This is a genomic window from Serratia ureilytica, assembly GCF_017309605.1.
GTDB classification, from domain to species: Bacteria; Pseudomonadota; Gammaproteobacteria; order Enterobacterales; family Enterobacteriaceae; genus Serratia; species Serratia ureilytica.
In genome coordinates, this window is sequence record NZ_CP071320.1 from 1,371,760 (window position 1) to 1,481,399 (window position 109,640).

The following is a 109,640-nucleotide window of genomic DNA, read 5'->3' on the forward strand; positions in this document are numbered from 1 at the left end:
CCGGTTCGGGGCGTTGCCGCAGCAGGTGATGCAGCTTACGCGTCCCCAGCCGGGGTTGATGCAAGCGGATGGCCGTCACCTGTTCGACGAGATGCCGGGCCTGCTCCTCTCTGCCTGCTTCACGCTGCAGGGACTGATACCACGCTTGTCGGCTGATGCCCATCCATCGGCAGGCCCGCGTTACTGTGAGTCCCGGTACTTGTGTTTGCGCGATAAGGCGGTTAACTGCTTTTTTGTCAGCGTGGCGCCAAAGTCGGTATTCATCACTTTGACGACGGCTTCGAAGAACTGTGCTTTGACTTCAGATTCAGCCAGTTGCTGCTCAAGTTCTTTAATACGCTGTTCGGGCGTCAGGGGAAGTTTGGGCATGTTGTCTCCGCACGTTTTGCTGGAAGGCGAAGTTCGCCAGTCAAGCTGACCATATTTGCGCAGCCAGTTCATAACAGTCTGGCTGCCCTGGATACCGTAGCGGTCTTGCACCTGACGGTATGTCATCTCGCCTTTTTCGACCTGTTCGACGACGGCTAATTTAAAGGATAGAGAGTAATCGCGTTGTGTGCGTTTAACATACTGGTTCATCACATTTTCCTCTGTGCGTGAGTAAAATGTGTCAACGCTATTCAGGACGGGTCACAGCCAATAAAAAAGGCGCCCGCAGGCGCCTTATCATTGCTGTAAATTTCAGGCTTAGCCCAGCACCAGGCCCGCGATGGAAGCGGACAGGATGCTGACCAGCGTAGAGCCGTACACCAGCTTCAGGCCAAAGCGCGACACCACGTTGCCCTGGTGTTCGTTCAGGCCCTTGATCGCACCGGCCACGATGCCGATGGAAGAGAAGTTGGCGAAGGACACCAGGAACACCGACAGGATCCCCAGGCTGCGTGGCGACAGTTCGGCAGACACTTTCTGCAGCTCCATCATTGCCACGAACTCGTTGGAAACCAGCTTGGTGGCCATGATGCTGCCGACCTGCAGGGCTTCGTGTTTAGGAATCCCCATGATCCAGGCGAACGGATAGAAGAAGTAACCGAGGATTTCCTGGAAGCTCAGGCCGAAGATGGCGCTGAACACACCGTTGAGCGCGGCGATCAGGGCGATGAAGCCGATCAGCATCGCGGCAACGATAATCGCTACTTTGAAGCCGGCCAGGATATATTCACCCAGCATTTCGAAGAAGCTCTGGCCTTCGTGCAGGTTACCGAGGTGCAGCTCTTCTTCTTTATTGGTGTCGTACGGGTTGACCAGCGACAGCACGATAAAGGTGCTGAACATGTTCAATACCAGCGCCGCCACCACGAACTTGGCGTCCAGCATGGTCATGTAGGCGCCGACGATGGACATGGACACCGTAGACATCGCGGTCGCCGCCATGGTGTACATGCGCTTTTCCGACATCTTGCCCAGGATATCCTTGTAGGCGATGAAGTTTTCGGATTGGCCCAGGATCAGCGAGCTGACGGCGTTGAACGACTCCAGCTTGCCCATGCCGTTCACTTTCGACAGCACGGTACCGATAATACGGATGATGAACGGCAGCACTTTGATGTACTGCAGAATACCGATCAGCGCCGAAATGAAGACGATCGGGCACAGCACCTTCAGGAAGAAGAACGCCAGGCCTTTGTCGCCCATGCCGCCGAATACGAAATCAGTCCCTTGTCCCGCAAACCCGAGCAGTTTGTCAAACAGCGCGGCAAATCCTTTTACGAAGCCCAAACCCGCTTCCGAATGCAGGAAAAAGTAGGCCAGCAGTACTTCGATAACCAGTAGTTGAATAACATAGCGAATGCGGATGCTTTTACGATCGCGGCACACCAACAGGGCCAGGATCGCCACCACCACTATCGCCAACGCAAAGTGCGCAATATGGGACATGTTTGCTCCAAATTTGAGGCAGGCTGAATTTCGGCTGTCATTTTATGTAACGCTACGTTTAAAAACGAGACTTCTATTGCAAATATGGAAAATCATAGCGGGAATTCTCCTAAAGTGTTGCGCAAAAGCATAAAAAATCAAGATGTTAAAGCAGAAATAGGAAATTCGTATTCTTGTGCTAACCTGTCTTTCAGGGGTATTGCAGCCAAAATCCCATCAGAAAAGCATGGAAATCGGCAAGCTCCGCGCTGAACCCTTCGATAAAACCATTAATGTTGGCTATTACAGAGATAAGTTTTACCGCTCTAAATGCGCTTGATAATTATTATCATTTATATAGAGTGGAGATAAACGTAATTTCAGTAAGGGTTCAACATATGCTGAACAGTCGCGTGGTTGAAACCACCTCCGGTCGCTCCGCCAGAAAAATCAAACTCTCGCTGATGGGGCCCGCCTTCATCGCCGCGATCGGCTATATCGACCCCGGCAACTTCGCTACCAACATCCAGGCCGGCGCCTCGTTCGGCTACAGTTTGCTGTGGGTCGTGGTCTGGGCCAACGTGATGGCGATGCTGATCCAACTGCTGTCTGCCAAGCTGGGCATCGCCACCGGGAAAAACCTGGCCGAGCATATTCGCGATCGTTTCCCGCGGCCGGCGGTATGGGCCTATTGGGTGCAGGCGGAGATCATCGCCATGGCGACCGATCTGGCCGAATTTATCGGCGCGGCGATCGGCTTCAAGCTGCTGCTCGGCGTGTCCCTGTTGCAGGGCGCGGTGCTGACCGGCATCGCCACCTTTTTAATTTTGATGCTGCAAAAACGCGGGCAAAAGCCACTGGAGCTGGTTATTGGTGGCCTGCTGCTGTTCGTCGCCGCCGCTTATATCGTCGAGTTGGCATTCTCCCAGCCGCAGCTCGCGCCGTTGCTGAAGGGCATGGCGCTGCCCGATCTGCCTAACGGCGATGCGGTATTTCTCGCCGCCGGGGTATTGGGCGCCACCATCATGCCGCACGTGATCTACCTGCATTCGTCGCTCACCCAAATCGGCGGCGAGCACGACAAGGCGGAGCGCTATGCCGCCACCAAAGTCGATGTCGCCGTCGCCATGACTATCGCCGGTTTCGTTAACCTGGCGATGATGGCCACTGCCGCCGCCGCGTTTCATTTCAGCGGCAACAGCGGCATCGCCGATCTTGACGTGGCCTATCTGACGCTGCAACCGCTGCTCGGGCAAGCCGCCGCCACCGTGTTTGGTCTGAGCCTGGTGGCCGCCGGCCTCTCTTCTACCGTAGTGGGCACGCTGGCGGGGCAGGTGGTGATGCAGGGGTTCGTGCATTTCCATATTCCGCTGTGGCTGCGGCGCGCGGTGACCATGCTGCCGTCGTTTATCGTCATCATGCTCGGGATGGACGCGACGCGGATTCTGGTGTTGAGCCAGGTGCTGCTCAGCTTCGGCATTGCGTTGGCGCTGGTGCCGCTGCTGGCTTTCACCGGCAATCGGGCGCTGATGGGGGAGATGGTTAACGGCCCCGTGGTGCAAAACCTGGGCAAGCTGATCGTGCTGGTGGTGGTGGGATTGAACGGCTACCTGCTGATCGGCAGCGTGTTGTAGGCAAAAAAAGCGCGGGCCGGCATGGTGCCGGCCCGTCGTCGTTAATCGCGGTCGTCATCGCCGTGGCGGCGCCAGCGATCGCGATCATGATCGTGGTGGTGCTTTTTCTCTTTCTTCCAGTAATGCTTGTCGCAACGGCGGTCGCACTTGTAATAACGGCCATCGCGCGAGTAGTAGTATTTGCGCCAATAGTCGCGGTCGCGCCAGCGATAGCCGTCCCAGTAATAACCACGCGGGCTGCGGTCGCCGAGATAGCGTCCCTGATGGCCTTGCCACCAGTCGCGATCGCGCCAGTCGTAACCGTCCCAGTAACGGCCGCGATTGTCCTGATCGCCGATGCGCAATGAAACGCCCGGCATCAGATCGATGCTGATCCCTTCGGCGTGCGCCTGCTGTGCGGCGGGCAGTACCGTCGCCGCCAAGATGGCGGCCAAGAGCAGAGGTTTAAACATGACTTCTCCTTTCCGCTTGCGCGGCCTGGCCGTTGATCACTTTATGAAGCGCGTTCATCAGTTTAAAAAACGGCCTTATCGTTATTTTTACTGCAATATCGGCATCATAGCGCCGGCGCATGGGGTTGAATCTGAGAGCCACTCTGAAAAGGGCGCCGGAGGCCGAGATTTGAGATTTTTCTGGGGCATCGCCGCTCAATTGAGCGGCGGGATTTGTAAGCGATTACAATAAAATGTTCTCGATCTGCGCAAGCTCTTCTTCAGTGAAGTGACGATTGGCCAGCATGCCCACCGCGTCTTCTATCTGCGCAGTCTTGCTGGCGCCGATCAGCACCGAGGTAACGCGATCACCGCGCAGCACCCAGGCCAGCGCCATCTGCGACAGCTTCTGCCCGCGTTGCCGAGCCAGCGCATCGAGGCGGCGCACCTTGTCCAGTCGGTCGGCGGTCAGCTGTTCCGGCTGCAGGAAACGGCTGCCGCTGGCGGCGCGGGAATCTTGCGGGACGCCGTGCAGATAACGATCGGTCAGCAGGCCGCCCGCCAGCGGGGAGAAGGCGATCGCGCCGACGCCATGATTCGCCAGTGTATCCAGCAATTCCGCCTCCGGCCCGCGTTCCAACATCGAATACTTGGGCTGGTGGATCACGCACGGCGTACCGAGCCGCTGCAGGATGTCGAACGCCTGGCGCGCGCGCTCGGCCGGGTAGTTGGACAAACCGACATACAGCGCTTTGCCCTGGCGCACCAACAGATCCAGCGCCGCCATGGTTTCTTCCAGCGGCGTGTCCGGGTCCGGCCGATGGTGATAAAAGATATCCACATACTCCAATCCCATGCGCCTGAGGCTCTGATCGAGGCTGGCGACCAGGTACTTTTTCGAGCCCCAATCGCCGTAGGGGCCGGGCCACATGGTGTAACCGGCTTTGGATGAGACGATCAGCTCGTCGCGCCAGGCCCGCAGATCGGCGTTAAGAATGCGGCCAAAGTTCTCCTCGGCGGCGCCGGGCGGCGGGCCGTAGTTATTGGCTAAATCGAAATGGGTAATGCCGCGATCGAAGGCGCAGCGGATCAGACCGCGGGCGTTGTCATACAGCGTGGCGTCACCGAAGTTGTGCCACAGCCCGAGCGAGACGGCGGGCAGCTTCAGCCCGCTGCGGCCGCAGCGCCGGTATTCCATATCTTGATAACGCGTAGGGGAGGCTTGGTAGGACATAGTTATCCTTGTCGGCGAGAGATAAAGTGCCTTGAGTGTATACGTTTCCACGCTGCACCGCCGCGGGAGCGATCACAGCGCCGGCATGTAACGCCAGGTTGCCGCTCGACACGGAAAGCGCTGTTCGAAAATTAACCGGCATCTTCGATACTTAAAGATAATCGCTTCAGCTGCAGACAGGTGATGATCATGACTCAGATCTACACGGTGGCCGATTATCTGCTCGATCGTCTGGCCCAGATTGGCATCCGCCACGTCTTCGGCGTGCCGGGGGATTACAACCTGCAATTCCTCGATCACGTCATCGCTCATCCGCAAATCACCTGGGTAGGCTGCGCCAACGAACTGAACGCCGCCTACGCCGCCGACGGCTATGCGCGTTGCAAACCGGCCGCGGCGCTGCTCACCACCTTCGGCGTCGGGGAGCTGAGCGCGCTGAACGGCGTGGCCGGCAGTTATGCCGAATACCTGCCGGTGATCCACGTGGTGGGCACACCGGCGCAGCGTGCCCAGCGCGCCGGCGATTTGCTGCACCATTCGCTGGGCGATGGCGACTTCACTCACTTTGCGCGGATAGCCAAAGAAGTCAGCGTCGCACAGGCCAATCTGACCGCCGACAACGCCGCCAGGGAGATCGACCGCCTGATCGACGCCGCCTTGCTGGAGCATCGTCCGGTTTATCTGATGCTGCCCAGCGACGTAGCGGAAGCGCCGCTGCCGGCCAAACCGGCGCCGCTGATGCTGCGCCAGGCCAGGCTGTCGCGGAGCGCATTGCAGGCGTTTATCGCCGCAGCGCGTGAAAAGCTGCAATCGGCACGGCAAGTGTCATTGCTGGCGGACTTTCTGGCGGACCGCTTTGGCGTTGAAACAGCGCTGGATAACTGGATGCAGGAGGTGGCTATCCCGCACGCCACGCTGCTGCTCGGCAAGGGCGTGCTGGATGAGAACCGCGACGGTTTTGTCGGCACCTACAGCGGCGGCGCCAGCGCTGCGGCGACCAAAACGCTGATTGAAAATGCCGATGTCGTGATCACCGTTGGCGTGCGTCTCACCGACACCATTACCGGAGGATTCACGCATCATCTGCCGGCGGAAAAATGCATCGATATCCAACCGTTCGAAGCCTGGGTCGGTCGTCAACGGTTCAGCCGCATCCCGATGTGCGCCGCCGTGCAGGCGCTGCACCGCCTGACTCTGTCGCTGGCGTCGCGCTGGCCGTTGCCGACGATCGGCCGTCCGGCGCTGCCGGAAGGCGATGGGGAAGGGTTGGATCAGCACGCCTTCTGGCGGCAGATACAGGATTTCCTGCGGCCGGGGGATATCGTGCTGGCCGAGCAGGGCACGGCCTGTTTCGGCGCCGCGACCTTGACGCTGCCGCGCGGCAGCCGGATGATCGTGCAGTCGCTCTGGGGCTCGATCGGCTATACCTTACCGGCGACCTTCGGGGTGCAAACCGCCGAACCACAGCGCCGGGTGGTGCTGTTGATCGGCGACGGCGCCGCGCAATTGACCGTGCAGGAGCTGGGATCGATGCTGCGCGACGGGCTTAAACCGGTGATTTTCGTGCTGAATAATCAGGGCTACACGATTGAACGCGCTATCCACGGGCCGGAGCAGAGTTACAACGACATCGCCCGGTGGAACTGGACGCAGCTGCCAACGGCATTGGCCGATGGGCGGCCGGTGACGGCGTTGCGGGTCAGTCAGCCGGAGGCGCTGCGCCAGGCGCTGAGTGAGGCGGCGCAGGGCGACCGGCTGGCTTTCATCGAAGTGATGCTGCCGAAGATGGATATTCCCGAACTGCTCGATACGATCTCGCGCGTCATTCAGTCGCGCAACGCCGCCGCCTGAGCCGCGTCGTCTTCCAGCAATCGCTCCAGCATCCAGTACCCCGCCGGGCCCGGCGGGGTCAGTTTGGACCATACCGCATCCACCGAAATCAGTTTGGGCCAGCCGCGCGGGCGCAGCTGGGTGAGCCTGCCGTGGCCGTATTGTTGCACCAGCCAGTGCGGCAGCACCGCCCAACCGAATCCCTGTTCCGCCATCTCGAGCAACAGCAGATAGCTGGGCGCCGACCAGACCAGCCCGCCTTGTCTGGCCGCTTCGGCGCCGGTGTAAGTATTCAGGATCAGCTGACGAGTGCTGGATAATTGCTCCGGGGTCGGCGCGGCGACCTGCGCCAGCGGATGCTGATGGGCGACGAACAACCCCATTTCGGTCTGCTCAGGCAGGCGGGAGAAGGCGATATCCGGCGGATAGGTTTTTTGCACTTCCACCATGCCCAAATGCGCGCGGCCGCTTTGCAGCAGATCGATGACGTCGCCTTCCTCGGCGATCATCCATTCCAGCTCAATCTCCGGGTAACGTTGTTCAAACCGCTGCATCAGGCTGTCGTGATGCTTCGGTTGGTAGGTATCGGAAAATACCATGCTCAGGCGCGGTTCGACATTGCCCGCCAGCTGAATGCTCAGCGCGTCGAGTCGCTCGCTGGCGGCGAGGATCTCCTGCACGTGCCCCAGCACCTTGCGGCCGGCGGCGGTGAGCACCGGTTGGCGCGCACTGCGATCGAACAGCGTCAATGCCAGGTCGGCTTCCAGATTGGCGATGGCGGTGCTGACGGTGGATTGGCTTTTGCGCAGCTTGCGCGCGGCGGCGGAAAATGAGCCGAGGGCGGCGGCTTCAACGAACGCCTGTAACGCTTCCGGTGAATAGTGCATATATCTGCTTTATCGATGGAACCTATTTTTAATCTACCCAAAAAAGCGATGATAATCACCTGGCTTTCGCAACAACTGTTGAAAAAAAGGTGATGTATGCAACTGCAAAACAAGTCTCTCATTGAACGTATCGTCCACGCCGTCGGTTTCGAGGCCATCGCCGTGATGGTTTGCGCCCCGCTGGGCGCGTGGTTGTTGAACCGCTCAATGGTGCAGGTCGGTGCGTTGGCGGTGATGCTCTCCACCGTCGCGATGCTGTGGAACATGGTTTACAACACGGTGTTCGACCGCCTGTGGCCGGTCAGCCGGGTGGTGCGTAACCTGAAGGTGCGTGCGCTGCACGCCGTCGGCTTTGAAGCCGGTTTTATCCTGATCGGCGTGCCGATCGCCGCCTGGATGCTGAGTATCTCCTGGGCGCAGGCGTTTATGCTGGAAATCGGTTTCTTCCTGTTCTTCCTGCCGTACACCATGGCCTATAACTGGCTGTACGACACGCTGCGCCAACGCTGGTTCGAAGCGCGCCAGCCGATCAATTCCGGCGCCAAATAAGGCGTCGTCAGCCCGGCGATTCTCAGGTAAGGTCAGAGGATCGTCGGAAAATGCTGAGGAACGAAGGATGAAAGTGTTGGGTCTGCTGGGCGGCATGAGTTGGGAATCCACCATTCCGTATTACCGCACCATCAACGAGCAGGTAAAGGCGCGCCTCGGTGGGCTGCATTCGGCCAAAATCGTGCTCTACAGCGTCGATTTTCAGGAGGTTGAACGCTTGCAGCACCAGGGCGATTGGGATGGCGCCGGTCGGCTGCTGGCCGCCGCCGCGGTGGCTTTGCGCGCCGCCGGCGCCGAAGCTATCGTGATCTGCACCAACACCATGCACAAGGTGGCGGAGGCGGTCGAGCAGGCCAGCGGCCTGCCGCTGATTCACATCGCCGATGCCACGGCGCTGCAGGTGCGGGAGAAAAACATTCGCCGCGTCGGGCTGCTGGGCACGCGTTTTACCATGGAGCAGACCTTCTACCGAGGCCGCCTGCAGGAATTGCACGGCATCGATGTGGTGACGCCGGTCAGCGCCGATCGTGACATCGTGCACCGCATCATCTATGACGAACTCTGCCTCGGCAAAATTCGCGACGCCTCGCGCGACGAGTATCGCCGGATCATCAGCGATCTGGAACAACAGGGCGCGCAGGGGATTATTTTCGGCTGCACCGAGATAGGGTTGCTGGTGAGCGAGCGGGATGCCTCGGTGCCGGTGTTCGACACCACCGCGATCCACGCTCGCGCCGCCGCGGCGTTCGCGCTGGCCTAATCGTCGTGCGGCGGTTGCCGGCGGTTCACCAGCATCAAGGGTTTGCCCGCCAGCGCCAGCCAGGCGGGTAGCATCACGATGCACAAGATCGGCAGCAGGTGCAGATCCGGCACCACCGCCACCGCCATAAACAGACTGAGCCAGCCGTCGCGCGTGACCACCAGCACCAGCCCCATGATGGCGCAGGAGACCGTGATCGCCGCCGGCACCGCCGGAACGTGCTGATGCAGCATCAGCCCCAGCGCCACGCCGACGAACACCGCCGGGAAGATGCGCCCGCCGCGAAAGCCGCAGGCGGCGGCGATCACCAGCGCCGCCAGCTTGGTCAGGGTAACGGCCAACAGCGCCGGCACCGAATAGTTGCCGTCTGCCGCGAGGCGCTTCATTTCATCCAGCCCTTTGAACAGGGTAATCTCACCGCCTACCAGCGCCAGCAGGCCCAGCACAAAGCCCCCCAGTCCTAGCATCAACACCGGATTCTTCATCGAATGGAACAGGCGGTGAACGTGCGGGAAGCACCACAGCGCCACCATGCCGAGCGCGATGGCGATCAGCGCCACAATGGCGCCGCTGAAGATGTCCGGCAGCCGCGTCACGTCATAGGCGTCGAGCTGCAGGGCGAAGTTGGGAACGAAGAATATCTGGGTGGTGACCGCGCCGGCAGCGGCGGCCACCAGCGGGGCGAACAGCCGATCCCACAACGGCGTTTCGTTATTGCCTGCCAGGGTTTGCGAGAAGATCAGCGCGGCGGCGACCGGTGTGCCGAACATTGCGCCGATGGTGCCCGCGGCCGCCAGGATAATCCAGTCCATGCGCGGCACTTTCGGCAGCAGGCGAGCCCCAGCCGCCGCTACCAGCGCGATATTGATGGCGGTGATCGGGTTTTCCGGCCCCAGGCTGACGCCGCCGGCCAGGCCGACGATCAGCGCCAACCCCAGCCCCGGCAGGGCGGAGAGCGGCAGGGGCATGCCGATCAGCGATTCCGTCGCCGGATCCGGCCCGGCATGGCCCGGCATATAGCGCACGATCAGGCCGACCGCCACACCGGTCAGCGTCAACATTGCGACCGGCCACCAGGGCGACTGGGCGTCCAGGCTCAGCGCATCGGGCAGCGTTACCCACAGTAACTGCTGCAGTGCGGCGGCGATTTTCATCACCAACAACAGCACCAGACTGGAGGCGGAACCGATAATCAGCGCAGGCAAAGCAAAGGCCAACATGGCATTGGCGCGCGGATGCAGCATGGATAATCCCTTGTCGATGCCTCCCGGCAGGGCAGGGAGAGCGGGTGGTTGGACAGTGGCCACAGCTTGCCAGACTATCGGCGCGCAGGCACGCATTGATATTGCCCGGCGTCGATGACGGTTAACAGTCGCCGAGGGGCGTTTTTTGCCGCAATTTGTTTCAAAGCGCGGCGTCGCGGGCCAGCTGAAACGTTTTTTGTGATCCGGATCGCTATTGGGGCGCAGATCCGAGGCGGGTGATTGTTGTTTTCGCAGCAGGATTTTACAGTGTGGGCAGCTTTTTATTTTTCATTTTGCGGAGACGAAATCAATGACCTATGCCCTCGTAGGTGATGTTGGCGGCACCAATGCCCGCCTGGCGTTGTGCACTGTTGCGACGGGTGAGATTACCCAGGCGAAAACCTATTCCGGCCTGGAGTTCGACAGCCTGGAGGCGGTGATCCGCCACTATCTGAAAGCGTGCGATATCGAGGTGCAGGACGCCTGTATCGCGATCGCCTGCCCGGTGACGGAAGACTGGGTTGCGATGACCAACCACAGCTGGGCGTTCTCTATCAAAGAAATGAAGGCCAACCTGGGGTTGAGTCATCTGGAAGTGATCAACGATTTCACCGCCGTCTCGATGGCGATCCCGATGCTCTCGCCGGACGACGTGCTGCAGTTTGGCGGCGGCGATGCGCAGCCGGGCAAACCGATCGCGGTGTACGGCGCCGGCACTGGGCTGGGTGTTGCCCACCTGGTGCAGGTCGATCGCCGCTGGGTCAGCCTGCCGGGCGAGGGCGGCCATGTCGATTTCGCACCGAACAGCGAAGAAGAAGACATTATTCTGGAGGTGCTGCGCGGTGAAGTGGGGCACGTTTCCGCCGAGCGCGTGCTGTCCGGGCCGGGCCTGGTCAACCTGTATCGCGCCATCGTCAAGGCGGACAACCGCCTGCCGGAGAAACTGGAGCCGAAGGACATTACCGAGCGGGCGCTGGCCGACAGCTGCATCGACTGCCGCCGTGCGCTGTCGCTGTTTTGCGTGATCATGGGGCGCTTCGGCGGCAACCTGGCGCTGAATCTGGGCACCTTTGGCGGCGTGTACATCGCCGGCGGCATCGTGCCGCGCTTTATGGAATTCTTCAAGGCCTCGGGTTTCCGCGCCGCCTTCGAAGATAAAGGGCGTTTTCGTGACTATGTGCGAGACATTCCGGTGTTCATGATAACCCATGGCCAACCGGGCCTGCTGGGAGCCGGCGCGCATCTGCGCCAGACGCTGGGCATGCAGCTGTAAGCAACGCGGCGGCACGATAAAAAAAGGGGCGCAACCCGCAGGTTGCGCCCCTTGTCGTTTTCGCGGGGTATCAGGCTTTGGCCAGCTCTGCCGCCTGTGCCGTTTCTTCGCTTTCCACTTCCACGGCTTTCGGCGCTTTGATGAACAGCGTAATCAGCAAGGAGGCGGCGGACAGGACGCCAATCACCATGAAGGTGGCGTGGAAGCCGCCGAAGTATTTGGCGACGAACGAACCGGCCAGCGCGCCCAGGCCGAAGCCCTGGTAGATGATGCCGTAGTTCTTGCTGTGGTTTTTCAGACCGAAGAAGTCGCCGACAATCGCCGGGAACACGGTGATGTTGCCGCCGAAGCAGAAGGCCACCGCGCCGACGCAGATGAAGAACAGCGTGTGGTTCAGAGTCATGAAGCTCAGGGCGACAATCGCCAGCACGGTAACCAGCATGGTGAAGCTGATGACGCGCATACGGCCCACTTTATCGGACAGCGTCCCCAGGATGATGCGGCCGGCGGTGTTGAAGATGGCAACGGCGGACACGGTGTTGGCGGCGGTGGCCAAATCCATCCCGGCCAGTTGAACGCCCATGTCTTTCACGATGCCAATCAGGTACAGACCGCTCATGCAGGCAGCGAAGAAGATGGTGAACAGCAGGTAGGCTTCTTTGGTGGCCAGCATCTGACGCACGCTGTAGTCGTTGCCCAGACCGTTGGCGCCTTGCTGCGCGGCGTTGGTCGTCAGCACCGGCTCTTTCAGCAGCAGGGAGCCGACGACGATCAGGCCCATCACGATGGCACCCCAGTAGAAGAAGGCACCGGAAACGCCGACGTCGGCGATCAGGGCGGCATTGACGTATTTGAACAGCAGGCTGCCGCTGCCGAAGGCGCCGACGGAGATGCCGGAAATCAGGCCTTTGTTGGCCGGGAACCATTTGATCAGGTTGGACAGGGTGGATATGTAGGCGATACCGACCGCAAAGCCCACCACCACGCCGGCCAGCAGGTAGATCATGTCGAGAGAGCTGACGTGGGCGCTGGCGATAAGGCCCAGGCCGACCAGGATGCCGGAGCACAGCGTCAGGTTGCGGATGCCGAAGCGTTCTTGCAGCTTACCGGCGAACAGCGTGGCGAAGGCCAGGAAGAAGCTGGTGATGGAGAAGGTGGTGGCGACGTCCGCCAGCCCCCAGTGGAACTTGTCGACCAGCGGCTGGTTGAACAGGCTCCAGGTGTAGATGGTGCCCAGACCCATCTGACAGATGATGGTGCCGAGAACGATTAAGCTGCGATTTGCCGGTTTGGTGTTCATGGCCGGTCTCCTTCCTGTGTGTGCGTTGCCGGGCGTGAGCCGTTGGCTGAAATTTGCGGGGTGAATCAGCGTTCCCGCGGTATGGGCTTATTATATGGCCGGCCCCTGCGGCGGGCGGCGGATCGGGAATGAGTTGCACGACGGAAGGAATGAAATGCATTTTATGCGGCGTGAGTTGCCGTTTTTGCGCCTGAAAGCCCGTGAAATGCCGGGGGTGACACGTGATCTACATCAAAGATATCAACGATTTATTGTTAATCGCCGGTGAACGATTGTGGTGGAATTGTGAAGGATGCGTCTGAAAGGCGTAAATCGGCATTGCGCCTATAGAGCGGCGGTGAGCGCGGGGCTATGTTATCTGCGATCGGACAAGGTCCGCTCTGCAGGAGCCATGAAATGAAAAAAACGCTGTTGTTACTGGCTGCGCTGCTGGCGCTGCCGCTGGCGAGCCAGGCCGACGTCTCCATCGGCGTGAACGTGCCTGGCCTGTCGTTGCATATCGGCGATCGCGACAATCGCGGCCATTACTGGGACGGCTATCGCTGGCGCGATCCGCGCTGGTGGGCCGATCACCGCCGGTATGAACGCCCGCGCGGGTACTATTACGGCCCGCCGCCCCGGGTGATTTACTACGGGCCGCCGCGGCGCGACTGGCGCGACCGGCCGCATTACCGCATGCCGCCACCGCCGCCGCCGGGGTATTACTACCGTCCGGGCCCGCGCTGGTAAGCGCTTACAGGCGCATCAGCTTGCGGAACTCTTTCACCTTGCTGCGGCTGACCGGCACTTCAAACTCGAGATCGCTCAGCCGCAGAATGTAGGTATTGTTGAACCAGGGCACGATCTCGCGGATCTTCGCCAGGTTAACGCAGTAAGAGCGGTGGCAGCGGAAGAAATGCTCTTCCGGCAGCCTGCCGTAAAACTCGGTGATGTTCATCGGCATCACGAACTCTTCCCGGCGGGTATAGACCCGCGTCACCTTTTCATCGGCGGCGGCGTAATAGATGTCGTTGATGTCGGTAACGATGATCCGCTCGTCTTTGATCAGGTTGATGCTGTGGCTGCCGCGGCTCGGCGCGCTGGCCGGCTCCGTCGCGCCGGCGGGGCGATGATGCAGCGCCTCCAGCTTTTGCAGCATGGTGACGATGCGCGCCTCGTGATAGGGCTTGAGGATATAGTCGAACGCTTCGATCTCGAACGCTTCCACCGCGTGCTCTTTATAGGCGGTGATGAACACGATAGACGGGCGATGCGCGAATTTGCTGATGTTTTGCGCCAGCAACACGCCGTCCAGCGACGGGATGTTGATGTCGAGGAAAATGGCGTCGACCTGGTGAGTCTGCAGGTATTTGAGGACGTCGAGGCCATCCTCGAAGGTGGCGACGATATCGATATTGCTGTGTTTCTTGATCAGGTAGCTGAGTTCTTCCTGCGCGAGGAATTCGTCTTCCACGATAATGGCTTTCATGAGGCCTCCCCGACCGGCGGCGCGCTCGGCTCCTGATGCAGCTTGCCGCCGTTTTTGCTGATGTAGAACGCGATTTCGGTGCCCGGCTCCAGGCGGCGGATATGCAGCCCTTCACCGTACAACAGCGACACGCGGTGGTGTACGTTGAGCAGGCCGATATTGTGGCCCGGCATCTCGTTGCGCGCCACCCGATCGATGGTTTCCTGATTGATGCCGTGGCCGGTATCCTTCACCGATATTTTCACCCGGTCGCCCTGATCTTTCACTGCGATCACCACTACCCCTTTGCCCTTGCAGGGCTGGATGCCGTGCACGATGGCGTTCTCCACCAGCGGCTGGATCAGCAGACTCGGAATGCGCACCGAGACGTCGTCGTCGATGTCGTAAATCACCGTCAGCTTGGCGCCGAAACGCGCCTGTTCGATGGCGATGTAATCCTGGATCTGATGCAGTTCCTTGCGGATATCGATCAGTTCGTCGTTCAGCTCCAGGTTGTAGCGCAGGTAGCGCGACAGGTTGATGATCAGCTGGCGCGCGGTGTCCGGATTCAGGCGGATGGAGGAAGAGATGGCGTTCAGCGCGTTGAACAGGAAGTGCGGGTTAATCTTGCTCTGCAGCGCGCGCATTTCGGCTTTATCCGCCATCTGACGCAGGTGCTCGATGCGCGAAACCTCCATCTGGGTGGAGATGATCTGCGACAGCCCGACCGCCATCACTTTCAGCGTGTTAGTGATCTGGTGAGCGTGGCAGTAGTAAATTTTCAGCGCGCCGGTCACTTCGCCTTTTTCCCACAGCGGCACCACCAGCTGCGAATGGATCTGCGGCGCGGCCGGGTTTTCCAGGTTGTTTTTGATGATGATTTTGCCGTGGCGAATGCTTTCGCGAGTGACGCGGCTCAGCCCTTCGCGGCCGATCGGGTAGGCTTCGCGCCCTACGCCGACGTAAGCCAGCACCTGATGGGTATCGGTGATCGCCACCGCGTCGGCGCGGATATCCTGGCGGATGATATCGCAGATGGTGGCCAGCGATTCGCTGTTGATGTTGCGGAAATAGGGCAGCGTCTTGTGGGCGATATCCAGCGCCAGCTTGGCCTGGCGCGCGGCGATCACTTCTTTCTCATCCTCGACGCTCTGCACCAGCAGCACGATCAGGCCGATGCACACCGTGCCGAGGATCATCGGCAGGGCGATCTGCGACACGATGTCCAGCCCGAGCTCGGTCGGCTTGGCCCACAGCACGATCAGCAGCATGGTGAGGGATTCGCACAGCATGCCGCCGACGATGCCGGCGCGCCAGCGCTGCTCTTTTTTGACCTTGAGGTTGATGTAACCGGCGCTGATGCCGGCGATGATGCTGGTGATAAGGCAGGGCACCGAGGTGATGCCGCCGATGTCGATCAGATAACGGTGCACCCCGGCGATGATGCCGGTGACGATCCCCACCCAGGGGCCGAACAGGATGCCGCCGGCCATGATGGCGATGACGCGCACGTTGACCAGCGAGCCCTCAACGTTGATGCCGGAGTAGGTGCTGAACAGCGCGAACAGCGAGAAGATTGCCGTGACGATGCCGAGCTCAAGCGGCGTATGGTCTTCTTTTTGCAGCAGTTGGCGGAACAGCCGGGTGCGGGTCAGGAAAAACAGACAGATCAACATCAGCGCGGCGCGATCAAACACCGCCAACAGCATTTCAAAAAAAGGGTGCACGACGGGTTCTCGCTGCGGCCTACGGATGACGGCAGTATACCACAGCGAGAGAGGCCCGTGGCTGGGGGCGGCGGTCAGCGCATCCCGAGCTGCGCTTTGCCCAGCGGCGTCAGCAGCTCGACGGTGGCGCGGCCCTCGAAATCGACCTCGAAATCGTCGGGGGCGAAGTCCGGCGGCGTTCTGCCGTCGATAAAGCTCGGCAGCTGGCGCTGCAGATAGGCGTCGTTTTTCTCGCAGCCCGGCGCGGCGGCGATGTACATCACGTTGCTGTCGAACTCGCCGTTATGTTCGTTCTCCACCGCGTGGATCACATCGCAGTGCCAAAAGACCGTGTCGCCCGGCTCCAGATCGGGAATAGGGGAAATCCCGCTTAATAAAAGGGGATGCCATTTTTCCGAGATCGATAGCGCGCGACCCGGCGCCGCATCGCACAGATCGTCATCGGCGACGTCGTCCTGCAGCGCGCGCAGCAGCACATAGGCCATGGCGTTGGCGATTGGCACCAGGTTCAGCGTGCCGGCGTTGGTGCGCTGCGGCGTCAGCGCCGTCCAGCCCTGGAAGGTGCGGAACATCGAGCAGACCGCCGGAGAGGCTATCTCGCGCACTTCGGTGCGGCCGTCGGCGGCGAAGGGATCGTACTGCTGCCAGTCGCCGGAGAAGACGTGGCGATACACATAGCGGAAGTTCTCGTCCAGCCAGCGCTCGATGGTGCCGCTGTCGACGTGCGGCGACAGGCCCAGCGACGAGGAGTTCGGCGGGCGGCGGCGGGTGCGATCGGCGTAGGTGGCGACGCGAGTCGGATCGAAATGCTGTTTGCCGTTGCTTTCGGTGGCCCACAGGCTGTTGAGAAACACCTGCACCGCATGCATGCGCGCGTCCTGCCGCGCTTCAACCTGCGGTTTTGACCAATAGATGCCGTAGATCTGTGGCTTGCTGGCGGCCAGCTTGCCGAAATAGTTGTCTTCGGCGGCGTTCTTCAATCGCTCGACGAAGTTGTTGCGATCGAGGTAATCGCCGATTTCTCGGTTCCAGCCCTCGGCTTTGGCGCGCGGAAACACCCCGCGAATAGCGCAGGCGCCGCGTTGTTTGATCAGCGCTTTTTGTTGTTCAGTGACGCGCTGCTGCAGGATATCTTCCGCGTCAATTTGCGGCACCGGGTTGTGGCCGGCGGCCAGTTCGCGGCGAATCTGTTCGACCTGGCCGCGGATGTTCTCTTCCAGCGCCTGGAATACGTCGCGATAGTTGGGCAATGCCTGGCGCAGCTGACGCTTGACGTTAACGATCGCCTGCGGAATATCGTCGATGACTAAAGAGGCCATGGTGTTCTCCTGATGCCGCGTGGGTAACGGCGGCGGGCAGTTGTAGGGAATCGGGCAAGACGTTATGGTTTTGTGGTTTTAACGTAAATGATTATCGGCAACCAATCGGGGAAAATAAAGAGATATCTTTCATTCGTAAGTTCCTCTTTTTCGTTTTTCGGAGATTTTATGAAGCTGGTCACTGAACGTCTGCAGTTACAGTCGATAACCGCCGAGGATTGGCCGCTGTTTCTGCGCCTGTACCAAGATCCCGAGGTGATCCGTTACATCTCCGATCCGCGCAGCGAAGCGGAGATCCGCGCACGGTTCGAGGAGCGCCTGCCGGTCTGGGACAAACACGGCGACCAGTGGCTGTGCCTGGTGATGCGTGAGAAGCACAGCGGAGAGGCGGTGGGCATTACCGGCTTTCGCCCGCACTGGGCGCCGTATCGGCAGGCGGAAGTGGGATACGGGAGTTTGCCTTCCGGGCAGGGCAAGGGCTATGGCAAGGAGTCGCTGCGGGCGGTGCTGGATTTTGCGGTGAACGCCTGCGGTTTTCACAAGCTGACCGCCACCGTAACCGCCGGTAACGTCGCCTCGCGCGGCCTGTTGGAGTCGTGTGGTTTCCAGCTGGAGGGCACGCTGCGCGACAACTACCGTCTGGCGGATCAGTGGTGCGACGACTGGCTGTTCGGGCTGCTGGCGGCGGAGTTTCAGAGCGCTAAATAAAAATATCGCGCAGGGTATCGACAAGCTCGTCGGCGCTGCGCTATGTTCGATATTCGGTCAGTTCGCTGGCCAGCGTCGCTCGGACGGTCCGGGCGCTAACGTCTATCGAGGAATCTCCTATGGCTGATAACAGTCCACAGCGCCGTTTCACGCGCATTGAACGCCTTCCCCCTTACGTATTCAACATCACCGCCGAACTGAAGATGGCCGCACGCCGTCGCGGCGAGGATATTATCGACTTCAGCATGGGTAACCCCGACGGCCCGACGCCGCCGCACATCGTGGAAAAACTGTGCGCCGTCGCCCAGCGCGACGACACCCACGGTTATTCCACCTCGCGCGGCATTCCGCGCCTGCGCCGCGCCATTTCGCGCTGGTATGCCGATCGTTATCAGGTGGATATCGATCCGGAAAGCGAAGCCATCGTCACTATCGGTTCGAAAGAGGGTCTGGCGCACCTGATGCTGGCGACCCTCGATCACGGCGATACCGTGCTGGTGCCGAACCCCAGTTACCCGATCCACATTTACGGCGCGGTGATCGCCGGCGCTCAGGTGCGCTCGGTGCCGCTGGTGGACGGCGTGGATTTCTTCGGCGAGCTGGAGCGCGCCATTCGCGAAACCATTCCGCGCCCGAAAATGATGATCCTCGGCTTCCCGTCCAACCCGACCGCGCAGTGCGTGGAGCTGGATTTCTTCGAGCGGGTGGTGGCGCTGGCCAAGCAGTACAACGTGCTGGTGATCCACGATCTGGCCTATGCCGATATCGTCTATGACGGCTGGAAAGCGCCGTCGATCATGCAGGTGCCGGGGGCGAAAGACATTGCGGTGGAGTTCTTCACCCTGTCGAAAAGCTACAACATGGCCGGCTGGCGCATCGGTTTCATGGTCGGCAATCCCGAACTGGTCAGCGCGTTGGCGCGCATCAAGAGCTATCACGACTACGGGACCTTTACGCCGCTGCAGGTGGCGGCCATCGCCGCGCTGGAAGGCGATCAGCAGTGCGTGCGCGATATCGCCGAGCAGTATCGGCAGCGCCGCAATGTGTTGGTGAAAGGGCTACATGAGGCCGGCTGGATGGTGGAAAACCCGAAGGCGTCGATGTACGTCTGGGCGAAAATTCCCGAACCTTATGCCCATCTCGGTTCGCTGGAGTTCGCCAAACGCCTGTTGGCGGAAGCCAAGGTTTGCGTTTCGCCGGGCATCGGCTTCGGCGACTATGGCGATACCCATGTGCGCTTCGCGCTGATCGAAAATCAGGACCGTATTCGCCAGGCGGTGCGCGGCATCAAGGCCATGTTCCGCGCGGACGGGTTGCTGATGCCGGGCAAAGGCGGCGGCGCCAAATAATCCTGTCAGGCCGGACGTTTGTCCGGCCTTATTTTTTCCCGTCCCAAGGTTTTCTTCATTATTTCCCCATTATGCTCGACTACGCTGAATTTTATTTTTTGGATAGAGTGTATGAGCAACCGCTACGCGCGATCGCAAATCGTTTTACATTGGTTGACGCTGCTGATGGTGATCCTCACCTACGCGGCGATGTTGCTGAAGGATTCGGTGCCGGAGGCGTGGGCGCCGCTGGTCAAAAATCTGCACTTTAATTTTGGGGCTTCGGTTTTTGCCCTGATGCTGATTCGGCTGGCGGTGCGCACCCTCCACGCGACGCCACCGACCACGCCGCCGCTGGAGGAATGGCAGGAAGTGGGCGCCAAGATCTTCCATTGGCTGCTGTACGTGGTATTCCTGATGTTGCCGCTGCTGGGCGTGTTAACCCTGGCCTACGGCGGGAAATCGTGGACTTTACTGGGGTGGCCGGTACCGCAATGGGTGACGCCGGATCCGGTGATGCGCAAGCTGGTTAAAACGGTTCATGAGACGCTGGCGAATATCGGCTACTTTATCATTGGCGCGCATGCGCTGGCGGCGCTGTATCACCACTACCTGCGCAAGGACGACACCCTGCGCCGCATGATGCCGGGCAAATAACGGCGAACGACGGAAACGACAAAGGGACGCTCGCGCGTCCCTTTGGCTGTGTTCCCGGTCAGGCAACCATCAACATGAAGGTGCCAACCCAGGCAACCAGCATGAATGACACGCCCATCAAAAAATATTTCACTGAACAACTCCTGTCTGGAGTCCTCGCCAGCAATGATCCCGATTGTTGTGCTGAGTGTTTTATGGGCAACCTGTTTGTCGGGTGGGTTCTTCCAAACGAAAGAACAACGTCCTCGCGCGCGGGTTGTCCGGTTGTCGCGCCTCATGCTCCGTGAGGTAAAATCCGAACCGCGACAGGATCGGCGCTAATGTACTCTCAATACTGGTCTGATTTCAATACTGTGTTTTTGATCACAATTTTTGGCTGTTTTTTGAACAGGGTGCGCTGTTTTATAACGCTTTTTAAGTCGGGATAGACCAACTCTCTGACCCACGATAGCCGCAGGTACTCTTTTTCGATAAATGATTTTTGTGTTAGTGTGAATTTTATACCAACGAACGGTAAAACGGAGTTTTACCTATGCCGCTACATGGAGAGTTTATCGTTAATGATGCACAGTTTTCCCCTTTGCTCATATACGGTGTTGGCACTTTTCTGGCTTACTCGGGCAATGGAATATATCGTAATCAAGCCGGTTGCGTGGCTGTTCCAGACAGTGGCCCAATCCCTCAAGGTCGCTATCACATCGTCAACAGGATAACGGGTGGCTGGAAAGGAATGCTGAGAACCGATCTTCATGATTTCTATTCGTGGCCGACATCGACGCCGGTTATCAAATATGAGTGGTTTGCCCTTTATCGTGAAGATGGGAAAATTGACGACTATACATGGATTAATGGGGTAAAACGGGGAAATTTCCGTTTGCATCCATCAGGCCCTTTAGGTATCTCTTTGGGCTGTATTACATTGCAGCATCGGACTGACTTTTTAGCTATTCGTCAGGCATTACTCTCCACCCGGCCAGTCAGGTTAGTTAACGGCCTGATGTCTTATGGAACGATTGAGGTCATTCTTAATGGAAAGCAGACGTGTCCCGATGGGAATTAAACTCCTGATAGGGGCTGGCATTTATATACTGACATTTCTGCTTGCGAGGCCTTCAGACCCCTCGACGCAGGGAGAACGTGAATTTTGGATAAAAGCAGCAAACCTGTTCGGTGAACGCGATATTGAGGGATTTGTAGGTATAGCGCTACTTATTGGCTGTTTGGTTATTACGCTTATAGTCAGCCCATTAGTCATTCGTGTTATTGAAAGAAGGTTGAGGTAATTAGTTTATTGATATAAAAATATTTTTATATTTTACCCTCACTTAACACAGCGGTTTAGTCTTTGGGGTCTGCATGAGTTTCTGTTTAATCGCCCATGGCTGAAATCTTTCAGTCATGGGCGATGTTAAGCGTTATGTGTTGCAATGCAGCGGCAGGCGCTCAGGCGACGGCGTTGATGCCGGTCGCCAGAATGACCCAAAAAACGAGACAAGACAGCAGAATAACGGCCCAAATATGACGGCGACTCCACTCCATTTTTAGCCTTCGTTGTTGCGACAGAGGATTAGGTAACGATCACATCGGCGCGAATGGAGGAAAATTTAGCCCCTGCGGGTAATATTTTGCTTACCTGTTGCTAACTTATTGGCAAACTTCACTTATTGTCACGCGCACGTCGTAGCCCAACAGATACAGCGCCTGCTCCAACGCTTCCACCTTCGAGGCGTAACCGATATCCAGCAACCGCTCCATTTGCCCGCCGTTGAAACCCAGCTTGCGCGCCAGCGCCGCTTTACCGGTGTTTTTGCGCAGCATGGCGTTGTGCAGTTCGATTTTCAGCGCCACCAGCGCCGGCAGGTGTACCCTCAACTCATCGGCTTGCAGAGGAGAAGGGGCGGGCAGGGGCAAACCTTCATCCATCGTGGCGGCGATGGCGGCCAACAGGCTTTCCTGCGCCTCCAGTTCGATGTCTTCGCGTTTATAGCAGGCGGTTTGCCACTCGGGGAAGTCGCGAAAACCGATCTGCCAGGCGTCGCTGTCGCGATCGAAGGCGTAATGGGCGAAGTAATGGCTGAACATGGCGATCCCTGATTAAAACCTGAATGAGGCGCTATTGTGACGGCACGGCCGGCGGATAGCCATAGCCTTGAGCGGAATGGCGCTCAATCGGTCTGTTCACGCGGCTTGCGTCGCAGCCCGTCGGGCGGCAACAGCAGGGCGCAGACCATGACTGCCAGACTGAACAGCGGCAGCCAGCGCGCTACCGGGCCGGGGGAGTAGTTGTTGAGCACCGAGCAAACATAGCACGCTACGGCCAACGCCCAACCGGGCAGGCCGATATCGTTGAGTCGGAATGCGGTTTTGGCCATGAACCACGTGACCAGGCCGAAACAGAACAACGCCCACACCATAATGCACAGCAGATACAGCAGCACCGAGACGAATTCGGCGCCGTCGCCGTGCGCGTGGGCGCGAAAATGGTTTTTATCCAGATAGGTCGACAGAAACGACAGCAGCACGATACCGATGGCGAAGATCGCCAGCGAGAAAATAAACGGTTTGCGCGAGATGCGCCCACGGTACAGGTCTTTGGCGAGTTGTCCGAGAGATTCCATCACAGTCCATTGTCGTGATCATTGCGGCGATAGCCGGGTGGCAAGCAGTCGGGCATTTTATCGGGGCAAACGTGGGCGTCAAGGTGATAACTTTTCTCATTTAGTTGCGGTTGAGATTCAGCGCGGCCGCACCGGGCGTTCTTTGCCCGTGCAAAACGTCACAATTTGGCACGTTTGGCTACCTGACGCGGTCATTGGCGGCATAATCCTGTTTGTTCGCGTTGAACAATGCATTAACATAACTCCCACTTATCTCTTGCATGGCTATATGGATATCCGATGCGTCACCTGGTTGCGCTTTTACCGCTGATTACCTTGCTTGCTGCCTGTAGCAGCACGCCGAAACCCAGTACCACCGCTACGCCGCAGAGCACCCCGGTAAAGGGCGGCTTTTTGCTGAGCCCGGCGCACAGCGGCGCGCCGCTGGGTGGGGATTTCGCCAATAACCCGAATACCGCGCGCTTTATCGAGAAGATGGTGCAGGAACACGGTTTTGACCGGCAGCAGCTGCACGACGTGCTGGCGCAGGCTCGGCGATTGGATTCGGTGCTGCGGTTGATGGACAGGCAGGCGCCGACGCCGTCTACCCAGGGGCCAACCGGGCCGAATGGCTCCTGGCTGCGCTACCGCAACAAGTTCATCACCCCGGATAACGTGCAAAACGGCGTAGTGTTCTGGAATCAATATCAGGATGCGCTGCAGCGCGCCTGGCAGGTGTACGGCGTGCCGCCGGAGATTATCGTGGGGATTATCGGCGTGGAAACCCGTTGGGGCCGCGTAATGGGTAAAACCCGCATTATCGATGCGCTGGCGACGCTGGCCTTCGACTACCCGCGCCGCGCCGATTACTTCGCCGGTGAGCTGGAAACCTTCTTGCTGATGTCGCGCACCGAAGGCGACGATCCGCTCGAGTTGCGCGGTTCCTTCGCCGGTGCGATGGGCTACGGGCAGTTCATGCCTTCTTCCTTCAAAAGCTATGCGGTCGATTTCAACGGCGATGGGCATATCAACCTGTGGGATCCGGTCGATGCCATCGGCAGCGTGGCCAATTACTTCAAAGCGCACGGCTGGTCCAAAGGCGAGCCGGTCGCCATTCAGGCCAACGGCCAGGCGCCGGGGTTGGAAAACGGCTTCAAGACGCGCTACTCGGTCGCCGCGCTGGCCGAAGCCGGCCTGAGCCCGCAGGGTTCGCTTGGTGATAACCAAGAGGCCAGCCTGCTGCGGCTGGATGTCGGCACCGGCTACCAGTATTGGTACGGTCTGCCGAACTTCTACGTTATCACCCGCTATAACCACAGCACCCATTACGCCATGGCGGTATGGCAACTGGGCGAAGCGGTCGGGCGCTCGGCGCGCGGCGGCTTCTGACGCTGTGTCAATAAACGAAAAAGGCCGCTTGCGCGGCCTTTTTTGCATTCTGAGCAATCAGAAATCGTAGCGCAGACGCACCACGGTCATATCGCCGAGGTTGTCGGTGCTCGATGTTAGCACGTGCTCCACGTCAACGCGGAAACCGTAGTCAAACTGTACGGTCACCCCGAGGCCGTTATCGATGCGCTGGTAGTTGCGGCCGGTGATGTATTCCAGGCGATCGCCCATAAAGTACGGCATCACCGATTTCACCGCGTACTGACCTACCGGCACGGTATAACCGGCCAGGTATTCGATACCCCACGCATCGCCGGCGAAGTAATTATTGACGTCGGCTTTCTTGGTGGTCAGGAAGTCGTTGTAGTAACCGCCGCCGAAGGTCAGGGTCCAGTTGTCCGGTTTCCAACTGATGGCGGTGCCGAAAATGTTCTGATCGTAGCTTTTGCTGCCGCTGGTGGACGGGTTGCGCATTTCGGCGCGGGTGTAGTTCCAGGCGGTGCCCCAGGTCAGATCCGGCGTAATGTGGTAATCCACGCCCAGAGAGCCGCCGCCTTTGCGCTTGTAGCGCAGGCCGTTGCCCGGCAGGTAGTCGCTGTCGCTGAACAGGTACGAAGCGTAAACGTCCGCATCGCCGAAGCGGTTCTTGTACTTCAGCATTTTGCGTGAACGGTAAGAGCCGTCGTAGTCGCCGTTAATGCCGTTGCCCGGCGCCTGGGCCAGCATGTCGTAGTCCCAGATATCGGTCTTGGCGCCCACCACGTCATAATAAACGCTGTTCTGCTGACCGAAGGTCATCTGGCCCCAGGTGTTGCTTTTCAGGCCGGTGTACAGCATGCGGCGGCTGGTGTTTCTTGCGCCGTCGGCATAGTGATGATCCCAGTCAAACAGCGCCGGAATGTTCACGCCCAGCTCGTAGTAGCTGATCCAGCTGATATCGTCGAACAGATAGTAGTCCGCCGCGAAACGGAAGCGGGTGCCGCCGTCGAAGCCGTTACGCTTGTACGAGCCCTTGTCACCGTCGCCCGTCATGTTGTTGAACTGCGGACGAATACTGCCGCCAACGGTGAAGTTCAGGCGGCTGAGCGGATCGCCGGCCTGTGGATCTTGCTTCAGCAGGGTGATTTCCGCCTGAGCGGCGAACGACGCGCTGCCGATCGCCAGACCCAGCGCCACCGCTTGAGTCATTACGCGCAATTTCATTGCCATGTGTTATCCCTGTTTTAGGTATGACCGCCCTCATCAGCGCCGCCATGCCGATGTTTTGCGCAGAAAGCTGCGTTTTTGCGCATTTTGACGGTTTTTTTTGGTGTTTTAGCGGCGGGCGGCATTTGTAGCATAAACGGTGAAATAAATAATTACTTTTCTTGCTAATTATTGTCCGGTTTTTGACCATTTCGTGCGGTGAAAGTGGCCGCTCTGCCTCTCTCTCCACTCGGATGAATTCATTTAACGCCAAGGTTTATATTTTTCATTTGTCAGTCACCAACCCCAGCCTGTAATTTCAGCCATGCAAGAGATAATTAATTCCAGCCTGTCACCGCCGTATTAACGTGAGGCATTTTTGCGTAATCGGTTGGCAGGAATAAGCGATTGGGAGGTCGCCATGAGAAACCTGTTAATGTTGTTGGTGGGGCTGTTTTCATTACCGGCGATGGCGGCGGAGTCGCACGTCTGCCATTCTCAAGCTTATGATTATGCAGAGGTTAGTAAGCTAAGGTTGTCTGACGACACTCTGTTTTTCTGCCGCGGCGTGGGGCGCCTGACGATCCCGGAATTGGCGCGAAAAGGCTGGAAGGTGATTCACCTGGCGCAGCAAACTGAATATACCGACTCCGTCGACAGCGATGGCGAAGTTATTAAGCTTTATCAGGAAATCGTGGTGTATAAAGAATAACGCGACGGCAGCCTGTGATTATTTCAACGGCGGCGGGAACCCTATTATGAATGCAAGAATCGGTATCGACGGCAGGGCTGCCGCCGCCATGGTGATGCTATGCGCCATTTGGGGGATGCAGCAGGTGGCGATCAAGGCCGCTGAACCGGATGTGTCGGCGGTGCTGCAAATTGCCATTCGCTCCGGTCTTGCCGCGCTGGGGGTTTACCTGCTGGCGCGCTGCCGCGGCGAGTGCTTCACCTGGGATCGTGCCACGCTGAGCGCCGGTTTGAGCGTAGGGGCATTGTTCGCGCTGGAGTTCTTTTTTGTCTCCGAAGGGTTGCGCTATACCAGCGCTTCGCATATGGCGGTGTTTTTGTACACCGCGCCGCTGTTTTCCGCTCTCGGCCTGCATTTTCTGATTCGCCAGGAACGCCTGTCGTCGGTGCAGTGGCTTGGCATGCTCATCGCCTTTGGCGGCGTGGTGTTGGCCATATCGGGCATGGCTGAGGGCAGCGGCGACGCAGCTCGGTTGAAGGGCGATCTCTACGGCCTGCTGGCGGGGATCGCCTGGGGCGGTTCTACGCTGGTGATCCGTACCTCGCGTCTGGCAGAGTGTCCGGCTAAACAGACGCTGCTGTTCCAGTTGACGGGCGCCTGCGTGCTGCTGTCGTTGCTGGCGATAGCGTCGGGCAATTTGCACGTCGTTCTGAGCCGGGTGGCCTGGAGTAGCCTGCTGTTCCAAACGGTGATCGTGTCGTTTTTCAGTTACCTGATCTGGTTTTCACTGTTGCGTCGTTATCAGGCGTCCTCGCTGGGCATTCTCACCTTTATGACGCCGGTATTCGGCATCCTGGCCGGCGTCGTCATGCTCGGCGAGCCGCTGCAAATTGAGTTTGTATTGGGTGCCGTGCTGATCGTGCTGGGGTTAATCGTGGTGAGTTGTTCATATCTTATTTATTTTGACCGTAGGGTGGCACCAAAAATATAAATTATGGATGTTGATGTACAGAATTACCAAATAAGCTGCGAAAGCCAATTCATTATTCAGCTGCAAATATCCCGCTATGCCTGGGGCGTGCCGTTGATTACGCTCAGCGATAACGGTGACTTTACCGTGATAAGAAGCCGAGGTTGGTCGAAATTGGCTAACGGGATGCCGCTGGAGGTTTATTACTTTGCCAATAATTCCCTGCTGACCTGGGATAAAAATCGCAAATATATCTCTTATTCAAAGGCCGGCCGGCTCTATGCCTGCGCGTTGCATTTTTCTTATTCTCCCAAAGTATGGCGATAACCCTCTGGCCATCAGACCAGAGGGGATATTTTCATTATCCACTGCTTAAACGCGAGGATCTTCGGCCACTGCCGCTCGGAGATGGTCGAGGTAAAATAGCAGTGTTCGCAGGGCACGGTCATATCGGCGAACGGAATGATCAGCTCGCCGCTTTTGATCCAGTCCTGCACCAGATTAAGCCGCCCCATGGCGACGCCAAGGTGCCGCGTAGCGGCCAGCACCGCGAGATCGGAACGGTCGAACTCCATACTTTTACTGTCGGTATCCAGCCCCAGCGCAAAGTGTTGTGACCAGGTTTGCCACTCATCTTCGCCGGAGTTGTAGCGATCGTGCAGCAGCGTACAGTGAGCCAGGTTTTCCGGCGCATCATACAGATTGTGTGCGGCGGCGTACTGCGGCGTGCAGATCGGCACCATCGATTCCTGCATAAAGGCTTCTTCCAGATGCCGCCCCGAGCGCAGTTTGCCGAAGTACATCGCCAGATCCACGCCGCGGTTGGCCAGGTTGATGATTTCCTGCCCGGTCAGAATGTTGAGGTGAATGGTGGGGTGCTGGGCGATAAAATCGCCGATGCGCGGCAGCAGCAGACATTGCACCAGGGACGGGTGCGAGTAGAGGGTCAAGGTCCCCGTCAACTCGCGATTTTTGATGTCCAGGATTTCCTGATTCAAGGTGTTGAAGGAGCTGTCCAGCGCCCATTGCATGCGCTCGCCCTCCGGCGTCAGCGTAATTCTGCGATGAAAGCGTTGGAATAGCAGAAACCCCAATTCCTTTTCGAGCAAATTAATGCGGTGGCTCACGGCGCTGGGGGTGATCGACAATTCTTGTGCCGCCAGCGCAAAAGATAAATGACGGGCGACGCATTCGAAAGTATGCAGCCTGGAAAATTGATAGCTGGTCAGCGGGGTCGCCCGCTGCGAATGTTTTTTACTGGGGAACATGCTATTTCTCCGTGCGCATAATCCGGCAATATTAACATTTAATGGTGCGGAGGATAAACCCAGCCTGATTGATATATTCGGTTTTTATGCCGAGGGATTTCGTTATGTTGAGGGTAAATTAACTTACTGGCATAACACGCGGAAATAACAGACACAGGGGGCGTTGACTGAGAGGCGATGATAATCAGCAATAGGACGAATATAATAAAAGAGGTGCCGTTAAGCAGCGAGTAAAGGCGGTGTGCGACAGCCTGAACGATAAAGGCTCATGTTCCATGCGGGATAGAATGGTTTCGCCATAATAATCCGTGGCATGGCGACGCAGAGCATGCGTTAAGCCCGGATGCCAACGAGAGGGAGGCAGCAATCCCCCGCCTGGCAAAGAACCGTGCCCGGTGGCTGCCCACCGGACACGGCATTCAGGGAAAAGTGGTTTGCTCGTCGGCGCCCATCAACGGCGACGCAGCAGCAGGCCGGCCAACAGACCTGCGCCGGCAACGAGTGCCAACGCGGCGAGGGGATTTTTCTTCATCATGCTGCCGGCGCAGCTCAGGGCGTCGCCGTATTTTTCTTGCAGCGCGCCCACTGCCTGGCGCGTGACGCCTTCGGCCTGCCAACGTTCGTTGCCGCTGACGTCGCCCGCGATTTCCTGCGCTTTGCCCGCCACTTTTTCCATCATGCCATTGGCTTTTTCGCTGTTCATTATGATGCGCTCCTTAGGTTCGATCCGTTTGGCGTTCGCACAGGGCGAAAACCTGCATTTGCACCGCCATGTTATGCACTTCACTCGGTGCTCATAAGGGGCGTTTGCATCGGTATGGCTAGTGCATTTGCAGGCTACTTGCCATTCATCGAGGCTGGTCCGCCGGTAAACAGCCCGCGTTCTCTGGCCCATACGATGGCTTCGCTGCGGCTGTGCACGCCGAGTTTGGAATAGACCGTCGCGACATGATTGCGAATGGTGTTGAGCGCCAGATTAAGGCGCGCCGCGATTTTCTTGTCCGGCAGTCCCTCGCAGATCAAACCCAGCACATCGCGCTCGCGCGGGGTGAGATCGTTGGCGGCAAACCCGGTCTGGTTGGACCGATTGATGCTTTTCACATTAGCCAGTTTTTCGATCAGGGTTTGGCTAAACCACGAGGCGTCCTGCATCACTTCCTCGATGGCGTTCACCAGCTCCAGCTCCGAGCGCTTGCGTTCGGTAATGTCCATGAGCACCAACAGATAGCAGGGCGCATTATGGATGCTGACGGCATCCGCCGAGGCCACGCAGTCGATTAACTCGCTCCCTTTCTTGCGCACCCGGATGTCCATCCCTTCGACATTGCCGGTTTTTTCCAGGGCGGCAAACAAACGGCTGCCCGCCTCGGGATCGTCAAAAACCGGGATCTCGTCGACCGATTTGCCGACCAAGGCTTCGGCGTCGTATTCGATAGCGCGGGTGAAGGCTTCGTTAACATCCAGCACGCGCCGCCCGTCTGCGGTGCACACCAGCGTTGGCACCGGGCTCAGGCGGAAAGATTTGGCGAACCGCTCTTCACTTTCTCGCAGCGCCGATTCAGCCTGGCGCCGGGGTTCGAGATCGGTAAACGTGAACAGCATGCAGTCGTCTTCATTGATGTCCAACGGTTGACCGGCAACCACCACCAGCTTGCTGCCTCCGTCGGGCAGTTTCAGCTCGGCCTCCATCTGCGGAATGGTGGCGCCTTCCCCCAGGCGCTGCACGGCCAGCTCTTTATGCTCGGCCTGTTGCAGGACGTCCAGTTCATAAACCGAACGCCCCAAGACCTGTTCACGTTGGTAACCGGTCATATCAAGGAACCCTTGATTGACCTTGACGTAGCGCAGATCGCTGAGCCGACAGATGACCGCCGGCGCCGGATTGGCGTTAAAGGTTTTTTCAAAGCGCTGTTCGGCGCTGGCCCACTCCGTCGCGTCGCTCATGATCAGCGCCAGCAGCTCCGGCTGCCCCTGCGGATCGGTGACGATCAGGCTCCGCAGGCGGTGCACCCAGAAACTGTCCGGATCGTCGACCTGGCGAACTTCCACCACCACATCGGTGAAGGTCTCGCCATCGGCAACCCGGTTCAAAGGGTACTGCTCCAAAGCCAGCGGATGGTTGTTGCGATAGCGCAGGGCAAAACGCGCCGCGTACTCGCCGGCATTGGCCCCCAGGGCTTGCTGGTGGCTCACGCCATGCATGGCTAACGCGGCCTCGTTGGCCCATAGCAGGGTTTGATCGGTATCCGTCAGGATCACGCCGTCGGACAAGCCGGAGATGATTTGCTGCAGGTGGCCGCGGTTGGTTTCGCTGGCCAAGACGGATTGGCTCATGTGTTCTCCGCTAGACAGAAGGGGAGCGGCCTCTCTAGGGGCCGCGGGTTACGCTACTCGCTGAGCAGCTTAGTGCATAACGTGCGTATTCGCAGGGTGTGAATGCACCAGGCGTTCTGGTGCAAATGAACCGGGACGGCCGATGATGCCGCGCGGCAGACTGAATTTGTCTGCGCGGTTTTCTGCCGTGCGTGCAATCACTTGTCCAGAAAATATAAGGAACAACGATGACCACTGTCTATGAATCAAATCGCTTTGCGTTTCAGGTGTCATGGGGCTCGATATTGGCCGGGAGTGCCGTGGCGCTGGTGACTTATCTGATATTCAGCGTGCTGGGGACGGCGATCGGCGCCCAGGCCGTGGATATGATGCAAAAGGGCAACCCGCTGAGCGGATTTGGCACCAGCACCGGGATCTGGCTGCTGGTTTCAACGCTGGCGTCGTTGGCCGCAGGCGCGTTCGTCGCCGGCCGCACCGCGCCGAATCGCGGCGGCTTGCATGGCCTGTTGAGCTGGGCGATCACCACCTTGCTGACCACCTGGTTGATGGTGTCGCTGGCAAGCGGCGTGGTGGGGCTGGCTGGCAACGCGGTTGGCAAAGGGCTCTCGCTGGCGGGCAGCGGCCTGGCGGCGGCGGCGCCAAGCGTGGGCGACAGCCTGAAGCAACAGTTGGATAAAAATGGCATCAGCCTGGACTGGGGAAACCTGGAAAGCCAGTTGAACGCAACGCTTAAGCAGACCGGTAAGCCGGAGCTGGATCCGGCTCGGTTGGAGCAGAAAGCCAATCGGGCGGCCGCCGACGGCAAACAGTCGGCCGTGGATGCCGCGGCCGATCCGGCGCAGGCCGCCACCGAGCTTAAGCAGTGGTTCGAGCGCGTTAAGCAGTCCGGTGAGCCGACGTTGAGCGCCGCCGATAAGGACGCGCTGGTGAATATTGTTGCGGCACGCACCGGCAAGAGCCTTGATGAAGCGAGCCAAATCGTCGATAACTACGCCCAGGCTTATCAGCAGGCGGTGCAGAAGGTGGAAAAACTCAAGGCCGAGGCCGAGCAGAAAGCGCGTGAAGCGGCTGATGAAGCGGCCAAGCAACTCTCTCGCGCCGCGTGGGGCTCACTGCTGATACTGCTGCTGGGCGCTGCGTTGAGCGCCGGCGTGGGGCGAATTGCCGAGTCAACCCGCCGTACCGTCACGGTGAGTTGAGATGGGCAAAAACCTGTCGTGCATCTCGCTGAATTATCGAAAAGTGGCGGGAGCGTCCGCGCCCGTACTGGTCATCGATTTTTGCAACGAGAACAACGAGCGCTACACCTTGCGCTATAACTTGCCGCCGGATACCCCGGAACGGACCGAGCGACGGGTGTCCTTGCTGCTGTATCTGTTGCGTAAGCACAGAGCGGCAGAGATCGACAACCTGACGGACTAATCCGCTCATTGGATGAAAAGCCCAGCTTTGCGTGCTGGGCTTTTTTTTGAGGAGCGGGCGGTTACGGTAACAAACTATGGCGAGTATCGGCTTGGCGCTTGACGGCGGAGAGGCTGGCGCGGTGCGGGAGCATCAATGCCCCCGGGACGGGAAGGCAATATATGACCTCTAACATGATTTGTTGATGCATCCGCTTTTTCTGTGCAGGGAAAGATAAAAAAGAAACTCACTGTTGCGACACGTGATTATTAAGCCTGATGTTCAGGCTTTGCGTTTATTCCTCTCAGCTTCCTTAGCCACGGCTCAGGCTTTACCCATTAGCTGCAATAAGTGTTATCAACAATCAAGGCTATAAAATGCGATTTCATTTCTGATGATGAAATTCCTATTCGGCCATGCAATTGATGCGATAAAAAACACTTTAAGATAAAAAATTTAACAGAAAGTGTGATTCTCACTGGCGGCGCAAGTGCTCCTTCAATAGATGCACTTTGTGTCGTTAAATTTTGTTTTTCGATTTTCTTGTGGGTGGATTTATATAACATGATCATTTTCAGTTATTTATATAATGACCTCTTGGAGGGTGTGAGAATAAAAAGAAGAGGGCGTGATTTTTTAGGATTAATCTTAATGACTTAATTTCTTCGCTTAACGATTTTAATGAAAAGGATACGGCTTTTATAAATGCAAGGAGCGCACATGGATTACAGAAGAGATATTCTTTTACAAGTATTGGAGTATATGGAAAAGAATATTGTGGAGGGGCTTTCGGTTGAGAAGGTTTCAATTATCTCGGGTTACTCTAAATGGCATTTACAGCGGTTGTTTAAGCATTATTTTGGCATTACGCTCGGGACGTATATCAGGAATAGAAAGCTGAGCCGATCGGCTGTCTTGCTCAAACAGCATCAAGGGAACATATTGGATGTCGCCTTGGCATCGGGGTTTGCCTCTCAGCAATGCTACACCCGGGCATTCAAACGTTTCTTTGGCGAAACGCCCAACAGCTTTAGAAACAGCCGGGGATGGGATTTTTCCACGCAGATCCCCCCGTACGGCAACGATAATAAACCCTATTTCTATCATACGGTCATGCCGGATGACATCGAGATGCTGAAGCATTACAAAACATTAATTTTCCATTCTATAAGGAAATACAGAGATGCCAATGATATTGCGCAGACTAATGAGAAACGGCTAAGCAAAAATTGGGGGGCATATAATGTAGAGAAAAGCAGGGGGAATAAATGCCATGCCAACGGCAAGGATCAGGCGGTTTTTCACTCCATCTTCAACTTCTATATCCCAATGGGCAAATATATTGTTATTCCCTTTATGGGCGAGTTGCCTGAGTACGTTAATTTTTTTGAGGGGATATATGATGCTTACTTGCCGGCCATCAACGTCAAAATGAGGGAAAGCTTCTTTATCGAGCTATATAGAGATGAAAGTTCAAACAGTAAGGTTATCAATGTCGATATACTTATTCCTGTGACGTAGTGATGGAAAAGGAGACGTCATGAATAGAGAAAATCGCCCCGATTCGATGAATAAACGGCACCACGCACTCCTGCTACTGTATTTAAGGCTGTCTGCCTTTGGCCGAATCATCGTCGCCGGTTTAGGAAAACGGGCCATTCAATTCATGCTGGCATTTATTCTGTTCATATTTTCAGGAAATGCGATGGCCAATAATTGGGAACATCAGCCAATCGCAGTAGTCGGTGCCTGGATACATATTTCAAATGCGTCGGCCGATATCCTATACATGCCACACTGAGCCCGGATGGCAAGTTTTTGGTTGCCGCCAACGACTCTGCAGTCAAGGCGTTTCAGGTCTGGCGGCGCTGCTGATTTGCAGCTACGGTAAACTGATTTAACGTGTGCAACATTATCCGTTCATACCTGGTTACGGCATCGTACAGGGGCGTTGGGGGAGAGGCATGCGTACTCCACCGCGTTCAGCCGCGATGGTAAACATCTGTACGCGGCAGATATCGACGGGGGCAAACTGGACGCCTATTGCTATCGCTCGGATAACACGCAGCCGTTGCAAGCAGGTACTGTATGCGATGCCGGTTTTGTAACCGGCGCTGGTCCACGGCACATGGTGTTATCACCAGAAGGCGAATATGCGTATGTCATCACTGAAATGGTGGGCGAGATCGAGGCGATTACCGTTAACGACAATCGATTGACTCTGAGAGGGAAAGTGAAACTGAACGGCGGCCTCGATTCGGCGGAGGCGAAAAGCGGTGGAGCCGTTATTCTTAGGCCGAGCGGCAGGTATCTTATTGCCACCAATTTGCGGTACCGAAAACCAACTACGGGTATTAAAAATTGCTGAGGATAGCCTGCCGGGTATGTCGACGCGCTATCAGGCCGGCGATATTGAACCGCGCGCGTTCGCGTTCGATGCCGCCAGCCACTCTCTCTATGTTACGAATGTGTTCATTAATACCGTTATGCTGTTCGATTTCGATGATGATTCGGGGGAGTTGAAGGCCAGGGGAGAGGCCGCGACGATCTCTACCCCGACGGATATTAAGTTTTTTAATTAGTGTCAATCGGGGGCTTAAGTCTCTGGCGGCGTGTTTATTAGAGAGAGGGAATGCGTTATTTGCATCGCGTTGGATTAAAGCCGTCAACGTACTATGTGCTATTGCCTAATAATTTAGGCGCAAGGGCTCCTTGAAAGATGTTACATTAATGGCCGGAAATGTATGGAGGGGATAGCCCCTCCTTGTAAGGTTTAAGAGAGACGATGATTAGTATTATATGTTAACTGAACCGATATAGCGCCCTAGTTCTACGTTGTCAGCATATTCGTTATCAAACTTATCATTTTGATAATTTTTACAGGAAACATAGAAATGAACTTTACGGCCGACACACTCCATAGTGACATCACCGGCACGATTCTGTGTAATTGTCTTGTAACCCGTATAGTAATGCAAATGACGAGAGGGAGCCTCGCCGATAATGATCACTTTGGGTTTAATCTTATCTAGCCAGGAATTAGGGATTTTCCCCGAATCTCGGCCATGGTGAGAGGCGAAAACAACGGTGGTTTCCTGTAATTCTATATCATCGACGATATTTTCCATAAATTCAGTTTCTAAATCCCCTAGCCACATCACGCTTGCACCATCGTTCAGTTTATAGCGGACAACAGCAGAAATGTTATTATAACTTTCGCCGCGCTCGCTGGCGTTCAATGCGTCAGTAAAATGCGGGTTGTCTGTTTTTGGCCAAAGAATAGACAGGCCTGCGCTTTTTCTTGCTTCGTCGCTAAGGTTCATCCACTTACGTTTACAGTTTTTTGAAATATAAAATGCTTTATCTCCATCTCGCAATTCACAATATTTTTTAAAGGAAACGGTTTCTTCCGCTTTGATGGCCTTATTCTTGACTACATAAAAGTTGTATATCTTGAATGCGGCATCAAGAAGCTCAATTCCGCCGAAGTGGTCTTCATCCGGATGCGTGCTGATAAAACGGCTTATTCCCTTGTCGGCAGCCTGCTTCTTTATATCTGCGATGATGCTCTCTGCATTATCGCGGTTGATATGGCAATCAATGATCGTAAAATTATCGGTGTTATGCCTAATATAGAACATATCGCCATTGTCGACGGAGAAGCTTTTTATTAATGACATGGACTTTCCTTATTCCTGAGAATGATTATTTCTTCGAAGCCTCAATGGCCAGCGCCGTGCAGACTAAGCGGATGCCCATCTGCTGAGCGGCGATTGCGCTCATGAGGTATTGAATCAGAAAGACGATGATGATCGGCCAGATCGTCACTTCCGTATGAGTAGCACGCAAGATCACTGGCAGAATAATGAGGAACAAAAACGATATTGTCGCCAGATCGCGAAAAAGCAGAAAGCGTTTATTGATATCCTGAATGGCTTCTTCTTTATGATGCTTTCTATAAATTCTATACCACTCAACGTTTTGTTCTCTGGCTGTGGAAGGCAAGGGGGTTATATTTTCTTGTAGCCATCGCTCATCAATACGATTGTCACTATACATATATTTACTGAATGCCCTGTGACCCGGCAAGGCATACTTAAACCGCCAGAAGGCGAGTGACGCCTTGGCGTCTGGCGGGATAACCGTAGAGAGCAGAAGTAATAAGGGAGGAGCTAAGAATGTACTGGCTATTTTGGCTATTTCTATACTTTCCGATAACGAGACTTGCTGTATCATGACTGAAGCCAATATGCTGATATCAAAGGCCAAGAATGCGCCAAGCCAGCCAATGAGTCCTTTCTTTATCGACATTTAAATACCAATGATTTTTAATGGGAGATGATGTATTTCGGGAATATATCAGCAGGGCGTTTTTTTTCAATTAAACAATTCGGTTTTTCTAAATTAAGTCTTTAATTTTATCGCGAGCGTTTCTACTTGACATTTAATTTGGTTTTTATATGTTTTCTTGTGTTTTTGACTGTTTTTTATCGTGAGGATGAAACTTAACTTTTATTTAATTTATTTTTTTTATGGTTAATTCGTTAATTAATTTAAAATTTTAATGTTTTAGCTAAATTTATTCTTTGGGGTGATTTTTACCGTGAATTTATATGTGGTTTTAATGGTTCTTTCGTTAGTCTTGGTCGATGAATTTCTATGGAGGGCTTTAGGGGACGGTGCACGATGAGTGGCACAGTGGCAGAGTGGCGATAGCCCGGCAAGAGGTAAGGAAAAATGGCGTCCCCGACTGGAATCGAACCAGTAACTAGCCCTTAGGAGGGGCTTGTTATATCCGTTTAACTACGGGGACGCTGCGGACCGGCAACCGAAGCTGCCGGGGCATTATACCTTTTTTTACCCGCAGAATAAGCGCTTAGCGGCGCGTTTGCTCAATACCTCGCCAGTTCGCGCCGAAATTTCCTTGGCTAACCGACGGCGATCACGGTTTTTCCCCGCCGTGGCGCCGTTTTTCCTCTTGCAGGCGCGCCGCCTTATTTTTGGCGCTCAAATCGTTGCGGATTTGCGCGTGGCTTATCAGCGCAAAGATAAAAGTGCCGCCGATGATGTTGCCCGCCAGCGTCGGCAGGGCGAACGGATAAACGAATGCTTGCCATTCCATCGCGCCGTTGAACACCAGATACAGGATCTCCACCGAGCCGACCACGATATGCGTCAAATCGCAAATCGCCACCAGGTAGGTCATCAACACGATCACCCAGATTTTCGCCGCGCCGGCGGCCGGAAACATCCATACCATGGTGGCGATGATCCAGCCGGCCAGGATGCCGTTGGCGAACATTTCTCCCGGCGTATGGCGCATCACCTCTTCGCCCAGGCTGATGAAGGCGCGGCGCGTTTCGGCGTCGAACAGCGGCATATGGGTAAACGCCAGCGCCGCCAGCGCGGTGCCGATCAGATTGCCGAGCAGCACCACGCCCCACAGGCGCAGCAGGATAAGCAGGTTGCGCGGCGTGGGCTTATGCATGATCGGCAACACCGCCGTGACGGTGTTTTCGGTAAACAGCTGCTGGCGCGCCATAATGACAATGATAAAACCGAAGGTGTAGCCGAGGTTCTCAATGAAAAAGCGGCTGGGATCGTCCGGCAAGCGGGCGTGGAAAATGCCTTTCGCCGCCAGCGAGGCGCCCATCGACAGCCCGGCGGCGATCGCCGACCACAGCAGCGCCAGCCCGTCGCGCTCTAGCTCTTTTTCGCCTTCCATCCGGATCTGCTCATGCACCGCTGCCGCGCGCGAAGGCAAATTTTCTTCCCTGACTTCGATTTCGCGTTTGCCCTGTTCCTGCTCTTCGCTCTCTACCTGCATTGTCTCATCCGGCTCGTGCTCCTGGCGTGGCTGTTCGTTCATGCTGTCGCTCCTGCTCAATAAGGGTGAGTTCACGTCATTAAGCGTAGTTGCCCGGTCTAAATGCGGCGAAATACAGAAAAAGGTAACAAGAGTTAAAATCCGTCGATTTTTTCCACGCATTCTTGATCCTGCTCGCCATATTGGCCCCTCGGCGCGCCCGCCGCAGGCTGCGTGCGGGGAAAGGCTTATGCTATGATTCGCTATCCCAAAGAAAAATATGAGTTCCCTGATGCTGGAAGCCAAAAGTCTGAGTTGCGTGCGCGATGAGCGCATCCTGTTTAGCGAGCTAAGCTTTTCAGTTCAGCCGGGCGATATCATTCAGGTAGAAGGGCCGAACGGCGCGGGCAAGACCAGTTTGCTGCGCATCCTCGCCGGTCTGGCGCGGCCGGACGGCGGTGAGGTGTGCTGGCGCGGGCGCAACACGCTGCGCGATCGCGCGGCGTATCAGCAAGATTTGCTGTTTATCGGCCATCAACCGGGCATCAAAGCCGTATTGACACCCTTTGAAAATCTGCAGTTTTATCAGGCGGTGCGCGGCGCGGCCGAGCATCAGGCCATCTGGCGCGCGCTGGAGCAGGTGGGGTTGGTGGGGTACGAAGATCTGCCGGTGGCGCAGCTTTCGGCCGGGCAACAGCGGCGGGTGGCGCTGGCGCGATTGTGGCTCAGCGCGGCGCCGCTGTGGATCCTCGATGAACCCTTGACGGCAATCGATAAACAGGGCGTGGCCGAGTTGATTAGCCTTTTTGAACAACATGCGCAGCGGGGCGGCATGGTATTGTTGACCACGCATCAGGATTTGGCCGGCGTCAGCCAAACGGTGGGCAAAATTCGTTTGGCGGAACACGACGCGGGGAGTTTGTGATGTTTTTGACTCTGGTGCGTCGCGAATTGAAGATCGCCTGCCGTAAAGGGTCGGAGATCGTCAACCCACTGTGGTTTTTCCTGATTGTGATCACGCTGTTCCCGCTGGGGATTGGCCCTGAACCGCAGCTGCTGGCGCGCATTGCGCCGGGCATCGTGTGGGTGGCGGCGCTGCTGGCTTCGCTGCTGTCGCTGGAGCGGCTGTTTCGCGACGACTTTCTCGACGGTTCGCTGGAGCAGCTGTTGCTGCTGCCGACGCCGCTGCCGATGACGGTGCTGGGCAAAGTGTGTGCTCACTGGGTTGTGACGGGATTGCCGCTGCTGATCCTGTCGCCGCTGGTGGCGCTGCTGCTGTCGCTCGATATGCAAACCTGGCTGGCGGTGGCGGGTACGCTGCTGCTCGGCACGCCGACGCTGAGTCTGATCGGCGCTATCGGCGTGGGGCTGACCGTCGGCCTGCGCAAAGGGGGCGTGCTGCTCAGCCTGCTGGTGCTGCCGCTGTATATCCCGGTGCTGATCTTCGCCACCGGCGCGATCGACGCCGCCTCGATGGGCATGCCGATCGACGGTTATCTGGCGATACTCGGCGCGATGCTGGCGGGCAGCGTGACATTGGCGCCGTTTGCCACCGCGGCGGCGCTGCGAGTGAGCGTGCACTAGCTAACGTATTGAATGAACAGACGGGGCAAGGCCGACAAGAGCGTACCCCGCAGAAGATTTTCGCCGTTTCGAACGCTCGGAGCGGCCGACGCATAAAAATTACCGTGAGCACTGACGACAATGTGGAAATGGTTACATCAACTGGCGCGGCCCGAACGGCTGTATCACGTCTGCGGCCGCTTTATCCCCTGGCTGGGGCTGGCGGCGGCGGCCTGCCTGCTGCTCGGCTGGGCATGGGGCTTTGGCTTCGCGCCGAAGGATTATCAGCAGGGGGACAGCTTCCGCATCATTTATATTCATGTGCCGGCGGCCATGTGGTCGATGGGCATCTACGCCTCGATGGCGGTGGCGGCGTTTATCGGCCTGGTGTGGCAGATGAAAATGTCCGATACCGTGGTGGCGGCGATGGCGCCGATCGGCGCGGTGTTCACCTTTATCGCGCTGGTGACCGGCTCCGCCTGGGGTAAGCCGATGTGGGGCACCTGGTGGGTATGGGACGCGCGGCTGACCTCCGAGCTGGTGCTGCTGTTCCTCTATATGGGTGTCATCGCGCTGTATAACGCTTTTGAAGACCGTCGCCTGGCGGGCCGGGCCGCCGGCATTCTGGTGCTGGTGGGCGTGGTGAACATTCCGATCATCCATTTCTCCGTCGAATGGTGGAATACGCTGCATCAGGGCTCGACCAACATGCAGCAATCCATCGCGCCAAGCATGCGCACCCCGCTGCGCTGGGCGATCCTCGGCTACCTGCTGTTGTTCATCACGCTGACGCTGATGCGCTTGCGCAATCTGATCCTGTTCCAGGAGCGCCAGCGCCCGTGGGTTGCCGGGCTGGTGAATAAGGAGCGTCAGTCATGAATGCCGCGTTCGATTCCTGGCCGGCGTTTTTCGCCATGGGCGGTTATGCCTTCTATGTCTGGCTGGCGGTCGCCGTCACGCTGATTTCGCTGTTGGGGCTGGTGGCGCACACCGTCTGGCAGCGGCGGCTATTGCTCGCCGAGATCGGCCGCCGTCAGGCGCGCGAGCGGCGCATTCGCCATGCGCAACAATCAAAACAAAAATCCGCCGCACCGCGGGAGAAATCATTGTGAATCCACGTCGTAAAAGCCGCCTTTATCTGGCGATCGTTGTGCTGATCGGCATCGCGCTGACCGCAACCCTGATGCTGTACGCGCTGCGCTCCAACATCGATCTGTTCTACACCCCGGGTGAAATCCTGCAGGGCAAGGGCGAAAACCATGAGAAGCCCGAGGTCGGCCAGCGGCTGCGCATCGGTGGCATGGTGATGCCCGGCTCGGTGAAACGCGATCCCAATACGCTGCAGGTCAGCTTCAAGATTTACGATGCGCGCGGCGCGATCGGCGTGACCTACACCGGCATTCTGCCGGACCTGTTCCGCGAAGGGCAGGGCGTGGTGGCGCAGGGCGTGCTGGGCGAGGGCAACGTGGTCAACGCGCGCGAAGTGCTGGCCAAGCACGACGAGAAATACACCCCGCCGGAAGTGGCCGACGCGATGAAAGAGAATCACAAAGGGCCGGCGGAAGCGTATAACGCGCCGCAGGCGGAGGGCGCCAAGTCATGATGCCGGAACTGGGCAGTTTTCTGCTGTGCCTGGCGCTGGCGATCGCGCTGCTGCTGAGCATTTACCCGCAGTGGGGCGCGGCGCGGCAGGACAGCCGCATGATGGCGGTGGCCCGCCCGCTGACCTACGGCATGTTCGCCGCGATTGCGCTGGCGTTCCTGTGCCTGGTGCATGCCTTCGTGGTCAATGACTTTACCGTCGCCTACGTGGCCACCAACTCCAATACCCAACTGCCGGTGTATTACCGCATCGCCGCCACCTGGGGGGCGCACGAAGGTTCGCTGCTGCTGTGGGTGCTGCTGCTGAGCTGCTGGTCGCTGGCGGTGGCGTTGTGCAGCCGGGCGATGCCACAGGACGCGGTGGCGCGGGTGTTGTCGGTGATGGGCATGATCACCGCCGGCTTCCTGCTGTTCATCATCATGACCTCCAACCCGTTCACCCGCACGCTGCCTAACTTCCCGATCGACGGCAGCGATCTCAACCCGCTGCTGCAGGATATCGGCCTGATCTTCCACCCGCCGCTGCTGTACATGGGCTATGTCGGCTTCTCGGTCGCCTTCGCGTTCGCCATCGCCTCGCTGATGGCCGGCCGGCTCGACACCGCCTGGGCGCGCTGGTCGCGCCCGTGGACCACCGCCGCCTGGGTGTTCCTCACGCTGGGCATCGTGCTCGGATCGGCCTGGGCCTACTATGAGCTGGGCTGGGGCGGTTGGTGGTTCTGGGATCCGGTGGAGAACGCTTCCTTTATGCCGTGGCTGGCCGGCACCGCGCTGATGCATTCGCTGGCGGTGACCGAGAAACGCGGCACGTTCAAAGCCTGGACGGTGTTGCTGGCGATCACCGCTTTCTCGCTGTGCCTGCTGGGCACCTTCCTGGTGCGCTCCGGCGTGCTGGTCTCGGTGCACTCCTTCGCCTCCGATCCGGCGCGCGGCATGTTTATTCTCGCCTATCTGGTGATCGTCATCGGCGGTTCGCTGCTGCTGTACGCGGTCAAGGGCGGCCAGGTGCGCAGCCGGGTGCAGCACGAGACCTTCTCGCGCGAGACCTTCCTGCTGGGCAACAACGTGCTGCTGATCGCCGCCATGCTGGTGGTGCTGTTGGGCACGCTGCTGCCGTTGGTGCACAAACAGTTGGGGCTGGGCAGCATTTCGATCGGCGAGCCGTTCTTCAACACCATGTTCACCTGGCTGATGGCGCCGTTGGCGCTGCTGTTGGGCATCGGGCCGCTGGTGCGTTGGCGCCGCGATGAGCCGGGCAAGCTGTGGCGCCGCCTCGGCGTGGCGCTGCTGGTGACGCTGGTGCTGTCGATTCTGCTGCCGTGGCTGTTGCAGGACAGCATCGCCGGCATGACGGTGGTGGGCCTGATTATGGCGCTGTGGGTGATCATCCTGACGCTGATGGAGCTGCATGAGCGCGCCACCCATCGTCACGGTTTCTGGCGCGGCCTGCGGCAGCTGTCCCGCAGCCACTGGGGCATGGTGCTCGGCCACCTCGGCGTGGCGGTGACGGTGATCGGCATCGCCTTCAGCCAGAACTACAGCGTGGAGCGCGACGTGCGGATGAAGGCCGGCGACAGCGTGGATATCCACAACTATCACTTTGTGTTCCGCGACGTGCACGACATTCGCGGCCCGAACTACAGCGGCGGCGTCGGCATCATCGACGTCACGCGCAACGGCAAGCCGGAGGCGACGCTGCACGCGGAGAAACGCTACTACAGCGTGGCGCGCAGCATGATGACCGAGGCGGCGATCGACGGCGGGTTCAGCCGCGATCTGTACGCGGCGCTGGGCGAGGAGCTGGAAGACGGCTCCTGGGCGGTGCGTCTGTATTACAAACCCTTCGTGCGCTGGATCTGGTTCGGCGGCGTCTTTATGGCGATCGGCGGCCTGCTGTGCATTCTCGATCCGCGTTATCGCATGAGCAAAAAGCTCAAGCGCGAAGGCAAGCTGGAGGCGCAATCATGAAGCGTAAGCTGCTGTTTATCCCGTTGGTGCTCTTCCTGCTGCTGGTGGCGGCCCTGATGGTGCAACTGACGCGCAACGCCGGCGGCGAAGATCCGACCATGCTGGAGTCGGCGCTGATCGGCAAACCGGTGCCGACCTTCAGGCTGGAATCGTTGGATCAGCCGGGCAAAACCTACGATCAGGCGGTGCTGCGTGACGGCAAGCCGATCTTGCTCAACGTCTGGGCGACCTGGTGCCCGACCTGCCGCGCGGAGCACCAGTATCTCAATACGCTGGCGGCGCGCGGCGTGCGGGTGGTCGGCCTGAACTATAAAGACGATCGCGCCAAGGCGGTGACCTGGCTTAATTCCCTCGGCAATCCCTATGCGCTCAGCCTGTACGACGGCGACGGCATGCTGGGATTGGATCTCGGGGTGTACGGCGCGCCTGAGACCTTCCTTATCGACGGACAGGGGATCATTCGCTATCGCCACGCCGGCGACATGAACGAGCGCGTCTGGCAGCAGGAAGTGCTGCCGCTGTATAGAAAGTACGGGGGTGAGGCATGAGGCTGATTGCCCTGCTGTTCGCCGCATTGCTGAGCTGGAGCGCCGCTGCGGCGATCGATACCTATCGCTTCAACTCCGTTGAGCAGGAGCAACAGTATCGCGAGTTGACCGAACAGCTGCGCTGCCCGAAATGCCAGAACAACAGCATTGCCGATTCCAACGCCATTATCGCCGCAGACATGCGCACCAAGGTGTACGAGCTGATGATGCAGGGGCAAAGCAAGCAGCAGATCATCGATTACATGGTGGCGCGTTATGGCAATTTCGTCACCTACGAACCGCCGGTAACGCCGGCGACGCTGATCTTGTGGATCGGCCCGCTGCTGTTCGTGCTGATAGGCGGGGCGGTGGTGATCCTGCGCACCCGTCGCCGGCCCGATGCGGCGGTGGACGATGAATTCTCCGAACGGGAACGGCAGCGCCTGGCGGCGTTGTTGCAAGAGACTGACAGGAAGAAACCCTAATGGCTTTTTGGCTGATTATTTGCGTGTTGCTGGCCGGCGCCGCTGCGTTGCTGGTGGTGCCGGCGATGCGCCGCGGCAAGCAGAGCGCCGCTACGCGCGATGTGCTGAACAAGGCGTTCTATCAGGATCGCCTCAGCGAACTGGAGCAGGACGAGCAGCAGGGTGTGGTGGCCGAGCGCCCGGAGCTGGTTAAAGAGCTGCAACAGAACCTGTTGAACGACATCCCCGTCGAACAGGCAGAGCAGGCGAACCCGATCAACCGTTGGGCGTTAGTGCCGGGCGTGCTGTTATTGCTGGCGGTGACCGTTGGCTTTTATCTGAAAACCGGCGGGTTGGCGCAGGTGCTGGATTGGCGTCTGGTGCAGGCGCAAATGCCGGAATTGCGTGAGCGCGTCGCCAATGAGCGCGCCAAACCGCTGAGCATGGAAGAGATCGCTCGCCTCGGGCTGGGGCTGCGCACCGAGCTGCAGCAGGACGATCGCAATATCAATGACTGGATGATGCTGGGGCGCGTCGGCATGGCGTTGAACAACGCCACCACCGCCACGCAGGCGTTTGCTCATGCCTATCAATTGGATCCGAATAGTCTGGAAGTGCGGCTCGGCTATGCCGAGGTCTTGACGCGATCCAACGATCCGGAGGATAACAAGCAGGCGACGCAGCTGTTGCGGCGCATGATCGCGGAAAATCACAGCGATCCGCGGGTGCTCAGCCTGCTGGCGTTTAACGCTTTCGAACAGGGCGATTTCAAACAGGCGATCGGCGCCTGGCAAGTGATGCTGCAGCTGCTGCCGGCCAACGATCCGCGCGCGGAAGTGATAAAGCGCAGTATTGCACAAGCAAAAGCCCAGGCCGGCGGAGAAACTGTTAAACTGAATGTGACTGTTTCACTGTCACCGCAGGCGGCGAAAGCCATGCCGCCGCAGGGGACGCTGGTTATCTCGGTGACCGACGGCGTCAGCCCGGTGCCGGTCGCGGTAAAACAATTGCCGCTGAGCCGTTTTCCGCTGTCTTTCTCTCTGGACGACAGCAACGCCATGATGCCCGAGCGTCTACTCTCGGCACAGCATCAGGTGCAGGTGCGTGTGCGCCTCTCACAGGACGGATTGGCCACGCCGCAGCCGGGGGACTGGTTCGGCGAAAGCTCGCTGCAGACATTCAGCGGCAAAGAGCAGGTTAGCGTTCAGATAAACAAGCAGGTCCCTGAAAAATAAGACCGAACGTGTTTTTATGGAGAAAAATATGAACTTTCGCCTGACTGGGGTGGCATTCGCAGCGGCATTACTGGTGGGCTGTGCCAGCGCGCCAGACAATGAGCCGCAAGGGCGTTCCGATCCTCTGGAAGGATTTAACCGGACGATGTTCGACTTCAACTACAACGTCCTGGATCCTTATATCCTGCGTCCGGTCGCGGTGGCCTGGCGTGACTACGTGCCGATGCCGGCGCGTAACGGCATCAGCAACTTCACCTCCAACCTGGAAGAGCCGGCCAGCATGGTCAACGCCTTCCTGAAGGGCGATCCTTACCGCGGGATGATCCACTTCAACCGTTTCTTCCTGAACACCCTGCTCGGGATGGGCGGCCTGATCGACGTGGCCGGCATGGCCAACCCGAAACTGGCGCGCGAAGAGCCGAACCGTTTCGGCAGCACGTTGGGGCATTACGATGTGGGCTACGGTCCGTACGTGATGCTGCCGGGCTACGGCAGCTTTACCCTGCGTGAAGACGGCGGCGACTTTGCGGATACGCTGTATCCGATGCTGAGCTACCTGACTTTCTGGATGTCGGCGGGCAAATGGGTGGTCGAGGGTATCGAAACTCGCGCTCAACTGCTGGATTCCGACGGCCTGCTGCGCAACTCCTCCGATCCTTATGTCATGGTGCGCGAAGCTTACTTCCAGCGCCACGACTTCATCGCCAACGGCGGTTCGCTCAAGCCGGAAGAGAACCCGAACGCCAAGGCGATTCAGGGCGATCTGGACGAGATCGACTCGCAGTAACCGCCGGCCTTATGCCCATGAAAACCCGCCGTCTGGCGGGTTTTTTTACGCCCGCGGTGAGCGACAGGCAAAGAAAAAGCGCCCCGTGGGGCGCTTTGGCATCCATCTCAAGCGAGATTAGAAGCGGTAGTTGAAGTTGGCGCCGTACAGCCAGGCCTTGCCTTCGGAGGTGAAGGTGTAAGGACCTTCATTGATGGTGACTTTCTGGCCGTGCATGTAGGACACGCCGACGTCAACCGAGGCGTCTTTGTTGAACGCATAGGTAGTACCGGCACTCAGCCAGAAACGGTCCTGATCGGGAATGGAGATCGAACGGTTTTGGGCAGGCACCGGGCTGTCATCGAAGGCGATACCGGTACGGAAGGTCCAGTTATCGTCGTAGAAGTAGGTGGTGCCCAGCGCGATGCGGTAAGCGTCTTTGAAGCCTTCATGCTTCTGGAACAGCGTCTGGCCGTTGTTGCCGGTGGCTTTCAGCTCCTGGAACTGGCTCCAGCTGGTGTAGGCCAGGCTGTAGTGAACGGCCCACTGCGGCGCCACTTTGTTGTAACCGGACAGCTCCCACATTTCAGGCAGGTGCAGGCTCAGAGAACCCGGGATAGTGGTGCCGTTGGTGCCCCATGGCAGGCCTTGAGAGGCCAGCAGCGGGTTGAAGGCAGAAGGCAGGCTGCTCTTGTAATCGCCGTCGAAGTCGATTTTGACTTCAGAGCGATAGGTGAAGCCGTAACGGTTGTTTTCATCCACTTCGTAGAGAATACCGGCGTTCCAGCCGAAGCCCCATTCGTCGCCTTTCAGGTGAGAAATTTGGGTATCTGCCGGGATCTGCGAAACCGGGCCGGCCAACTGTGGCGGCAATTTGCCTGAACCGGCGATCAATTTTGGCAGATCGCCGGCGTAACGCTCGAGTTTAGCCTTGGCGTAGACGGCGTCAAAACCCAGACCGAAGCTGAAGTTTTTGTTCAGGCGATAAGCGCCGCTCAGGTTAAGGTTCAGGGTTTCTAGATCGGTTTTGCCGCCCATGGAGCCCGCCGCATAACCGTTGTTGTATTCGGTCGCCAAACCGAAGTTGCTGGTGACCGAGCCGCCTACGGCGAATTGCTCGTTAATCGGGTGAACATAATGCAGGTTCGGCACCCAGGCGGTCGGCGCGATGTTTTTCGCATCCAGACTGGCGCGGGAAGGCGAGGTACCGGAAATATCGACGTCCGGATCGATGAAGACTGCGCCGAAAGAGAGTTCCGGGCGGGTATACATCATCAGCAACGCCGGGTTGCGGCTTGCGGAGGCCGCCGTATCCGCCATGGCGCCTTCGCCAGAATACGAACGTCCTAAACCAGCTGATGAGAACTCATTCAGCTGGAATCCTGCGGCAGACACGTTTGAAGAAATAATTGCCACTGCAGCTGCGAGAGCTGATTTAGTCAATAGGTTTTTCTGGCTCATGACCAAAACCTCATTATGTGTTTATTATTTAAACTATTGTTACACGAAGTAACAAGGAGCGCGGGATTGTAGGGTCCGTTATCGTTCAGACAAATCAGACCAGTGGCTGAAGTATAGGTCTGACCTGTGAAAATGTTGCAAGTTTGTTTTTGAAATATTTCCACTCTGATATCAAAAAAGAGATCTGCTTAACAAAAAGACAGTGGTAAATAACAAAATTCTTACCATTTCTTAGCAGGCGCTCATTTTTATTTGTGATTTCCATCACTTAAAACACCCAGTAAAAGTAAGTGCTAGTGATTGCCGGCTTGGGAGCGTAAAATACCCACAGAATTTTGTGGCTTTGCGCCGGTGAATAAAACGGCAATTTGGGCTGATAACAGAGGCCCTTGAGGAGAACCAATCATGTCAGATGCAATTAATAAATGCAGCGCCCAGGAAACCGCCGCGTGTTGCTGCGTGGATGTCGGCACCGTGATGGATAACACCGATTGCACCGCATCCTACAGCCAGGTGTTCAGCAATCAACAAGATGCGGAGGCGATGCTGGCGGCCCTGAGCGAAAAGGCGCGCGCGGTCGAATCCGATCCTTGTGACATCAGCAGTAGCATTAAACCGGTTGACGGTGGCGTGCAGTTGGAGGCCGATTTCACCTTCGCCTGCCAGGCGGAAACCCTGATCTTCCAGCTCGGCCTGCGTTAATCCCCGCTTTACCCCCGGCGCCGCCTGCTGCGCGCCGGGGATTTCCTTCCCCGTGCCGCCCCGATAGAAAGTGCGCCTGCTCGCAGTTTTGATCTCTGCCGGTTTGCCAAATGTAACCGTTTGGTTAACAATGACCTCATCAGGTCAGACCTCTTTCTGCCCATTGCGCTGACGTTATTTTCTTCAGGAGCATTTATGAGTAAGGCACTGCCGTTGGTGACCCGTCATGGTGACCGCATTGCGATTGTGAATGGACTGCGTACCCCCTTTGCCAAACAGGCGACTGCCTATCACGGCATTCCGGCGGTGGATTTAGGGAAAACGGCGGTGAGCGAGCTGTTGGCGCGCAGCGGTATCGATCCGCAGCTTATCGAACAGCTGGTGTTCGGCCAGGTGGTGCAAATGCCCGAGGCGCCGAACATCGCGCGTGAGATCGTGCTCGGCACCGGCATGAGCGTCCATACCGACGCCTACAGCGTGTCGCGCGCCTGCGCCACCAGCTTCCAGGCGATCGCTAACGTGGCGGAGAGCATCATGGCCGGCAGCATCAGCGTCGGCATCGCCGGCGGGGCGGATTCGTCTTCCGTCTTGCCGATCGGCGTCAGCAAGGCGCTGGCACGCACGCTGGTGGACGTCAACAAGGCGCGCACGCTGTCGCAGCGTCTCAAACTGTTCAGCCGGCTGAAATTCCGCGATCTGATGCCGGTGCCGCCGGCGGTGGCGGAGTATTCCACCGGCTTGCGCATGGGCGATACCGCCGAACAGATGGCGAAAAGCCACGGCATCACCCGTGAAGCGCAGGATGCGCTGGCGCACCGTTCGCATGAGCTGGCGGCCAGGGCCTGGCAGGAGGGGTGGCTGCGCGATGAGGTGATGACCGCCTACGTGCCGCCGTACCGCGCACAGCTTTCTGAAGACAACAACATCCGCAAAGACTCCAGCCTGGCTTCCTACGCCAAGCTGAAACCGGCGTTCGATCGCAAGCACGGCAGCGTCACTGCGGCCAACAGCACGCCGTTGACCGACGGTGCGGCGGCGGTACTGATGATGAGCGAATCGCGCGCCAAAGAGCTGGGGCTGCAGCCGCTCGGCTATCTGCGCAGTTTCGCCTTTGCCGCCATCGACGTGTGGGAAGACATGCTGCTGGGGCCCTCCTACGCCACGCCGCTGGCGCTGGATCGCGCCGGCATCGGCCTGGCCGATCTGACGCTCATCGACATGCATGAAGCCTTCGCCGCGCAAACGCTGGCCAACCTGAAGATGTTCGCCAGCGAAGCGTTCGCCCGCGAGAAGCTTGGCCGCAGCCAGGCAATCGGCGAAGTGGACATGGACAAATTCAACGTATTGGGCGGTTCTATCGCCTATGGTCACCCGTTCGCCGCCACCGGCGCGCGCATGATTACCCAGACGCTGCGTGAGCTGAAACGCCGCGGCGGCGGGCTGGGCCTGACCACCGCCTGCGCCGCCGGCGGGTTAGGGGCCGCGATGATCGTGGAGGTGGAATGATGAGCGTCGAAAACGCATTGCACGAGCAGCGCGCCAAACCGTCGGCCTTTCAACTGACGATCCGCCCCGACAACATCGGGGTGATCACCATCGACGTGCCGGGCGACAAGGTCAATACGCTCAAGGCCGAGTTCGTCGAACAGGTTAACGACGTGCTGATCCGCGCGCAGCAGCATACTGCGCTGGAAGGGCTGGTGATCGTTTCCGGCAAGCCGGACTCGTTTATCGCCGGCGCTGATATCACCATGATCGCCGCCTGCACCAGCGCCAAAGAGGCGGAAACGCTGGCCAAGAAAGGGCAGAGCACGCTGGCGCAGATCGCCGCCTTCCCGGTACCGGTGGTGGCGGCCATCCACGGCGCCTGCCTGGGCGGCGGGCTGGAATTAGCGCTGGCCTGCCACGGCCGCGTCTGTTCGCTGGATGACAAAACCGCGCTCGGTCTGCCGGAAGTGCAGCTGGGCCTGCTGCCGGGCTCCGGTGGCACTCAGCGCCTGCCGCGCCTGATAGGCGCCGCCAAGGCGCTGGACATGATCCTGACCGGCAAGCACATTCGCGCCCGCCAGGCGTTGCGCATGGGGCTGGTGGACGACGCCGTGCCGCAATCGATTTTGCTGCAGACCGCCATCGAGCGGGTGAAACAGGGCTGGAAGCATCAGCGCGAGCTGCCGTGGCAGGATCGTCTGCTCAACGGCCCGCTGGGCAGAAATCTGCTGTTCAGCATCGTGCGCAAGAAAACGTTGGCGAAAACGCACGGCAACTACCCGGCGGCGGAGCGCATCATTCAGGTGGTGCGCACCGGGCTGGATCACGGCAGCGCCAGCGGCTATGAAGCCGAAGCGCGCGCCTTTGGCGAGCTGGCGATGACGCCGCAATCGGCGGCGTTGCGCAGCCTGTTCTTCGCTTCCACCGCGCTGAAAAAAGAGCGGGGCGGCGATGCTCAGCCGCGCGCCTTGCATCGCGTCGGCATTCTCGGCGGCGGCCTGATGGGTGGCGGCATCGCCTGCGTCACCGCCACGCGCGGCGGTTTGCCGGTTCGCATCAAAGACATCAATGAAACTGGCATCAATCATGCGCTGAAATACAGTTGGGACGTGCTCGGCAAGCGGGTGCGCAGCAAGCGCATGCGCCCGGCGGAACGGCAAAAACAGATGATGCTGATCTCCGGCTCTACCGATTACACCGGCTTCGAGCAGGTGGATATCGTGGTCGAGGCGGTGTTTGAGGATCTGGCGCTGAAGCAGAAGATGGTGGCCGAGGTCGAAGCGAACTGCGCGCCGCATACCGTGTTCGCCTCCAATACTTCCTCGCTGCCTATCGGTCAAATCGCCGAACAGGCCCAGCGGCCGCAGCAGGTGATCGGTCTGCACTACTTCAGCCCGGTGGACAAAATGCCGCTGGTGGAAGTGATCCCGCACGCTGGCACAAGCGAAGAGACTATCGCGACCACCGTGGCGCTGGCGCACAAGCAGGGCAAGACCGCCATCGTGGTGGGCGACAGCGCCGGTTTTTATGTCAACCGCATCCTGGCGCCGTACATCAACGAAGCGGCGCGCTGCCTGCTGGAAGGCGAGCCCATTGAATCGCTGGACAAAGCGCTGGTGGACTTCGGCTTCCCGGTCGGCCCCATCACCCTGTTGGACGAAGTGGGCATCGACGTCGGCACCAAGATCATTCCGGTGCTGGTCGAGGCGCTGGGGCCGCGCTTCGCCGCGCCTGCCGCGTTCGATGCGGTGCTGAAGGACGGGCGCAAAGGGCGCAAGAACGGCCGCGGCTTCTATCTTTACCCGAGCGAGGGGCAGCAGCGTCAGCGGCGTAAGCGCGCGGACACCTCATTGTATACGTTGCTCGGCGTCACGCCGAAGGCGCACATGCTGCCGGCGACCATTGCCCAGCGCTGCGTGATGATGATGCTGAACGAAGCGGCGCGCTGTCTGGATGAAGGCGTGATCCGCAGCGCGCGCGACGGTGACATCGGTGCGGTATTCGGCATCGGTTTCCCGCCGTTCCTTGGCGGCCCGTTCCGTTATATGGATGAACTCGGCGCCGAGAAAGTGGTGAAGACGCTGGACTACCTGCGTCAGCAGCACGGCGAGCACTTCGCGCCGTGCGAGCGTCTGCAGCGCATGGCGCAGCAGGGCGAACGTTTTTACCCGCTGGGGAGTTGAACGCAGGGCGGCCCGATTTGCACTATAGTTGCAACAGGGCCGCGTTGTGATCGCCATCACTCCTTGCGACAGCGTCAGCCCGTGAGGCTGTACAGCAAGGCTGCGGCAGCGGTAAGTTAGCTTGAGCGCCATCAATAATTTTCATGGCGGAAAGGTTAAAATTTAACCCGTTGAATTGATTGTTCTATGAGCAATCGAGGTTTGCCCGGGGAGGATTGCTGTAAAAAACAGCATTTTCTTTACGCAAACTTTCAGGCAAAATGCCCGGCCGCCATAAAGAGACGGCGCGTTATCGTTTTAAAGCTTTGGCTTTGGGGTTGTAAAACTCGGCGGTACAGCACGCACGGCGTTTCTGTATAGCGTTACTTTGTCAACAACAGCGGTGCAATATGCAAGTTTTGATTATGCGTCACGGAGAGGCGGCGCTCGAGGCAGCCAGCGATGCGGTAAGGCCCCTTACCCTGTGCGGCCGCGACGAGTCCCGTCAGATGGCGGCCTGGTTGAACACCAAGTCTGTGGATATTGAACGCGTGCTGGTCAGCCCCTATCTGCGGGCCGAACAGACGCTGGCGACGGTGCGTGAAGCCTTGACGCTGCCGGAGGGCGAAGAAGTGCTGCCCGAACTGACGCCGGGCGGGAACGCCGAACAAGTCGGCAGCTATCTTCAGGCGCTGGCGATGCAAGGGGTGAGCTCGGTGCTGATCGTGTCGCACCTGCCGCTGGTGGGGTATCTGGTGGCGGAACTGTGCCCGGGCGAGTGCCCGCCGATGTTCGCGACCTCGGCGATCGCCAACGTCGATCTGCCGGCGGACGGCAGCTACGGCAAATTTGAATGGCAGGTCAGCCCGTCGCAGGTGATGGCCAAAGTGTGAGCCGCGGATGCGGTGCGGAATAAACTCAGGGCGATGTCTGACATCGCCCTGAGTCGTTTCTGCGGGAGGCTATTCTGCCAGCTCAACCAACAGCAGGACGGCGGCGTTGCCGCCCCATTCCTTCGGTGCCTGATGGAACGCCAGCACGTCGGGATGCTGCGCCAGCCACAGCGGCGTTTGCTGTTTGAGAATGTGTTTGCCGTGCCCGTGCATCACGCAGGCGCAGTGTACATGCTCGCGTTTGCAGGCGGCGATCAGCGCCCCCAATTCCTGCTTGGCCTGCAGCTGAGTCAGGCCGTGCAAATCAAGAAACAGCTCCGGCGAATAATCGCCGCGTCGCAGCTTCTTCAGCTCATACGGGCTGCTGCCGGGGCGCACGTAGCGCGTCGGGCCTTCCTCTTCCAGCTGTGGCTGATATTCATCTGAAAAATAATAGCTGGCATCGACCTGCTCCTGCAGCAGCCGCTGCGGCGCAACCTGTTTGACCTTGAGCTTCGGCGGGCGGTGGACGATGGTGTCCTGGCGCAGCTTTTTTGCGCCCGCCACCGACTCTCTGAAGAGCTGTTGTTCGTCTTTGCTCAGAGGGAGCTTGTTCTTCATGCTTCATTCACCGGAAATCGTTTATTTCGCTAGTTTACCTTGTGAATGAGCGCTGTCGACGCAAAACTCGGGCCAGAGTGAAAAGCGCGAGGGGCGCGCGTGATTTGTCGCGGGCTTCATGGCAAACTATGCGGCTAAATCATGAAACACAGCGCCTGCCGGAGGGCAAATTGGACAAAATTTTCGTCGACGAAGCAGTGAACGAACTGCACACCATTCAAGATATGCTGCGCTGGACGGTAAGCCGTTTCAACGCCGCCAATATCTATTATGGTCACGGAACCGACAATCCGTGGGACGAAGCGGTGCAATTGGTGCTGCCAAGCCTGTTTCTGCCGTTGGACATTCCGGAGGACATGCATACCGCTCGTCTGACTTCCAGCGAGCGCCATCGCATCGTTGAGCGCGTGATCCGCCGCGTCAACGAGCGTATCCCGGTCGCCTACCTGACCAACAAGGCCTGGTTCTGCGGCATGGAATTCTACGTCGACGAACGCGTGCTGGTGCCGCGCTCGCCGATCGGCGAGTTGATCAACGATCGTTTCAGCGCGCTGATCCCGCACCCGCCGCGCCATATTCTCGATATGTGCACCGGCAGCGGCTGCATCGCCATCGCCTGTGGCTATGCTTTCCCGGAAGCGGAAGTGGACGCGGTGGACATCTCCAGCGAAGTGCTGGCGGTGACCGAGCGCAATATTCAGGCGCACGGCGTCGAGCACCAGGTGATCCCGATCCGTTCCGATCTGTTCCGCGACGTTCCCGCGATCCAGTACGATCTGATCGTCACCAACCCGCCGTACGTCGATGCGGAAGACATGTCGGATCTGCCGCAGGAGTTCCGCTTTGAGCCGGAACTGGGGCTGGCGGCGGGCAGCGACGGCCTGAAGCTGGTGCGCCGCATCCTGGCCTGCGCGCCGGACTACCTGACCGACGACGGCGTGCTGATTTGTGAAGTGGGCAACAGCATGGTACATCTGATGGAACAATATCCGGACATCCCGTTCACCTGGCTGGAATTCGAAAACGGCGGCGACGGCGTGTTCATGCTGACCAAACAGCAGCTGGTGGATTGCAAGGATCACTTCAGCCTCTATCGCAGCTAAGCCGCATTTCCAAGGCCCGCATGGCGGGCCTCATAACGATAAAAGACTAACGGTAAGGAGCCGTGATGGCAGGAAACAGTATTGGGCAGATTTTCCGCGTCACCACCTTCGGTGAATCTCACGGGGTGGCGCTGGGTTGTATCGTCGACGGCGTGCCGCCCGGCATCCCGCTCACCGAAGCCGATTTGCAACACGATCTGGACCGCCGTCGTCCGGGCACCTCGCGTTACACCACCCAGCGTCGCGAACCGGATCAGGTGCGCATTCTCTCCGGCGTATTCGAAGGCGTGACCACCGGCACCAGCATCGGTCTGATCATTGAAAACACCGATCAGCGCTCGCAAGACTACAGCGCCATCAAAGACGTGTTCCGTCCCGGGCATGCCGACTACACCTACGAACAGAAATACGGTCTGCGCGACTATCGCGGCGGCGGCCGCTCTTCGGCGCGTGAAACCGCCATGCGCGTCGCGGCGGGCGCTATCGCCAAGAAATACCTGCAGCAGAAGTTCGGCGTGCAGGTGCGCGGCTATCTGGCGCAGATCGGCGACGTGACCTGCGAGCTGAAAGACTGGGATCAGGTCGAACAGAACCCGTTCTTCTGCCCGGATCCGGACAAGCTGGAAGCGCTGGACGAACTGATGCGCGCGCTGAAAAAAGAGGGTGACTCCATCGGCGCCAAGGTCAGCGTGATTGCGGAAAACGTGCCGGTTGGCCTGGGCGAGCCGGTGTTTGACCGCCTCGATGCCGATCTGGCGCACGCGCTGATGAGCATCAACGCGGTGAAAGGCGTGGAGATCGGCGACGGATTCGCCGTGGTGACCAAACGCGGCAGCGAAAACCGCGATGAAATCACCCCGGAAGGCTTCCAAAGCAACCATGCTGGCGGCATTCTCGGCGGCATCAGCAGCGGCCAACCGGTGATCGCGCATCTGGCGCTGAAGCCAACCTCCAGCATCATGGTGCCGGGCCGCACCATCAATCGCCACGGGGAAGCGGTGGAAATGGTGACCCGCGGTCGCCACGATCCGTGCGTGGGCATCCGCGCCGTACCGATCGCCGAAGCGATGATGGCGATCGTGTTGATGGATCACCTGCTGCGCCAGCGTGCGCAAAACGGTGATGTGGTTTCCGACGTGCCTCGCTGGTAATCGCCATGAAAAACTGGATGTTGGGCCTGGTGGCCCTGACGGCCTCCGCTTCCGCCATGGCGCTGACGCCGTGGCAGAAAATCGACCATCCGGTGGCCGGCGCGCCGCAGGCGGTGGGCGGTTTCGCCAACGGCTGCATCATCGGCGCGCAGCCGTTGCCGCTGAATTCACCGGACTATCAGGTGATGCGTACCGACCAGCGCCGCTATTTCGGCCATCCGGATCTGCTGGCGTTCATACAGCGTCTCAGCAGCAAAGCGAACCAGAAAGCGCTGGGCACGGTGCTGATCGGCGACATGGCGATGCCGGCCGGCGGGCGCTTCAGCAGCGGCCACGCCAGCCACCAGTCTGGGCTCGACGTCGACATCTGGCTGCAGCTGCCGCGCCAACGCTGGAGCGCGCAGCAATTGCTCAAGCCGCAGCCGATCGACCTGGTGTCGGGCGACGGCAAACAGGTGGTGGCGAGCCAATGGCAACCGCAGATTGAGTCGCTGATCAAACTGGCGGCGCAGGATGCGGACGTGACGCGCATCTTCGTCAACCCGGCGATCAAGCAGCGTCTGTGCCTGGACGCCGGCGCCGATCGCGCCTGGCTGCACAAGGTGCGGCCGTGGTTCGGCCACCGTGCGCACATGCACGTGCGTCTGCGTTGTCCGGCCGGCAGCCTGGAGTGCCAGGAGCAGGATACGCCGCCGCTGGGCGATGGCTGCGGCGCCGAACTGGCGAGCTGGTTCGTACCGCATCAGCCGAACGCGAAGCCGGGCAAACCCGTGCCGCCGCCGTTACCGCCTACCTGTCAGGCATTGCTGGATCACCATTTCTCAGCGGAATAACACATGGACTGGTTCGTCATTGGCCCCGAGATGCTCGGGGTGTTGTTTGCGGTAGCGCTGCTGGCGGGGTTTATCGACTCCATCGCCGGCGGCGGCGGATTACTGACGGTGCCGGCCTTGCTGGCAGTGGGGGTTCCTCCGGCGCAGGCGCTGGCGACCAATAAGCTGCAGTCGGTCGGCGGCTCTTTCTCCGCCAGTCTGTACTTCATTCGTCGGCGAGCGGTGAACCTCAACGACCAGAAGCTGACGATTTTTCTGACGCTGATCGGCTCGATCGCCGGTGCGATTCTGGTGCAGCACATGCGCGCCGATTTGCTGCGGCAGATGTTGCCGCTGCTGGTGATCGGCATTGGTCTCTATTTCTTGTTGATGCCGCGACTGGGTGAGGAAGATCGTCAACGCCGCCTCGGCGCCTTGCCGTTCGGGCTGGTAGCCGGCGGTTGCGTCGGGTTTTACGACGGTTTCTTCGGCCCCGGCGCCGGCTCATTCTACGCGCTGGCCTATGTGACGCTGTGCGGTTTTAACCTCGCCAAGTCCACGGCGCATGCCAAGGTGCTGAACTTCACCTCCAACGTCGGCGGGCTGGCGCTGTTCATCATCGGCGGCAAGGTGGTGTGGAGCATCGGTCTGGTGATGCTGGTGGGGCAGGTGCTGGGGGCGCGTCTGGGGGCGCACATGGTGCTGACCCGCGGGCAGAAGCTGATTCGGCCGATGATCGTGATCGTCTCGCTGGTGATGAGCCTCAAGCTGCTGTACGACAATCACGGCGCGGAAATTCAGCAGTGGTTGACCGCCTTGGTGCACGATTAAAGATGAAGAGGGGGCGTTGCTTACGCGCCCTGTCTTATCGGGTATAATGGCCTCTTTATTTTTGTGGTTATAGAGTTTTTATGTCAGACACGCAGACCCGTCATCGCTATGAACAGCTGATCGAGATCTTCAATCAGTGCTTCAGCGATGACTACAACACCCGCCTGGTGAAGGGCGACGACGAACCTATCTACCTGCCGGTCGACGACGAATTGCCGTATCACCGCATCGTGTTCGCCCACGGCTTCTACGCCAGCGGCCTGCATGAAATTTCGCACTGGTGCATCGCCGGCGAAGCGCGCCGCCAACTGGTGGACTTCGGTTACTGGTATTGCCCGGACGGGCGCGACGCGCAAACCCAGAGTGAATTCGAAGCGGTGGAGATCAAACCGCAGGCGCTGGAATGGATGTTCTGCGTGGCGGCCGGTTTCCCGTTCAACGTCAGCTGCGACAACCTGAACGGCGACTGCGAGCCGGATCGCATCGCGTTCCAACGCAAGGTGCGCGCCCGGGTATTGGCGCTGCTGGAGCAGGGAATACCCACAAGGCCTGCGCGCTTTATTCAGGCGTTGCAATCGTTCTACAATACGCCACCGTTGGCGGCCGAGCACTTTCCCTATCCGGAAGATCTCAACTGACGCCACAGCCCGTTATTTAATGAGGAAATTTGATGATCGCAGAATTTGAAGCGCGCATTTTGGCGCTGATTGATGACATGGTAGAGCACGCCAGCGATGATGAACTGTTTGCCGGTGGCTACCTGCGCGGTCATCTGACGCTGGCGGTGGCCGAGGCGGAAGAGCAGGGCGAACACACCGCCGAAGCGCTGAAAGCGCGGGTGGAGGAGAGCCTGCACAAAGCGATCGCCGCCGGGGAACTCTCGCCGCCGGATCAGATCCTGGTGCGCGGCATGTGGGAAAACCTCTATCAGGCTGCAACCCCTGCCGCCTGATCGTCATGCCGGGGCGCGTCGCCGCGCCCCTCAAGGTTGATTAAACCGCACGTCCTTTCAGCAATTTCCGCACCCACATCCGATTCGGATTCAACGCCGCCAGCAGGCGCGCATCACCCGGCAACGGTTCGCCGAACAGCTGCGCCGCCAAAATTTCCGCCGCCAACGGCGCCGAGCACAAGCCGCGCGAGCCTAACCCGCCGATAGCGAACAGACCGGGATAGACCGGCGCATCGGCGACGGTTTCGCCGCGCTGGTTCTGCCGCTGCAAATCCTGATACTGTGCCAGCGTGGCCTGATAGTCCGGCAGCGCGCCGACCATCGGCAAATGATCGCGGGTGGCGCTGCGCACGCCGCAGCGCGCCTGATGAGCGCTGACGTCCACCTGCTGCGGCCAGGACTGCTCCGGTAGACAGCGCAGCAGGCGCTCGCGGTTCTCCTGTTGCTCCTGCTCGCGGTAGTCGGTGGCGATGTCGCCGCGCTGGTAGCTGGCGCCAATGCAGTGGTGGCCGTTGTTGGCATTAACCGGCGTCAGGTAGCCGTCGTAACACAATACCTGTTTCAATTGACCGAGGGCCGGCGAGGTCGGAATATGCGACACCTGCCCGCGTACCGAATACAGCGGCAGGGCTTCCGTCGGCGCCAGTTCGGCCAACCGATGGCCGTTGGCCAGGATCACCGTCGCATGGCATCGGCTGTCGCCGTTGGCGAAATCGATGCGCCAGCCGTTTTCTTCCTGCGTCAGCCTCTGTGCATCGTGCCGGTAGTGGCAGACCAAGCCCTGACGCTGCGCCAGCGCGATAGCGCCGCGCGTCAGCTCGGCCGGGCAGAGCCAGCCGCCTAGCGGGTAGGTGATGCCGCCAAAGCCGGTATCAACACCGCACCGTTCGCTGAGCGTCTCGCGGTCGGCCGCCATCGCCAAGGCCTGCGGCCAGTCGGTTTTCAGCATATTGGCGATCTTGGCGCCGCTCTTTTCGTCATAGGCCAACTGGCTGACGCCGCACCACTGGTGATCAAAGGCGACGCCTTGTTGCAACAGGGCATCGTACTGGCGGCGGGCGAAGGGAAACGCGGCGCTGAAAAAGCTCTCCAGCGCGTCGCCGCTGCCGTTCAGCAAAGGATAAATCGCGCCCTGGCGGTTGCCGGATGCGCCCTCGGCCGCCTGCTCATCGGCGCAGTACAGCGTGACGGTGGCGCCGCGGCGCAGCAAGGCCAGCGCGGTGAGCGCGCTGGCGACGCCGCCGCCGATCAGGGCGATGTCGGCGGTGTTGTCCGTCGCCGGGCGTCGATACCAGGGCGCCGGATGTGCGGCGGGCTGCGCATCGGCCGGGAGCTCGCCGGCGAGCATCTCACGCTTTTGGCCGAAGCCTTTGCAGCGGTTGACCTGAAAACCGGCCTGTTGCAAGCCGCGGCGCACGAAGCCGGCGGCGGTAAAGGTGGCGAAGCTGCCTCCCGGCCGGGCGAAGCGCGCCATGGCGACGAACAGTTGATCGGTCCACATGTCGGGGTTTTTTGCCGGCGCGAAACCGTCGAGGAACCAGGCATCCACCTGGTTATTCATGCTGGCGTCAAACTGCGGCAGCAGATCGTTGACGTCGCCGAACCACAGATCGAGCGTAATGCGGCCTTCGGCTAACAGCAGGCGATGGCAACCCGGCAACGGCAGCGGCCACTGGGCGCGCAGCTCGTCGGCATAAGGCGCCAACTCCGGCCAGCGTGCATGCGCCGCCGCCAGGTCAGCCTGCTGCAGGGGGAATTTTTCGAAGCTGATAAAGTGCAGGCGCTGCAGCGTCGCGTCCGGCTCGGCTTGACGGAAGCCGGCGAAGGCCTGCCACAGCGTGAGGAAATTGAGCCCGGTGCCGAACCCGGTTTCCGCCACGACAAACAGCGAACGCGGATGGGCGGCGAAACGTTGCGGCAGCCGATTGCCGTGCAGGAAGACGTAGCGGGTTTCTTCCAGCCCATCCTGATTGGAAAAATAGACGTCATCAAACTGTTTCGAAACAGGTGTACCCTGTTCGTTCCAGGTTAGCGTTGCGGTTTGGATGGGGGCGTGGTTCACGGTCAATGGCTCGAAATTCAAGGGATGCCGCGAATTCTAACGGCGCTGGCGCCCCGGCGCAAACTGGACAACAATAAAGCTGAAAAACGCTGATCGGACTTGTTCGGCTTACATCTGTACGCTAAAGTGCGATGCAAAATCCCGTAGGTTAATAGTGGAAGAGGTATTGAATGAAACGTGCAGTGATTACTGGCCTGGGAGTTGTCTCCAGCATTGGTAATAACCAGCAGGAGGTCCTGGCAAGCCTGCAGGAAGGACGTTCTGGGATCACTTTCTCCCAGGAGCTGAAAGATTCCGGCATGCGTAGTCACGTATGGGGGCAAGTTAAGCTCGACACTACCGGCCTGATCGACCGCAAGGCGGTGCGTTTCATGAGCGACGCTTCCATTTATGCCTTCCTGGCGATGCAAGAAGCGATCGCGTCTTCCGGCCTGAAGGAAGAAGAGTATCAAAACAACCCGCGCGTGGGCCTGATCGCCGGTTCCGGCGGCGGTTCTCCGCGCTTCCAGGTGTTCGGCGCCGATGCGATGCGCAGCCCGCGCGGCCTGAAAGCGGTTGGCCCGTACGTGGTGACCAAGGCCATGGCTTCCGGCGTTTCCGCCTGCCTGGCAACGCCGTTCAAAATCCACGGCGTGAACTACTCCATCAGCTCCGCTTGCGCCACCTCCGCGCACTGCATCGGCAACGCGGTTGAGCAAATCCAGCTGGGCAAACAGGACATCGTATTCGCCGGCGGCGGCGAAGAGCTGTGCTGGGAAATGGCCTGCGAGTTCGACGCGATGGGCGCGCTGTCCACCAAATACAACGACACGCCGGAAAAAGCGTCCCGCACCTATGACGCCGATCGTGACGGTTTCGTCATCGCCGGCGGCGGCGGCATGGTGGTGGTTGAAGAGCTGGAGCACGCGCTGGCGCGCGGCGCGCACATCTATGCGGAAATCGTCGGCTACGGCGCGACTTCCGACGGCGCCGACATGGTTGCCCCTTCGGGTGAAGGCGCAGTGCGCTGCATGAAGATGGCGATGCAGGATCTGGATGCGCCGATCGATTACATCAACGTGCACGGCACCTCTACGCCGGTAGGCGACGTGAAAGAGCTGGGCGCCATTCGTGAAGTGTTCGGCGACAATACCCCGGCCATCTCCTCCACCAAGGCAATGACCGGCCACTCGCTGGGCGCCGCGGGCGTGCAGGAAGCGATCTACAGCCTGCTGATGCTGGAGCACGGCTTTATCGCGCCGAGCATCAACATCGAAACCTTGGATGAACAGGCGGCCGGCATGAACATCGTGACTCAGCCGACCCAGCGCGAGCTGACCACCGTGATGTCCAACAGCTTCGGCTTCGGCGGTACCAACGCCACGCTGGTGATGCGCAAACTGGCGAAATAATCCCGCCGGCGCGTCATTCCGCCAAAAAGCCCGCGTTTTCGCGGGCTTTTTACTGCCCGAAGCCCACCGGCCGGGCGCTCGGAGTTTTCCCAAATCACATCCCCTGACACATCATTACCTCGCCATTACACGCGTTGGGCATACAATAGCCAGGTAGCGTGATTATCGCTCGGCGTAGCTTTCTAAAGTGATCGAACATTGAGGCAAGAAGTATGAAAAAGTTAATTGCGGTTGGGTTACTGTCGGCCGTGTTGGCCGGATGCGCCACCGATTCTCCCTGCGTGCCGGTCTACGATGACCAGGGGCGTCTGGTGCACACCAACACCTGTATGAAGGGCACCACTCAGGATAACTGGGAAACCGCGGGCGCGATCGCCGGCGGTGCGGCGGCGGTTGCCGGTCTGACCCTCGGCATCATCGCGCTGACCAAGTGATCGGCGCGGAACAGGAATAAGCCCGGCCATTGCGCGCCGGGCTTTTTTATCTCACTGCACTAAAAATGCTTTGAACTGCGGCGTCATCACGGCGCTGAAACCGTCGTCGGTTTTGCTGATCAGGTAGACCGCCAGCCCTTTCTCTTCTGCGAGCTGCAACGCTTTCTCCGGGCCCAGCACCATCAAGCCGGTATCCCAGCCGTCGGCCTCGAGTGCGGTCGGGGCGATCACCGTGGCGGAAACCAGTCGGTGGTTTATCGGCCTGCCGGTGGTCGGATCGATGACATGGGAGTAACGCTGGCCGTTTTGTTCGAAGTAGTTGCGGTAGCTGCCGGCGGTGCTGATGCCGTAACCGTGCAGATCCACCAGCGCCTGCACCGCATTTTCACGATCGGTCGGCTTTTGGATCGCCACCCGCCAGGGTTTGCCCTGGCCGTTGACGCCGCGTGAAGAGACCGCGCCGCCTACCGACACCAGGTAGTTGGTAATGCCGTGACGGTTCATCAGGCGCACCAGCTCATCGGCACCATAGCCTTCGCCCAGCGTCGAGAGATCGACATACATGCCCGGCAGATCTTTTTGCAGCCACTCCCCGCGATTGTCGCTGATCAGCTTCAGGTGCTGCAGGCCGATGTTCTGCTTCGCCGCGTCGATCTGCGCCTGTTCCGGCACCTTGACCGGATGCTTGTCTGGGCCGAACCCCCACAGGTTCACCAGTGGGCCGACGGTGATGTCCATGGCGCCGCCGGTATCGCGGCCGATGCGTTGGGCCATCAATACGATGTCCGCCATGCCGCGCGGGATAGGCTGCGGCTCGAGGCTGGCGCTGCGGTTAAACCGCGACAGCACCGAATCGGCGCGGTAGGTAGAGATATCGTCGTTGGCCCGTTCGAGCACCGTGTCGATCTGCCGCTGCAGCTCTTGTTTGCCGATCGCGACGTCACCGCTGACCTTAACGCTGTAGAAGGTGCCCATGGTCTTGCCGTCGATATCGATTTGCGGGCGAGAGGCGGAATCGTCGCAGGCGACGAGCAGGGCGCATAAGGCGCTGAGCAACGCCCCTTTGGCGAGCAGGGAAGCCATAACATGTCCTTTGAAACCGTGAAAGCCGCTACAAATAAAGTAAAGCGCGGCAAATGAAAAGCGGATAAAGGTAAAATAGCATTTTGCTGGCGCTGAAGCCGCGTCTGAGCTAACGTCTGCCCATTCTTTTCGGTGAGGTTCACACTGCCGCTATGAGTTCAACCGCCATTTCTCGGCTTATCCACCCCTTTGTCAAAGATCGCTTCTTGCATGCATTGCTGCTGGCCGGCGTGGCGATGTTCGCTTTTCATCCGCAACCGCTGTCGGCGCTGGGTGGTTTCATCGACGGCCGTACCCTCATCACCCTGTTGGGGCTGATGCTGCTGACCAAAGGGGTGGAGGTCAGCGGCTACTTCGATTTTGTCGGCCGCAAGATTATCAACCGCTTGCACAGCGAACGGCGGCTGGCGCTGTTCCTGGTGTTTTCCGCCGCGCTGCTGTCGTCGTTTCTGACCAACGATGTGGCGCTGTTTATCGTCATTCCGCTCACCATCACGCTAAAAAAGCTGTCGGCGCTGCCGGTTGGCCGCTTGATCATCTTCCAGGCGCTGGCGGTGAACGCCGGTTCGTTGCTGACGCCGATCGGCAACCCGCAAAATATCCTGCTGTGGAGCCGCTCCGGCCTCTCTTTCCTCGGTTTCATCGGCCAGATGGCGCCGTTTGGCGCCGCAATGATGTTGAGCCTGCTGGCGCTGACCTGGTTCAGCTTCCCGGCGCGCGACATCGTGAAAACGCCGAATACCGAGGGGTATCCCTACCAGCGGCCGTTGTTGCTGAGCTGTGTAGGGCTGTATGCGGTTTTCCTGCTGTGTCTCGATTTCGATCTGCCGTTGTACGGGCTGCTGGCGGTGTTCGCCGGTTTCTTGCTGCTGGCGCGCCGAGTGCTGTTGCAGATCGACTGGAGTCTGATTTTCGTGTTCGCCGCCATGTTCATCGATGTCGGCCTGTTTACCCGTTTGCCGCCGCTTCAGCCGGCGTTCGCCGCCATCGCCGGGCTGAGCGAGGGGAGCGTGTATGCGTTGGGCGTCGGGCTGTCGCAGATCGTCAGCAACGTGCCGGCCACCATACTGTTGCTCAACTATGTGCCCTCGAGCGCTCAGTTGGCCTATGCGGTCAACGCCGGCGGCTTCGGGTTGGCGATCGGATCGCTCGCCAACCTGATTGCGCTGCGCATGGCGGGGGAGCGCAAGATCTGGTTGCGCTTCCACTATTATTCGCTGCCGCTGTTGGTATGGGCCGCGTTGCTCGGCTGGGTGATGAGCTAAGCCGGTTGGCCGCTTTGTCGCGCGGCCAGCAGGCAAATGCTGCGGGTCACCTGATAGGATTTCACGAAGGCGCTGACGGGTAAAAACTCGAAGCGCGAGTGGAAGTTATGCGCGCCGGTGAAGTAATTGGGCGTCAGGATGCCACGGCTGGAGAGCGCCGCGCCGTCGGTGCCGCCGCGCATCGGGATCACCTTCGGCGGGATGCCGTGGGCGGCGAGGGCGCCGAAGATCAGATCGATGGCGCGCCGGTCCTCGCCGATGGCGTTGCTGATGTTGCTGTAGATGTCGCTGACGCTGCAGCTGACGTTGGCCCGCGGATAGTTGGCCGCCACCTGGCGCACGGTCTCCTCAAGGCGGGCTTTGCGTGCCTCGAACGCCGCGCGATCGAAGTCGCGAATCGACACCTTCAGCGTCGCCTGATTGGCGTTGGCGGCCAGATCGGTGAACCAGAAATAGCCCTCGCGCCCTTCGGTGTGCTCCGGAGTATCCTGCACATCGAATCGGTTAATGATGTCGTTGGCGATGCGTATCGGGTTGATTAATACGTTTTTCGCCGACATCGGGTGGGCGGTCACCCCCTCGATGCGGATCTCCGCCGCCGCCGCGTTGAAATTCTCGTACACTACTTCACCCAGTTCGCAGCAGTCGATGGTGTAGGCGAAATCGACGGGGAAACGCTGCAGATCCAGCGCCTTGGCGCCGCGCAGGCCGATTTCTTCGTCCGGCACGAACGCCACTACGATATCACCGTGGCGATCGGCCGCGGTCAGGTTGGCCAGCAGCGTCATCACCACGGTGACTGCCGCCTTATTGTCGGCGCCCAGCACGCTGGTGCCGTCGCTGAACAGGATCTCTTCGTTCCGGTAGGGCAGGATCTCCGGATGCTCGGCGGTACGCAGCCAGATGTCCTGCTCGGCATTCAGGCATAAATCCTCGCCGGTGAAGCGCAGGCGCTGCGGGCGAATCTCGGGCGACAGGCCGACGTCCACGGTGTCGATATGCGTGATGAAGCCGATGCGCGGCGCGCCGGGTTGGGTGCCGGGCTTGCGGGCGGTCACGGTGGCGTGCTCGTCGATTTGAACGTCGGCCAGGCCGAGCCGGCGCAGCTCGTCCGCCAACAGTTGCGCCATCTCATGCTGCCCCGGCGTGCTGGGCAGGGCGGTTGCGGCGGCGTCGCTCTGGCTGGTCACCGCCAGATAGCGGAAGAAACGTTCGGTAAGCTGTTCGGCAATCGGGCTGGTCATCGGAACTCCTCGCGGTTGGCAATCTACCGGTTTTAAAACGAAATCAGCCGATTGTCCAACGGCGCAATGCGTAAACCGCCAGAATGCGAAGCATCGCGCAGAAACGAAAAATAGCGGTGCAACTAGGAAATAGTCGCAGGTTTCTGCGGCAAAATCGGTGTTAGCTGTGGGCCGGGAAGCGCCCGCATAACACTTATCTGTCCCTCAAGGAGAATTCATGCACACCGGTCACGCTTTGCTCATCACCTTACTGTCCCTGGGCATCTCTCACAGCGCCTGGTCGTCCGCCGATACCGGGCACGCCAACAGCAACGCCAACAGCCGCGAGGTGGCCAGCGCGTTGGGCGGCCTGAAGAACAAAACCTACGAACTGGAACAGGCGCCGAAGATCCGCGTCGCCAGCTTCAATATTGCCGCCGGCAAGGTCAGCGACATGACCGCTATCGCCAAGGCGATTCGCGCGATGAACGTCGACGTGGTGGCGCTGCAGGAGGTGGATAAACTCACCGCCCGCAGCGGGCGGGTCGATCAGGCGGCGGAACTGGCGAAGCTGACCGGCATGCAGGCGGTGTTCGGCCGGGCGATCGATTTCGACGGCGGTGAATACGGCCTGGCGTTTCTCTCGAAGTATCCGCTGCACGACGCCGTGATCTATCCGTTGCCGTCCGGCCAGCGCGAGCAGCGCATCGCCTTCAGCGCCAAGGTCGATGTGCCGGAGTTCCCGACGCCGATCACCCTGTTCAACACCCACCTCGATACCAAGGAAGATCCGACGATGCGTCTGGATCAGGTGCGGGAGCTGAACGATCGCACCATCGAAGTGCGCGGCATCAAACTGCTATTCGGCGACATGAACGACGTGCCGGGCAGCGTCACCTGGCTGGAGCTGAGCCGCTATTGGAACGACATCATGCCCAACGGGCAGGACGGCCGCAGCTGGCCGGCGGAAAACGCCGAAATCAAGGTGGATTACATCTTTAGCGGCAATGCGCAGCGTTGGCATCTGGACAGCCTGACGGTGCCGAACGCCAGCGGCGATTGGAACGGCGTGCACTGGCCGGCGGTGAGCGATCACCTGCCGCTGGTGGCGGAGATGCGCCTGACCGAGCAATAAGCCGGCCGGCGTCTCTCCGGGGCAGGGCTAAGCCGCGGCGATCCGAGCCAGCCGCTCGACGGCGCTGCGGATCTCGCCCGGCGTCAGGGCCGAAAAGCCCAGTAGCCAGCCATCGCGCTGCGCCAGCGTCGTTTGATACTGCGCCGCTAGCCCGGGCGTGGAGATGCCGAGCCGCCGCGCCTGCCGGCTGAGCGCCGCCTCCCGGCCGGGCGGCAGCCAAACGCTGAGCTGCAGGCCGCCGGCGGCGGGAGCGGCCGTGGCGAAGTGGCTCAGCTTTTCGCGCACTTCCGTCAGCAGCACATCGCGCCGGCTGTGGTAGAGCTGGCGCATGTAACGAATATGCGCGGCGAAGTGCCCCTGGCGAATGAACTCGGCGGTCACCGCCTGCATCAATTGCGCGCTGTGGCCGTCATAGACCGTGCGTGCGGTGACGAAGGGGGCGACCAGCGCGGGCGGCACGATCAGGTACGCCAGCCGCAGCGAAGGGAACAACGATTTGGAGAAGGTGCCGAGATAGAGCACCCGGCCATGGCGATCCAGGCCTTGCATCGCCGGAATCGGCAGCCCGTCGTAGTGAAACTCGCTGTCGTAATCGTCCTCAATGATCCAGGCCTGTTGCCGCTCCGCCTGCGCCAGCAACGCCAAGCGGCGTGCCAGGCTGAGCGCCGCGCCGGTCGGGTATTGGTGCGAGGGCGTCAGATAAATCAAACGCGGATCGGGCAAGGAAGGTTCTGCTCGCAGGCCATCACCGTCTACCGCCACCGGCGTCAGCGCGGCGCTGGCGCTGATAAAGGCGTTTCTCGCCCCGGTGTAACCCGGCTCTTCCATCCAGACGCTGTCGCCGCTGTCCAACAGTAAGGTGGCGATCATTTGCAGCGCCTGCTGCGAACTGGTCAGCACGATAACCTGGCTCGCATCGCAGACTACGCCGCGCGTTTGGTTGACGTGGGCGGCAATGGCTTCGCGCAGCGGCAGATAGCCTTGCGGATCGCCGTAGCGCAGCAGGCTTTCCCCCTGCAGGCGCAGGCGTTGAGCGGTCAACTGCTTCCACAGGGCCAGCGGAAACGCGCGCAGGTCCGGCGAGCCGGCAGCGAAGGCCTGAGGGTTCTGCGGATCGCGGCAGCCGCCGGTGTGCACGATCTGTTGGCCGCGCAGCGAAAGGCGCGGCATGGCGGTGCGGGTCGCCGGCGGCGGCGATTTGGCGATGCGGATAGCCACAAATGTGCCCTGGCCGACGCGGCGCTGCAAATACCCCTCCGCCTCCAACTGGCCGTAGGCTGCTTCGACGGTTACCCTTGAGAGGTTCAGATCCCCAGCCAGCACTCGGCTGGAGGGCAGCCGTTGCCCAACGCTCAATGCGCCGTGGTGGATGGCCTGCCGCAATGCCGCACACAGACGATCGCGCAGCGTGCCGATGGCCTGGGGCGATTGCTGAAACAGCGTGATCAGCGTGTGCCGCATAATGGGTCTTATCATGAGTAAAAAATGGGTATCAATCATAAGACCAAAATCGGGCACTATTGTCATCTGTCTTGATCAACGGGAGTGAGTGATATGTCGAAAGAATCCTTGGTGCTGGCCTTTCCGCCGGCAGCGCCGGAAGAGAGCCTGGCCTATCTGGCGGCTAAACTGAGCCGCTATGCGGATGCCTGGGACGTGGCGGAAGATTTGCGCAATGGCGTGGACGGGATGGTGGTGATCGACACCCGTGCGGAGGCGCTGTACGCCGCCGGGCATATCCCCGGCGCATTCAGCTTGCCGCATCGCCTGATGGATGAAGCCAGCACGGCGCACCTGGATCGCCAAAAGGTGTATGTGACCTACTGCGACGGCATCGGCTGCAACGGTTCCACCAAAGGCGCCTACAAGCTGGCGAAGTTGGGGTTTAGGGTGAAGGAGTTGATTGGCGGGCTGGATTTCTGGCTGCGCGACGGCCATCCGTTGGCCATCGGCGAACTGCCGGGGTCACTGCGCTCCCGGGCGGCCGCAGCGGACTGCGGCTGCGCCTGAGGCGTTAAAACACCAGCGCCAGCACGACGGCCAACGCCAACAGCAGCAGGATCAGCGCCACGGCGGGCTTACTCAGCGCTTTTTGCAGCGGCAGAGGCAGGGTGGCGATCAGCGGGTTGAGCAGCGGCTGCGGTTCGATAGAGGGGCTGGCGATCGGCTGCGCCTGGCCGGCTTTCTCCAGACGGCGGGCAAACAGCTGATGAATGGCGTCGCTCATTTGCGGATGCGTCAGCGGCGCGTTGGCGCCGCAGTTGAAGCGCGCCTGGCAGTAGTCGTTCATCTGCTGCAGTTCTTGCTCATCCGCCGGCTGTTTGAGCGCCGCCAGCAGGTTGTTCAGCGTTGGCGCGTTCTGCGGGCTGAGCGCCACCTTCACCTGTAAAAACTGGTTCAGCAGCTGGAAGTGGCGCGCCGGCAGCGGATCGTTGGTTTTCACGCCCGCCAGATCGAACAGCGTTTGCCAAATTTTAGCCGGTGCTTCACCGGTCGCGGCGCTGAGTTTGGTGACCTGCTGCTGCAGGCTTTGATGCTCTGCGGGCAGCAGCGGGCGATCGCTGGTGGCGGTTTGCTGCGGTTGGGGAATGGTCAGGCCGCCGGTCTGCAACAGATGCAGCACCTGCTGCAGCTGCGGTGGGCTTAGCTGGCTCAACACCGTATGGCCGAACCGTTGACGAATAAAGTCACTTACCGCCTGGCGATTATTGCCCTGCGGCAGCAACTCGGCCAGCTGTTGCAGCAGTTGGCGCCCGGCATGGTTTTGCTGCGCCTGCGTCAGGCGCGTTTGCAGCAGCTGTTCCGCCGGTTGAAAATGGCGCGCCAGCAGTTCGCCGCCTTTGTCGGCGCCGAGATCGTGACGCAGAGACGCCCAGATCTCCGCCGATTTTACCGGGCTGAGCGTCATGATTTTCACGATCAGTTTTTCCAGCGTTGTGCGCTGCGCCGGAGAGAGGGGTTGATCGTCAGTGGCCGCCGTTTTGCCCGGGGAAGGGGGGCGCTCGCCGGCGATTGGGGTGCCCGGCCCACTCAAAGGTTGCATATCACCAGTCCTTCGCTGTGTATCCCCGCAGTGTGCCTGGAGGAGAGAATCGTCATCGTACCCGGCGAAAAGCGCAGGCTTACCCTCTATGATACCTGTAATTCGCCGCCATCAATACCGCCGCTCAGACATTTCTTTACCGACAAAACGTTGCTAATCGCGTCTGCGCCGCTAAGATAACCCCAGATCTGAACATGAGGATGGCATGGTTAAACGGCAGCGGATTGCAAAATGGTTTTTATGCCTGGCTTGCCTGGTGGTGCTGACGTGCATGACCCAGCGCATGGCGGGCCTGCATGCGCTGCAGCAAACGCTGGGGATCCCGGCCGCTACCGCCGTTCAGTCCAGTGATGCCGCCGCCGAAGCGCAGCCGACGCCCTGTGAACTGAGCGCCAAATCATTGCTGGCCGCGCCGCCGGTAATGTTCGAAACCGTGCTGTTCGGGCTGGGTCTGCTGCTGGCGCTGTTGGCGCCGACCATTGCCGCGCGTCTGCGCATTCCTCCTCCTCGCGCCATTTCTCCGCCCACCCTCAGGGTGCACCTTCGATTATGCGTCTTCCGTGAATGAGTTAATCGCCCGTTTTTCGCGGTGAATTAATCATTTATGGAGAATTAACATGTTGAAAATTATCAGGCTGGCCTGTGCTTGCCTGTTTATGCTGTGGCTGCCCGCCTTGCAGGCGGCGGACAGCGGCTGGCTGCAAAATCCGGCCAACGATCATGCCAAGGTGCGGCTGCGCGCCGACACGTCACAGCCGGGAGAGACCCGTCTGCTGCTGTCGGTCGAGCTGCAAAAAGGCTGGAAAACTTACTGGCGTTCCCCAGGCGAAGGCGGCATCGCGCCGGCTATCGTCTGGCAAGGCCACCCACCGCCGGCGACCTGGCACTGGCCGACGCCGCAGCGTTTCGAGGTGGCCGGCATTTCCACCCAGGGCTATCACGATCGGGTCACGCTGCCGATCGTGATGCCAGGCTCGGTATCCGGCCCGCTGGCGGGCACTTTGACGTTGTCCACCTGCAGCAATGTCTGCATTCTGACCGACTACCCGTTCAGTCTGGACCTGACGGCGCCGAACGATCCGCAGTTTAATCACGACTTCGCGCAGGCGATGGGGCAAGTGCCGATCGCCGCCGGGTTGACGGATAACGTCAAGGCCGGGTATCGCAGCGGCGAGCTTCAGATTGCCGCCGAACGCGCCGACGGTTGGCAGCGGCCCGCGCTGTTCTTCGATACGCTGGCGGATGCCGATCTCGGCAAGCCGCAGGTTGAAACCGACGGCGCTCAGCTGTTGGCGCGAGTCCCGGTCAGCGATGGCTGGGGAGAGGCGGCGCCGGATCTGCGCGGCAAAACGCTGACGCTAGTGATCGACGACGGCGGCATGGCTCAGCAGATAACGCTGCCGATCGGCGAGCCGCTGGCCGCGCCGGCCGGTGCGGCGTTCCCGTTATGGCAGGCGGTATTGATGGCGCTGGCGGGCGGGTTGATCCTCAATCTGATGCCGTGCGTCCTGCCGGTGTTGGGCATCAAGCTCGGTTCCATCCTGCAGGTGGAGCGGCGCGATCGGCGCAGCGTACGGCTGCAGTTCCTGGCGTCGTCGCTGGGTATTGTCGCCTCGTTTATGGCGTTGGCCCTGCTGATGACGCTGCTGCGGCTCGGCAACCACGCGCTCGGCTGGGGCATTCAGTTCCAGAATCCGTGGTTTATCGGCTTTATGATGCTGGTGACGCTGCTGTTCAGCGCAAACCTGTTCGGCCTGTTCCATCTGCGCCTCTCTTCCGATCTGAATACCTCGCTGGCCACCCATAACGGGCACGGCCTGAGCGGCCATTTCTGGCAGGGCGCCTTCGCCACGCTGCTGGCGACGCCGTGCTCGGCGCCGTTTCTCGGCACGGCGGTGGCCTTCGCGCTGGCGGCGTCGCTGCCGGTGCTGTGGGGCATGTTCATCGCGCTCGGCATCGGCATGAGCCTGCCGTGGCTGCTGATCGCAGCCTGGCCTTCGCTGGCGCTGCGGTTGCCGCGTCCCGGCCGCTGGATGAATACCGTCAAGCTGGCGATGGGATTGCTGATGCTGGCGTCGTCGCTGTGGTTGCTGAGCCTGCTGAGCAATCATATCGGCGTGCAGGCTACGCTGTGGCTGGGGGGGTTGGCGCTGCTGGCACTGCTGCTGGCGGTGTGGCGCCGGCAGGGGGCACGCTTGGCGGCCAAGCTGGCGGCGGGCACGTTGGTGCTGGCGGGCGCCCTCTTGCTGGCCGGCTCGCTGACCGCCGGTCTGTGGCACCAGCCGTTGCAGGATCGGGTGCCGTGGCAACCGCTGAGCGAACAGGCGATCGCCGAGGCGCTGGCGCAACATAAACGGGTGTTCGTCGACGTGACCGCCGATTGGTGCGTGACCTGTAAAGCCAACAAATTCAATGTGCTGCTGCGCGATGACGTACAGCGGGCGTTGAGCGCCGATGACGTGGTCGCGCTGCGCGGCGACTGGAGCCGCCCGTCGGCCGACATCAGCGCCTTCCTGCAAAGGCGCGGCAGCGTCGCCGTGCCTTTCAACCAAATCTATGGCCCCGGCAGCCCGGACGGCGTGGTGCTATCCCCGCTGTTGACCCGTGACGCCGTGCTGCAAACGCTTTCCCATGCCAAAGGAACCGAACAATGAAAAAGTTACTGATTTTACTGATGATCATCGCCGCCCCGGTGTGGGCCGCCGAGCCTTTCACCCCGGCGCAAGAGGCGCGTATCAAAGAGATGATCCGCGAAACGCTGGTGTCCAACCCGGACATTCTGGCGCAGGCGGTGGACGCCTGGCAGCAGCAAACCGCAGGCCAGCAAATCAGCCAGGCTATCAAGCAGAATGCCAAAACGCTGTATCAGGATCCGGCCAGCCCGCGCCTCGGCGCCGCCAACGCCAAACTGACGCTGGTGACCTTTACCGACTATAACTGCCCGTACTGCAAGCGGTTTGATCCGATGCTGGAGAAAATCGTCAAGCAATACCCGGATGTGGCGCTGGTGGTGAAGCTGTTGCCGTTCAAGGGCGAAAGTTCGGTCAGTTCGGCGCGCGTGGCGCTCACCACCTGGCAGCAGCACCCGGAGCAATTCTGGGCCTTGCATCAGCGGCTGATGGCGAAAAAGGGCTTCCACGACAAGGCCAGCATCGCCGCCGCGCAGGAGAAAACCGGCGTCAAGACGGTGGCGCCGAGCGAACAGAGCATGACCACGCTGCGCACCAATATGGCGTTGGCGGAACAACTGGGCGTACAAGGGACGCCGGCGACGCTGATCGGCGATCGGATGCTGCCGGGGGCGGTGTCCTATGAAGAGCTGGAAACGATGGTGAAGCAGCAGCTGGCGAAGGCCAACCATGGCTAAGCTCAAGCGCTGGGGGCGCGAGTTGCTGCTGCTGGCGCTGATCGCACTGGCGGTGATCACGGTGATGGATTGGCTGAATGCGCCGCAGGCGCCGCCGGCCTTCGATGCCCAGACGCTGACCACGTTGGACGGCGAGCGCGTGTCGTTGGCGCAGCTCAGCCATGAGCGGCCGCTGCTGGTTTACTTCTGGGCCAACTGGTGCGGCGTCTGCCGCTTCACTACGCCGGACGTCGCCCGTTTGCAGGCGGCGGGCGGCAACGTGCTGACCGTCGCGCTGCGTTCGGGCGACGATACCCAGGTGAAACAGTGGCTGGCGCGCAAACGGCTGGCGCTGCCGGTGGTCAACGATCCGGCTGGTACGCTCTCGGCGCAGTGGCAGATTGGCGTGACGCCGACCTTCGTGGTGGTCTCGCAGGGCAAGGTGGTGCAGAGCACCACCGGCTGGACCAGCTACTGGGGGATGAAGCTGCGGCTGTGGTGGGCCGCCGTCTAACCGGCGTTTTTCTCCGTTATCACCTCCTCAATCGCCCGGCATAGCCGGGCGATACCTTCTTCAATCTGCGGCGGCGAGTTGGCGGCGAAGTTCAGCCGCAGGCCGTGCGCGCCCAGCTGTTCCTGCGCATAAAAGCATTCGCCGCGCGCGAAAGTGACGCCGTGCCGCCAGGCCACCGGCATCAGTTCGGTGGTGGTCACCGTCGCGGGCAGCGTCAGCCAGATAAACAAGCCGCCCTGCGGCGTTTCGAAACGGCACCCCGGCGGCAACCGCCGTTGCAACGCGTCGATCATCACTTCCAGATGGCGGCGGTAGACGCGCCCGGCGCGCCGCAGCTGCTTGTCGTAACGGCCGACGGTGACGAACGCGTCCAGCGCGCGCTGGATCAGACTGGAGCTGGTGAAGCTGTCGACGTGTTTCAGCCTGGCGAAACGCTGATAGTGTTCGCTGTCCGCCACCAGATAGCCGATGCGCATGCTGGGCAGCAGCATCTTGGAGAAGGTGCTGACGTAGATCACCGCGCCCGGCTGCGCCAGCGCACGCAGCGACGGCAGCTGTTTGCCCTGGTAACGCAGATCGCCGACGAAATCGTCCTCCAGGATCACCACGCCGGCCCGTTGGGCGATCGCCAGCAGGCGCCGCCGGCGAGCTTCGCTCAGGCAACGGCCGGTCGGGTTGTGAAAGTTGGGGATGGTGTAGATCAGTTTGGGGCGGTGGCGTTCCAGCAACTCGGGCAATCGTTCGACCAGCATGCCGTGGCGATCGCCCGGCACGGTGACGATATTGATGCGGTGCTGGCGCAGCAGGCCCAGCGCTTCGGCGTAGGTCGGTTCTTCGACGATCACCGTATCGCCCGGCGCCAGCAGGCTTTGCACCACCAGGCTGATGGCATGCTGCGAGCCGTTGGTGATCAGCACCTGTTCCGCCTGCGTGGGGATGCCCTGCGCGCTGAGAATGCGGCTCAGCGTATCGCGCAGCGGGTAGTAGCCGCAGTATTCGCCGTAGCTGAAGGCCTCTTCCGCATGGCGGCTGAGCACCGACAGCAGCACTTTGCGAAACGCCTCCAGCGGAAACACCTTAGGGCTGCCGACGCCGGCGGCGAAGTTGATCAGCCTCTCCGGCAGCGGGGCGTCGGCATAGCCGTCCAGCCGCGAGGTGAGGGTGGTGAAGCTCTCCAGCGGGAAGGGGGCATCGCTGGTCGGCCGGGCCGGGCGCGTTTGCGCCTGCGGGTGCGCAACATAGGCGCCGCTGCCGCGTCGCTGATGCAAAAAGCCCTTGGCCGCCAGTTCGGCATAGGCGTTATCCACCGTCAAACGGCTGACCGCCAATTCGGCCGCCAGCGTGCGCGTTGAGGGCAGCTTGTCGCCATCCACGAACACGCCGGTGAGGATGGCGCGCCGCAGCGCTTCTTCGATCTGTAAATAGAGCGGAACGTCCTGCTCGCGATCTAACGGGATATGCATGCGAAATTGGCCCGGTTAGGGAGAAAGATTTTTACTATACCCCATGTCAACAGGGCTTCAAGCGAAGAAAAGTGGCCTGCATAACAACGCAGTAAAGTGGCTATAGTGAGAAAAAATGGCCGCGTTACACTGTGTGCCTGAGCATTTATGTCGCTATTTTTCCGAGGATCTCATGTCATTACCGTCAGGCGTTACCGCCCGGCCGGCGCTGCCCGGCGCGCGTTTTCTTCAGGGCAGCCGCCAGGGGTACGTCATCGCCATTATCAGCGCCATGCTGTTGGCCTTTACCGCCATCATCATCCGCGTGCTGACCGAGTACTATCACCTGCCGACTTTCGTGCTGGCGTTCTGGCGCGCGGCGCTGGTGGCGCTGGTGCTGTTGCCGCTGCTGTTGGTGGTGAAACCGCAGTGGGCACGCCTGCGCCGTGAACAGGTGGTGTTCTACGCACTTTATGGGTTGCTGCTGGCGCTGTTCAACAGCCTGTGGACGCTGTCGGTGGCGCTGAACGGCGCGTCGGTGGCGACCATTCTGACCTACTGTTCAGTGGGCTTTACCGTGTTCCTCGGCTGGGTGATGTACAGCGAACGCCTGACGCTGCGCCAATTGCTGGTGATCGCCATCAGCCTGGGCGGCTGCTTCCTGGTCAGCAACGGTGACAGCATGGGTAACAGCCACTTCGATCTGCTGGGACTGCTGGTGGGGATGCTGTCGGGCATCGGTTATACCCTGTATACCCTCGGCGGGCGGGTGGCCAGCGAACGGGGCTATCCGGTGTGGAACACCATTTTGTACGTTTTCGGTTTTTCGGCGCTGTACCAGCTGGTGTTCAACGCGGCGCTGACGGCGTTCCCGTTGGCGGCGTTCCACGGCATGGCCGGCTCTCTGTGGTTCCTGTCGCACGGCGCACAGGGCATCCAGTGGAGCGGCTGGCTGTTGCTGCTGGCGCTGGCCGCCGGGCCGACGCTGCTGGGCTTCGGGCTGTACAATATCAGCCTGAAAACGCTGCCGCTGGCGGTGGCCAACCTGATCCTGTCGCTGGAGCTGGTGTTCACCGCGGTGATCGCCTATTTCCTGCTGGGGGAGAACATGAATCAGCTGCAGCTGCTGGGCAGCGCGTTGGTGATGGGCGGGGTGCTGCTGTTGAAAAGCAAGACCGCCGAGGCATGATCGGTTACCCTTGTGCCTCGCAAGAGAGGCCGTAATGATGAATAACCCGAGATTGAAACGAGCGCTTATCGCTTGAATGGCCGTGTTGAGTGAACGACAACACGGCCACAGACATTCCGTTCCGTGGCTTTTATTCCTGTAATGAGAGAATACGCCATGTCCGAAAAACACTGGTCCAACACCGAGCTGCTGCATCAGACGGTGACCAACCCGAATATTATCGTCAAAGGCACCCACAGCTACTACAGCGACTGCTGGGATAACGGCTTCGAACGCTCGGTGGTGCGCTATTTGCACGGCGACGCGGTCAGCCGACAATGGCAACCGTTGGGCGACATAGACCGCTTGCTGATCGGCAATTACGTGTGCATCGCGGCTGAAGCGGTGATCCTGATGGGGGGCAATCACACCCATCGTATCGACTGGTTGAGCCTGTATCCGTTTATGGCAACCATCAAGCAGGCGTACCGCCCCAAAGGCGATACCCGGCTGGGTGACGGTTGCTGGATCGGCATGCGGGCGATGTTGATGCCAGGGGTCTCGATAGGCGAGGGGGCTATCGTCGCCGCCGGCAGCGTGGTGGCCGGCGATGTTGAGCCTTATGCCATCGTCGGCGGTAACCCGGCGAAGTTTATCCGTTGGCGATTCGCGCCGGAAATCATCGCGCGTTTGCTTGCGTTGCGCCTCTATGATTTGTCCGAGGCGGACTTTGCAGTGATTCAACCTCTGCTCGCCGATGACGATATTGGGGCGCTGGAAAAGGGAGTGGCGGCGCTACGCCGTTAAAAATAACGGGCGGGAACTTCCCGCCCGTTTTGCGTTACTCGGCCTTGGCCTTGGCCTCGGCCGCCGGTTGGCGGCGTTTGCGCATCAGGCGCAGCAGCGGCGGCAGCGCCAGTACCGCGACCGCCAGCACCAGCAGCGTTTGCGCAATGCTGCTGCTCCACAGGATGCCGAATTCACCGTTACTGATCGACAGCGCGCGGCGCAGGTTCTGCTCCAGCATCTCACCCAGCACGAAGCCCAGAATCAGCGGCGACATCGGGAAGTGCATTTTCCGCAGGATATAGCCGAACACCCCCAACCCGACCATCAACAGCAGGTCGAAGGTGGTGCTGTGCACCGCATAAACCCCCACCGCCGACACCGCGGCGATCGCCGGCACCAGGAACCACAGCGGAATGGTCAGCATGCGGGTGAACAGGCCAACCAGCGGCAGGTTCATGATCAGCAAGATGACGTTAGCGATCAGCAGCGCGGCGATCAGCCCCCAGACGATATCCGGCTGTTCGGTGAACATCGCCGGGCCGGGGGTGATGTTGTACAGCGTCAGCGCGCCCATCATCACCGCCGTGGTGCCGGAGCCCGGCACCCCCAGCGTCAGCATCGGAATGAACGAACCGCAGGCCGAGGCGTTGTTGGCCGCTTCCGGCGCCGCTACGCCGCGGATGTCGCCCTTGCCGAAGGTGTCGCTGTTGCCGCTGATTTTCTTTTCGGTCATGTAGGTCAGCGCGCTGGCGATGGTGGCGCCGGCGCCCGGCAGGATGCCGACGAAGAAGCCGATCACCGATGAACGCAGGGTCGGGCCGGCGCACTGCGCCGCTTCTTTGCGGTTGAACAGCAACCGGCCGGTTTTACGCACCAGCTTTTGCCCGGCGCTGGTGCTTTCCAGCATCAGCAGAATTTCACTGACCGAGAACAGGCCGATCACCACCACGATAAACTGCACGCCGTCGGAGAGGTGCACGCTGTCGAAGGTAAAGCGGTAAACGCCGGTGTTGGCGTCGACGCCCACCGTTGCCAATCCCAGGCCGATCAGCGCCGCCAGCAGCGATTTCAGCGGGTTTTGGCTCATCATGCTGCCGAGGCAGGCGATGGCGAACACCATCAGGGCAAAATACTCCGCCGGGCCGAAGGCCAGCGACCAGCGGGCCAGCAGCGGCGCGAACAGAATAATGCCGCCGATGGCGATCATCGAGCCGACGAACGAGCTGACCGCCGAGATGGACAGCGCCACGCCGGCGCGCCCCTGCTGCGCCATCGGGTAGCCGTCCAGCGCGGTCATGATCGCCGCCGCATCGCCCGGCACGTTGAGCAGAATTGACGAGATGCGCCCGCCGTATTCGCAGCCGATATACACCGTCGCCAGCAGGATCAGCGCCGATTCGGCCGGCAGCTTGAGGGCAAATGCCAGCGGCAGCAGGATCGCCACGCCGTTGATCGGCCCGAGGCCCGGCAGCAGGCCGACGATGGTGCCGACGAAGCAGCCGATCAGGGCGATAATCAGGTTTTGCGGCACCAGCGCCACTTCAAACCCTTGGGTCAAATACATCCAGGTATCCATCATCGCTCCCGTTAGCTCAGCCAGGCGCCGAGCGGCAGTGTGACATCGAGAAGTTGGTCAAAGGCGTAGTACAACGCTGCGCCCATGATGACGCCGGAGATGGCCGCTGCCGGCAGGCTGGCCTGAAACAGCAGGCCGATGCTGAACGTCAGCAGCGCGGTCGCCAGCGGAAAGCCAAGCCATTCAAACCCCCAGGCATACAGCACCAGGGTGATCACCAGCACCAGCAGCCGCTGCATCACCTTGTGGTGCGGCCATTCCACCGCCTGCGGGCGGCGCAGCAACAGCAGCGCCGCGCACAGCGCCATCAGGCTGAGGATCGCCAGCGGGAACGGGCGCGGCCCCAGCGGTTCATAGCTGTATTCGCTCTGGATGCCCCAGCCGATGAACAGCCCGCCGATACACAGCAGCAGCCAAAAGCCGGCAAAAATACGATCGCTCATGGTTTTCCCCTGCGGTTATTTGGCCAGGCCGAACACTTTCGCCTGCTCACGGTATTGGGCAACCTGATTCTTCACGTAGGCGTCCAGCTCTTTGCCGGTCAGGTTGAATTCGAACAGGCCGCGCAGATCGCGCTGCTGCTTGAATTCGTCGGTCGCCATCATTTTCTGGAAGGTGTCGATCCACCACTGATACTCTTCATCGCTGACTTTCGGCCCGACGTAGAAGCCGCGAATGATCGGCCACACCAGGCTGTATCCTTGCTCTTTGGCGGTGGGAATATCGGCCAACTGGCCCGGCAGACGTTGCTCGGCATACACCGCCAGCACGCGGATCTTGTCGCCCTGCAGGTAAGGCACCATTTCGCTCAGATCGCCGGATACCGCCTGGATGTGGTTGCCCAGCAGCGCGGTGACCGGTTCCCCGCCGCCCTCGAACGCCACGTAGCGCATCTTGCGCGGATCCACGCCGACTTCGCGCGCCAGCAGCGCGGTTTTCATCCAGTCCTGGCTGCCGATCGAGGCGCCGGCGCCGAACACCACGCTGTTGGGATCTTTTTGGAAAGCGTCCATCAAGTCTTTCAAGGTTTTGTAAGGCGAGTCGGCGCGCACCGCGATCATGCCGTAGTCGGTACCGACCGCCGCCAGCCATTTCACGTCGTCCACGTTGTAGCGGCCGAACTTGCCCTGAGCCAGGTTGAGCAGCGAACCGCCGGAGAAGGCCACCACGGTGCCGAACTCCGCCGGCCGCTGCGCGACGATGGCGTTGTAGGCCACCGCGCCGACGCCGCCGGGCATATAGGTGACGCGCATCGGTTTATCAATGGCCTTGGTGTCCTGCAGCGATACCTGAATCAGTTTGCAGGTCAGATCGAAGCCGCCGCCGGGTTTGGCCGGCGCAATGCATTCGGTGCGTTTGGGCGCTTCCACGGCAAAGGCCTGAGAGACCGCCAGCAACAGGGCGGCGGCGGTAAAGGTACGGGTCATTATTTTTTTCATTGTGACTTACCCTCGGTATTGTCTGATGGTGAATCCCGCCGAATGCGGTTGCGGAATTGTTAAAACAACAACCTTTCATTTACCTTTCAGTGGCCGGAAAAGTTTCCAGTCTGTGATTAGGGTCTCTTGTCGCGAGCGAACGGCGGGTGCGCTAACATAGAATGGGCGCAGAGAACAGTGCGCAAAACCGGCCAAAACCCTGCGTAATGTCAGGATTGCCGATAGTCGTTCGCGTTAAAATCATCTGTAATAAAATGAATAGAGATGCAGTGATATGTTTTCGTTAGGGAAATTGTTTGGCGGCAGGGACAGCGCCAAGGTATGTGCGATTAAACGGCTGCCAGAGGTCTACGCCGAGATGGCGGGAGAAGCCGGGCAGTGTCGTTTGAAGCGCTTGCGCCCTGAGATTGGCGTATTTGAGTTGCATTTCGTCAACGCCGACGGTGAAAAGTATGCTTGCCAGATGACCGCCTGCGTGACCGGCATCGATCTGGTGTTTGCCGCCAACAACCGCTCCGTGCTGGTTTCTTCGCCGTTTACCGCCGACAAGCTGTGTCCGGTGTTGGATCTTGCTCTCGCCGATAGCCCCATCACGCTGATCTGAGGCGTCACACGAGCGCGCCCCAGTACGCATAATTGTGTGCCAGCTCCCAAAACTGGCGGCGCGGCGCTCTTTTATCCCCTTATTTTCCATGCCATTCTCTGTTATCGACCTGTTAACAGACGCCGCATCGGTGTCTGGTTGTTCAGGTAAATCAATGGAATGGGAACATGCGACTGTTATTGGTTGAAGATCACCCCGAGCTGTCTCACTGGTTGCAAAAGGCGCTGACCGGCGCCGGATTTGCCGTCGACGTCGCGCCGGACGGCGTGGCCGCCGACCACCTGTTGCTTAATGAACGCTATGCGCTGGCGGTGCTGGATGTGGCGTTGCCGCGTCTGAACGGTCTCGATTTGCTGGCGCGCCTGCGCAAGCGCGGGCAGGATCTGCCGGTGCTGTTGCTGACGGCGCGCACCGACGTGACCGACCGGGTGAAAGGCCTGAATCTGGGGGCGGACGACTACCTGACCAAACCGTTCGAACTGGACGAGCTGGAGGCGCGCATTCGGGCGTTGCTGCGCCGCAGCGTCGGCGCCGCGCAGCCGGCGTTGCAATACGGCGCGTTGACCTATCATGACGAAGGTTATTTCCTGCTGGAGAGCAAACCGCTGGCGCTGACGCCGCGCGAGCTGGCGGTGCTGACCGCGCTGATGCACCGGCGCGGCCGCCCGGTGGCCAAGCAGCAGCTGTTTGAGCAGGTGTTTACGCTGTCTGACGAGGCCAATCCAGAGAGCATCGAGCTTTACGTACACCGTTTGCGGAAAAAGCTGCAGGGCAGCGACGTGGCGATCGTCACGCTGCGCGGTCTGGGCTACAGCCTGGAACTGTGCAATGCGGTGGTTTAACGCGCCGCGTTCGCTGTTTTATCAACTGCTGCTGTTTTTTGGCCTGCCGCTGCTGGCGCTGGGCGGCATCTCTATCTACACCCACTACTTCAGCGCCATGAGCGCCGCCACCCTGGCCTACGACCGCACGCTGCTGGCGTCGGCGCGCACCGTGGCGGAGCGGCTGGTGGTGCGCGAAGGCAAGCTGGCGGTCGATGTGCCTTATGTGGTGCTCGACAGCTTCGAGCGCAACATGAACGATCAGCTCTATTACGAGGTGATCTCGCCGCAGGGGAAAAGCATCTCGGGCTATGACGACTTGCCGTCGTTGCCGCCCCACATTCCACGCTCCACCCTCTATCCGGCATTGGTGCATTTCTACGATGCGGAATACCTCGGCCGGCCGATCCGCGTGGCGGCGCTGTTTCAACCGGTCAACGAGTCGGGCGTGAGCGGCATGGCGACCATTCTGGTGGCGGAAACCCTGGAATCGCGTCGTTACCTGGCGCGGCAGATGATGATCGCGGCGCTGTTGAGCCAGGGCACGGTGGTGGTGTTGACCCTGATCCTGGCGTTCGCGCTGCTCAAGCGGGTGTTGAAGCCGATGCGTAAACTCTCCGGCATCATGCTGCGGCGCGATCCGGGCGAACTGACGCCTTTGCCGCGGGTTCTTCCCTGGTCGGAGATGCAGCCGCTGCTGGTGGCCTTTAATCGTTACATCGAACGGCTGCGGCTGATGGTGGCGCGTCAGGAACGCTTCAGCGCCGACGCCTCTCACCAGCTGCGCACCCCGCTGGCGGTGCTGAAGACCCAGGTCGGGGTGGCGCTGGCCAGCGATCGGCCGCAGCAGTGGCGCGAAAGTCTGCAGGCGATGAGCGCGACGCTGGATAACACCGTGGCGCTCACCGACCGTCTGCTGCACCTCTCGCGCCTGAAAGCCAGCGAGCACAGCGCCGATCGGAAGCTGCAGCCGGTCAATTTGGCGCAGGTGCTGCGCGACGCCTGTTTCTCTCGCTTGCCGCAGGCGCGCAGCAAACAGATCGATCTCGGTTTCGAGGGTGAAGCGGCATGTCAGGTCGCGGGGGAGCCGCTGCTGTTGGCCGAGCTGTGTGCCAATCTGCTGGACAACGCGCTGAAATACACGCCGCGTCAGGGCGTGGTGACCGCCCGCCTTACGCGGGACAAGGCTACGGGGGAAGGGGTGCTGGAGATAGAAGACAGCGGCCCGGGCATCGCCTTGCAGGACAAGGCGTTGGCGCTGCAGCCGTTTCATCGTTTGGACAACGTGGGCGATCAGCCGGGCGCCGGTTTGGGATTGGCGTTGGTGAAGGACATCACCGCGTATCACGGCACCCGCCCGGAGCTGTTGAGCTCCGCCGCGCTGGGCGGCCTGTTGGTGCGGGTGCGTTTCAGGTTGCTGGCTTAGGCCTGTTCTTTGCAGGAATCTGCGCCTGCCGCCGGGGCTTTGGCTTTACGCGTCAGCGGCGTGCGCAGCCGCTGCGACAGGATCACGCCCAGCAGGGTGATGCCGCCGCCGATCAGGTGGTAACCGTGCAATTGTTCATGCAGGAACAGCACCGCGATAGCGGCGGTAAACACCGGCGCCAGGTTCATGAAGATCGAGGTGGTGTTGGCGCCCAGGCGCAGGACGCCCTGGATCCACAGGTACGGCGCGATGATCGAGGCCGGAATGCCGGCGAACAGCACCAGCGGCAGGTTATGGCCGTTCAAGCCGACATCCTGCGCCATCAGGAAATTCGGCAGCAGCAACAGCACGCCGAACAGGATCTGCACGTAGAGCGATTGCCAGTTCGGCAGCGCGATGGCCCAGCGTTTGGTCAACACGCCATACAGCGCGTAAGAGGCGGTGGCGAGCAGCATCATCAATTCCCCTTTGCCGATACCGTGCTGCAACAGCGCGCCGGGCTGACCGCCGCTGACCAGCCAGATCAAACCGCAGAAGGAGAGAATGCTGCCGAGCAGCACGCCGACGGTCGGCGCAATGCGCAGCAGTACGATGCTGATCAGGATGGTCAGCAGTGGGATCAGCGACACGATGATGCCCATAAACAGCGCGCTGACGCTGTGCGCCGCGTAATAGGCCAGGCTTTGATACAGCACCATGCCGAGCAAGCCGAGGATCATCAGCTTCCACCAGTTGGCGCGCACCTGCGCCCAATTGCGCAGCACGCCCGGCAGCACAAACGGCGTCAGGGCGATCAGCGCCAGCAGCCAGCGGTAGAGCGAGATGGCCGCCGGATCGATGGCGGTGGCGGAGAGTTTGCTGACGACGGCGTTAATCGACCAAATCAGCACGGCCAGCAGGGGGAAAAGCATATTCATGACAATTATTCTCAATAGCGTCCAACATGCTGGCTAGTCTACGCGTGTCCGGTTTATCATATATAACGATATTCAGACAAAAATCGGCGTAAATAAGACAAATCACGAGACGAAACCATGCCAGAAATCCGCCATTTCCCCGAGTCGCTGATCCCGGCGCCAAACCCGGTGCAGTTTCGTTGCGAGGAGTTCAACGTCCGCACCGAATTCCAGCCGCACAGCCATACCTGGGGCCAATTGATGTGGGTCAAAGCCGGGGTGATGGTGCTGCGCATCGGCGGGCAGCGCTTTCTGGCGCCGCCGGAGTACGTGCTGTGGACGCCGGCGGGCATCGAACACTCCTGTTACAACCAGCGGCTGGCGCAGTGCCGCATGGTGGACATCGCGCCGGCGCTGTGCGCCGGCATGCCGGCCGATCCTTGCCTGGTCAATGTGACGCCGATCTTTCGCGCCATCGCCGAGGATTTCTATGCGCGTAAACAGTACATTCCGCAGGCGGAGGCGGATTTGCGCCTCTGCCAGGTGCTGATCGACCAACTGCATCTGTCGCCGCGCCAGCAAACCTATCTGCCGTCGTCGGACGACAAGTTTTTGGCGCCGGTGCTGGAAGCGCTGGAACATTGCCCGGCGGACAACACTTCGCTGGCGACGTGGGCGAAGCGGGTATACACCACCGAGCGCACGCTGTCTCGCCGCTGCCAGCAGGATTTGGGCATGCCGTTCAGCGAATGGCGCCAGCGCCTGCGGTTCCTGCACGCCGTGTCGCTGCTCGAACAGGGCAAAACCGTGCAGGACGTGGCGCTGGAGGTCGGTTACAGCTCCGCGTCGGCCTTTATCGTCATGTTCCAGCAGATCGCCGGCACCACCCCTGAGCGCTTTCGCCGTGCCTGATTCAGTGGCACACTATTTCGCAGACAAATAGCCGTAAACCGTCGGAGAACGCAGTGAAAATTCTGGTTGATGAAAATATGCCGTATGCGGCCGAGCTGTTCAGCCGCCTGGGCGACGTGCGGGCGGTGCCGGGGCGTCCGATCCCGCTTGAGGTGCTGGCGGATGCCGACGCGCTGATGGTGCGTTCGGTCACCAAGGTCAATGAAGCCTTGTTGGCCGGCAGCCGCATCGGCTTTGTCGGCACCGCTACCGCCGGCACCGATCACGTCGATGATGCCTGGCTGCAACGGCAGGGCATCGGGTTTTCCGCCGCGCCGGGCTGCAACGCCATCGCGGTGGTCGAGTATGTGTTCTCCGCATTGATGCTGCTGGCCGAGCGCGATGGCTTCCAATTGCGGGATAAAACCGTCGGCATCGTCGGCGTGGGCAACGTCGGTTCGCGTCTGGACGCGCGCCTCAAAGCGCTGGGCGTGCGCACGCTACTGTGCGATCCACCGCGCGCCGATCGCGGCGACGCCGGGGAATTCTGGCCACTGGAGAAATTGGTGGCCGAGGCCGACGTGCTGACCTTCCATACGCCGCTGAATAAATCCGGCCCGTATCATTCATTGCACCTGGCGGACGCCGAGCTGCTGGCGGCGTTGCCGGACAATCGCATTCTGATCAACGCCTGTCGTGGGCCGGTGGTGGATAACGCCGCGTTGCTGCAGGCGCTGGAAAAAGGCAAAAAGCTGAGCACGGTGCTGGACGTGTGGGAACCGGAGCCGGATCTCGCCTTGCCGCTGTTGGCGCGGGTGGATATCGGCACCGCGCACATCGCCGGGTATACGCTGGAAGGCAAGGCGCGCGGCACCACCCAGGTGTTCGAAGCGTTCAGCCGCCATCTGGGGCAGCCGCAACAGGTGGCGCTGGCCTCGCTGCTGCCGGTGCCGGAGTTCAGCCAGATCCGTCTCAACGGCCCGCTGGATGAAGCGCGGTTAAAACGATTGATGCACTTGGTGTATGATGTGCGCCGCGATGATGCGCCGCTGCGCAAAGTCGCCGGGCAACCGGGCGAGTTCGATCGCCTGCGCAAGCACTACCAGGAACGCCGCGAGTGGTCTTCGCTGGCCGTGCAATGCGATGACAGCGCCAGCGCCGAGCTGCTCGGCAAGTTGGGCTTCAGCATCGCGTAGCGCGTAAGGTTGTCTTAAGCCAACGCCGCTACAGTGAGCGGCAAAGATTATCGGGCGGTGACTGCACTGCCCGTCTGCTTTTATGAATGAAATACTCTGGAGAAAACCCAATGTCTGACGGCTGGAATATCGCGCTGCTCGGCGCCACTGGCGCGGTAGGTGAAGCGTTGCTGGAATTGTTGCAGGAACGCCAGTTCCCGGTGGGTGAGCTCTATCCTCTGGCAAGCGAACGCAGCGCGGGCGCCAATGTGCGCTTCAACGGCAAGTCTCTTCTGGTGCAAAACGCCGAAGAGTTCGATTGGTCGCAGGCGCAGCTGGCCTTCTTCGTCGCCGGCAGCGACGCTTCCGCGCGCTATGCCGAAGAGGCCGGCAACATGGGCTGTCTGGTGATCGACACCAGCGGCCTGTTCGCCATGGAACCGGATGTGCCGCTGGTGGTGCCTGGCGTTAACCCGCAGGTGCTGGCGGATTACCGCAACCGCAACATCGTCGCGGTGGCCGACAGCATGGTCAGCCAACTGCTGACGGCGATCAAACCGCTGACCGAACAGGCGGGGCTGTCGCGCCTGCACGTCACGACGCTGATGTCGGTATCCTCGCGTGGCAAGGCGGCGGTGGACGATCTGGCCGGCCAGAGCGCGCGGCTGTTGAACGGCATCCCGGCCGAAGAAGGCGTTTTCACAAAACAGCTGGCGTTTAATATGCTGCCGCTTGTCGCCGACGAGCAGGGCAGCGTGCGCGAAGAACGCCTGATCGTCGATCAGGTGCGCAAGGTGCTGCAGGACGAAGGGTTGCCGATTTCGGTGAGCTGTATCCAGTCGCCGGTGTTTTATGGCCACGCCCAGGTCGTGCATCTGGAAGCGCTGCGTCCGTTGTCCGCCGAAGAGGCGCGCAGCGAGCTTGAAGAGGTCGAAGACGTTCAACTGAGTGAAGAGGACGATTACCCGACTCAGGTCACCGAAGCTTCCGGCAGCGATGCGCTCAGCATCGGGTGTCTGCGCAACGATTACGGCATCCCCGAGCTGTTGCAGTTCTGGACGGTGGCGGACAACGTCCGCTTCGGCGGCGCGTTGATGGCGATCGAAACCGCCGAGCGTCTGGTGCAGGAGCAGATGTACTGATGTCTGAGGTGGTCTCGCCCGTTAAGCCGACGCTGAAGGTAGCGCTGGGCATCGAATATGACGGCAGCCGTTACTACGGCTGGCAGCGGCAGCAAGAAGTGGCCAGCGTGCAGGAACGGCTGGAGCAGGCGTTGAGCAAGGTGGCGGATGCGCCGATCAACGTGCTGTGCGCCGGGCGCACTGACGCCGGGGTGCACGCCACCGGGCAGGTGGTGCACTTCGAAACCACCGCGCGCCGTAAGGACGCCGCCTGGACGATGGGCGTCAACACCCATTTGCCGCCGGACATCGCGGTGCGCTGGGTGAGCCCCGTCGCCGATGATTTTCACGCGCGTTTCAGCGCCACCGCGCGCCGTTACCGCTATATTATTTTCAACCATCGCTACCGGCCGGCGGTGTTGCAACAGGGGGTGACGCATTTTTATCACCCGCTGGACGCGGACCGCATGCATCGGGCGGCGCAGGCATTGCTGGGCGAGAACGACTTTACCTCGTTTCGCGCGGTGCAATGCCAGTCGCGCACCCCGTGGCGCTGCGTAAAACACGTTAAGGTTACGCGCTACGGCGAATATATTGTGGTAGATATCAAGGCGAATGCCTTCGTGCATCACATGGTTCGCAACATCGTCGGCAGCCTGATGGAGATCGGCTGCGGCAATCAGGATGAGAACTGGATGGCCGAGCTGCTGGCGCTGAAGGATCGCAATCTGGCGGCGGCGACGGCGCGAGCCGAGGGGCTGTATCTGGTTTCCGTGGACTATCCCGACCACTTTGGCATCCCGCGGCCGCCGATGGGGCCGCTGTTTTTACCCGACGATTAAACGCCGGCACGCCTGAAAGCGTCGCTCCCTTGTGCTTCTGCCGGGTGATTGAAACGCCCGGTATCAATGAGAGAATTTATGGACATCATCAAGTTTATTATTGATTTCATTCTGCATATTGATGTGCACCTGGCCGAACTGGTCGCACAATACGGCATGTGGGTCTACGCTATTCTGTTCCTGATCCTGTTTTGCGAGACCGGTTTGGTGGTGACGCCGTTCCTGCCGGGGGATTCTTTGCTGTTCGTCGCCGGCGCGCTGGCGGCTTTGCCGACCAACGATCTGAACGTGCACACCATGGTGGCGTTGATGGCCGTGGCGGCGATCATCGGCGATGCGGTGAACTACACTATCGGGCGGTTGTTTGGCGAGAAGCTGTTCAGCAACCCGAATTCGAAAATCTTCCGCCGCAGCTACCTGGATAAAACGCATCAGTTTTATGAGAAGCACGGCGGGAAAACGATTATTCTGGCGCGATTCGTGCCGATCGTGCGTACTTTTGCGCCGTTCGTCGCCGGCATGGGGCATATGTCCTATCGCCACTTCGCCGCCTACAACGTGATTGGCGCACTGGTTTGGGTGCTGCTCTTCACTTATGCTGGCTACCTGTTCGGCGATCTGCCGGTGGTACAGGAGAACCTGAAACTGCTGATCGTCGGGATCATCATCGTTTCGATTCTGCCGGGCGTGATTGAAATTTGGCGCCACAAGCGCGCCGCCGCCCGCCAGCAAAAACAATAAAAACATCGCTCAACCTGTCGGTTCGACCAGTTTTTTGTCCACAGCGTCGGGCCGATATGGTTTAATGAGCGACATTATGGTCTGTTCCTGCGAACAACCCTGAAGCCGATGCCTCGGTCGCGCGCTTGCCGCGCGGCGAACGGGCATTTTTTCATTGGGGGTGTTTTCAGGGGGATTGTTAAAGCATGAACAGCGGACTGGCGTGTGCCAGGTTCAAACAGAAAGGTCATCGATGAGCTGGATTGAACGAATTCTTAACAAGAGCAATATCACACAAACCCGTAAGGCGAGCATTCCTGAAGGGGTCTGGACCAAATGCGACAGCTGCGGCCAGGTTCTCTACCGCGCCGAGCTGGAGCGTAATCTGGAAGTGTGTCCGAAGTGCGACCACCATATGCGTATGAGCGCGCGCGCGCGTCTGCATACCCTGCTGGATGAAGGCAGCGAAGTGGAGCTGGGCAGCGATCTGGAGCCGAAAGACGTTCTGAAATTCAAGGATTCCAAGCGCTATAAAGATCGTCTGGTCGCCGCACAGAAAGCGACCGGCGAGAAAGATGCGCTGGTGGTGATGAAGGGCACGCTGTACGGCATGCCGATCGTCGCGGCGTCCTTTGAATTCGCCTTCATCGGCGGTTCGATGTCTTCCGTGGTTGGCGCGCGTTTCGTGCGTGCGGTTGAGCAGGCGCTGGAGGACAACTGTCCGCTGGTGTGCTTCTCCGCCAGCGGCGGCGCGCGCATGCAGGAGGCGCTGATGTCGCTGATGCAGATGGCGAAAACCAGCGCGGCGTTGGCCAAAATGCAGGAGCGCGGCTTGCCGTACATCTCCGTGCTGACCGACCCGACCATGGGCGGCGTCTCCGCCAGCCTGGCGATGCTGGGCGACATCAACATCGCCGAGCCGAAAGCGCTGATCGGCTTTGCCGGCCCGCGCGTGATCGAGCAGACCGTGCGCGAGAAACTGCCGCCGGGCTTCCAGCGCAGCGAGTTCCTGATCGAAAAAGGCGCGATCGATATGATCGTTCGCCGCCCGGAAATGCGCCAAACGCTGGCGAGCATTCTGTCCAAGCTGACCAACCAGCCGCAGCCGCATTTCGATGAGGCCGCGCCGGTCATTGAGCCGGAGCAGCAGGCCGACGCCTGAGGCAAAGACGGATCCCGCCCGGGTTCAGCCGCCACTTTGTGGCTAAGTGACGGCTGATGCCCGTTCCCTGCCGGCCGCGGCCTATGACGTTGCGGTTTGCAGGTGGGCGGCAGTGACGAAGCGCATCGCCTTTACCGCGGTGAGGGTGGTGCCCTGATGGATTAATGAACCCAAGTTCAGTGATGGGACTCATGCAAAACCACCAAATTCCCCAAGCCACGTCGCCATTGAGCTCGTGGCTTTACTATCTGGAACGTCTGCACAGCCAGGCGATCGAACTCGGCCTCGAGCGCGTACAGCGCGTCGCGGCGCATCTGGACTTACTGACCCCCGCTCCCACGGTGTTCACCGTTGCCGGCACTAACGGCAAAGGCACGACCTGTCGCACCCTTGAAGCTATTCTGCTGGCCGCCGGCCTGCGCGTCGGCGTTTACAGCTCACCGCATCTGGTGCGCTACACCGAACGTGTGCGCATTCAGGGGGAAGAGCTGAGCGAAGCGGAGCACAGCCGCTCGTTTGCCGCCATTGAAGCCGGCCGCGGCGAAACGTCGCTGACCTATTTCGAATTCGGCACCCTGTCGGCGCTGCAGCTGTTCAAACAGGCGCGGCTGGACGTGGTGATCCTGGAAGTCGGCCTGGGCGGACGTCTCGACGCCACCAACATCGTCGATCCGAGCGTGGCGGTGATCACCAGCATCGCGCTCGATCACACCGACTGGCTGGGCAACGATCGCGAAAGCATCGGCCGTGAAAAGGCCGGCATTTTCCGCAGCGGCAAGCCGGCGGTAGTGGGCGAACCCGACATGCCGGACAGCATTCGCCAGGTCGCCGAAACGCTGGGCGCGCCGCTGTATCGCCGCGGTGAAGCCTGGAGTTTCAGCGAGCAGGGCGATCGCTGGCAGTGGCAGGGCGGCGACACGCTGCTGACCGATCTGCCGACGCCGAACGTGCCGCTGGCCAACGCCGCTACCGCGCTGGCGGCGCTGAACTGTTCCCCGCTGGAAATCGACGAGCGCGCGATCTTCACCGGGCTGCAGCAGGCGACGCTGCCGGGGCGTTTCCAGATCGTGCGGCGGGAGCCGATGCTGATCCTCGATGTGGCGCACAACCCGCACGCCGCCGGCTATCTCGCCGGGCGTCTGGCCAAGCTGCCGCGCGACGGCGGCAAGGTGCGCGCGGTGGTGGGCATGCTGTCGGACAAGGACATCGCCGGTACGCTGGCCTGCCTGAGCGAGCAGGTGGATGAATGGTACTGCGCACCGCTCGACGGCCCGCGCGGCGCCAGCGTCGAACTGCTGGCGCAACATCTGGCGGAACCGCGACGCTTTAATGATGTCGAAACTGCCTGGCGGCAGGCTATGCAGGATGCTGATAAACAGGATATTGTGATCGTCTGTGGATCGTTCCACACCGTTGCGCAGGTGATGGCGGCGTCAGACGAGATGCGGGGAGTGTGAGTGGCGAGTAAATTTCAGAACCGACTGGTCGGAACCGTGATTCTGGTGGCGCTGGGGGTGATCATCCTACCAGGGTTGCTGGACGGCAAAAAGAAGCATTACGAGGATGAATTCGCGGCCATTCCTTTGGTGCCGAAGGCGGGCGACGTCGAAGAGAACGACGTGTTGCCGCCGGTGACGCAGCCGTTGCCGGCGCAGCCGCCGGAAGGGGCGGGGGCGCTGGTCGAGCAGCAGGCGGCTAACGAAGCGGCGGCGCAACAGGCGGTGCGACAGAATGCTCAGCAACCGACGCAGGTGGCGCCGCCGCCGGTCGAGACGCGTCCTCAGCCGGTGCAGCAGCAGCCTAAGCCGAAACCGGTGGAAACCAAACCGGTAGAGGTGAAACCGAAACCGGCGCCGCAGCCGAAGCCGGTGGAAGTGAAACCGACGCCTAAGCCGGAACCGAAACCTGAACCGACGCCGAAGCCTGAGCCGGCACCGCAGCCGAAACCGGCGGAAGAAAAAGCGCCGGCCGGGCAAGCCTATGTCGTGCAGCTCGGGGCGTTGAAGAATGCCGCCAAGGCGAACGAGATTGTCGCTTCGCTGCGTCTTTCGGGCTATCGCGCCTTCACTGTGCCGTCAACGCCGGTGCAAGGGCAGATCACCCGCATCTACGTCGGCCCGGATGCTTCCAAGCAGAAGCTGCAGGCGGCATTGCCGTCGCTGAACTCGATCAGCGGGCTGAGCGGGCAGGTGAAGCCGTACGGTCGTTAAACCCCGCAGGGGCGCAGCAGGATGCGCCCCTGAATTAAGGAGTGGTGGAGAGATCTCGAGAGAAACCGCGCCTTTTACAGGCGAAATCACCTATGTAGGCGCGGCGATTGGGAATTTTTTAATCGCCGCTTTTTATTTGTAACGTGGTAGGAAATCCCCTACGCAAACGTTTTCTTTTTCTGTTAGAATTCGCCGCGAATTGGATGCAGGGGCGATTCATCATTGGAATAGTTCATGGTCTGGATTGATTACGTCATTATAGCGGTGATTGGATTTTCGGCTCTGGTGAGCCTGATCCGAGGGTTTGTTCGCGAAGCATTGTCACTTGTGACATGGGGATGTGCGTTTTTTGTTGCCAGCCATTTCTACTCTTACCTTGCGGTCTATTTCACTCGTTTTGAAGATGAACTGGTGCGAAACGGCATCGCGATCGCGATTTTGTTCATCGCGACCCTGATCGTAGGGGCTATTGTTAACTATGTGATTAGCTCACTGGTAGAGAAAACCGGGCTGTCGGGCACCGACAGGGTGCTGGGCATCTGCTTCGGCGCATTGCGCGGCGTGTTGATCGTTGCGGCGATCCTGTTCTTTCTGGATACCTTTACCGGCTTTTCACAAAGTGCCGACTGGAAACAGTCGCAGCTGATTCCCCAGTTCAGTTACGTCATCAGGTGGTTCTTTGACTACCTGCAGAGCACGTCGAGTTTCTTGCCGACCCAATTGCCGGGGCGGTAGCGCTGATGAGGAAAAGACAACATGTGCGGTATTGTCGGTATCGCCGGTTTTATGCCGGTAAACCAGTCGATTTATGATGCGCTGACGGTGCTTCAGCACCGTGGCCAGGATGCCGCAGGCATCGTCACCATTGACGCCCACAACGGGTTCCGTTTGCGTAAAGCCAACGGCCTGGTGAAGGATGTATTTGAGGCGCGCCATATGCAACGCTTGCAGGGCAACATGGGCATTGGCCATGTGCGTTACCCGACGGCCGGCAGCTCGAGCGCCTCTGAGGCCCAGCCTTTCTACGTCAACTCGCCGTTCGGCATTACGCTGGCCCACAACGGCAACCTGACCAACGCCCATGAGCTGCGCCAAAAGCTGTTCGAAAGCGGCCGCCGCCATGTCAACACCACCTCCGACTCGGAAATCCTGCTGAACGTGCTGGCCAGCGAGCTGGATCGCTTCCCGCATTATCCGCTGGAGGCCGACAACATCTTTACCGCGGTCGCCGCCATGCATCAGCAACTGCGCGGCGCTTACGCCTGCGTGGCGATGATTATCGGCCACGGTCTGCTGGCGTTCCGCGACCCGTACGGCATTCGTCCGCTGGTGATCGGCAAACGCACGCTGGAAGATGGCCGCAGCGAGTATATGGTGGCTTCCGAGAGCGTGGCGCTGGATACCCTGGGCTTTGAATTCCTGCGCGACGTGGCGCCGGGCGAAGCGGTGTACATCACTACCAAGGGCCAGTTGTTCACCCGCCAGTGCGCAGAGAATCCGAAAACCAATCCGTGCCTGTTCGAATACGTCTATTTCGCGCGCCCGGACTCCTTTATGGACAAGATCTCGGTCTACAGCGCCCGCGTGCGCATGGGCCAGAAGCTGGGCGAGAAGATTGCCCGCGAATGGGAAGATCTGGACATCGACGTGGTGATCCCGATTCCGGAAACCTCCTGCGACATCGCGCTGGAGATCGCGCGCATTCTCGACAAACCCTACCGCCAGGGCTTTGTGAAGAACCGCTACGTCGGCCGCACCTTCATCATGCCGGGCCAGCAGGCGCGTCGTCAGTCGGTGCGCCGCAAGCTGAACGCCAACCGCGCCGAGTTCCGCGACAAGAACGTGCTGCTGGTGGATGATTCCATCGTGCGCGGCACGACCTCAGAGCAGATCGTCGAGATGGCGCGCGAAGCGGGCGCCAAGCGCGTGTACCTGGCTTCCGCCGCGCCGGAAGTGCGTTTCCCTAACGTCTACGGCATCGACATGCCGAGCGCCAACGAACTGATCGCCCACGGGCGCGAAGTGGATGAAATCCGCCAAATCATCGGCGCCGATGGGCTGATCTTCCAGGACCTCGACGATCTGATCGAAGCGGTGCGTGAAGAAAACCCGGACATCACCCAGTTCGAATGCTCGGTATTCAACGGCATCTACGTGACCAAAGATGTCGATCAAAGCTATCTGGAATACCTGGAGTCGCTGCGCAACGACGACGCCAAGGCGCTGCGGGGACAAACCGAAGCGGAAAATCTGGAACTGCATAACGAAGGCTAACCGCCTGCGTTGATCCATCAGGGGGCATCGCCGCATCTGCGGCGGTGCGCCTTGCTCCTGTGAACTTGCTTATCCCTCGCCATTGCGGCAAAGTCTGCCTGATCTTATTTTTTACTTTTTACGGCAGAGGCCATTCTTCATGAAACGACTCATCATCGGCATTTCCGGCGCCAGCGGCGCGATCTACGGCGTGCGCCTGTTGCAGGTCTTGCGCGACGTCGCAGAGGTGGAAACCCATCTGGTGATGAGCAACGCTGCAAGGCAGACGCTGGCGCTGGAAACGCCGTACAGTCTGCGTGAAGTGCAGGCGCTGGCCGATGTGGTTCACGATGCGCGCGATATCGCCGCCGCCATCTCTTCCGGTTCCTTCAAAACACTGGGCATGGCGATTTTGCCTTGTTCAGTCAAAACGCTGTCCGGCATCGTCAACAGCTACAGCGACGGACTGCTGACCCGCGCCGCCGACGTGGTGCTGAAAGAACGCCGCCGCCTGGTATTGTGCGTGCGTGAAACGCCGTTGCACCTTGGGCACCTGCGGCTGATGACGCAGGCGGTGGAAATGGGCGCGGTGATCATGCCCCCGGTGCCGGCGTTTTATCACCAGCCGAAAAGCGTGGAAGACATCATCGATCAGACCGTCAATCGGGTGATCGATCAGTTTGATATCGAATTGCCGGCCGATCTGTTCACCCGTTGGCAGGGTGCTGATTAACATTTTCATCCCCAAATTGGTACATTTGTGCAACACCGCACTGAATTAGGGCTGCGCATGCACCATAATGATCCCACTTCATCACGTTCACTGTTTCATGGCGCCGTCCTGTCGCGGCTGCCAGTGGCGCGGCCCCGAGCGGCCGATTTAATTTTGCGGTTATCGTCCCAGGAAACAGTATTGTGAAGGCCGGAGCCGTTCCCTCCGCCCGTAGCACCTAATGTGGCACGATTACTGCAAATTGATTTGGTGGGGAAAAGTAATGCCCGTAGTGGCATCAAAAAAATCAATTTGAGGGTAATTTATGAAAAAGCTGGTTAAGGTTCTTCCTTTAGTCTTGGCTTTGGCGGCCGCAAACAGCGCATTCGCCGCTATCCCATCGACATTGAAGATTGGCACCGATCCGACTTATGCGCCGTTTGAATCCAAAAACGCCAAAGGCGAGCTGGTCGGCTTCGATATCGATTTGGCCAAAGAGCTGTGCAAACGCATAAATACCCAATGCACCTTCGTGGAGAGCGACTTTGACGCGCTGATCCCATCCCTCAAGGCGAAAAAGATCGACGCTATCATCTCTTCGCTGTCCATCACCGAAAAACGCCAGCAGGAAATCGCCTTTACCGACAAACTGTATGCCGCCAACGCCCGCCTGATCGCGCCGAAGGGGTCTAAGCTGTTGCCTACCGTGGATGCGTTGAAAGGCAAGAGCGTGGGCGTGCTGCAGGGCACGACCCAGGAAGCCTACGCCAACGCCATGTGGCAGCCGAAGGGCGTCACCGTGGTGCCTTATCAGAACCAGGATCTGGTCTACGCCGATCTGGCCTCCGGGCGTATCGACGCCGCCTTCCAGGATGAAGTGGCGGGCAGCGATGGCTTCCTGAAACAGCCGCCGGGCAAAGACTATGCGTTCGCCGGCGAATCGGTGAAGGATGACAAATTCTTTGGCGTCGGCACCGGCATGGGGCTGCGCAAAACCGATACCGAGCTGAAAGCGGCGCTGGACAAAGCCTTCGCCGAGATGCGCAAAGACGGCACCTACGATAAATACGCGAAAAAGTACTTCGACTTCGACGTCTACGGCGGCTAATCCGCTAACCGTTCCATGCTGTGACTGCGGGGCCGGTGCGCCGGCTCCGATGGTTCGGATCCTAGACGACAGGGTGAAGTAGATGCTGCAAGGCTATTCCCAACTGATTTTCGAGGGGGCTCTGGTGACGCTGGAGTTGGCCCTCAGTTCCGTATTGTTGGCGGTGGTGATCGGGTTGATCGGCGCCGGCGGCAAACTCTCCCACAACCCCCTTATTTCCGGCCTGTTCGGCGCTTACACCACGCTGATCCGCGGCGTGCCCGATCTGGTGCTGATGCTGCTGATTTTTTATGGCCTGCAAATCGCCTTGAACAACATCACCACGCTGCTCGGTTTCTCGCAGATCGATATCGACCCGCTCGGCGCCGGCATCATTACCCTCGGTTTTATTTACGGCGCGTACTTTACCGAAACCTTCCGCGGTGCCTACTTGGCGGTGCCGAAAGGGCAGATTGAGGCGGCGACGGCCTACGGCTTCAGCGGCGCGCAGATCTTTCGGCGCATTTTGTTCCCGGCGATGATGCGCTTCGCCTTGCCGGGCATCGGCAACAACTGGCAGGTGATCCTGAAGGCGACGGCGCTGGTGTCTATCCTTGGCCTGAACGACGTGGTGAAAGCCACGCAGTTGGCGGGGAAAGGCACCTATCAGCCGTTCTTCTTCGCCATCGTAGCCGGCGTGGTTTACCTGATTTTCACTACCGTTTCCAACGGCGTGCTGTTGTGGCTTGAACGGCGTTACTCACTGGGCGTCAAGAGGGCCGAGCTATGATCGAGATTTTGCAACAGTATTGGCAGTCGCTGCTGTGGAGCGACGGCTACCGTTTCACCGGCGTGGCGGTCACGCTGTGGCTGCTGATCGCCTCCGTGGTGATGGGCGGGCTGCTGGCGATCCCGATGGCGGTGGCGCGCGTCTCTTCCCTGCGCTGGGTGCGTTTCCCGGTGTGGCTCTACACCTACGTGTTTCGCGGCACGCCGCTGTACGTGCAGTTGCTGGTGTTCTACTCCGGCATGTACAGCCTGGAAATCGTGCGCGGCAGCGAGTTTCTCAACGCGTTTTTCCGCAGCGGGCTCAACTGCACCATCCTGGCGCTGACGCTCAACACCTGCGCGTATACCACCGAGATCTTCGCCGGGGCGATCCGCTCGGTGCCGCACGGTGAAATCGAGGCCGCCAACGCCTACGGTTTCTCGCGCTTCAAGATGTATCGCTGCATCATTTTGCCTTCGGCGCTGCGCACCGCGCTGCCGGCCTACAGCAACGAAGTGATCCTGATGCTGCACTCCACCGCGCTGGCGTTTACCGCCACCGTGCCGGACCTGCTGAAGATTGCGCGCGACATCAATGCCGCGACCTATCAGCCGTTTTACGCTTTCGGCATTGCGGCGGTGTTGTACCTGATCATCTCCTACGTGTTAATCAGCCTGTTCCGCAAAGCTGAAAAACGCTGGATGGCACACGTTAGTCACTGATAAATGACGGGAAGAAAAACCATGTCTGAGAATAAATTAGCCGTCACGGAACTGCACAAACGCTATGGCGATCACGAGGTGCTGAAGGGCGTCTCGCTGGCGGCCAACGCCGGGGATGTGATCAGCATCATCGGCTCCTCCGGCTCCGGCAAAAGTACCTTTCTGCGCTGCATCAACTTCCTCGAGAAGCCGAGCGAAGGCTCGATCAGCCTGAACAACGAAGATATTCGCATGGTGCGCGACAAGGACGGCCAGCTGAAGGTATTCGACAAGAAGCAGCTGCAGCTGCTGCGTACCCGCCTGACCATGGTGTTCCAGCATTTTAACCTGTGGAGCCATATGACGGTGCTGGAGAACGTGATGGAGGCGCCGGTGCAGGTGCTGGGGCTGAGCAAGGCCGACGCGCACGAGCGCGCGGTGCGCTACCTGGATAAAGTGGGCATCGACGAGCGGGCGCGCGGCAAGTACCCGGTGCACCTGTCGGGCGGCCAGCAGCAGCGCGTCTCCATTGCCCGCGCATTGGCGATGGAGCCGGAAGTGCTGCTGTTTGACGAACCGACGTCGGCGCTGGATCCCGAGTTGGTGGGCGAGGTGCTGCGCATCATGCAGAAGCTGGCGGAGGAGGGAAAAACCATGGTGGTGGTGACGCACGAAATGGAGTTTGCGCGCCACGTTTCGAACCACGTGATCTTCCTGCACAAAGGGTTGATCGAAGAGCAGGGCCCGCCGGCCGAGCTGTTCGGCAATCCCAAAAGCCCGCGCCTGCAGCAGTTCCTGTCCGGCGCGTTGAAGTAACCTCAGATCAGCGGGCTCCGGCCCGCTGATTGACAACGTCATCCAATGCCTGTTCCAGCTCCAGATAACGGAAGTGGAAACCGGCCTCTTCCAGGCGCTTCGGCACCGCCCGCTGGCCGCCGAGCACCAGCACCGCCGCTTCCCCCATCAACAGCCGCATGACGAACGCCGGCACCCGCAGAAACGCCGGGCGATCGAGCACGTTGGCCAATTGGGCGGCGAATTGCTCGTTGTGCACCGGGTAGGGAGCCACCATGTTGAACGGGCCGCTCAGGGTGGCGTGATCCAGCAGATAAATAATGCCGTTGACCATGTCTTCGAGGTGGATCCACGGCAGGTATTGGCGACCGTCGCCGATCGGGCCGCCGAGCCCGAAGCGGAACGGCGGCAGCATTTTGGCCAGCGCGCCGCCCTGTGGCGCCAGCACCACGCCGGTGCGCAGCAGGCAGACGCGGGTGGCGTCGCTTTGCGCCTGCAGCGCCAGCGCTTCCCAGCGTTGACACAGCTGGTGGGTGAATTCGTCGTGCGGCGGCTCCTCTTCGGTCACCACCGCCTGCCCCTGATCGCCGTAGTAGCCGACGGCGGAACCGGAAATCAGCACGCCGGGGGGCGTGCTGCCGGCCTTGATCAGCTTCGCCAAGCGTTCGGTCAGATCCCAGCGGCTGCGGCACAGCCGCTCTTTCTGCTGCGCGCTCCAGCGCTTGTCGGCGATAGGTTCGCCGGCCAGGTTGATCACCGCGTCGAATTCATCCAGCGATTGCCGGTCGTCCAGCGTTCGCCAATAGCTCGGCCGGTCGCCCAGCCGGGCTCGGGCTCGCCGTTCGTCTCGGGTCAGCACCGTAATGTGGTGAGAAAGCGCCAGCAGTCTTGCCGTCAGGCTGCTGCCTATCAATCCCGTTGCGCCGGTGATCAGGATCCGCATGGTCGACCTCCCTGAATTAGTCCCGGCGGTAGCTCATGGTCATGGAAACCGAGTCGGCGTAGCGCAGGGCCAGAAGTTTATCTATCTCCACTTCAGCATAGGTCACCCAGGCGTGTTCTTTTACGATATCGAGCACATCCTGCGTTAATTTTTCCAGCAACGCGAAACGGTTATCTTCCACATGGCGGATGATCGCTTTGGTGATGGTGCGGTAGTTGAGCGCATCGGCGATATCTTCGCTGTTGCGCGCCTTGTCCGCCGGGTAGTGGATCACCACGTTGATCAGGACGTCCTGTCGGTTGTTGATTTCCTCTTCCTTGATACCGATGAACGTGCGCAGCCGCAGATTTTTAATGCGAATAACGGCGTCGGGTTGACTGAAAGACATCAGAGATTCTCCATAGGTCTGATTATTAGCGTTCAGAATACACGGAAAGTAGGGAAATGATAACGCAGGGACAATGTGACTCCCCGGCCGACGGGGAGTCGGGGGGGCACTTAGGCTTGTTCGGCCAGTTTGTAGGCGCGCTCGGTCGCCGGGCGATTGCTGATGCGCTCGAACCAGTTGCGCACCGCCGGGTAATCCGCCAGATCGATGCGCTGGCGCGGATGCGACACGACCCACGGGTAGGTGGCGATATCGGCGATGCTGTAGTTATCGCCGCCCAGGTACGGGTGTTTTTGCAGTTCAGCTTCCAGCACGCCGTACAGCCGCTTGGTCTCCAGATGGTAACGCTCGATGGCGTAAGGCACCGGCTGCGGCGCGTAGTGGTTAAAGTGGTGATTCTGCCCGAGCATCGGCCCGAATCCGGCCACTTGCCAGAACAGCCACTGCAGGGTAGCGGCGCGTTCGCGCAGGCCCTTGCTCAGCAGCTTGCCGGTCTTCTCCGCCAGATACAGCAGGATTTCCCCGGATTCGAACAGGCTGATCGGCGCGCCGCCGTCCACCGGTTGCTGATCGACGATCGCCGGGATTTTGTTGTTGGGAGAAATGCTCAGAAAGTCCGGTTTGAACTGCTCGCCGGCGCTGATGTTTACGCGATGGATACGGTAGGGTAAGCCGACCTCTTCCAAAAACAAGGTGATCTTGTGACCATTGGGAGTAGGCGCGTAATACAGGTCAATCATGTTGCCTCCTGCGGTAAGGTGATCTGTAATTCATTACACGTTGCTGCGGTCTTCGCCGCGCACAAAGGTATATCAGAGATCCAACAATAGCAGCTAAGGATAGCAGGCTATGTGGGATTCGTCCGATGCTATCTGCGCAGTTGGATCACAATTCTCCACCGGGGCGGGCGGCGGTTTGCCGCACGGCGCCGGCGCGGTAAAATGGCGCTTATTTCCCTCTATAGGACAAGGTTATGAAGCTGATGTTCGCCTCGGATATCCACGGTTCGCTGCCGGCGACCGAACGCGTGCTGGAATTGTTCGCACAACACGGCGCCGACTGGTTGATTCTTCTGGGTGATTTGCTGAATCACGGCCCGCGCAACGCGCTGCCCGCCGGGTATCAGCCCGCTCAGGTTGCCGAACGATTGAATCGCTATAGCGACAAGATCATCGCCGTTCGCGGCAATTGCGACAGCGAGGTCGATCAGATGCTGCTGACGTTTCCCATCGAGGCGCCCTGGCAACAGGTTTTACTGCAAAAAAGACGATTGTTTTTGACCCACGGTCACCTTTATCATCCCTCGGCACTGCCGCCGTTATCCTGCGGTGACGTCTTGGCCTATGGCCATACGCATCTGCCGCAGGCGGAGCGGCAGGGTGAGATCTATTGCTTCAATCCGGGCTCGGTCAGCATCCCGAAAGGGGGCTTTCCCGCCAGCTACGGCATGTTGGAAAGCGGCACTTTGCGCGTGCTGACGCTCGACGACGGCAAGGTCGTCGCGGAGGTGGCGTTAACACGCTAAACGCACTAATTTATACACACACAATAAAAATCTTTGAAAAACACTCATTGATTAACCAGCGCGCGGGATTGCATCGCGCCAAAATAGAAGGTTTTAGAGGATGGCGGAACAGGGTCAGGCTGCAGATACCGAGTGGGTTGATATCGTCGACGAGCAAAACGAGGTGATTGCTCAATCCAGTCGTCAACAGATGCGGGCGGAGCGGCTGCGTCATCGTGCTACCTATATTGTGGTGCATGATGGGATGGGAAAAATTCTGGTGCAGCGTCGCACCGAGATCAAGGACTTCTACCCGGGCTGGCTGGACGCGACGGCGGGCGGCGTAGTGCAAAGCGGTGAAAACGTGCTGGATTCGGCGCGCCGCGAGGCGGAAGAGGAGCTGGGCATCGCCGGCGTGCCTTTCGCCGAGCACGGTCTGTTCTACTTCGAGGAAGAGCAGTGCCGGGTGTGGGGGGCGCTGTTCAGCTGCGTATCGCACGGGCCGTTCGCGCTGCAGGAAGAAGAAGTGGCCGAGGTGTGCTGGCTGACGCCGGAAGAGATCACCGCCCGCTGCGACGAGTTTACCCCGGATTCGCTGAAGGCGCTGTCGCTGTGGCTGACGCGCAACAATGAACAGGATTACGGCAAGCCGCTCGACAATCACTGAGCCGCCTGCGCATGGAAAAGCCGGTCATCGACCGGCTTTTTTTACGGGCGGATTCAGCAGCTGTCGCGGCGGCACAGCGTGGCGGGCAGGGAGCCTGGCGGCTGCCAGGGATGCTCGTTCAGCCGCGCCAGCAGCGCCTGGCCGGCCTGAATGCCGATGTCGCGATGCGGAATGGTCATGGTGGTCAGCGGCGGCTGGCACACCCGGCTGAACTCGCTGTTGCCGAAGCCCACCACCGCCAGATTATCCGGCACCTTGATGCGCCGCCGCTGGCATTCATACAGTACGCCGCCCGCCAGTTCGTCCGACGCGCACACCAGCGCGTCCAGCTCCGGCCAGGCCAGCAAGAATTCCGGCAGCTGCTGCGCGCCGGTGCTGAAGCTGGCGGGCTGCGCGGCGTTGATGACCCGATGCGGCGACATATGGTTGCGCAGCAGCGCCTTGTGCCAGCCCTGCAGGTGCTGCTGGAAAATCCACTGCTCCTGATTGGCGCACAGCAGCCCGACATTCTGGTAACCGCTGGCGATCACCGTTTGCGTCAGCTGATACATGGCCGCCACGTAATCGATGCCGATGCTCATGTCGATCGGATCGGCGCGTACGGCGCCGATCTCCACCACCGGAATGTTGGCGGCGATCAACGCGTTGCGGGCATTTTGCGAATGCTCGACGCTGAGCAGCACCGCCGCCGCCAGGTTGTAAGAGAGCAGCGTCTCCAGCAGTTTCTCCTCGCGTTCCAGGTGGTGCTGCGACTCCGCCAGCATGATGTGATAGCCGGCGGGCTGCAGCACTTTCTGCAGGCCGGCGAACATCTCGGCGCAGCCGGATTCGGACAGGCTGGGCACCACCATGGCGATGGTGTAGGACGAGGCCGAGGCCAGCGAGCTGGCGGCCAGGTTGGGCAGATAGCCCAGCTCGTTTACCGCCGCGTCTATCTTCTCGCGCAGTTTGTCCGAAACCTGTTCCGGCGTGCGCAGCGCGCGCGACACCGTCATGGTGCCGACGCCCGCCAGCTGCGCTACGTCAGCCAACGTCACCCTGCCTGTGCTGCGGCGTTTTTTACCGATCGACATGCCTAATCCCGACTGAAATGCGCGCGCGGCGCATAAAGATTGTGATGGTGGGAAGCCGACGGCGCGGCTTCGACGATCCCAGTATGCGGCACATTCTACCCCGTAACCCGGAAGAGCGAGAAAAAATTGTGGTTAACGCCGCGCCGCGGCATGGCGTTTTGATAGCGCTATCACAGTTCTGCATGATAGCGCTTTGGTAGCGCTATCTTTGTGATGCCAATCACTGTGCAGCCGAGAGGGGTTGATTAAAGTTTTACCGTCGTCGGTGAATTAATCACCGGCCGAAACCATCAACGCTTGGGAGGGTAACGTGCTGAAAGAATGGCTGACCGCCGATCATATACAGCTGTGCGAATGGGTGGAGGACTGGCGCCAGGCGGTAACGCTGAGCGCGCAACCGCTGCTGCAACGCGGCGTGATTACGCCGAATTACCTGACGGCCATCTTTCATCAGCAGGAGCAGCTTGGCCCCTACTTCGTCCTGGCGCCGGGCATCGCGATGCCGCACGCGCGGCCGGAGCAGGGCGCCAACGCGCTGGGGCTGTCGCTGTTGAAGATCCACCAGGGCGTGAATTTTCATTCTGCGGATAACGATCCGGTTCAGGTGGTGGTGATGCTTTCCGCACCCGACGGCAACAGTCACATTGAAATGATTTCGCAGTTGGCGGAATTATTTTCCGATAACACGGCGATGGAGGCGTTATTTCACGCCACAGACAAACGGCAAATTGAGGATATTATCGCCCGCTATTAACGTTTAATCACCAGGAACATTATTAATGCCCATAACGTCGGGAATATTCCCGGCGGCGCTACCCTACACGCTAAATTCAACAGGTGGATATCATGAAAATCATGGCGATTTGCGGTTCAGGTCTCGGCAGCAGCTTTATGGTGGAAATGAACATTAAAAAGGTGCTGAAAAAGATGGGGGTGGAGGCCGAGGTCGAACACTCCGATCTGTCGTCCGCCACTCCCGGCGCCGCCGACGTGTTCGTGATGGCGAAAGACATCGCCGACAGCGCCAGCGTACCGGCCGAGCAGCTGGTGGTGATCAGCAACATCATCGACATTAATGAGCTGGAAGCCAAGCTGCGCGCTTACTTCGAAGCCCACTCAATCATCTGAATAAAACGATTGGCGAGGTGGATATGTTTATCCAGGAAACGCTTAAGTTTGTGGTGGATATATTAAAGGTGCCTTCGGTACTGGTCGGGCTTATTGCGCTGATCGGTTTGCTGGCGCAAAAGAAATCGTTTTCCGACGTGGTGAAAGGCACGGTAAAAACTATTCTCGGCTTTATCGTTTTGGGCGGCGGCGCCACGGTATTGGTCGGATCGCTCAATCCGCTGGGCGGCATGTTCGAACACGCGTTTAATATTCAGGGCATCATTCCGAATAACGAAGCCATCGTCTCCATCGCGCTGGAGAAATACGGCGCTTCCACCGCGCTGATCATGGCGTTCGGCATGGTGGCGAATATCGTGGTGGCGCGCTTTACCCGATTGAAATACATCTTCCTCACCGGCCACCACACCTTCTACATGGCCTGCATGATCGGCATCATCCTGACGGTGGCGGGCTTCGAGGGCGTACAGCTGGTGTTCACCGGCGCGCTGACCCTGGGGCTGGTGATGGCGTTCTTCCCGGCGATCGCCCAACGCTATATGCGCCGCATCACCGGCAACGACGATATCGCCTTCGGCCACTTCGGCACCCTGGGCTATGTGCTGTCCGGTTGGATCGGCTCGAAAGTGGGGAAAAACTCGCGCTCGACCGAAGAGATGAACCTGCCGAAAAACCTCAGTTTTCTGCGCGACAGCTCCATTTCGATCTCGATGACCATGATCGTCATCTACCTGATCCTGGCGATCTGCGCCGGGCGGGCCTATGTGGAAAGCGAGCTCAGCGGCGGCCAGAACTACCTGGTGTATTCGATTATCCAGGCCATCACCTTCGCCGCCGGGGTATTCATTATCCTGCAGGGCGTGCGCTTGATTCTGGCGGAGATCGTGCCGGCGTTCACCGGCTTCTCGGAAAAACTGGTGCCTAACGCGCGGCCGGCGCTGGATTGCCCGGTGGTTTACCCCTATGCCCCCAACGCGGTGCTGATCGGCTTCCTGTTCAGCTTCCTCGGCGGGTTGGCCGGGCTGTTCCTGCTGGGGCAACTGAAGATGGTGCTGATCCTGCCCGGCGTAGTGCCGCATTTCTTCACCGGCGCTACCGCCGGGGTGTTCGGCAACGCCACCGGCGGGCGGCGCGGCGCGATGCTGGGCGCTTTCGCCAACGGTCTGCTGATCACCTTCCTGCCGGTGCTGCTACTGCCGGTGCTGGGGGCGCTGGGCTTTGCCAACACCACCTTCTCCGACGCCGACTTCGGCGCGATCGGCATCCTGCTGGGCAACATGGCGCGCTTTATGTCGAAAGAGATGATCATGCTGGCGATTGTCGCCGTGTTTGCGCTGCTGGTGGCGCATAACTTCCTGGGAAAACGCAAAGGCGCGCCGGCCGCTGACCGCGTCGAGAAATAATGAGGGCAGAGTGATGAACGACACAACGAGCGAAACGGAAATTGAAGAGCTGCGCGCCCTGGCGCGCGCCATCCGCCTGGAAACATTGAAGGCGTTGACCGGGCTGGGGTTCGGCCACTACGGCGGCTGCATGTCGGTGGTCGAGACGCTGGCGGTATTGTACGGCGGCGTGATGCGCATCGATCCGGCGGATCCGGACTGGCCGGAGCGCGATGACTTCGTGCTGTCGAAAGGGCACGCCGGCCCGGCGCTGTACAGCACGCTGGCGATCAAGGGCTACTTCCCGCTGGCGGAGCTGAAAACCCTCAACCAGAACGGCACGCGTCTGCCTAGCCACCCGGACCGATTGCGCACGCGCGGCGTGGACGCCACTACCGGCTCGCTGGGACAGGGCGTGTCGATCGCCGCCGGCATGGCGTTATCCCATCGGCTGGCGGGGCGTCGTAACCGGGTGTTCAGCATCCTCGGCGACGGTGAGCTGAACGAAGGGCAGTGCTGGGAGGCGTTCCAGTTTATCGCCCACCACAATCTGAACAACCTGACGCTGTTTATCGATTACAACAAACAACAGCTGGACGGCGCGCTCGACGAGGTGATCCAACCGTTCGATCTGGCCGCCAAGTTCCGCGCCTTCGGCTTTGAAGTACAAACCATCAAGGGAGACGACATTGCGGCGCTGCTGGCGGCGGTAGCGCCGGTGCGCGGCGGCGAACAGCGACCGCTGGCGATCGTGCTCGATAGCATCAAAGGGCAGGGCGTGACCTATCTGGAAAACCTGTCGAACTCACACCACCTGCGCCTGACGCCGGACGTGCAGCTGGAGATTGAAAAAGCCATCGCCGAACTGGAGGCCGCCCATGTTTAACGTAGTGACGCAGTTGGAAAACGACGCCGTCGAAATGCGCAAAGTCTATGCCGGCGCGGTGCGGCGGCAGATTGAAGCGGGCGCGCCGATCATCGCGCTGGAGGCGGATCTGATGAGCTCCATGGCGATGGACGGCGTGCATAAGGATCACCCGCAGCACGTGATTAACTGCGGCATCATGGAGGCTAACGTGATCGGCGTCGCCGCCGGGCTGTCGCTGACCGGCCGGGTGCCTTTCGTGCACACCTTTACCGCCTTCGCCAGCCGCCGCTGTTTCGATCAGCTGTTCATGTCGCTGGATTATCAGCGCAACAACGTCAAGGTGATCGCTTCCGACGCCGGGGTGAGCGCCTGCCACAACGGCGGCACCCACATGTCGTTCGAGGATATGGGCATCGTGCGCGGGCTGGCGCACTCGGTGGTGCTGGAAGTGACCGACGCCACCATGTTCGCCGACGTTCTGCGCCAGCTGATGGATCTGCGCGGCTTCTACTGGGTGCGCACCATCCGCAAGCAGGCGACGCGCATCTACCAGGACGGCTCGCGCTTTACCATCGGCAAGGGCAATCTGCTGCGCGACGGCGACGATATCACGCTGATCGCCAACGGCATCATGGTGGCGGAGGCGCTGAAGGCGGCGGAGATGCTGGCGCGGCAGGGCGTCAGCGCGGCGGTGATCGATATGTTCACCCTCAAGCCTATTGACCGTGAACTGATCAAAGCCTATGCGGCCAAGACCGGACGCATCGTCACCTGTGAAAACCACAGCATTCATAACGGGCTGGGATCAGCAGTGGCGGAGGTGCTGGCGGAAGAGTGCCCGACGCCGATGCGGCGCGTGGGGGTGAAGGAGCGTTATGGTCAGGTGGGCACCCAGGCGTTTTTACAGCAGGAGTATGGCCTGACCGCCGAGCATATTCTGGAGGCTGCTGGGCAGCTGCTGCAAAAATAGTTCTCGAGTCAATAACAACTGCTGTAACGAATGAGGTCTGGTGCTCTGGACAAAGCACATAGCTTCCTGCCCAGTATCTGAGTCATGACTCACGCGTTATCAACTGAGAAGCCCCTTAGGGGGCTTTTTGTTTTTAATGGATAATAGATGGCCAATGCTTAGGTAAAAAGAGATAATAAAAATAGTATAATAAATACAATTAGTTATATTCATGGGGTGAATAATGATAGCAGCAAGAGGCTCGTTCAGAAGGCTGACGCTAGGCGAGATCACGCTATCCCGTTCTACCCTCATCATGATGATGTTGCTCAGTGGCTGTATGCTTGAAAAGCAACGTTTTTACACTGCGGATATTACGCTGAGGGGAAATGATCTCTGTTTCTCTTTACCGCAAACCGACCCAACACAGAGTGGCAGGGTCAGTCTGGTCAGTATCGCTATTGAACACCGGTTGGGTAGCCAAACGCATGAACTCTGGCGTAGGACCATTCTACCGCCGAAGCCCGTTGAGACGATTACGCCCGGCCAATGTATCCCATACTCGTTCAAGGCATTTGAGAGCAATGTGCCATATACCGTGGCAATCAGTACCGTAGATCCTCAGGATGCAGATTCCAAACGTTTCTGGCAGCGCAGTTTCTCGCTGAAAATCAGTGACGGCCAGATTTCGCAGGTTATTGCCAGCGCGAAGTAATAAAGCCAGAGAAGGGATGAATGAGATGACTGGGGCAGCAATGTGTGTGAAGCGGGGTGATTGGTATAACGCTTGAGAAGGAATTGATTATGCAACTCAGCATGGTTACTAAATGGGCTCATCGGCTATTGACGACGGTTTTGTTGGTTATTGTCGTTGGCTTTGCGGGGTATTGGTATGCCACCCGCGATACTTATGACGATAAGCTCTACAGCAAAAAGCAGTTGACCGACGAGATTTGGCTCTATGTCACCGAGTACCAGAATGCGGGGGCCACCGACACGGATGTGTATCGTTACTATTTGAACGGAAGCCTGGATGGCGACCCTATCAACGTGCTGAGTCAAAGCGCGCCAATTTTGACGGCGGATCGGGCTGATGCAACTATCCGCGGCGAGGGCAACCGCGTCATCATCAATTTTTCCGGGAAGGTGTATTCCTTTACGAATTCGGCATTTTTCTATGCCACGAACAGCCAAATCCCCATCATGCCTACCATTGATTTTTCTGCACGGGGCGTCAGCGCCTGGCGATGATGGTGGGTGCTGCGGATTTGGCGGGTATTGTCTAAAACAGCATCATCACCAAGAATATCAGGCATAAAAAAGCCAGTCAGGATTACCTGACTGGCTTTTTTTAACGGTTTATTACGCCTTGGCGGCGGCAGCGTCAGCCTGGGAAGACTGGATCGCCGTCAGCGCGACGGTGTAGACGATATCGTCAACCAGTGCGCCGCGCGACAGGTCGTTCACCGGCTTGCGCATGCCTTGCAGCATCGGCCCGATGGAGACCAGGTCAGCGGAACGCTGTACCGCTTTGTAGGTGGTGTTGCCGGTGTTCAGATCCGGGAAGATGAACACGGTCGCCTGGCCGGCCACCGGCGAGTTCGGCGCCTTGGACTTGGCGACGTCGGCCATGATGGCGGCGTCGTACTGCAGCGGGCCGTCGATGATCAGATCCGGGCGTTTTTCCTGCGCCAGACGGGTCGCTTCGCGCACTTTCTCTACGTCGCTGCCCGCACCGGAGTTGCCGGTGGAGTAGGAGATCATCGCCACGCGCGGCTCGATGCCGAAGGCCGCGGCGGAATCCGCAGACTGGATGGCGATTTCAGACAGCTGCTCGGCGGTCGGATCCGGGTTGATCGCGCAGTCGCCGTAGACCAGTACCTGGTCAGGCAGCAGCATGAAGAACACGGAGGAGACCAGCGAGCTGCCCGGTGCGGTTTTGATCAGCTGCAACGGCGGACGGATGGTGTTGGCGGTGGTGTGAACCGCGCCGGAGACCAGGCCGTCGACTTCGCCTTGTTCCAGCATCAGGGTGCCGAGCACCACGTTGTCTTCCAGCTGCTCGCGCGCGACCACTTCGGTCATGCCCTTGCTCTTACGCAGTTCAACCAGACGCGGCACGTAGTTTTCACGCACGGCGACCGGATCGACGATTTCGATGCCTTTGCCCAGCTCAACGCCTTGCGCTGCCGCGACGCGCTGGATCTCGTCCGGGTTGCCGAGCAGCACGCATTCCGCGATGCCGCGTTCGGCGCAGATGGCCGCCGCTTTCACGGTGCGCGGCTCATCGCCTTCCGGCAGCACGATGCGCTTGCCGGCTTTACGCGCCAGCTCGGTCAGCTCGTAACGGAACGCCGGTGGAGACAGGCGGCGTGAACGCTCGGAGGTGGCGGTCAGCGAATCGATCCACTCGGTGCTGATGTGGCTGGCCACGTAGTTCTGCACTTTCTCGATGCGCTGGTGGTCGTCCGCCGGCACTTCGAGGTTGAAGCTCTGCAGGCTCAGCGAGGTCTGCCAGGTGTTGGTGTCGACCATGAACA

At 59.8% G+C, this 109,640-nt stretch carries 115 protein-coding genes, 1 tRNA gene and 1 pseudogene (2 of these 117 only partly in view); 79 read left to right on the top strand and 38 right to left on the bottom strand.

The annotated features are described in order from the left end of the window. Together J0X03_RS06345 and J0X03_RS06350 are read right to left on the bottom strand one after the other, a co-directional pair. Positions 1-579 (bottom strand): annotated as a pseudogene (locus J0X03_RS06345) (IS3 family transposase) (it extends 667 nt beyond the left edge of the window). Between the two features lie 108 nt (positions 580-687). Then, on the bottom strand, positions 688-1,875 hold the full coding sequence (locus J0X03_RS06350) for a NupC/NupG family nucleoside CNT transporter (RefSeq protein WP_004936373.1): 1,188 nt from the start codon (positions 1,873-1,875) through the stop codon (positions 688-690). Positions 1,876-2,252: 377 nt separating this feature from the next. On the opposite strand from J0X03_RS06350, the gene J0X03_RS06355 reads away from it, so the two are divergent. After that, a complete protein-coding gene (locus J0X03_RS06355; RefSeq protein WP_160204468.1) occupies positions 2,253-3,488 on the top strand; it encodes an Nramp family divalent metal transporter in 1,236 nt (411 codons plus the stop codon). A 41-nt stretch (positions 3,489-3,529) separates the two neighbouring features. On the opposite strand, the gene J0X03_RS06360 is transcribed toward J0X03_RS06355, so the two are convergent. Then, positions 3,530-3,940 (bottom strand): DUF2502 domain-containing protein, encoded by a 411-nt coding sequence (locus J0X03_RS06360; RefSeq protein ID WP_160204467.1) that lies wholly within the window; start codon positions 3,938-3,940, stop codon positions 3,530-3,532. Here J0X03_RS06360 and J0X03_RS06365 point away from each other — a divergent pair. Continuing rightward, complete coding sequence (locus J0X03_RS06365) at positions 3,939-4,172, top strand: hypothetical protein (protein WP_127897177.1); 234 nt, start codon at positions 3,939-3,941, stop codon at positions 4,170-4,172. The two genes, J0X03_RS06360 and J0X03_RS06365, sit on opposite strands and share 2 nt — an antisense overlap. On the opposite strand, the gene mgrA is transcribed toward J0X03_RS06365, so the two are convergent. Continuing rightward, positions 4,164-5,153, bottom strand: coding sequence for an L-glyceraldehyde 3-phosphate reductase (gene mgrA, locus J0X03_RS06370; protein WP_160204466.1), 990 nt, complete (start codon positions 5,151-5,153; stop codon positions 4,164-4,166). The genes J0X03_RS06365 and mgrA overlap by 9 nt on opposite strands. Positions 5,154-5,342: 189 nt before the next feature. On the opposite strand from mgrA, the gene J0X03_RS06375 reads away from it, so the two are divergent. Then, on the top strand, positions 5,343-7,004 hold the full coding sequence (locus J0X03_RS06375) for an alpha-keto acid decarboxylase family protein (RefSeq protein ID WP_201750824.1): 1,662 nt from the start codon (positions 5,343-5,345) through the stop codon (positions 7,002-7,004). Here J0X03_RS06375 and J0X03_RS06380 read toward each other — a convergent pair. Beyond that, entirely contained in the window at positions 6,980-7,870 is an 891-nt protein-coding gene (locus tag J0X03_RS06380; RefSeq protein WP_060660405.1) for a LysR family transcriptional regulator, read from the bottom strand. The two genes, J0X03_RS06375 and J0X03_RS06380, sit on opposite strands and share 25 nt — an antisense overlap. Positions 7,871-7,966: 96 nt before the next feature. Between J0X03_RS06380 and J0X03_RS06385 the strand changes: the two genes are divergently transcribed. Both J0X03_RS06385 and J0X03_RS06390 read left to right on the top strand, forming a co-directional pair. Next, positions 7,967-8,419 carry a multidrug/biocide efflux PACE transporter gene (locus tag J0X03_RS06385; protein WP_016926809.1) on the top strand — a complete coding sequence of 151 codons (453 nt, stop codon included), beginning with the start codon at positions 7,967-7,969 and terminating at the stop codon, positions 8,417-8,419. Positions 8,420-8,486: 67 nt separating this feature from the next. Then, positions 8,487-9,179 carry an aspartate/glutamate racemase family protein gene (locus tag J0X03_RS06390; protein WP_019453821.1) on the top strand — a complete coding sequence of 231 codons (693 nt, stop codon included), beginning with the start codon at positions 8,487-8,489 and terminating at the stop codon, positions 9,177-9,179. Here the strand turns inward: J0X03_RS06390 and J0X03_RS06395 are convergent. After that, positions 9,176-10,423 (bottom strand): ion channel protein, encoded by a 1,248-nt coding sequence (locus J0X03_RS06395; RefSeq protein ID WP_101453272.1) that lies wholly within the window; start codon positions 10,421-10,423, stop codon positions 9,176-9,178. The two genes, J0X03_RS06390 and J0X03_RS06395, sit on opposite strands and share 4 nt — an antisense overlap. A gap of 310 nt (positions 10,424-10,733) precedes the next feature. Between J0X03_RS06395 and glk the strand changes: the two genes are divergently transcribed. Further along, a complete protein-coding gene (gene glk, locus J0X03_RS06400; RefSeq protein ID WP_025303754.1) occupies positions 10,734-11,696 on the top strand; it encodes a glucokinase in 963 nt (320 codons plus the stop codon). 70 nt (positions 11,697-11,766) lie between these two features. On the opposite strand, the gene J0X03_RS06405 is transcribed toward glk, so the two are convergent. After that, positions 11,767-12,996 (bottom strand): L-lactate MFS transporter, encoded by a 1,230-nt coding sequence (locus J0X03_RS06405; protein WP_122016652.1) that lies wholly within the window; start codon positions 12,994-12,996, stop codon positions 11,767-11,769. Positions 12,997-13,392: 396 nt separating this feature from the next. On the opposite strand from J0X03_RS06405, the gene J0X03_RS06410 reads away from it, so the two are divergent. After that, complete coding sequence (locus J0X03_RS06410; RefSeq protein WP_033643938.1) at positions 13,393-13,725, top strand: DUF2502 domain-containing protein; 333 nt, start codon at positions 13,393-13,395, stop codon at positions 13,723-13,725. 4 nt (positions 13,726-13,729) lie between these two features. Here J0X03_RS06410 and J0X03_RS06415 read toward each other — a convergent pair whose 3' ends face one another. From J0X03_RS06415 to J0X03_RS06425, 3 genes are all read right to left on the bottom strand, one after another. Continuing rightward, the gene (locus tag J0X03_RS06415; protein ID WP_025303751.1) at positions 13,730-14,464 is read right to left on the bottom strand and encodes a LytR/AlgR family response regulator transcription factor; all 735 of its coding nucleotides are present in this window, start codon (positions 14,462-14,464) and stop codon (positions 13,730-13,732) included. After that, positions 14,461-16,152 (bottom strand): sensor histidine kinase, encoded by a 1,692-nt coding sequence (locus J0X03_RS06420; protein WP_025303750.1) that lies wholly within the window; start codon positions 16,150-16,152, stop codon positions 14,461-14,463. Before J0X03_RS06420 ends, J0X03_RS06415 begins: the two co-directional genes overlap by 4 nt. A 92-nt stretch (positions 16,153-16,244) precedes the next feature. Beyond that, on the bottom strand, positions 16,245-17,489 hold the full coding sequence (locus J0X03_RS06425; protein WP_042785138.1) for a DUF1479 domain-containing protein: 1,245 nt from the start codon (positions 17,487-17,489) through the stop codon (positions 16,245-16,247). Positions 17,490-17,657: 168 nt separating this feature from the next. Here J0X03_RS06425 and J0X03_RS06430 point away from each other — a divergent pair, with 168 nt between their 5' ends. The 3 genes from J0X03_RS06430 (at position 17,658) to J0X03_RS06440 (ending at position 20,182) form a co-directional block, all read left to right on the top strand. Next, a complete protein-coding gene (locus J0X03_RS06430; protein WP_033643935.1) occupies positions 17,658-18,197 on the top strand; it encodes a GNAT family N-acetyltransferase in 540 nt (179 codons plus the stop codon). Positions 18,198-18,316: 119 nt separating this feature from the next. Further along, positions 18,317-19,546 carry an alanine transaminase gene (alaC, locus tag J0X03_RS06435; protein WP_033643934.1) on the top strand — a complete coding sequence of 410 codons (1,230 nt, stop codon included), beginning with the start codon at positions 18,317-18,319 and terminating at the stop codon, positions 19,544-19,546. 111 nt (positions 19,547-19,657) lie between these two features. Further along, positions 19,658-20,182, top strand: a complete 525-nt coding sequence (locus J0X03_RS06440; RefSeq protein WP_033643933.1) for a cytochrome b — start codon at positions 19,658-19,660, stop codon at positions 20,180-20,182. 58 nt (positions 20,183-20,240) lie between these two features. Here J0X03_RS06440 and ypdK read toward each other — a convergent pair whose 3' ends face one another. Beyond that, complete coding sequence (ypdK, locus tag J0X03_RS06445; RefSeq protein WP_099782600.1) at positions 20,241-20,315, bottom strand: membrane protein YpdK; 75 nt, start codon at positions 20,313-20,315, stop codon at positions 20,241-20,243. Positions 20,316-20,714: 399 nt separating this feature from the next. Here ypdK and J0X03_RS06450 point away from each other — a divergent pair, with 399 nt between their 5' ends. Then, positions 20,715-21,242 (top strand): DUF2778 domain-containing protein, encoded by a 528-nt coding sequence (locus J0X03_RS06450; protein WP_071845120.1) that lies wholly within the window; start codon positions 20,715-20,717, stop codon positions 21,240-21,242. Between the two features lie 584 nt (positions 21,243-21,826). On the opposite strand, the gene J0X03_RS06455 is transcribed toward J0X03_RS06450, so the two are convergent. Together J0X03_RS06455 and J0X03_RS06460 are read right to left on the bottom strand one after the other, a co-directional pair. Beyond that, a complete protein-coding gene (locus J0X03_RS06455) occupies positions 21,827-22,264 on the bottom strand; it encodes a type II toxin-antitoxin system HicB family antitoxin (RefSeq protein ID WP_033651988.1) in 438 nt (145 codons plus the stop codon). Between the two features lie 83 nt (positions 22,265-22,347). Further along, positions 22,348-22,800: a DUF805 domain-containing protein gene (locus J0X03_RS06460; protein ID WP_033643931.1), complete on the bottom strand. Its 453-nt coding sequence runs from the start codon at positions 22,798-22,800 to the stop codon at positions 22,348-22,350. A gap of 279 nt (positions 22,801-23,079) precedes the next feature. On the opposite strand from J0X03_RS06460, the gene mltB reads away from it, so the two are divergent. Continuing rightward, positions 23,080-24,168 (top strand): lytic murein transglycosylase B, encoded by a 1,089-nt coding sequence (gene mltB, locus J0X03_RS06465; RefSeq protein WP_046687577.1) that lies wholly within the window; start codon positions 23,080-23,082, stop codon positions 24,166-24,168. Between the two features lie 57 nt (positions 24,169-24,225). Here mltB and J0X03_RS06470 read toward each other — a convergent pair whose 3' ends face one another. Further along, positions 24,226-25,377, bottom strand: a complete 1,152-nt coding sequence (locus J0X03_RS06470) for a porin (protein ID WP_033632458.1) — start codon at positions 25,375-25,377, stop codon at positions 24,226-24,228. A gap of 397 nt (positions 25,378-25,774) precedes the next feature. On the opposite strand from J0X03_RS06470, the gene J0X03_RS06475 reads away from it, so the two are divergent. Genes J0X03_RS06475 through J0X03_RS06485 form a run of 3 tightly spaced genes read left to right on the top strand, consistent with a single transcriptional unit; the run spans position 25,775 to position 27,341 of the window. After that, positions 25,775-26,065 (top strand): hypothetical protein, encoded by a 291-nt coding sequence (locus tag J0X03_RS06475; protein WP_033643929.1) that lies wholly within the window; start codon positions 25,775-25,777, stop codon positions 26,063-26,065. A gap of 46 nt (positions 26,066-26,111) precedes the next feature. Continuing rightward, positions 26,112-27,035, top strand: a complete 924-nt coding sequence (locus J0X03_RS06480) for a DMT family transporter (RefSeq protein WP_042785133.1) — start codon at positions 26,112-26,114, stop codon at positions 27,033-27,035. A 3-nt stretch (positions 27,036-27,038) separates the two neighbouring features. Next, positions 27,039-27,341: a hypothetical protein gene (locus J0X03_RS06485; RefSeq protein WP_160204465.1), complete on the top strand. Its 303-nt coding sequence runs from the start codon at positions 27,039-27,041 to the stop codon at positions 27,339-27,341. Positions 27,342-27,352: 11 nt separating this feature from the next. Here the strand turns inward: J0X03_RS06485 and dsdC are convergent, their stop codons facing one another. The 3 genes from dsdC to J0X03_RS06500 form a co-directional block, all read right to left on the bottom strand. After that, on the bottom strand, positions 27,353-28,282 hold the full coding sequence (gene dsdC, locus J0X03_RS06490) for a DNA-binding transcriptional regulator DsdC (protein WP_033651984.1): 930 nt from the start codon (positions 28,280-28,282) through the stop codon (positions 27,353-27,355). Positions 28,283-28,733: 451 nt separating this feature from the next. Continuing rightward, positions 28,734-28,985 (bottom strand): CsbD family protein, encoded by a 252-nt coding sequence (locus J0X03_RS06495; RefSeq protein WP_033643925.1) that lies wholly within the window; start codon positions 28,983-28,985, stop codon positions 28,734-28,736. A gap of 134 nt (positions 28,986-29,119) precedes the next feature. Further along, positions 29,120-30,616 (bottom strand): PAS domain S-box protein, encoded by a 1,497-nt coding sequence (locus J0X03_RS06500; protein ID WP_160204464.1) that lies wholly within the window; start codon positions 30,614-30,616, stop codon positions 29,120-29,122. Between the two features lie 227 nt (positions 30,617-30,843). Between J0X03_RS06500 and J0X03_RS06505 the strand changes: the two genes are divergently transcribed. The 6 genes from J0X03_RS06505 (at position 30,844) to J0X03_RS24245 (ending at position 34,599) form a co-directional block, all read left to right on the top strand. Next, positions 30,844-31,815 (top strand): YrzE family protein, encoded by a 972-nt coding sequence (locus J0X03_RS06505; protein ID WP_160204463.1) that lies wholly within the window; start codon positions 30,844-30,846, stop codon positions 31,813-31,815. Position 31,816: 1 nt separating this feature from the next. Next, positions 31,817-32,038 carry a hypothetical protein gene (locus J0X03_RS06510; RefSeq protein ID WP_033643922.1) on the top strand — a complete coding sequence of 74 codons (222 nt, stop codon included), beginning with the start codon at positions 31,817-31,819 and terminating at the stop codon, positions 32,036-32,038. Positions 32,039-32,737: 699 nt separating this feature from the next. Next, a complete protein-coding gene (locus J0X03_RS06515) occupies positions 32,738-33,538 on the top strand; it encodes a helix-turn-helix domain-containing protein (RefSeq protein ID WP_163965920.1) in 801 nt (266 codons plus the stop codon). A 19-nt stretch (positions 33,539-33,557) separates the two neighbouring features. Beyond that, positions 33,558-33,818 carry a hypothetical protein gene (locus J0X03_RS06520; RefSeq protein ID WP_201750851.1) on the top strand — a complete coding sequence of 87 codons (261 nt, stop codon included), beginning with the start codon at positions 33,558-33,560 and terminating at the stop codon, positions 33,816-33,818. A gap of 150 nt (positions 33,819-33,968) precedes the next feature. After that, positions 33,969-34,385, top strand: a complete 417-nt coding sequence (locus J0X03_RS06525; RefSeq protein WP_265342540.1) for a lactonase family protein — start codon at positions 33,969-33,971, stop codon at positions 34,383-34,385. Between the two features lie 16 nt (positions 34,386-34,401). Beyond that, positions 34,402-34,599: a beta-propeller fold lactonase family protein gene (locus J0X03_RS24245; protein ID WP_052752698.1), complete on the top strand. Its 198-nt coding sequence runs from the start codon at positions 34,402-34,404 to the stop codon at positions 34,597-34,599. A 213-nt stretch (positions 34,600-34,812) separates the two neighbouring features. On the opposite strand, the gene J0X03_RS06530 is transcribed toward J0X03_RS24245, so the two are convergent. The 4 genes from J0X03_RS06530 to J0X03_RS06545 all read right to left on the bottom strand — a co-directional run bounded on the left by J0X03_RS06530 (position 34,813) and on the right by J0X03_RS06545 (position 37,886). Beyond that, positions 34,813-35,697: a ComEC/Rec2 family competence protein gene (locus tag J0X03_RS06530; RefSeq protein WP_142075837.1), complete on the bottom strand. Its 885-nt coding sequence runs from the start codon at positions 35,695-35,697 to the stop codon at positions 34,813-34,815. 25 nt (positions 35,698-35,722) lie between these two features. After that, on the bottom strand, positions 35,723-36,328 hold the full coding sequence (locus J0X03_RS06535) for a hypothetical protein (RefSeq protein ID WP_046687572.1): 606 nt from the start codon (positions 36,326-36,328) through the stop codon (positions 35,723-35,725). 427 nt (positions 36,329-36,755) lie between these two features. Then, positions 36,756-36,830: transfer RNA gene (locus J0X03_RS06540), tRNA-Arg, on the bottom strand. Positions 36,831-36,959: 129 nt separating this feature from the next. Further along, on the bottom strand, positions 36,960-37,886 hold the full coding sequence (locus J0X03_RS06545; protein ID WP_046687571.1) for a formate/nitrite transporter family protein: 927 nt from the start codon (positions 37,884-37,886) through the stop codon (positions 36,960-36,962). A 229-nt stretch (positions 37,887-38,115) separates the two neighbouring features. Here J0X03_RS06545 and ccmA point away from each other — a divergent pair, with 229 nt between their 5' ends. The 10 genes from ccmA to mlaA all read left to right on the top strand — a co-directional run bounded on the left by ccmA (position 38,116) and on the right by mlaA (position 45,969). Further along, positions 38,116-38,748 (top strand): cytochrome c biogenesis heme-transporting ATPase CcmA, encoded by a 633-nt coding sequence (ccmA, locus tag J0X03_RS06550; RefSeq protein WP_015378626.1) that lies wholly within the window; start codon positions 38,116-38,118, stop codon positions 38,746-38,748. Next, positions 38,748-39,407: a heme exporter protein CcmB gene (gene ccmB / locus J0X03_RS06555; protein WP_025303731.1), complete on the top strand. Its 660-nt coding sequence runs from the start codon at positions 38,748-38,750 to the stop codon at positions 39,405-39,407. Before ccmA ends, ccmB begins: the two co-directional genes overlap by 1 nt. Positions 39,408-39,527: 120 nt before the next feature. Beyond that, positions 39,528-40,265 (top strand): heme ABC transporter permease, encoded by a 738-nt coding sequence (locus J0X03_RS06560; protein ID WP_042785127.1) that lies wholly within the window; start codon positions 39,528-39,530, stop codon positions 40,263-40,265. Beyond that, entirely contained in the window at positions 40,262-40,498 is a 237-nt protein-coding gene (ccmD, locus tag J0X03_RS06565) for a heme exporter protein CcmD (protein ID WP_033651976.1), read from the top strand. Before J0X03_RS06560 ends, ccmD begins: the two co-directional genes overlap by 4 nt. After that, the gene (gene ccmE / locus J0X03_RS06570) at positions 40,495-40,989 is read left to right on the top strand and encodes a cytochrome c maturation protein CcmE (RefSeq protein WP_004936264.1); all 495 of its coding nucleotides are present in this window, start codon (positions 40,495-40,497) and stop codon (positions 40,987-40,989) included. The genes ccmD and ccmE overlap by 4 nt, the downstream gene beginning before the upstream one ends. Further along, on the top strand, positions 40,986-42,956 hold the full coding sequence (locus tag J0X03_RS06575) for a heme lyase CcmF/NrfE family subunit (protein ID WP_033632468.1): 1,971 nt from the start codon (positions 40,986-40,988) through the stop codon (positions 42,954-42,956). Before ccmE ends, J0X03_RS06575 begins: the two co-directional genes overlap by 4 nt. Continuing rightward, positions 42,953-43,504 carry a DsbE family thiol:disulfide interchange protein gene (locus J0X03_RS06580; RefSeq protein WP_033643916.1) on the top strand — a complete coding sequence of 184 codons (552 nt, stop codon included), beginning with the start codon at positions 42,953-42,955 and terminating at the stop codon, positions 43,502-43,504. Before J0X03_RS06575 ends, J0X03_RS06580 begins: the two co-directional genes overlap by 4 nt. Beyond that, the gene (locus tag J0X03_RS06585) at positions 43,501-43,968 is read left to right on the top strand and encodes a cytochrome c-type biogenesis protein (protein WP_033643915.1); all 468 of its coding nucleotides are present in this window, start codon (positions 43,501-43,503) and stop codon (positions 43,966-43,968) included. Before J0X03_RS06580 ends, J0X03_RS06585 begins: the two co-directional genes overlap by 4 nt. Then, positions 43,968-45,182 (top strand): c-type cytochrome biogenesis protein CcmI, encoded by a 1,215-nt coding sequence (gene ccmI, locus J0X03_RS06590; protein WP_096242464.1) that lies wholly within the window; start codon positions 43,968-43,970, stop codon positions 45,180-45,182. Before J0X03_RS06585 ends, ccmI begins: the two co-directional genes overlap by 1 nt. A 28-nt stretch (positions 45,183-45,210) precedes the next feature. Then, positions 45,211-45,969, top strand: a complete 759-nt coding sequence (gene mlaA, locus J0X03_RS06595) for a phospholipid-binding lipoprotein MlaA (RefSeq protein WP_033643913.1) — start codon at positions 45,211-45,213, stop codon at positions 45,967-45,969. 117 nt (positions 45,970-46,086) lie between these two features. Here mlaA and fadL read toward each other — a convergent pair whose 3' ends face one another. Beyond that, on the bottom strand, positions 46,087-47,409 hold the full coding sequence (fadL, locus tag J0X03_RS06600) for a long-chain fatty acid transporter FadL (RefSeq protein WP_160204461.1): 1,323 nt from the start codon (positions 47,407-47,409) through the stop codon (positions 46,087-46,089). A 405-nt stretch (positions 47,410-47,814) separates the two neighbouring features. Between fadL and J0X03_RS06605 the strand changes: the two genes are divergently transcribed. The 4 genes from J0X03_RS06605 to sixA all read left to right on the top strand — a co-directional run bounded on the left by J0X03_RS06605 (position 47,815) and on the right by sixA (position 52,654). After that, on the top strand, positions 47,815-48,111 hold the full coding sequence (locus J0X03_RS06605) for a YfcZ/YiiS family protein (protein ID WP_072145088.1): 297 nt from the start codon (positions 47,815-47,817) through the stop codon (positions 48,109-48,111). A 195-nt stretch (positions 48,112-48,306) separates the two neighbouring features. After that, on the top strand, positions 48,307-49,617 hold the full coding sequence (gene fadI / locus J0X03_RS06610) for an acetyl-CoA C-acyltransferase FadI (RefSeq protein WP_047574220.1): 1,311 nt from the start codon (positions 48,307-48,309) through the stop codon (positions 49,615-49,617). Next, the gene (gene fadJ / locus J0X03_RS06615) at positions 49,617-51,782 is read left to right on the top strand and encodes a fatty acid oxidation complex subunit alpha FadJ (protein WP_060660418.1); all 2,166 of its coding nucleotides are present in this window, start codon (positions 49,617-49,619) and stop codon (positions 51,780-51,782) included. Before fadI ends, fadJ begins: the two co-directional genes overlap by 1 nt. Before the next feature lie 389 nt (positions 51,783-52,171). Beyond that, on the top strand, positions 52,172-52,654 hold the full coding sequence (sixA, locus tag J0X03_RS06620; protein ID WP_004936230.1) for a phosphohistidine phosphatase SixA: 483 nt from the start codon (positions 52,172-52,174) through the stop codon (positions 52,652-52,654). A 69-nt stretch (positions 52,655-52,723) separates the two neighbouring features. On the opposite strand, the gene smrB is transcribed toward sixA, so the two are convergent. Further along, positions 52,724-53,254 (bottom strand): endonuclease SmrB, encoded by a 531-nt coding sequence (gene smrB / locus J0X03_RS06625; RefSeq protein WP_099782550.1) that lies wholly within the window; start codon positions 53,252-53,254, stop codon positions 52,724-52,726. Positions 53,255-53,424: 170 nt separating this feature from the next. On the opposite strand from smrB, the gene prmB reads away from it, so the two are divergent. From prmB to J0X03_RS06655, 6 genes are all read left to right on the top strand, one after another. Next, on the top strand, positions 53,425-54,357 hold the full coding sequence (prmB, locus tag J0X03_RS06630) for a 50S ribosomal protein L3 N(5)-glutamine methyltransferase (RefSeq protein ID WP_025160157.1): 933 nt from the start codon (positions 53,425-53,427) through the stop codon (positions 54,355-54,357). A gap of 65 nt (positions 54,358-54,422) precedes the next feature. After that, positions 54,423-55,508 carry a chorismate synthase gene (gene aroC / locus J0X03_RS06635; protein WP_033643909.1) on the top strand — a complete coding sequence of 362 codons (1,086 nt, stop codon included), beginning with the start codon at positions 54,423-54,425 and terminating at the stop codon, positions 55,506-55,508. A 5-nt stretch (positions 55,509-55,513) separates the two neighbouring features. After that, positions 55,514-56,341, top strand: a complete 828-nt coding sequence (gene mepA, locus J0X03_RS06640; protein WP_160204460.1) for a penicillin-insensitive murein endopeptidase — start codon at positions 55,514-55,516, stop codon at positions 56,339-56,341. 3 nt (positions 56,342-56,344) lie between these two features. Beyond that, positions 56,345-57,151, top strand: coding sequence for a sulfite exporter TauE/SafE family protein (locus tag J0X03_RS06645; protein WP_160204459.1), 807 nt, complete (start codon positions 56,345-56,347; stop codon positions 57,149-57,151). 80 nt (positions 57,152-57,231) lie between these two features. Next, positions 57,232-57,789 (top strand): elongation factor P hydroxylase, encoded by a 558-nt coding sequence (locus J0X03_RS06650; protein WP_160204458.1) that lies wholly within the window; start codon positions 57,232-57,234, stop codon positions 57,787-57,789. 32 nt (positions 57,790-57,821) lie between these two features. Next, a complete protein-coding gene (locus J0X03_RS06655; protein WP_016926855.1) occupies positions 57,822-58,103 on the top strand; it encodes a YfcL family protein in 282 nt (93 codons plus the stop codon). A 40-nt stretch (positions 58,104-58,143) separates the two neighbouring features. On the opposite strand, the gene mnmC is transcribed toward J0X03_RS06655, so the two are convergent. After that, positions 58,144-60,165 carry a bifunctional tRNA (5-methylaminomethyl-2-thiouridine)(34)-methyltransferase MnmC2/FAD-dependent 5-carboxymethylaminomethyl-2-thiouridine(34) oxidoreductase MnmC1 gene (gene mnmC / locus J0X03_RS06660; RefSeq protein WP_129992808.1) on the bottom strand — a complete coding sequence of 674 codons (2,022 nt, stop codon included), beginning with the start codon at positions 60,163-60,165 and terminating at the stop codon, positions 58,144-58,146. 170 nt (positions 60,166-60,335) lie between these two features. Here mnmC and fabB point away from each other — a divergent pair, with 170 nt between their 5' ends. After that, entirely contained in the window at positions 60,336-61,556 is a 1,221-nt protein-coding gene (gene fabB / locus J0X03_RS06665) for a beta-ketoacyl-ACP synthase I (RefSeq protein ID WP_016926857.1), read from the top strand. Positions 61,557-61,768: 212 nt separating this feature from the next. Continuing rightward, the gene (locus tag J0X03_RS06670) at positions 61,769-61,990 is read left to right on the top strand and encodes a putative periplasmic lipoprotein (RefSeq protein ID WP_004936201.1); all 222 of its coding nucleotides are present in this window, start codon (positions 61,769-61,771) and stop codon (positions 61,988-61,990) included. 51 nt (positions 61,991-62,041) lie between these two features. Here J0X03_RS06670 and apbE read toward each other — a convergent pair whose 3' ends face one another. Further along, entirely contained in the window at positions 62,042-63,073 is a 1,032-nt protein-coding gene (apbE, locus tag J0X03_RS06675; protein ID WP_042785119.1) for an FAD:protein FMN transferase ApbE, read from the bottom strand. 152 nt (positions 63,074-63,225) lie between these two features. Between apbE and J0X03_RS06680 the strand changes: the two genes are divergently transcribed. Continuing rightward, positions 63,226-64,338: an SLC13 family permease gene (locus tag J0X03_RS06680; RefSeq protein ID WP_033643905.1), complete on the top strand. Its 1,113-nt coding sequence runs from the start codon at positions 63,226-63,228 to the stop codon at positions 64,336-64,338. Here J0X03_RS06680 and pepT read toward each other — a convergent pair. Further along, the gene (pepT, locus tag J0X03_RS06685) at positions 64,335-65,582 is read right to left on the bottom strand and encodes a peptidase T (protein ID WP_042785118.1); all 1,248 of its coding nucleotides are present in this window, start codon (positions 65,580-65,582) and stop codon (positions 64,335-64,337) included. The two genes, J0X03_RS06680 and pepT, sit on opposite strands and share 4 nt — an antisense overlap. 217 nt (positions 65,583-65,799) lie before the next feature. On the opposite strand from pepT, the gene J0X03_RS06690 reads away from it, so the two are divergent. Further along, entirely contained in the window at positions 65,800-66,696 is an 897-nt protein-coding gene (locus tag J0X03_RS06690) for an endonuclease/exonuclease/phosphatase family protein (protein ID WP_016926861.1), read from the top strand. Positions 66,697-66,723: 27 nt separating this feature from the next. Here J0X03_RS06690 and pdxR (J0X03_RS06695) read toward each other — a convergent pair whose 3' ends face one another. Further along, entirely contained in the window at positions 66,724-68,157 is a 1,434-nt protein-coding gene (gene pdxR / locus J0X03_RS06695; RefSeq protein ID WP_201750822.1) for a MocR-like pyridoxine biosynthesis transcription factor PdxR, read from the bottom strand. A 93-nt stretch (positions 68,158-68,250) separates the two neighbouring features. Between pdxR (J0X03_RS06695) and J0X03_RS06700 the strand changes: the two genes are divergently transcribed. Next, complete coding sequence (locus J0X03_RS06700) at positions 68,251-68,706, top strand: rhodanese-like domain-containing protein (RefSeq protein WP_047574235.1); 456 nt, start codon at positions 68,251-68,253, stop codon at positions 68,704-68,706. Positions 68,707-68,710: 4 nt separating this feature from the next. On the opposite strand, the gene flk is transcribed toward J0X03_RS06700, so the two are convergent. Beyond that, the gene (gene flk / locus J0X03_RS06705; RefSeq protein ID WP_160204456.1) at positions 68,711-69,739 is read right to left on the bottom strand and encodes a flagella biosynthesis regulator Flk; all 1,029 of its coding nucleotides are present in this window, start codon (positions 69,737-69,739) and stop codon (positions 68,711-68,713) included. A gap of 205 nt (positions 69,740-69,944) precedes the next feature. Here flk and J0X03_RS06710 point away from each other — a divergent pair, with 205 nt between their 5' ends. From J0X03_RS06710 to J0X03_RS06725, 4 genes are read left to right on the top strand one after another with little or no spacing between them, the layout of a single operon-like run. After that, entirely contained in the window at positions 69,945-70,307 is a 363-nt protein-coding gene (locus J0X03_RS06710; RefSeq protein WP_033639760.1) for a hypothetical protein, read from the top strand. A gap of 49 nt (positions 70,308-70,356) precedes the next feature. After that, complete coding sequence (locus J0X03_RS06715; RefSeq protein ID WP_160204455.1) at positions 70,357-72,393, top strand: protein-disulfide reductase DsbD family protein; 2,037 nt, start codon at positions 70,357-70,359, stop codon at positions 72,391-72,393. Then, the gene (locus tag J0X03_RS06720; RefSeq protein ID WP_116286719.1) at positions 72,390-73,106 is read left to right on the top strand and encodes a DsbA family protein; all 717 of its coding nucleotides are present in this window, start codon (positions 72,390-72,392) and stop codon (positions 73,104-73,106) included. The genes J0X03_RS06715 and J0X03_RS06720 overlap by 4 nt, the downstream gene beginning before the upstream one ends. Beyond that, a complete protein-coding gene (locus tag J0X03_RS06725) occupies positions 73,099-73,599 on the top strand; it encodes a protein disulfide oxidoreductase (protein ID WP_160204454.1) in 501 nt (166 codons plus the stop codon). The genes J0X03_RS06720 and J0X03_RS06725 overlap by 8 nt, the downstream gene beginning before the upstream one ends. Here the strand turns inward: J0X03_RS06725 and pdxR (J0X03_RS06730) are convergent. Continuing rightward, positions 73,596-75,062 (bottom strand): MocR-like pyridoxine biosynthesis transcription factor PdxR, encoded by a 1,467-nt coding sequence (gene pdxR / locus J0X03_RS06730; RefSeq protein WP_160204453.1) that lies wholly within the window; start codon positions 75,060-75,062, stop codon positions 73,596-73,598. The two genes, J0X03_RS06725 and pdxR (J0X03_RS06730), sit on opposite strands and share 4 nt — an antisense overlap. 172 nt (positions 75,063-75,234) lie before the next feature. On the opposite strand from pdxR (J0X03_RS06730), the gene J0X03_RS06735 reads away from it, so the two are divergent. Both J0X03_RS06735 and J0X03_RS06740 read left to right on the top strand, forming a co-directional pair. Then, positions 75,235-76,230, top strand: a complete 996-nt coding sequence (locus J0X03_RS06735; RefSeq protein WP_160204452.1) for a DMT family transporter — start codon at positions 75,235-75,237, stop codon at positions 76,228-76,230. Between the two features lie 156 nt (positions 76,231-76,386). After that, entirely contained in the window at positions 76,387-77,016 is a 630-nt protein-coding gene (locus tag J0X03_RS06740) for a CatB-related O-acetyltransferase (RefSeq protein ID WP_160204451.1), read from the top strand. A gap of 34 nt (positions 77,017-77,050) precedes the next feature. On the opposite strand, the gene J0X03_RS06745 is transcribed toward J0X03_RS06740, so the two are convergent. The 3 genes from J0X03_RS06745 to J0X03_RS06755 are packed head-to-tail and all read right to left on the bottom strand — an operon-like array spanning position 77,051 to position 80,013. Continuing rightward, entirely contained in the window at positions 77,051-78,574 is a 1,524-nt protein-coding gene (locus J0X03_RS06745; protein WP_072627263.1) for a tripartite tricarboxylate transporter permease, read from the bottom strand. Between the two features lie 11 nt (positions 78,575-78,585). Beyond that, on the bottom strand, positions 78,586-79,017 hold the full coding sequence (locus J0X03_RS06750; RefSeq protein WP_033643891.1) for a tripartite tricarboxylate transporter TctB family protein: 432 nt from the start codon (positions 79,015-79,017) through the stop codon (positions 78,586-78,588). 15 nt (positions 79,018-79,032) lie between these two features. Then, positions 79,033-80,013, bottom strand: a complete 981-nt coding sequence (locus J0X03_RS06755; protein ID WP_033643890.1) for a Bug family tripartite tricarboxylate transporter substrate binding protein — start codon at positions 80,011-80,013, stop codon at positions 79,033-79,035. A 274-nt stretch (positions 80,014-80,287) separates the two neighbouring features. Here J0X03_RS06755 and J0X03_RS06760 point away from each other — a divergent pair, with 274 nt between their 5' ends. From J0X03_RS06760 to J0X03_RS06770, 3 genes are all read left to right on the top strand, one after another. Further along, complete coding sequence (locus J0X03_RS06760; RefSeq protein ID WP_033643889.1) at positions 80,288-80,617, top strand: hypothetical protein; 330 nt, start codon at positions 80,288-80,290, stop codon at positions 80,615-80,617. Positions 80,618-80,784: 167 nt separating this feature from the next. Beyond that, positions 80,785-81,459 carry a transcriptional regulator TctD gene (gene tctD / locus J0X03_RS06765; RefSeq protein ID WP_033643888.1) on the top strand — a complete coding sequence of 225 codons (675 nt, stop codon included), beginning with the start codon at positions 80,785-80,787 and terminating at the stop codon, positions 81,457-81,459. Then, entirely contained in the window at positions 81,446-82,864 is a 1,419-nt protein-coding gene (locus J0X03_RS06770; RefSeq protein ID WP_033651954.1) for a sensor histidine kinase, read from the top strand. Before tctD ends, J0X03_RS06770 begins: the two co-directional genes overlap by 14 nt. On the opposite strand, the gene J0X03_RS06775 is transcribed toward J0X03_RS06770, so the two are convergent. Next, positions 82,861-83,781 carry a DMT family transporter gene (locus J0X03_RS06775; RefSeq protein ID WP_033651953.1) on the bottom strand — a complete coding sequence of 307 codons (921 nt, stop codon included), beginning with the start codon at positions 83,779-83,781 and terminating at the stop codon, positions 82,861-82,863. The genes J0X03_RS06770 and J0X03_RS06775 overlap by 4 nt on opposite strands. Positions 83,782-83,898: 117 nt before the next feature. Between J0X03_RS06775 and J0X03_RS06780 the strand changes: the two genes are divergently transcribed. The 15 genes from J0X03_RS06780 (at position 83,899) to hisP (ending at position 98,219) form a co-directional block, all read left to right on the top strand. After that, the gene (locus tag J0X03_RS06780) at positions 83,899-84,672 is read left to right on the top strand and encodes an AraC family transcriptional regulator (protein WP_033643885.1); all 774 of its coding nucleotides are present in this window, start codon (positions 83,899-83,901) and stop codon (positions 84,670-84,672) included. 53 nt (positions 84,673-84,725) lie between these two features. Beyond that, the gene (gene pdxB / locus J0X03_RS06785) at positions 84,726-85,847 is read left to right on the top strand and encodes a 4-phosphoerythronate dehydrogenase PdxB (protein ID WP_160204450.1); all 1,122 of its coding nucleotides are present in this window, start codon (positions 84,726-84,728) and stop codon (positions 85,845-85,847) included. 110 nt (positions 85,848-85,957) lie between these two features. Then, positions 85,958-86,968 (top strand): aspartate-semialdehyde dehydrogenase, encoded by a 1,011-nt coding sequence (locus tag J0X03_RS06790; protein WP_033643883.1) that lies wholly within the window; start codon positions 85,958-85,960, stop codon positions 86,966-86,968. After that, positions 86,968-87,789, top strand: coding sequence for a tRNA pseudouridine(38-40) synthase TruA (gene truA, locus J0X03_RS06795; protein WP_033643882.1), 822 nt, complete (start codon positions 86,968-86,970; stop codon positions 87,787-87,789). The genes J0X03_RS06790 and truA overlap by 1 nt, the downstream gene beginning before the upstream one ends. Before the next feature lie 78 nt (positions 87,790-87,867). After that, positions 87,868-88,530 (top strand): DedA family protein, encoded by a 663-nt coding sequence (locus J0X03_RS06800; protein WP_004936130.1) that lies wholly within the window; start codon positions 87,868-87,870, stop codon positions 88,528-88,530. A gap of 232 nt (positions 88,531-88,762) precedes the next feature. Beyond that, on the top strand, positions 88,763-89,671 hold the full coding sequence (accD, locus tag J0X03_RS06805) for an acetyl-CoA carboxylase, carboxyltransferase subunit beta (RefSeq protein ID WP_033643880.1): 909 nt from the start codon (positions 88,763-88,765) through the stop codon (positions 89,669-89,671). A 191-nt stretch (positions 89,672-89,862) separates the two neighbouring features. Next, on the top strand, positions 89,863-91,128 hold the full coding sequence (folC, locus tag J0X03_RS06810; protein ID WP_033643879.1) for a bifunctional tetrahydrofolate synthase/dihydrofolate synthase: 1,266 nt from the start codon (positions 89,863-89,865) through the stop codon (positions 91,126-91,128). After that, positions 91,129-91,881 carry a cell division protein DedD gene (gene dedD, locus J0X03_RS06815; RefSeq protein WP_033643878.1) on the top strand — a complete coding sequence of 251 codons (753 nt, stop codon included), beginning with the start codon at positions 91,129-91,131 and terminating at the stop codon, positions 91,879-91,881. Between the two features lie 234 nt (positions 91,882-92,115). After that, on the top strand, positions 92,116-92,616 hold the full coding sequence (cvpA, locus tag J0X03_RS06820) for a colicin V production protein (protein ID WP_004936119.1): 501 nt from the start codon (positions 92,116-92,118) through the stop codon (positions 92,614-92,616). Positions 92,617-92,637: 21 nt separating this feature from the next. Further along, positions 92,638-94,155 carry an amidophosphoribosyltransferase gene (purF, locus tag J0X03_RS06825; protein ID WP_033632500.1) on the top strand — a complete coding sequence of 506 codons (1,518 nt, stop codon included), beginning with the start codon at positions 92,638-92,640 and terminating at the stop codon, positions 94,153-94,155. 139 nt (positions 94,156-94,294) lie between these two features. Beyond that, entirely contained in the window at positions 94,295-94,867 is a 573-nt protein-coding gene (locus J0X03_RS06830) for a UbiX family flavin prenyltransferase (RefSeq protein WP_033643877.1), read from the top strand. 304 nt (positions 94,868-95,171) lie between these two features. Next, positions 95,172-95,954, top strand: a complete 783-nt coding sequence (hisJ, locus tag J0X03_RS06835) for a histidine ABC transporter substrate-binding protein HisJ (protein ID WP_033643876.1) — start codon at positions 95,172-95,174, stop codon at positions 95,952-95,954. Between the two features lie 82 nt (positions 95,955-96,036). Further along, positions 96,037-96,723, top strand: coding sequence for a histidine ABC transporter permease HisQ (locus J0X03_RS06840; RefSeq protein ID WP_033635345.1), 687 nt, complete (start codon positions 96,037-96,039; stop codon positions 96,721-96,723). Beyond that, positions 96,720-97,424: an ABC transporter permease gene (locus J0X03_RS06845; protein ID WP_033643875.1), complete on the top strand. Its 705-nt coding sequence runs from the start codon at positions 96,720-96,722 to the stop codon at positions 97,422-97,424. Before J0X03_RS06840 ends, J0X03_RS06845 begins: the two co-directional genes overlap by 4 nt. A gap of 21 nt (positions 97,425-97,445) precedes the next feature. Further along, positions 97,446-98,219: a histidine ABC transporter ATP-binding protein HisP gene (gene hisP, locus J0X03_RS06850; RefSeq protein ID WP_004936098.1), complete on the top strand. Its 774-nt coding sequence runs from the start codon at positions 97,446-97,448 to the stop codon at positions 98,217-98,219. Between the two features lie 7 nt (positions 98,220-98,226). Here hisP and J0X03_RS06855 read toward each other — a convergent pair whose 3' ends face one another. From J0X03_RS06855 to yfcG, 3 genes are all read right to left on the bottom strand, one after another. Beyond that, positions 98,227-99,141, bottom strand: a complete 915-nt coding sequence (locus J0X03_RS06855) for a TIGR01777 family oxidoreductase (RefSeq protein WP_069100270.1) — start codon at positions 99,139-99,141, stop codon at positions 98,227-98,229. Positions 99,142-99,157: 16 nt separating this feature from the next. Then, positions 99,158-99,529: a dihydroneopterin triphosphate 2'-epimerase gene (folX, locus tag J0X03_RS06860; protein WP_025303682.1), complete on the bottom strand. Its 372-nt coding sequence runs from the start codon at positions 99,527-99,529 to the stop codon at positions 99,158-99,160. Positions 99,530-99,639: 110 nt separating this feature from the next. Continuing rightward, positions 99,640-100,269 carry a GSH-dependent disulfide bond oxidoreductase gene (gene yfcG, locus J0X03_RS06865; protein ID WP_016926886.1) on the bottom strand — a complete coding sequence of 210 codons (630 nt, stop codon included), beginning with the start codon at positions 100,267-100,269 and terminating at the stop codon, positions 99,640-99,642. Positions 100,270-100,502: 233 nt separating this feature from the next. On the opposite strand from yfcG, the gene yfcE reads away from it, so the two are divergent. Beyond that, on the top strand, positions 100,503-101,054 hold the full coding sequence (gene yfcE, locus J0X03_RS06870; protein ID WP_033643871.1) for a phosphodiesterase: 552 nt from the start codon (positions 100,503-100,505) through the stop codon (positions 101,052-101,054). 100 nt (positions 101,055-101,154) lie between these two features. Next, complete coding sequence (gene yfcD / locus J0X03_RS06875) at positions 101,155-101,700, top strand: NUDIX hydrolase YfcD (protein WP_004936086.1); 546 nt, start codon at positions 101,155-101,157, stop codon at positions 101,698-101,700. A 53-nt stretch (positions 101,701-101,753) separates the two neighbouring features. Here the strand turns inward: yfcD and J0X03_RS06880 are convergent, their stop codons facing one another. After that, entirely contained in the window at positions 101,754-102,773 is a 1,020-nt protein-coding gene (locus J0X03_RS06880; protein WP_042785105.1) for a LacI family DNA-binding transcriptional regulator, read from the bottom strand. 310 nt (positions 102,774-103,083) lie between these two features. Between J0X03_RS06880 and J0X03_RS06885 the strand changes: the two genes are divergently transcribed. From J0X03_RS06885 to J0X03_RS06915, 7 genes are all read left to right on the top strand, one after another. Then, positions 103,084-103,527: a PTS sugar transporter subunit IIA gene (locus J0X03_RS06885; RefSeq protein WP_069100271.1), complete on the top strand. Its 444-nt coding sequence runs from the start codon at positions 103,084-103,086 to the stop codon at positions 103,525-103,527. 92 nt (positions 103,528-103,619) lie between these two features. Continuing rightward, positions 103,620-103,901, top strand: coding sequence for a PTS sugar transporter subunit IIB (locus tag J0X03_RS06890; protein ID WP_025303676.1), 282 nt, complete (start codon positions 103,620-103,622; stop codon positions 103,899-103,901). A 23-nt stretch (positions 103,902-103,924) separates the two neighbouring features. Further along, positions 103,925-105,304, top strand: coding sequence for a PTS ascorbate transporter subunit IIC (locus J0X03_RS06895; RefSeq protein WP_004936074.1), 1,380 nt, complete (start codon positions 103,925-103,927; stop codon positions 105,302-105,304). A gap of 13 nt (positions 105,305-105,317) precedes the next feature. Further along, a complete protein-coding gene (locus J0X03_RS06900; protein ID WP_069100272.1) occupies positions 105,318-106,169 on the top strand; it encodes a transketolase in 852 nt (283 codons plus the stop codon). Next, positions 106,162-107,121 carry a transketolase family protein gene (locus tag J0X03_RS06905; protein ID WP_069100273.1) on the top strand — a complete coding sequence of 320 codons (960 nt, stop codon included), beginning with the start codon at positions 106,162-106,164 and terminating at the stop codon, positions 107,119-107,121. Before J0X03_RS06900 ends, J0X03_RS06905 begins: the two co-directional genes overlap by 8 nt. A 223-nt stretch (positions 107,122-107,344) precedes the next feature. After that, positions 107,345-107,815: a putative T6SS immunity periplasmic lipoprotein gene (locus J0X03_RS06910; RefSeq protein ID WP_230358713.1), complete on the top strand. Its 471-nt coding sequence runs from the start codon at positions 107,345-107,347 to the stop codon at positions 107,813-107,815. A gap of 89 nt (positions 107,816-107,904) precedes the next feature. After that, positions 107,905-108,351 (top strand): hypothetical protein, encoded by a 447-nt coding sequence (locus J0X03_RS06915; protein WP_069100274.1) that lies wholly within the window; start codon positions 107,905-107,907, stop codon positions 108,349-108,351. A 111-nt stretch (positions 108,352-108,462) separates the two neighbouring features. Here the strand turns inward: J0X03_RS06915 and pta are convergent, their stop codons facing one another. Continuing rightward, on the bottom strand, positions 108,463-109,640 hold the 3' portion of the coding sequence (gene pta / locus J0X03_RS06920; RefSeq protein ID WP_004936066.1) for a phosphate acetyltransferase. 982 nt of this gene lie beyond the right edge of the window; the window shows 1,178 of its 2,160 coding nt (coding positions 983-2,160); its start codon lies beyond the right edge, outside the window; the stop codon is at positions 108,463-108,465.

What these genes read in the sequence shown, in the direction of transcription:
- J0X03_RS06895 (WP_004936074.1), top strand. Translation starts at nt 103,925, where the DNA reads ATGTTTATCCAGGAAACGCTTAAGTTTGTGGTGGATATATTAAAGGTG.
- J0X03_RS06450 (WP_071845120.1), top strand. Translation starts at nt 20,715, where the DNA reads ATGCCGCTACATGGAGAGTTTATCGTTAATGATGCACAGTTTTCCCCT.
- J0X03_RS06655 (WP_016926855.1), top strand. Translation starts at nt 57,822, where the DNA reads ATGATCGCAGAATTTGAAGCGCGCATTTTGGCGCTGATTGATGACATG.
- flk (WP_160204456.1), bottom strand. Translation starts at nt 69,739, where the DNA reads ATGCAACCTTTGAGTGGGCCGGGCACCCCAATCGCCGGCGAGCGCCCC.
- pepT (WP_042785118.1), bottom strand. Translation starts at nt 65,582, where the DNA reads ATGACCAGCCCGATTGCCGAACAGCTTACCGAACGTTTCTTCCGCTAT.
- J0X03_RS06915 (WP_069100274.1), top strand. Translation starts at nt 107,905, where the DNA reads ATGCAACTCAGCATGGTTACTAAATGGGCTCATCGGCTATTGACGACG.
- aroC (WP_033643909.1), top strand. Translation starts at nt 54,423, where the DNA reads ATGGCAGGAAACAGTATTGGGCAGATTTTCCGCGTCACCACCTTCGGT.
- J0X03_RS06585 (WP_033643915.1), top strand. Translation starts at nt 43,501, where the DNA reads ATGAGGCTGATTGCCCTGCTGTTCGCCGCATTGCTGAGCTGGAGCGCC.
- J0X03_RS06760 (WP_033643889.1), top strand. Translation starts at nt 80,288, where the DNA reads ATGTTTTCGTTAGGGAAATTGTTTGGCGGCAGGGACAGCGCCAAGGTA.
- ccmI (WP_096242464.1), top strand. Translation starts at nt 43,968, where the DNA reads ATGGCTTTTTGGCTGATTATTTGCGTGTTGCTGGCCGGCGCCGCTGCG.
- J0X03_RS06900 (WP_069100272.1), top strand. Translation starts at nt 105,318, where the DNA reads ATGAACGACACAACGAGCGAAACGGAAATTGAAGAGCTGCGCGCCCTG.
- J0X03_RS06440 (WP_033643933.1), top strand. Translation starts at nt 19,658, where the DNA reads ATGAGCAACCGCTACGCGCGATCGCAAATCGTTTTACATTGGTTGACG.
- pdxR (WP_160204453.1), bottom strand. Translation starts at nt 75,062, where the DNA reads ATGCATATCCCGTTAGATCGCGAGCAGGACGTTCCGCTCTATTTACAG.
- J0X03_RS06910 (WP_230358713.1), top strand. Translation starts at nt 107,345, where the DNA reads ATGATAGCAGCAAGAGGCTCGTTCAGAAGGCTGACGCTAGGCGAGATC.
- J0X03_RS06355 (WP_160204468.1), top strand. Translation starts at nt 2,253, where the DNA reads ATGCTGAACAGTCGCGTGGTTGAAACCACCTCCGGTCGCTCCGCCAGA.
- J0X03_RS06800 (WP_004936130.1), top strand. Translation starts at nt 87,868, where the DNA reads ATGGACATCATCAAGTTTATTATTGATTTCATTCTGCATATTGATGTG.
- J0X03_RS06350 (WP_004936373.1), bottom strand. Translation starts at nt 1,875, where the DNA reads ATGTCCCATATTGCGCACTTTGCGTTGGCGATAGTGGTGGTGGCGATC.
- J0X03_RS06510 (WP_033643922.1), top strand. Translation starts at nt 31,817, where the DNA reads ATGGGCAAAAACCTGTCGTGCATCTCGCTGAATTATCGAAAAGTGGCG.
- J0X03_RS06740 (WP_160204451.1), top strand. Translation starts at nt 76,387, where the DNA reads ATGTCCGAAAAACACTGGTCCAACACCGAGCTGCTGCATCAGACGGTG.
- J0X03_RS06830 (WP_033643877.1), top strand. Translation starts at nt 94,295, where the DNA reads ATGAAACGACTCATCATCGGCATTTCCGGCGCCAGCGGCGCGATCTAC.
- J0X03_RS06790 (WP_033643883.1), top strand. Translation starts at nt 85,958, where the DNA reads ATGTCTGACGGCTGGAATATCGCGCTGCTCGGCGCCACTGGCGCGGTA.
- apbE (WP_042785119.1), bottom strand. Translation starts at nt 63,073, where the DNA reads ATGGCTTCCCTGCTCGCCAAAGGGGCGTTGCTCAGCGCCTTATGCGCC.
- ccmB (WP_025303731.1), top strand. Translation starts at nt 38,748, where the DNA reads ATGTTTTTGACTCTGGTGCGTCGCGAATTGAAGATCGCCTGCCGTAAA.
- fadI (WP_047574220.1), top strand. Translation starts at nt 48,307, where the DNA reads ATGAGTAAGGCACTGCCGTTGGTGACCCGTCATGGTGACCGCATTGCG.
- J0X03_RS06715 (WP_160204455.1), top strand. Translation starts at nt 70,357, where the DNA reads ATGTTGAAAATTATCAGGCTGGCCTGTGCTTGCCTGTTTATGCTGTGG.
- ccmA (WP_015378626.1), top strand. Translation starts at nt 38,116, where the DNA reads ATGCTGGAAGCCAAAAGTCTGAGTTGCGTGCGCGATGAGCGCATCCTG.
- J0X03_RS06650 (WP_160204458.1), top strand. Translation starts at nt 57,232, where the DNA reads ATGTCAGACACGCAGACCCGTCATCGCTATGAACAGCTGATCGAGATC.
- J0X03_RS06425 (WP_042785138.1), bottom strand. Translation starts at nt 17,489, where the DNA reads ATGGCCTCTTTAGTCATCGACGATATTCCGCAGGCGATCGTTAACGTC.
- J0X03_RS06470 (WP_033632458.1), bottom strand. Translation starts at nt 25,377, where the DNA reads ATGGCAATGAAATTGCGCGTAATGACTCAAGCGGTGGCGCTGGGTCTG.
- cvpA (WP_004936119.1), top strand. Translation starts at nt 92,116, where the DNA reads ATGGTCTGGATTGATTACGTCATTATAGCGGTGATTGGATTTTCGGCT.
- J0X03_RS06700 (WP_047574235.1), top strand. Translation starts at nt 68,251, where the DNA reads ATGTCGAAAGAATCCTTGGTGCTGGCCTTTCCGCCGGCAGCGCCGGAA.
- mgrA (WP_160204466.1), bottom strand. Translation starts at nt 5,153, where the DNA reads ATGTCCTACCAAGCCTCCCCTACGCGTTATCAAGATATGGAATACCGG.
- J0X03_RS06855 (WP_069100270.1), bottom strand. Translation starts at nt 99,141, where the DNA reads ATGCGGATCCTGATCACCGGCGCAACGGGATTGATAGGCAGCAGCCTG.
- J0X03_RS06580 (WP_033643916.1), top strand. Translation starts at nt 42,953, where the DNA reads ATGAAGCGTAAGCTGCTGTTTATCCCGTTGGTGCTCTTCCTGCTGCTG.
- sixA (WP_004936230.1), top strand. Translation starts at nt 52,172, where the DNA reads ATGCAAGTTTTGATTATGCGTCACGGAGAGGCGGCGCTCGAGGCAGCC.
- mltB (WP_046687577.1), top strand. Translation starts at nt 23,080, where the DNA reads ATGCGTCACCTGGTTGCGCTTTTACCGCTGATTACCTTGCTTGCTGCC.
- J0X03_RS06710 (WP_033639760.1), top strand. Translation starts at nt 69,945, where the DNA reads ATGGTTAAACGGCAGCGGATTGCAAAATGGTTTTTATGCCTGGCTTGC.
- J0X03_RS06365 (WP_127897177.1), top strand. Translation starts at nt 3,939, where the DNA reads ATGACTTCTCCTTTCCGCTTGCGCGGCCTGGCCGTTGATCACTTTATG.
- mlaA (WP_033643913.1), top strand. Translation starts at nt 45,211, where the DNA reads ATGAACTTTCGCCTGACTGGGGTGGCATTCGCAGCGGCATTACTGGTG.
- J0X03_RS06545 (WP_046687571.1), bottom strand. Translation starts at nt 37,886, where the DNA reads ATGAACGAACAGCCACGCCAGGAGCACGAGCCGGATGAGACAATGCAG.
- J0X03_RS06415 (WP_025303751.1), bottom strand. Translation starts at nt 14,464, where the DNA reads ATGAAAGCCATTATCGTGGAAGACGAATTCCTCGCGCAGGAAGAACTC.
- J0X03_RS06395 (WP_101453272.1), bottom strand. Translation starts at nt 10,423, where the DNA reads ATGCTGCATCCGCGCGCCAATGCCATGTTGGCCTTTGCTTTGCCTGCG.
- J0X03_RS06405 (WP_122016652.1), bottom strand. Translation starts at nt 12,996, where the DNA reads ATGAACACCAAACCGGCAAATCGCAGCTTAATCGTTCTCGGCACCATC.
- dsdC (WP_033651984.1), bottom strand. Translation starts at nt 28,282, where the DNA reads ATGTTCCCCAGTAAAAAACATTCGCAGCGGGCGACCCCGCTGACCAGC.
- J0X03_RS06380 (WP_060660405.1), bottom strand. Translation starts at nt 7,870, where the DNA reads ATGCACTATTCACCGGAAGCGTTACAGGCGTTCGTTGAAGCCGCCGCC.
- J0X03_RS06775 (WP_033651953.1), bottom strand. Translation starts at nt 83,781, where the DNA reads ATGAATATGCTTTTCCCCCTGCTGGCCGTGCTGATTTGGTCGATTAAC.
- J0X03_RS06385 (WP_016926809.1), top strand. Translation starts at nt 7,967, where the DNA reads ATGCAACTGCAAAACAAGTCTCTCATTGAACGTATCGTCCACGCCGTC.
- mepA (WP_160204460.1), top strand. Translation starts at nt 55,514, where the DNA reads ATGAAAAACTGGATGTTGGGCCTGGTGGCCCTGACGGCCTCCGCTTCC.
- J0X03_RS06360 (WP_160204467.1), bottom strand. Translation starts at nt 3,940, where the DNA reads ATGTTTAAACCTCTGCTCTTGGCCGCCATCTTGGCGGCGACGGTACTG.
- J0X03_RS06725 (WP_160204454.1), top strand. Translation starts at nt 73,099, where the DNA reads ATGGCTAAGCTCAAGCGCTGGGGGCGCGAGTTGCTGCTGCTGGCGCTG.
- fabB (WP_016926857.1), top strand. Translation starts at nt 60,336, where the DNA reads ATGAAACGTGCAGTGATTACTGGCCTGGGAGTTGTCTCCAGCATTGGT.
- yfcG (WP_016926886.1), bottom strand. Translation starts at nt 100,269, where the DNA reads ATGATTGACCTGTATTACGCGCCTACTCCCAATGGTCACAAGATCACC.
- fadJ (WP_060660418.1), top strand. Translation starts at nt 49,617, where the DNA reads ATGAGCGTCGAAAACGCATTGCACGAGCAGCGCGCCAAACCGTCGGCC.
- J0X03_RS06745 (WP_072627263.1), bottom strand. Translation starts at nt 78,574, where the DNA reads ATGGATACCTGGATGTATTTGACCCAAGGGTTTGAAGTGGCGCTGGTG.
- J0X03_RS06845 (WP_033643875.1), top strand. Translation starts at nt 96,720, where the DNA reads ATGATCGAGATTTTGCAACAGTATTGGCAGTCGCTGCTGTGGAGCGAC.
- glk (WP_025303754.1), top strand. Translation starts at nt 10,734, where the DNA reads ATGACCTATGCCCTCGTAGGTGATGTTGGCGGCACCAATGCCCGCCTG.
- J0X03_RS06670 (WP_004936201.1), top strand. Translation starts at nt 61,769, where the DNA reads ATGAAAAAGTTAATTGCGGTTGGGTTACTGTCGGCCGTGTTGGCCGGA.
- J0X03_RS06755 (WP_033643890.1), bottom strand. Translation starts at nt 80,013, where the DNA reads ATGAAAAAAATAATGACCCGTACCTTTACCGCCGCCGCCCTGTTGCTG.
- J0X03_RS06455 (WP_033651988.1), bottom strand. Translation starts at nt 22,264, where the DNA reads ATGTTCAGCCATTACTTCGCCCATTACGCCTTCGATCGCGACAGCGAC.
- J0X03_RS06480 (WP_042785133.1), top strand. Translation starts at nt 26,112, where the DNA reads ATGAATGCAAGAATCGGTATCGACGGCAGGGCTGCCGCCGCCATGGTG.
- J0X03_RS06430 (WP_033643935.1), top strand. Translation starts at nt 17,658, where the DNA reads ATGAAGCTGGTCACTGAACGTCTGCAGTTACAGTCGATAACCGCCGAG.
- J0X03_RS06680 (WP_033643905.1), top strand. Translation starts at nt 63,226, where the DNA reads ATGAGTTCAACCGCCATTTCTCGGCTTATCCACCCCTTTGTCAAAGAT.
- J0X03_RS06500 (WP_160204464.1), bottom strand. Translation starts at nt 30,616, where the DNA reads ATGAGCCAATCCGTCTTGGCCAGCGAAACCAACCGCGGCCACCTGCAG.
- J0X03_RS06410 (WP_033643938.1), top strand. Translation starts at nt 13,393, where the DNA reads ATGAAAAAAACGCTGTTGTTACTGGCTGCGCTGCTGGCGCTGCCGCTG.
- J0X03_RS06495 (WP_033643925.1), bottom strand. Translation starts at nt 28,985, where the DNA reads ATGAACAGCGAAAAAGCCAATGGCATGATGGAAAAAGTGGCGGGCAAA.
- truA (WP_033643882.1), top strand. Translation starts at nt 86,968, where the DNA reads ATGTCTGAGGTGGTCTCGCCCGTTAAGCCGACGCTGAAGGTAGCGCTG.
- alaC (WP_033643934.1), top strand. Translation starts at nt 18,317, where the DNA reads ATGGCTGATAACAGTCCACAGCGCCGTTTCACGCGCATTGAACGCCTT.
- J0X03_RS06530 (WP_142075837.1), bottom strand. Translation starts at nt 35,697, where the DNA reads ATGTCATTAATAAAAAGCTTCTCCGTCGACAATGGCGATATGTTCTAT.
- hisJ (WP_033643876.1), top strand. Translation starts at nt 95,172, where the DNA reads ATGAAAAAGCTGGTTAAGGTTCTTCCTTTAGTCTTGGCTTTGGCGGCC.
- J0X03_RS24245 (WP_052752698.1), top strand. Translation starts at nt 34,402, where the DNA reads ATGTCGACGCGCTATCAGGCCGGCGATATTGAACCGCGCGCGTTCGCG.
- J0X03_RS06505 (WP_160204463.1), top strand. Translation starts at nt 30,844, where the DNA reads ATGACCACTGTCTATGAATCAAATCGCTTTGCGTTTCAGGTGTCATGG.
- J0X03_RS06535 (WP_046687572.1), bottom strand. Translation starts at nt 36,328, where the DNA reads ATGTCGATAAAGAAAGGACTCATTGGCTGGCTTGGCGCATTCTTGGCC.
- J0X03_RS06375 (WP_201750824.1), top strand. Translation starts at nt 5,343, where the DNA reads ATGACTCAGATCTACACGGTGGCCGATTATCTGCTCGATCGTCTGGCC.
- J0X03_RS06515 (WP_163965920.1), top strand. Translation starts at nt 32,738, where the DNA reads ATGGATTACAGAAGAGATATTCTTTTACAAGTATTGGAGTATATGGAA.
- J0X03_RS06460 (WP_033643931.1), bottom strand. Translation starts at nt 22,800, where the DNA reads ATGGAATCTCTCGGACAACTCGCCAAAGACCTGTACCGTGGGCGCATC.
- folC (WP_033643879.1), top strand. Translation starts at nt 89,863, where the DNA reads ATGCAAAACCACCAAATTCCCCAAGCCACGTCGCCATTGAGCTCGTGG.
- J0X03_RS06735 (WP_160204452.1), top strand. Translation starts at nt 75,235, where the DNA reads ATGTCATTACCGTCAGGCGTTACCGCCCGGCCGGCGCTGCCCGGCGCG.
- smrB (WP_099782550.1), bottom strand. Translation starts at nt 53,254, where the DNA reads ATGAAGAACAAGCTCCCTCTGAGCAAAGACGAACAACAGCTCTTCAGA.
- J0X03_RS06520 (WP_201750851.1), top strand. Translation starts at nt 33,558, where the DNA reads ATGAATAGAGAAAATCGCCCCGATTCGATGAATAAACGGCACCACGCA.
- ccmD (WP_033651976.1), top strand. Translation starts at nt 40,262, where the DNA reads ATGAATGCCGCGTTCGATTCCTGGCCGGCGTTTTTCGCCATGGGCGGT.
- J0X03_RS06485 (WP_160204465.1), top strand. Translation starts at nt 27,039, where the DNA reads ATGGATGTTGATGTACAGAATTACCAAATAAGCTGCGAAAGCCAATTC.
- J0X03_RS06605 (WP_072145088.1), top strand. Translation starts at nt 47,815, where the DNA reads ATGTCAGATGCAATTAATAAATGCAGCGCCCAGGAAACCGCCGCGTGT.
- J0X03_RS06475 (WP_033643929.1), top strand. Translation starts at nt 25,775, where the DNA reads ATGAGAAACCTGTTAATGTTGTTGGTGGGGCTGTTTTCATTACCGGCG.
- J0X03_RS06770 (WP_033651954.1), top strand. Translation starts at nt 81,446, where the DNA reads ATGCGGTGGTTTAACGCGCCGCGTTCGCTGTTTTATCAACTGCTGCTG.
- J0X03_RS06720 (WP_116286719.1), top strand. Translation starts at nt 72,390, where the DNA reads ATGAAAAAGTTACTGATTTTACTGATGATCATCGCCGCCCCGGTGTGG.
- yfcE (WP_033643871.1), top strand. Translation starts at nt 100,503, where the DNA reads ATGAAGCTGATGTTCGCCTCGGATATCCACGGTTCGCTGCCGGCGACC.
- J0X03_RS06905 (WP_069100273.1), top strand. Translation starts at nt 106,162, where the DNA reads ATGTTTAACGTAGTGACGCAGTTGGAAAACGACGCCGTCGAAATGCGC.
- J0X03_RS06690 (WP_016926861.1), top strand. Translation starts at nt 65,800, where the DNA reads ATGCACACCGGTCACGCTTTGCTCATCACCTTACTGTCCCTGGGCATC.
- tctD (WP_033643888.1), top strand. Translation starts at nt 80,785, where the DNA reads ATGCGACTGTTATTGGTTGAAGATCACCCCGAGCTGTCTCACTGGTTG.
- J0X03_RS06890 (WP_025303676.1), top strand. Translation starts at nt 103,620, where the DNA reads ATGAAAATCATGGCGATTTGCGGTTCAGGTCTCGGCAGCAGCTTTATG.
- yfcD (WP_004936086.1), top strand. Translation starts at nt 101,155, where the DNA reads ATGGCGGAACAGGGTCAGGCTGCAGATACCGAGTGGGTTGATATCGTC.
- J0X03_RS06840 (WP_033635345.1), top strand. Translation starts at nt 96,037, where the DNA reads ATGCTGCAAGGCTATTCCCAACTGATTTTCGAGGGGGCTCTGGTGACG.
- J0X03_RS06750 (WP_033643891.1), bottom strand. Translation starts at nt 79,017, where the DNA reads ATGAGCGATCGTATTTTTGCCGGCTTTTGGCTGCTGCTGTGTATCGGC.
- pdxR (WP_201750822.1), bottom strand. Translation starts at nt 68,157, where the DNA reads ATGCGGCACACGCTGATCACGCTGTTTCAGCAATCGCCCCAGGCCATC.
- J0X03_RS06420 (WP_025303750.1), bottom strand. Translation starts at nt 16,152, where the DNA reads ATGCTGTTGGCGGTGTTTGATCGCGCCGCGCTGATGTTGATCTGTCTG.
- accD (WP_033643880.1), top strand. Translation starts at nt 88,763, where the DNA reads ATGAGCTGGATTGAACGAATTCTTAACAAGAGCAATATCACACAAACC.
- J0X03_RS06780 (WP_033643885.1), top strand. Translation starts at nt 83,899, where the DNA reads ATGCCAGAAATCCGCCATTTCCCCGAGTCGCTGATCCCGGCGCCAAAC.
- hisP (WP_004936098.1), top strand. Translation starts at nt 97,446, where the DNA reads ATGTCTGAGAATAAATTAGCCGTCACGGAACTGCACAAACGCTATGGC.
- purF (WP_033632500.1), top strand. Translation starts at nt 92,638, where the DNA reads ATGTGCGGTATTGTCGGTATCGCCGGTTTTATGCCGGTAAACCAGTCG.
- J0X03_RS06560 (WP_042785127.1), top strand. Translation starts at nt 39,528, where the DNA reads ATGTGGAAATGGTTACATCAACTGGCGCGGCCCGAACGGCTGTATCAC.
- fadL (WP_160204461.1), bottom strand. Translation starts at nt 47,409, where the DNA reads ATGAGCCAGAAAAACCTATTGACTAAATCAGCTCTCGCAGCTGCAGTG.
- J0X03_RS06575 (WP_033632468.1), top strand. Translation starts at nt 40,986, where the DNA reads ATGATGCCGGAACTGGGCAGTTTTCTGCTGTGCCTGGCGCTGGCGATC.
- folX (WP_025303682.1), bottom strand. Translation starts at nt 99,529, where the DNA reads ATGTCTTTCAGTCAACCCGACGCCGTTATTCGCATTAAAAATCTGCGG.
- J0X03_RS06390 (WP_019453821.1), top strand. Translation starts at nt 8,487, where the DNA reads ATGAAAGTGTTGGGTCTGCTGGGCGGCATGAGTTGGGAATCCACCATT.
- J0X03_RS06645 (WP_160204459.1), top strand. Translation starts at nt 56,345, where the DNA reads ATGGACTGGTTCGTCATTGGCCCCGAGATGCTCGGGGTGTTGTTTGCG.
- J0X03_RS06880 (WP_042785105.1), bottom strand. Translation starts at nt 102,773, where the DNA reads ATGTCGATCGGTAAAAAACGCCGCAGCACAGGCAGGGTGACGTTGGCT.